Below are 88,222 nucleotides of genomic sequence, written 5' to 3'. Positions count from 1 at the left end.
TAGTCTCAGATGGATTTAGGTGGTTTACACGGGAGTAGGGTTACCCTTTAAAGCCATATAATTCATGGGCTTATGGATAATGGTAGAGTTCATTGGAGGGGCAAAATCTAGACACCTCTTCCGCCAAATAAAAAACCCCAGCAATCACTTGCTGGGGTTTTGTCTTTCTAGTTACTAGAAAGCGTTATTACATTACTTCTTAGCAGCTGGTGCGCTTACTACTGCAGCAATAGCTTCTGTGTAAACCACTTTAACTTGGTCGTTTACAGCGATATCTTTCATCAAGTCAGGGTTCTGAACTTTAACTTTGAAGATATTGCCTTGTGGGCCTTTTAAAGAAACGATGTTCTTGGTTGTATCAATCGCTTCAACATTGGCAGTAGCAGTAACAGTGTTAGTAGTAATCATGCCTGGCTTGTCGCCTTGTGGAGCAGTAGTCGTGCTTGTAGTCACTTGCTCGCTAGTTGTGCCTGGATTTTTTACCTTAACCAACTCAATAGCAACAGCGAGTTCGTAAACAACGTCAAAACGGTCGCCAACTTTGATTTCAGCAAAGTTCTTAACTTCAGGGCCAGCAACGATAGAAGTTTCGCCGTCTTTATTTTTCAGAGTAACAGTGCGAGTAGCAGCATCAACCTTAGTTACTTCGCCGTCGTAAATGAGGGCAGCTTCTTGAGCAGCTACACCAGCGATAGGTGCTTTTGGCTTAGTGAGGAAAAGGTATGCGCCAACTGCGATAGCAGCAATGACGATAGCAATGATGATTTTTTTCATAATGATTTGGTCCTTAATGTTAATCATGTGCAATACCCTGTTGAAGGGGTAATGCGGTAATAGATAAAAGCTAATAAATAGCGATTCTGACAATTGTATTACTCATATCGACAATCAGAATGATTGTTGAGTTAAATGAACCCAATCCCTTTTCAATACTTGACTATTCTGCTTATCTATATGGACCGCATTGTCACATCAAAGGAGCATACTAATAGCTAGAAGTAAGTAAATAAGGGGTATGTATGTTGTTTAAAAAATGGGCAATATGTAGTCTGGTTGGCCTGAGTTTCTCTGCAATGGCAGCAACGCCATCGGACTTACTGAAGTCTTATGAGGCTCAATCTGGTAAAGCTTCGCCTGCAAGGGGTGAGCAGTTCTTCAATGCCAAGCATGGCAAAGAGTGGAGCTGTGCCTCCTGCCATGAAAATCCCCCCAATCACGACACTAAACATATTGTTACTGGTAAGGTAATTAAGCCATTAGCACCTAGCGCCAATCCTGCGCGCTTTACAGATGAAGCCAAGGCAGAGAAATGGTTTAAACGAAATTGCAATGATGTATTGGGTAGAGATTGCACCGCCCAAGAAAAAGCAGATGTGCTCTCTTGGTTAATGACTGTTAAATAAATCTCATCAATATGAAAAAAACTATATTCATTGCTGCTTCCTTGCTGCTAGCAGCTTCGACCACGTTCGCCGCCAAAATGACGATGCCTGCTGATGCACCAGCTTCTTATGAGGCTGAGTGTGCAAGTTGTCATATGGCCTATCCGCCAGCGCTATTGAGCGAGCAAAGCTGGAAAAATGTAATGTCTAGTCTGTCAAAACACTTTGGCACTGATGCTAGCGTGGACGCAAAGACTCAGACTGAGATTACGAGCTGGTTAATTAAGAATGCAGCTACTCGTCAAAAATATAGCGAGACTGCTCCAGAAAACCGCATCACCAAAACAACTTGGTTTATCCGTAAGCATGATGAGGTAAGGCCAGATGTTTGGAAGAGGGCGGGAATTAAGAGTCCCGCCAACTGCGGCGCCTGTCATATTGATGCCGCTAAGGGTGTCTTTAGTGAAAATAACATTAAGATCCCCGCAAAATGAATACATCTGTACACGATACCGTTGGCGCCACTGGAAAAGTGAAGCAAGAAATTATGGTGTGGGATATGCCAGTGAGAGTGTTTCATTGGTTATTGGTGATTTGTTTTGCTGGTGCGTGGCTCACTTCAGAGAGTGAGCGCTTGGCCATGATTCACTATGCGTTTGGCTATACCGCATGCGTACTCGTCCTGGTTCGATTGGTGTGGGGCGTCATTGGTACTCGCTACGCAAGATTCAGTCAGTTCCTCAAAAGCCCTAAAGCAGTCATTGAGCATTTCATGGCGATGTTGCGTGGTCATCCCCATCACGATGTTGGCCACAATCCTGCGGGTGGCTTGGTGATGTTTGCGCTCATGCTTCTTATTCTCTTGATCGGATTTACTGGTTATCTGACAGTTAAGGAATTCTTTGGTAATTTTGCTTCTGAGATACATGAAGCGGTTGCCAGCCTGGTCCTTGGCTTGGTTATTGTTCACGTCATTGCCGCAATTGGAATGAGCGTTATTGAAAAGCAGAATCTGGTGCGATCCATGGTCACTGGCAAAAAGAAGGGCTTTCCAGAGCAGGGTATTCGATATCCGCAATACCTGATTGGTTCCCTTATTTGTTTGGGCGCACTTTACTTCTTCTATCTAACCTTGAGTGGTGGCTTGCCCAGCCTCACACAGTAAATGCCCTGCCCGAGAGGGATGTAAGTCCCTAGCCATGTCCCTCGTTGTACGATAGATAGCATGAAGCTTCTGATTGCCCTGTATTTCTTCATCCTGGCCACTATTCAGTTGGGCCTGCTATTAGGTATTTATCACTATCACCGCTCCCAAAGTGATCTTAGACCCAATCCTTATTGGATGAGTTCATTAATAGCAAATATTCTCGCCTTATTAATCTTCGGTGGTGGTGCGCTGGTAATTCAGAGTATGCAAAATCCTGCATTTAATTTCACGATTGCGAATTCACTGTTTTATATCGCCGCTATTTTTCAGCTTCTATTTTGCAAATCACTGATTGGCCCAGTTACTAAGCGTTTGCAATATGGCTTTGCACTTTCTACGATTATTTTTATACCAACTTTCGAGTTTCTTCGTCTTTATGGAAACTACGAGATTCGCACTGCATTTATGTGCACGATTGGGATCATATTCTTCTCTTGGCAAATTTTGATGCTCAGGCGCAAAAGAAGTTTAGAGCCTTCTCAACAGTTAATGTATATGCAATATGCAACTGCAGTTGAGTTATGTTTTTCCTTGGGACGCCTAGGGGTTTTAGCTTCAACCGGTTTTACCATCAGCAGTGTGGAGCAAATTCCGCAACTGTTGATATTGCTGACTATTGGTCAGTTAGTTATTAATACACTCTCTTACATTGCTCTTGGGGGCTATTGGGCGGAAAGAGTCGCCTTAGCAAACGCAAAATCAAAAAGTGAAAATGATGAGATTAAGGCGCTCCTATTGGAGCGGGAGAACTTGATATCCGGGCTTCTAAAGGCTAATAAAACCGTTGCTACTGGAGCCTTATCAGCCTCTATTGCTCATGAACTGAACCAACCCTTAGGCGCCTCTTTCTTAAATATTCAATTTCTTCAGAAGAAGCTCGCCGAAGGCAGTTTAAGTGCCGAGCAGAATCAAGAGGTCTTATCAGCCTTATTGTCAGACAATCAAAGGGCTGCAAATATCATTCGATCGCTCAGATCGATCTTTTCAGACGGAAAGATTGGCGCGGAACAGGTAGAGCTTGGTGAGTTAATTGAATCCGTTCTCAAGATTACTAAACCTGAAATTCAGTCAAAAAATATTCAAGTTGTACTCAGCCTCTCATCGAGCACATTGGCGAATATCAATCGAACTGAAATTCAACAAGTCCTTCTGAATTTAATTAACAATGCCATTCAAGCTCTGGCTGAATCATCCGCCACGGTAAAAACCTTGAAGATTGAAACCCATGATGTTCCTGATGGGGTAGAGGTATTGATTTCCGACAATGGTTTCGGTATTACGACAGAAGCTCAATCCCACCTATTTGAATTGCTTGCCGGTAGTAACAAAAAGTCAGGCATGGGTTTGGGCTTATGGCTCTGCCAGCACATCATTGCTCGCCATGGTGGGAATATTCGGTATCGGGATGCTCAGGGTGGCGGGGCGCAATTCATCTTCTTTTTACCTTCCCTTATGGACTGAGTATTAGCTCTTAGGCTAATTGCCCAAAGGCAGTCCTCTCTTTAAATTCGTAAAGTACCTTTTTTACCAATATCTGCAACACCTTAAGGCTTCTATGAAAACCCAACTCACGCTCATTGCAATCTCTATTGCACTCCTTTCTAGTAATTCTGCTTTGGCTGCTGGAGGCGGGGGAGTAGTTGCTGATCCAGGGGCAATGCAAGGAAAGCACTTTGATCCAAAAGGTAGGGCGCCATCGACCTTTACCGTAGAGCTGCAAAATGGTTTGCGCAAAACCCTGCCATTTGAAGATAAACGTGACTTTGAAGAAGCTAAAAAAGGATTTATCGCTGCTCCTCCATATAAGACCATCATGGCTGACGCTGGTAACGTTGCCTGGGATATGGGTAGTTATGAGTTCTTATTGCAGGGCAAAGACTTTGATAGCGTTCACCCATCATTGCAACGCCAGGCGATTCTTAATATGGGTTATGGCCTCTATGAAGTAGTGCCGGGAAAGATCTATCAAGTGCGTGGCTTTGACCTCGCCAACATTAGCTTCATCAAAACCAATACCGGATGGATTGTGTTTGATCCATTAACAGCAAAAGAGACGGCTCGTGCAGCACTTGAGCTGGTAAATGAGAAATTAGGAAAGCGTCCAGTGGTAGCGGTGGTGTATTCCCATTCCCATGGTGATCACTTCGGCGGTGTGCGTGGCGTAGTGGACGAAGCAGATGTGAAGAGTGGCAAGGTAAAAGTAATCGCGCCTGCTGGATTTATGGATCATGCCATTGCTGAAAACGTCTACGCTGGAAATGCTATGACCCGTCGTATGTACTTTCAATATGGCGTACTGTTGCCGCGTAGTCCATTTGGTCACGTAGACCAGTCGATTGGTAAAAATACTGCGGCAGGTAATTTGGGCTTGATTGAGCCTAACGCCTACATCAATCAGCCATATGAAAAGATGACGGTAGATGGTGTGGAAATGGAATTCCAAAACACACCAGGTACTGAAGCGCCTGCCGAGATGAATACCTACTTCCCGCAGTTCAAGGCGTTTTGGGCGGCAGAAAACATTACCGGAACGATTCACAACATTTACACATTGCGTGGCGCTTTAGTGCGTGACTCTTTGGCCTGGTCAAAGAATATTAATAATGCTTTGTATCGCTACGGTAATGAGAGTGAAGTGATGTTTGCATCTCATACTTGGCCACGTTGGGGTAATGAACGTATTCAGGAAGTGATGCGCACTCAACGCGATAGTTATGCGCATTTACATAATGAAGTTCTGCATTTAGCTAACAATGGCGTCACCATTAATGAAATTCAGAACGTCTACAAACAACCTGAGAGCTTGAAAAAGCAATGGGCTGCTCATAGCTATCACGGCTCTGAAGAGCACAATAGTCGTGCAGTCATCAATCGCTATCTTGGTTACTGGGATGCAAATCCAGCAACCTTGGCTCCCTTGTCTCCGAAAGATTCTGCTCCGCTATATGTTGAGATGATGGGTGGTTCTGCCAAGATCATGGCCAAAGGTAAGCAGCTTTATCAGCAAGGTAAATATCGTGAGGCGATGGAGATTGTGAATAAGCTTGTATATGCCCAGCCAAATAACACTGCTGCAAAAGATTTATTGGCAGATATTTTTGAGCAGATTGGCTATCAAAAAGAAAGCCCAAGTATGCGCAATAGTTTCTTGGGCGCTGCATATGAGCTTCGCCATGGAATGCCTTCAGGAGCATCACCCAAGTCAAATGGTCCTGACATGATCAAGGGCATGACAACGGAGTTGTGGCTCAATGCCTTGGCAATCAGCATGGATAGCAAAAAAGCAGCGGATATGAAATTCACTATCAACCTTGTCACCCCAGATAATGGTGAGAAGTTTGTAGTGGAGATGAGCAACTCTGCCTTGACTAATATCAAAGGTCAGCAGGCAAAGAATCCAAACTTGACTGTTACATTAAATCGTAGCGATCTCGAGCGGGTAATGGGCGGTCAAACAACATTTGATAAATTGCAGGCCGAAGGTAAGGTTAAGTTTGAAGGGGATCGTAAAGTATTTGATCAGTTGCGCGGCACTTTGACAGTCTTTACCCCAGACTTTGAATTAATGCCTGGTACAAAGCCTAAAAAGCCTGCGCCTGCTAAGCCAAATAGAGATCCATTCGAAGCTCAAGAGATGGCTATTACAGCCGGTGAGTAAGTAAATCATTTGCGATAAAAAAGGACTCTACGGAGTCCTTTTTTAATACTCAGAAACTGGAAAATTTCCCCTTAGGGATTAAAGGCTCCACCTTCTTCTAGCGCCTTGAGTTCGTCGCCGGCGATACCTAATTCTTGAAGCACCTCATCAGTGTGCTCGCCAAGCAAAGGGGGGTGGCGAGACACTTGTTGCGGTGTACCCATCATCTTGACTGCAAAGCCAATATTGGGAACCTTGCCCTCGATTGGATGATCAATCTCCATGCGCATCTTCCGGTGCTGACCATGCTCGCTATCAAAAGCTTCGGGGTAGGTATTAATCGGCCCAGCTGGAATGCCTGCCGCCAAGAGGAGGTCAACCCATTCCTCACTGGTTTTTGTAACAAAGGTCTTCTCAAGTTCTGCTGCCAACATTAAGCGATTGGCTAGGCGCAGTGGATTGGTGATAAACAGCGGATCTTCAAATAATTCTGGGCGACCAATCTTGTCGCAGAGGAGTTTCCAGAGTTTTTGATTGGTGGCGCCCATCACGAAGTAACCATCAGAGGCTTTCATAGCCTGATAGGGTGCGCTCATGTGATTGGCGGTACCCAACTTATATGGCTCAACGCCTGTGCCCCAATACTGCGCTGTATCCCAGATTGAGAACGCTAAGGCAGAATCAAATAGAGAGGCGTCAATAAATTGACCTTCGCCGGATTTGGTTTTACCAATATAGGCTGACAAAATTCCATAGACTGCGAAGAGGGCGCAACCAATATCGGCTACTGGAACACCTGCTTTAACAGGTGGACCATCAGGATAGCCTGTCACACTCATGACGCCAGACATCGCTTGTGCCATCAAATCAAAACCAGGGCGATCTGCCCATGGACCCGTTTGCCCAAATCCAGAGATGCTGGCATAAACCAATCCCGGATTAATCTCTTTCAGCGAAGGGTAATCAATACCCAGTTTTTTCATGACCCCTGGGCGATAGTTTTCAACGAGGATATCTGCGGTTTTAACGAGTTCAAAAAATACCTTTTTTCCGGCATCAGTTTTGAGGTTGAGTGTCACGCTGCGCTTATTGCGATTCATATTCAGAAAGCCCATGCTGTCTGAACCTTTCATCTTGAATCCCATTGCCCCACGAGTCTGGTCTCCAGTGCCTGGAGGTTCGATTTTGATGACATCAGCACCCAAGTCGGCAAGCAACATACAGCAGTAGGGGCCCGCCATTACTTGACTCACGTCAAGAACTCGGACGCCAGCCAGGGGTAAAGGCTTGCCGGTAGGTGTTTTCATCATTGTCTCAATTGTTTTTATATGTTTATATTGTTCTGCTAAATACTAGCCTTGAATATAAAACAAAAAATGGAGACCGTATGACCAATCAATCCCCTAAAAGGATTTTGCGTAGATTCGCTTTTTTGGCCCTAGGTATTTGTAGCGCCTTGCCATTTTCCGCGAGTGCGCAACAGGCCTTCCCAACCAAACCTATTCGTTTAATCGTCGGATTTGCTCCTGGTGGTGGCACCGATATTGTGGCTCGTGCTATCGCTCCAAAGATGGGCGAGATTTTGGGTCAAAGTGTCATCATTGAAAATAAATCTGGTGCTGCTGGAACTATTGGTGCAGACCTAGTTGCTAAATCTAATCCAGATGGCTACACATTATTGATGGGGCATTCCAACTCCAATGCAATTTCCCCTTATGTGCTGAAGAACGTTCCTTACAACCCAGCAACAGACTTTACGCCGATCACCTATTTGGGTTACGTGCCAAACGTGCTGGTGGTTAAATCTTCTCTTCCGGTGAACTCGGTGGCTCAGTTGATTTCTTTGGCTAAGCAGAACCCAGGTCAAATGACATATGGTTCTTCTGGTATTGGCAGTACGCAGCATTTGGCTGGCGCCTTGTTTTCGAAGATTGCTGGTGTAGAAATGAATCACGTCCCTTACAAGGGAAGCGGTCAAGCGATTGTGGATTTATTAGGCGGTCAAATCACAATGAACTTTGATACCTTGCCACCAAACTTACAGCAGATTCGTCAGGGCAATTTAAAGGCCTTGGCAATTTCTACTCCAAAGCGTTTGGCATTGTTGCCTAATGTACCTACATTTAATGAAGTAGGCATCGTTGGATTTGATGTCACCAATTGGTACTCCGTGATGGGTCCAAAAGGTATGGATCCAGCCGTAGTGAACAAAATCGACCAGGCAGTCAAAGCGGCTACGAATGATCCAGAGATTAAGAAAACATTGGATGCTCAGGGTCTGCAGCCAGAAGGTCCAGCAACACCAGCTGCTTTCAGCTTATTCTTGGCAGGTGAGTTGGCAAAGTATCAGCGCTTGGTAAAGAGTCTGAATATCAAGGCTGAATAATCTCTAGAATCAGTTTATTCAGTTATAGTATTTGCAGACCCTCTCTCTTGAATGAGGGAGGGTTTTTTATTTCATGACAGCAGAAAACAACTCCACTCCAGAACGCATTGCTGAAGTTCGCTTAGAGTTTCGCAATGATGTTGCGTACATCACCTTCGATCACGTTGCTGCCCGTAATGCAATGACGGTAGGGATGTACCAGAGCTTGAAATCCATTTGTGAAGACTTAGCCAAGAACTCAAAGGCCAAGGTTGCTATCTTGCGAGGTGCTGGCGGTAAGTCCTTTGTCTCTGGAAGCGATATCGCTCAGTTCTCTAGCTTTACCTCAGGTGAAGACGGGATTGCGTATGAAGAGGGTATCGATCAATATTTAGCACCTCTGGCAACATTGCCTATCCCGACGATTGCGGTGATTGATGGCATGGCGGTTGGAGGAGGGCTTGCGATTGCCAGTTGTTGCGATTTCAGAATCTCCACACCAGATGCCCGCTTTGGGGTTCCGATTGCAAAGACACTCGGCAATTGTCTATCTGCCGTTAACGTTGCTTGGCTCGTGGCGCATCTAGGTGTCAATATTGTTAAGCGCATGTTGTTATTGGCCGAGCTTGTGACTGCATGCGAGTTGCTGAAACAGGGTTATCTTCTAGCTACTTATCCCACAGAAAATATTGAGACTGAGGCTAATCAATTGGCTGAGCGCTTAATGAAATTAGCCCCCATTACGCAAAAAGCCACCAAGCTCACCTTGGCTGGATTGATTAAAAACAACTTACCGGACTGCAGCGATCTCATTCGGGAATGTTATGGCAGTCAAGATTTTAAGAATGGGGTTTCTGCATTCTTAGATGGCCAGCCACCTGTCTGGACTGGAAAGTAATCTAGGCTCGCAACACCTCTTTAGACTTATAAGAACATCTCTTGCAGATTGTTGAGATAGCGCAAACCTTGTTCAGTTGCTTTGAGCTTGTTCGGGTTGAGATCTAACAAACCTTTCTTGCTAGCTTCTTCCAATCCTTTTGAAACCACGTTCAGTGGCAAGCCGGTGCGCTCACTAAAGGTGATGGTATCTACACCATCTGTTAGGCGCAATGTATTGAGCATGAATTCAAATGGAAGATCTTTAGCGGGAATCTCTCTTGCTTCAATTAAGGCATTGCCTTGACTTTCCATTGCCTGCATATAGGTTTCTGGATGACGCTCTCGCACTTGGCGGGTAATTTTGTCCGGGAAGGAAATCTTTCCATGCGCGCCTGCGCCAATCCCGATGTAATCCCCAAAGCGCCAGTAGTTGAGATTGTGTTTGCACTCCTGATCTTTTTTGGCATAAGCGGATACTTCATAGCGTCGATAGCCTGCTGCCTCTAATAGTGCCAAGTTTTGTTCAAAGATTGCATCTATCTCATCTTCATTTGGAAGCTTCGGAGGAAAGTTCGCAAAGTAAGTATTGGGCTCTAGTGTGAGGTTGTAAAAGGATAGGTGTGGAGTCTTAAATGAGAGGGCAGTTTCAATATCCGCTTTAGCTGCTTCCAAAGTTTGGTTCGGTAAGCCAAACATCAAATCCAGATTGACCGATTTAAAGTGTTGCAAAGCAATCGCAATTGCGCGCTTAGCTTCCTCACCGTTATGAATGCGCCCCAATGCTTTGAGTTGTTGATCCTGAAAGCTCTGAATGCCCAAAGAGACGCGATTGATACCTGCTTTAGCAAAGCCGGCAAACTTCTCCGCTTCGACCGAGCCGGGATTAGCCTCCATGGTGATTTCACAATCAGGCTCTAAGTTCACACGTGCTCGAATAGCTGAGAGGAGCTCACTCATGCCATTGGCAGACATCAAGCTTGGTGTGCCACCCCCAATAAAGATGCTATGTACCTGACGACCCCAGATGCGAGGTAATTCCGTCTCAAGATCAGCAATGAGGGCCTTGAGATAGCGCGCCTCATCAAATCCCTGGGAAGCTTTTGCACCCGAATCCGTATTACCAACGCCATCTTTAATTTGATGTGAGTTGAAATCACAGTAAGGGCACTTCTTTTCACACCACGGAAAGTGAATATACAAAGACAGCGGGGGAAGGGCGGTGAGTTTTGGCTGTGTCGCCAAAACCGGATTAAGCGGATTGAGCACGGCTTTGAAGTTCGGCGATGAGTTCGCGCAATGCTTGACCACGATGGCTGATGAGATTTTTCTCAGAAGGCTCTAGTTCTGCAGCCGTATTGCCCAGTTCAGGTAAAAAGAAGTGGGGATCATAGCCAAAGCCATAGGCACCTTTAGCCTCATCAATGATTTTTCCATACCAGCGAGTTTGCACAATCAGCGGCTCTGGATCATTGGCGCTATTGACCATGACAAGGGCGCAGACATAATGTGCCCCGCGATCAGCTTTACCTTGTAAGGATGCAATCAGCTTTTGGTTGTTAGCTGCACTATCTCCATCAACGCCTGCATAGCGTGCCGAGTAGACTCCTGGTGCCCCATCTAATGCATGAGCACAAATTCCAGAGTCGTCGGCTAGTGCGGGTAAGCCACTGGCAGCACTGGCATGACGTGCCTTAGCCAGCGCGTTCTCAACAAAGGTATGGTGCGGCTCTTCTGCCGAAGGAATGCCTAACTCGCCTTGAGGGATAACCTGAAAGCGAAAAGGCGCCAAGAGTTCCTGAAACTCCCGAACCTTGCCGGCATTATTAGAGGCGAGAACGAGTTTTTGCACCATCTACCCTTGATCTTTTACTTAAACGCTTCTTTTTGTAGTTGCGTTAAATCCGCAATGCCTTGTTCTGCTAAATCTAGTAGTGCATTTAATTCAGTGCGAGAGAAGGCGGCGCCTTCAGCAGTGCCTTGTACTTCTATCATGCCGCCTTTGCCTGTCATGACGACATTCATATCGGTATCGCAAGAAGAGTCTTCTGGGTAATCTAAATCAAGTACAGGGACGCCTTGATAGATGCCAACAGAAATCGCTGCAACACTATCAATAATTGGATCGGCTTTGAGTGCGCCACTTTGCAGGAGGGTATTAATTGCATCGCGTGCTGCTACATAGGCGCCAGTAATCGATGCAGTTCTTGTTCCGCCATCAGCCTGCAAGACATCGCAATCTAAATGGATAGTTCTTTCACCCAAGACTTTTAGATCAAAGACGCTGCGCATTGCACGACCGATCAAGCGCTGAATTTCTTGTGTGCGTCCAGATTGTTTGCCGCGCGCTGCTTCACGATCGCTACGAGTGTGAGTGGAGCGGGGGAGCATGCCGTATTCAGCGGTAACCCAACCTTCGCCAGAGCCTTTTTTATGTGGAGGCACTTTTTCCAGAACGCTGGCCGTGCAAAGTACTTTAGTGTCACCAAAGGCAATTAGGACTGAGCCTTCCGCATGCTTGGTAAAGGCACGGCTGATGCTTACAGGGCGCAATTCAGTAGGGGTGCGGCCACTAGGGCGGGTGATGTTGTGCTGAGTCATGGGGTGTGGTCCTAAAGATCTACAATGTCCATATGATATCGAGCATGACTGGTTATGGCAGCGCTTCTCGCCAAGTCTCCCTAGGAGCTGGCGTTGTAGCTGATCTGCAGGTGGAATGTCGGGCTGTTAATAGCCGCTTTCTGGATTTGGGCTTTCGTCTTCCGGACGAGTGTCGTGGGGCTGAGCCTGCCTTACGAGAGATGGCTACCCAAAGCCTTTCTCGGGGTAAGGTCGAGTTTCGGGCTGCCTGGCGTGTTAATTCGGGTGCTGCTGGGGCTGCTAAAGCTAACCCCCATGCCTTAGGCGCCTTGAACAAGGATCGCTTAGATGCTCTCTACACCCTGCAAGAGCATGCTCAAACAGCCTTTCCTAATGCGGAAGCATTACGTATCGCTGATATTTTGCGTTGGCCCGGAATTGTTTCTGAGCCTAGGGGTGAAGAAGAAGGCTGGATTGCCGCCACTGTAGAAGCTGGCCGCGCTGCTTTAGCTGCCCTCATGGATAGTCGCCACGCAGAAGGTAAAGCCTTAGTTACGGTACTCACCAACATCACCAGCAAGATGCGTGAGATTGTTAAGGTGATTGAACCTAAGGTTCCTGTCTATGTAGCCCAGTATCAAGAGAAGTTGACCGAGCGCCTAGCAGAAGCATTGGCCGCGCAAGAACAAGGCAAGGGTAGTAGTGGATCTGGTACTGAGTTGATGGAGCGTATTCGTCAAGAAGTTGTGCTCTATGCGGTTCGTATCGATGTGGCGGAAGAGTTTGCGCGTCTTAAGACCCATCTCCAGGCGGTAGATACTGCGCTTGCGGGCAAGGGGCCAGTAGGTAAGCGTTTAGATTTCTTGATGCAAGAGTTGAACCGTGAAGCCAATACCCTAAGCTCCAAATCCGTTTCAGAAGAATGTACGCAAGCTGCTTTAGAGCTCAAGCTCTTGATTGAGCAGATGCGTGAACAAGTGCAAAATTTAGAGTAACTGTTACTTACACAAATTATTATGGCCAGCCCCAAACCTAAAGCTAACTTATCTCCTGCCTACCAAGGCAGTATGTTGATGATCGTTGCCCCATCAGGCGCTGGCAAATCTTCTTTGGTGAACGCTTTATTACAGGAAGATGCAGCACTCAAACTTTCTCTTTCAACTACAACGCGTGCACCAAGGCCGGGTGAGGTTGATGGCAAAGACTATCGCTTTATCAAAAGAGAAGAATTTATAGTTGAACGCGATCAGGGTAATTTCTTGGAGCATGCGGAAGTGCACGGCAATTTTTATGGCACCTCCAAAGCCTGGATCGAAACCCAAATGAAAACCGGGCGCGATGTGATGCTCGAGATCGACTGGCAGGGTGCTCAACAGATTCGTCAAATCATTCCGGAAGTGCAGTGGATCTTCATCTTCCCACCATCATTTGAGGCTCTAGAGGAGCGCTTGCGCAAACGAGGACAGGATGACGAGGCAACTATTCAGAGAAGATTGGCTGCAGCCCATTTAGAGCTCCAGCATGCCCATGAGGCGGATTTCATTGTCATCAACGACGATTTTGAGCGGGCCTTAATTGATTTACGCCAGATAGTTGCAGCCAGCCGCCTGCGCTCAGGGCCGATTATGGCTCGCAACCCTGCGCTTTTAAGGCGTCTTGGGGTCTAATCAGTTATCCTATAGGTATTGAAGCTAAATTTAAGTGAGTTCAGCATGGCCCGTATTACTGTAGAAGATTGTCTAAAAACTATCCCAAATCGTTTTGAGCTGGTATTGGCCGCGACTTATCGCGCTCGTCAATTGGTTCAAGGTCACTCCCCACGTGTTGAGTCCAGAGATAAAGCAACGGTAGTTGCGTTGCGTGAAGTTGCTGCGGGCGTAACTGACCGTGACATGTTGACCAAAGTACCTTTGTAATTCAGGGGTTCCGTTGTGGAGCTCCCCTTAGGCGACCCAAACACTTCGGAATCCAAAGGTCAGGTCTCGCCTAAAGAGACTGCTAAGAGCGATAAGTCTTCCATCATCGCCACCTTGTTAGCTCAGTCGAGCCGACATTTATTTGGCCCTACTTCTGCGCCAACGTTACCTTTAAAGCATCAAGTTGTTTCTATTGATGGTCTCATTTCTAAATTAGGCTATCTCAAGCCTGATGAAGTTAACCTCATCAAGCAAGCCTTTCATTTTGCTGATGCCGCTCATCTCGGTCAGTACCGTCATAGTGGCGAGCCTTACATCACTCATCCAGTAGCGGTAGCAGAACTCTGTGCCACTTGGCGCTTAGATGCCTCCTCCATCATGGCAGCCTTATTGCATGATGTGATTGAAGACACGGGCTGTACCCAAGCAGATCTAGTCGGCAAGTTTGGTAGCAAAGTTGCGGAGCTCGTTGAGGGGTTAACCAAGCTCGATAAGTTGGAATTCCAAAGCCATGCTGAGGCGCAAGCTGAAAGCTTCCGCAAGATGTTTATGGCGATGGCGCGAGATGTGCGTGTCATTCTGGTGAAGTTGGCTGATCGTACGCACAACATGCGTACTCTCGATGCCGTCCCAATGGAGAAGCGTCGCAGGGTAGCCGCTGAAACTATTGAGATCTACGCCCCCATTGCGCACCGTCTTGGTCTGAACATTATTTATCGCGACTTACAAGATCTGAGTTTCCGTTACTCCATGCCAATGCGCTTCAGAGTAATTGAGGGCGCAGTAAAGCGGGCGCGTGGTAATCGCAAGGAGATGGTCGAGAAGATTTTGCAGAACGCTCGAATGGCATTTGCAAAAGCCGATCTAGCAGTTGATCTGCAAGGTCGAGAAAAAACCCTCTTCAGTATTTACAGCAAAATGCGCAGCAAGCATTTGAGTTTTTCTCAGGTGCTAGATGTCTATGCATTCAGGGTCACTGTACATTCGATTGATGAGTGCTATCGCGCTCTCGGAATTTTGCATGCGCTCTATAAACCAATGCCTGGTAAGTTTAAGGATTACATTGCAATTCCTAAACTCAATGGTTATCAGTCTCTTCACACCACACTATTAGGTCCATCTGGTGTGCCGGTAGAGTTTCAGATTCGTACGAGCGATATGCACGCAGTTGCAGAGGCAGGCGTTGCTGCACACTGGGCTTATAAAGATGGCACTCCAGATATGAGTGAGGTGCAAAACCGCGCGCATCAATGGTTGCAATCTTTGATTGATATTCAGGATAGCAGTGGGGATTCACAAGAATTCTTAGAGCACGTCAAAATTGATCTGTTCCCAGATGCGGTTTATGTCTTCACCCCAAAAGGGCAGATAAGAGCCTTACCGCGTGGCGCTACCGCCTTAGATTTTGCTTACTCGATTCATAGTGATGTGGGTAACACTTGTGTGGCCGTGAAGATTAATGGCATGCAGTTGCCTTTACGTAGTGAGCTAAAGAACAGCGATATTGTTGAAGTAGTGACATCAGCCAACTCTCAGCCTAATCCAGGTTGGTTGGCATTTGTTCGAACCGGTAAAGCGCGTGCCTCCATTCGTCATTCACTGAAGACCAAGCACTATGCCGAGTCTCTGCAATTGGGTGAGCGTCTCTTGGCTAGCGCTTTGCGTCAGCAGGGTGTTGATGCAGGATTGTTATCACCAGAGATCTGGGAAAAGTTACTGCATTGGACTGGCGATAAAACGCGTGAAGAAGCCTGCGTCAATATTGCTTTGGGTCGTAGATCCCCTCAAGAGCTCGCAATTCGCTTGAAGATTTTGATTGATGATGAGGGTGGCTCAGAGCAAATGCGCTTGGGCGCGGCAGACTGGGTTTCCCCTCAACAAGAAATTGCATCTCATCATCATCAGCGTCAGGCCATCTTGGTCGATGGGCGCGAAGGTAATTCGATTAGTTTCCAAACTTGCTGTCATCCGATTCCAGGCGACAACATTATTGGTTACCTCGGTAAGGGTGAGGGTTTACAGGTCCACACCAATGACTGCCCAGTAGCCCTCAGAATGCTTTCTAAGGATAGCGATAAGTGGGTTGAGGTGGAGTGGGGTAAAGAAGTTAATCGAGAATTTGAAGTTGATCTCGCAATCGATACGCGCCAAGGTAAGGGTGTATTGGCCAGGGTGGCAAGTAGTGTGACTGCTGCTGACTCCAACATCATGAACGTGTCGATGGATGATCGCTACAAGGAAGATGCTGTCACCATTCGTTTTACGATTCAAGTATCAGATCGCTTACATCTTTCTAAGGTGATGCGAAGCTTGCGCACCAATCATGATGTGATGCGCGTGACCCGGGTGCGGGTCGGCTAAATTCCCTTGAAGTCCAATTACTGGTACTGAACGTCTAGGATTTCAATCTCAGTAGGGCCGGTGGGGGTTTGGATTTTGACGCAATCACCCAAGCGTGCCTTGATTAAAGCTTTGGCAATCGGTGAGACCCAGCTGACATGACCTAAGTCCAAATCGACCTCATCAACTCCCACAATCGTGATGGTTGTCTCGTTGCCAGCCTCAGGACCCTCTAGACTGGCATAGGTGACAGTGGCTCCAAAAAAGACCTGCTCGGCATCGGCATCCCCCGATTTTCTGGCTTGGTTATCGACTACTACGGCAAATTCGAGGCGCTGATTTAGGAAGCGAATCCGGCGATCTATCTCCCGAAGTCGCTTTTTTCCATAGATATAGTCCCCATTTTCCGAGCGGTCGCCATTGGAGGCCGCCCAGTGAACAACCTTGACAACCTCAGGCCGATCAAGGTTCAGGAGCTGTAAAAGCTCGCTTTTGATGCGTTCGTGGCCAGCGGGTGTGATGTAGTTCTTCTCTTCCATGGCATAATTATGGCTGTTGCGGCTGTAGCTCAGCTGGATAGAGTACTTGGCTACGAACCAAGGGGTCGTGGGTTCAATTCCTGCCAGCCGCACCAACCCATTCAGGGCCTAGTTGAAAGACTGGGCCCTTTTTCTTTTTTAGCCGTTTCATGGCGGTTTCATACGAATCCCTTATAGTTTGCCTATGGGCATTTCAGACGCTAATTCCACGAATTCACCAGCTCCGGTCGCTATTTGGTCGCAAACTGACGCAACGCATGCACAAGTGACTTTAAGCGGTGTCGTCAATGTGTATTCCTTGGCGGGTGTGTGGAGCGATATTCGGCAAAAACAAAGTCTTTGGCTAGGGTCGGGAAAAGCTCAAGGCCAAACATTAGTTTTTGATGCGTCAAAAGTAATTTCTCTGGATGGATCTGCTTTTGCATTCTTGATTGATATTGAAGAATCTCAGAAAAACGCAGGTGGGCAGTTTGATATTCAGGGTCTAGACCCGAAATATCAGCCCCTCTTGCATGAATTCGATCCGATTACAAATCTCTTTCCAGTCCCAACTCAAAAGCAAAAGCCTAACTTTGTGGTTAGCACTGGAATAGCCGCCCAAGATCTTATTGATGATGGTCGTGGACTCATTACTTTTATCGGCCATCTATCTGCTGATTTAGTTTGGTCAATACGGAATATTAGGCAAGTGCGTTGGGGTGATTTTGTGAATGCCGCAGTCGAGGCGGGCATCTCTGCGCTACCAATTGTTGGTCTGGTTGCTTTTTTGATTGGTGTGATTCTTTCGTTTCAAGCGGCCATTGGTATGGAGCAGTTCGGCGCAGTTACATTTGTTGGGCCACTCGCTGCCCTGGGGATCGTGCGCGAGATGGGGCCGCTCATTACGGCGATCTTGCTCGCGGGTCGTTCATCTGCCGCGTTCGCTGCTGAGATTGGCACGATGACAGTCAATAGCGAAGTAGATGCTTTGGTTACCGGCGGATTAAGTCCGATTCGATTCTTGGTGGTGCCCAGAGTATTGGCGGGAATATTAGTAGCCCCGATATTGACCTTATTTGCGGATGTCGTCAGCATCTTCTCTTCCATGCTAACAATGCAAATTTATGGCGTCCCCTTTATTAATTTTTATAACGGCATGCTAGCCGCTGTAGATGTTGAGGATGTTTTGTCTGGCTTGGTGAAGGCCACTTTATTTGGCGTGGTAGTTTCTGCGATGGGTTGTTTGCGCGGTATGCAAACGGGTACTGGTGCAGCGGCAGTGGGTATCTCAGCAACCCGCGCCGTAGTGAGCAGTATTGTCATGATTGTTTTAGTAGACGGTATCTTTGCGTACATCTCTTACAGGACGGGTTTCTAATGGACGCTCTTGATAACGCAATCGATGTTCAAAATCTCACCGTGGGCTACGGCTCAAAAGTGCTCTTACAGAACCTGAATTTCTCTGTTAAGAACGGGGAGATCTTCGTTATCTTGGGTGGATCGGGTTGCGGAAAATCGAGTCTCTTGAAGAATTTATTTGGCCTATATCAACCGCTTTCTGGAGATGTGTTGATCGAAGGTCAAAACATTACTACCGCCCAAGGTGCAGAGCGTCAAAAAATTATGACGAGCTTTGGAGTGATGTATCAGCAGGGCGCTTTATTTGGTTCTATGAATTTGCTGGATAACGTGACCCTCTTTATGGAGGAGTACACCCAACTGACCAGAGATCAAATGAATCTATTGGCTCGCTGCAAGCTTGATCTAGTTGGGTTGCTCCCATACGAAACTTATATGCCGAGCGAGATTAGCGGCGGCATGCAAAAGCGGGCTGCGATTGCGCGTGCAATGGCCCTGGATCCTAAGATATTATTTTTGGATGAGCCTTCAGCAGGCTTGGATCCCATTACTTCAGCCGATCTGGATAGTACGATTTTGGATCTCTCTAAAAACCTGGGATTTACCTTTGTGATCGTCTCCCATGAATTAGCCAGTATTTATTCCATCGCCGATAAGGTGATCATGCTAGACAAGGATGCCAAGGGCATCATTGCTGAGGGTGACCCTAAGGTATTGCGAGACACCAGTAAAGATCCCCGAGTGCATCAATTCTTTAATCGCATCATGAGCAAGGACGCAGCATGAGTAATAACTCCAATCCCAATTATTTCCGCCTAGGTGTTTTTGTCTTAGCGGCAATCGGCGTTTTGCTCGCCATTATTTTGATCTTTGGTTCGGGTCAGTTACTCAAACAATCTTTCATGATTGAGACCTATGTCAAGCAATCGGTGACAGGATTAGATGCTGGTGCTGCAGTACGTTTTAGGGGTGTCAAGATCGGCCAGGTAACTTCTATCAATTTGTCCGGTGATGTGTACGAAAGAGAAGTGCCGATGCCACAGCGACATGAATACGTTGTGGTGAGGATGCAAATTTTTGGCGACAAAGTTCAGCTCGAGCATTTGGAAACCTACCTCAAAGATAATCTTCGCGCTCGTATTAAGTCTATGGGTATTACCGGCGTCAATTATGTTGAGTTAGATTTTTACTCTAGCGCAAGCCAGTACTCGCCCTTAGCGTATACGTGGTCGCCTAAATATCCGGTAGTACCTTCGATGCCAAATCAAGCAGATGAAATTATTTCCGGTATTCAGAAGTTGATCGGTGCCTTGAACGGCTTGGATGTAGATGGAACTCAAAAGAAGTTTGATGCCTTGTTAGGTAACCTCAATAAGTTGATGGCGGGTGATGGTAAAGATAGTTCTGGCCTCATTTCCTCAGTTAAGGACCTCAATCTAATTTTGGATCGGATTGCTAAAGCGACAGATAAAGATCAGCTCAATATTTTGATGCGCGAATTAGCTGCCGCTATGGTTTCCTTGCGTCAAACCGTTACCAGCGTTCAGGGTGATACCACCGCCACCCTGGAGAATATCCGTCAGGCAAGTGAGCAGTTAAATGAATTCACACGCGTAGCAAGTCAATCACCGTCTACTTTGATTTGGGGTGAGCCACCTGCACGCATCACGCCTCCAATGAATGGAGCCCAGAAATGACATCAATGAAAATTCAGATGATGAAAAACTCACGCCTCATTAAGTTTGCTGCCTTCACATTTGTTGTGGCTGCATTAAGCGCTTGCTCCTTACCTAAAAGACCGGCATTAGAGACGACTAGTTGGATGGTGGCACCAGAACGTACAGCCACACCTTATAAGCCGCGTACTGATTTATGGCTCAAGATGGGATCTGCCTCAACAACCCCACCTTTTGATGGCAAGTCTTTGGTCTACCGTTTGGGCGATCAGCGTTACGAAAAGGATTTCTACAATATTTATTCTGCGCTACCCAATGAAATGGTGAGCAATGCGACCCGTCAGTGGCTCAATAACGCTCAGATCTTCTCCATGACTGTAGGGCAGGGCAATAGCTTCTTCCCTTATTACATCCTGCAGGCTTCTGTAGAGGAGTTTTATGGCGATTACCGGGTTCGTCCAGAGGCTGTGGTCACTGTCGAGTTTTTCCTGACTGCGACAGATCCTCAAAAACGTAATCCCGTGATTGGTAAAAATCGCTATACCAAGAGAATTGCTCTTAAAGACAATACGCCTCAAGCCTTGGTGCTAGGTCAGCAAGAGGCCTTGGCGCAAATTCTTAAAGAGTATGAGGTAGTGCTTTATAAGTACGCCGGTAATTTGCCGCCACCTCTGGGCCAGTAGTCATATTGAAATTGCAGTGCCTATAAAAATAATGGAGTAGACATGGATTTAGGACTCAAAGGTAAGGTTGCCTTGGTAATGGCATCTAGTCGCGGTTTAGGTCAGGCAATGGCCGTTTCATTAGCGCGTGAAGGCGTTAAGGTCGCTGTGACTGGTCGCAACGCTGAGGGGTTAAAAAAATCAGTGGAGCTGATTGAGGCGGCCGGCGGAAAGGCATTGGCATTAAGCTGGGATTTATCTGACAGCTCAGTCATTGATGCGTTAGTTACCAAAGTAGAGCAAGAGCTCGGACCGATTGATATTCTGATTAATAACACTGGCGGACCGCCTCCAACCTTAGCAACCGGGCAAGACCCTGCGCTATGGCAAAAGAGTTTTAACGATATGGTCTTGTCGCTCATCAGCATCACTGATCGAGTCCTTCCAGGAATGCGTCAACGTAAATGGGGTCGCATCATTACGAGCACCACTTCAGGCGCGATTGCTCCAATCAAGAACTTAGCAATCTCCAATACTTTGCGAGCTGCGCTGCTAGCTTGGTCTAAAACCTTAGCAGCAGAAGTGGCCGCCGAAGGAATTACTGTGAATGTCATCATGCCAGGTCGTGTAGCAACAGACCGCTTGCGTCAACTAGACGAAGCACGTGCTCAACGAGAAAGCATCAGCTATGACTCTGTCGTACAAGCTAGCCTGAAGCAGATCCCGATGGGGCGTTATGGTGACCCACAAGAGTACGGTGATACCGCAACGTTTTTAGCTAGTCAAAACGCTTCCTTTATCACTGGATCAGTGATCCGTGTTGATGGTGGCCAGATTCAGGCAATTTAATCTCCGTGTTGGTAAGCTTTCTGCGGACTGCTAGGCGAGATCTTCGATCTAGTGAGCTAGTAGCCTTACTAGTTGCGCTGACGCTCTCTGTTGCAGCCTTATCTAGCGTAAGCTTCTTGGCCGACCGAATGCAGCGGGCTTTTCAGTTTGATGCCCGCCAACTTCTGGCTGCAGACTTACTGTTGGTAGCTGATCAACCTTTGCCTGAACGTTTTATTCAAGAGGCGAAGAGCTTGCAGTTGAGGTCAGCTCAAACCATTGTTTTCCCAAGCATGGCCACTGTTGGCGCTCAAAGTAAGCTGGCCTCTCTGAAGGCGGTGAGTGGCGCCTATCCCTTGCGTGGCTCCTTGCAGGTAGCGCCTTCACAAGCAAGCCTCACTCCGCCGGCTGGTTCGGTTTGGGTGGATCCTGCAATGCTCAACGCACTGCAAGCCAAAGTTGGTGATCAGATGTCATTGGGAGATAAGACTTTCCTAATTAGCGGCATCTTAGAGCGCGAGCTCGATCGGGGTGCTGGATTCATGAACTTTGCGCCACGCGTCATGATGTCGCTTGATGATTTGCCTGCAACGGGTCTTATTGGTCTCGGTAGCCGCGTGACTTATCGGCTGTTATTGGCGGGAAGCGATCAAGCTATCTCGAGTTATGAAAAGTGGGCTACTCAATGGATTGAGTCAGAAGGCCTTAGGGGACTACGCATTGAGACCTTGGAGAATGCCCAGCCTGTCATGCGTAAAACCTTAGAGCGGGCAGAGCGCTTCTTATCTTTGGTTGCCTTGCTGACTGCAATGGTAGCTGCAGTAGCCATTGCTTTATCGGCGCGTCGCTATGTTTTGAAGCAGGCTGATGTTTGTGCGGTGATGAAATGTCTTGGCGCAAGCCAAAAGACGATTCTGCTAAATCAAGTAAAAGTATTGGGCGCTCTGTGCTTATTGGCAGCCATCATGGGGGCTACCATTGCTTATGGCGTACAAGAGGTATTGATTCGTATTTTGGGTAACCTGGTATTTGCTAATTTACCTTCGCTGTCCCTTTGGCCCTTAGCCTGGAGTGTTTTATTTTCCTCCTGCTTGTTGATTGGTTTTGCTGGGCCTCCTCTATTTAGTTTGGTCATGATTTCACCTGTACGACTCATTCGGAGAGAGTTGGGTTCGGTAAATATCAAGGTGATTTGGGTGGCGCTTTTTGGACTCATTACTTGTCTCGTCTTAATTGCGATTGCAGCGCAAGACTGGAAGCTAGCCTCTTGGGTTGCTGCTAGCTTTGGCGGTGCTGTAGCGCTCTTTACCTTGGTCTCCTGGTCAGCTCTACGCGTATTTAATGTTCTGTTTTCTCAGTGGGGCGCTCAGAACTTTGCTCTACGGTTTGCGTTGACTGCACAAGCACGACGGTCAGGGTTTGCGGTCATGCAGATTACCGCTCTGGGTATTGCCTTGATGGCCTTGCTGCTGATTCTCTTGCTTAGGCAGGATTTACTATCCACGTGGCAGGAAAACATTCCAGTCGATGCTCCTAATCGCTTCATGATTAATGTTCAGGAAGATCAAAAGCTAAGCATTACTCAGTCACTGCTCGATGCGGGTGTAGCAAAGCCGAGCTTTAGCCCTATGGTTCGTGCACGCTTAGTTGAAGTCAATGGAAAGGTTGTTGGCCCCAATGATTATGTTGATGAAAATGCGCGTCGCCTAGTTGATCGAGAATTCAACCTCTCCTATACCGAGCAATTGCCTGAGGGCAATCGCATTACTTCTGGAAAATGGATTGAAGGTAGCGCACCACAGGTTTCTTTGGAAGCGGGAATTGCGAAAACCTTGAAGTTAAAGCTTGGTGATCAAATGACCTTTGAGCTTGCTGGTGAAAAAGTGACTGCACCAATTACTTCTTTGCGTAAGTTGGATTGGAGTTCCATGAAGGTGAATTTCTTCGTCATCATGCCGCCCGCCATGCTTGAGAAAATGCCTCAATCTTGGATTACTTCTTATTACCAAGGCACTGCAATTGAGGGCTTGGACTACCAGCTCGCACAGACTTATCCCAATCTGACCATTGTTGATGTAGCGACCTCATTGAGGCAAATACAGGATGTATTGGATCGACTATCTTCTGTGCTGGGCCTATTGTTTGCTTTTACGATTGCTGCGGCGATATTGGTACTCGTGGCTGCAATTGCGGCGACGCAAGACGAGCGTTTTAGAAGTGCAGCCTTACTCAAGGCGGTAGGTGCATCACGTGCCTTGCTGAGAAAGATCGCCTTAGCCGAACTCTTAATCATTGGGGTGCTTGCAGGAGCATTGGCTGGACTAGCAGCCGGAATGGCCGCATGGGCACTTGGGCGTTTTGTATTGGAGATTGAGTTCAATGCATTCGCGCAGTCTTTGGCGATGGGAATAAGCTTCGGCGTAATTGCTTGCCTCTTAGCTGGTTTTCGTTTTCAGAGAAAAATTCAAACCGCTACCGCTATGGAATGCTTGCGCGAGATCTAGGGCTCACGCACTGTCGTTCTTACGAGAGCGTCACCAAATTCTTTGGTAATTCCACTAAGCGGGTTCTTGCAAAACGGTCTGGCAGGCTTTGACGTAGTAGGGGGCTAACGCGATCCAAGTAAATGCTGAGTGGCCACAGCAATAAAGCTACCGTAAAGAGCATTTCAATAATCTGCCACTTCTGCAACTCAAAGAGCCATTGCAATAGGACACAAGGGATTAGCCATAGAGATCCATAGACATAGCGCCAGATTGCCTGCTTGCGGTTTAGGTTGTAACCGCCCGGACCAATCATGCGTACTCGCCATGTTTGCATTGCCAGTGTCTGGCCTGACTTAGTCCAATACCAAACAAAGTAAATGCCTAGGACGATATACAGATAGAGAAAGGTAAGCCAGCTTGGTAGCGCTAATCCAAACAGAATTCCTAGGCCTAAATTGGGAACCAGGAATGTCAGTGCGATGACGCCTAATAAAACTAATTGCTCGTAGAGCCCGCAGGATACTCGCCGCCAAAATTGCGGAGCGGGTAGTGCATTTAATTCAGCGGGGGTTATCACAGCTTAGAGATTCTCACGGATTACTAGAGCTGCTGTCCGGGCTTGTGCTTGGAGCCGGAGCTTCTGGAGTCGGGATGCTGCTTGCCGGCAGAGTCGGAGCTAGATTCGATTTCTGTGTGATGGGGTGCTGTTGTAATGTAGGTGCACTCGCAGCTGTTGGTTTTTTCTTATTCACCTCTGCTTGAGCTAATTTCTTTTTCTGCTCATCACTCAGTTTTTGATACGCACTCCAAGCCTCTGCTTTTTTCTCTGCTGGGAACTTGAGGCTGCTAAGGTAATTTTCTCGTGCAATGCGACGATCTTTTTGGGAGAGGTTGGACCAACTAGTCATGCGAGACTGCAGTCGCTGTTGATCGACCTCACTCATCTTCGGATAGAGATTGGCAACCTGAATCCATTTCTTGCGACTATCTGGGAGCATGTAATCCCAATCGCTTTCCAGTGGGGCCAAGATTTTTTGTTGTTCAGGCTTAAGACCTTCCCAAGTACCATCCGGTTTTTTTTCCGGAGTGCCAGTAGTTTTACCGTGGGCAGCGGGAGGTGTTTGAGCGAGTACACCTGAACTTTGCACTGATCCAAGTGTGCCAATTGCCAACATCATGCTGATGCTGAGTAAGGCAATTAAAGATCGTGGGTGGTTCAGCATTCGCTAAAGGGTTCGGTATGAGCTTTAAGACGGTGACTTGGCTGAATCAAGGCTATCTTGATCAGATTCAGCTAAAGGACCATTCTTAAGGAATCCCATGAAGCCGCTGTCGGCGTAGGCATCTGGTGGTACGTCATCCGTTAAGAGGGCGACATCCAACTCAGCTATATCGTTAATGCGGGAGTCTTGTTGCCATTGGGCGATGCCAATAAGGCCAAAAACCAACACAACCAGTGGAGCAACCCAACCTACGTTATCCCAAAAAGAACGTGAGCCTGAAGTCCAGTTTCCAGTGGAGCTGGCCAAAACATGCTGCTGAATGCGTACTTTTTCTGGTTTTTTGACAGAAATTGCCTTGAGACGCGCTGCGTACAGACGATCTTTAATGCCTACTGGCAAGGATTGGGATCCTTGGCGGAGCAGGGCGGCAGCACTCAGACCAAATTGATCTGCTTCTGTTGGGCTTAGGATGTCTTGATTGCGGTTCACAGCGTAATTCCTTTTAATTTCAATGCTTTAGCTAGAGCCTGGGTGGCTCTTGAGCAGTGGGTTTTGACACTTCCCTCGCTACAACTCATCGCAAGGGCAGTTTCAGTAATACTCAGCTCATCCCAATAACGCATCAGGAAGGCTTCTCGTTGACGGGCAGGCAATTTTGATATTTCTGACTCCAGGGACTGCAATAACTGGCTACGTTCCAGCTTAAATGCACCATCCTGGTGAATTTCACTGTCATCCGGGGCTGAAAGGGACTCCAGGGGGTCAAAATCATCGTTTTCATCCGATTTCTTGCCCATATTGGAGAACAGGGTGACCCAGGTATTACGAACCTTTTGACGCCTAAACCAGTCATGAATGCGGTTTTGGAGGATTCTGGTGAAAACAAGGGGTAATTCAGCTGCAGGTCGATCACCATACTTTTCAGCTAACTTGATCATGGCATCTTGAACGATATCCAAGGCGGCATCGTCATCTCGCACAGCATAGACCGCCTGCTTAAAAGCGCGCTGCTCAACACTGCTCAGAAAGTCAGAAAGTTCTTGGGGTGAAGCCATTCAGTAGATTAGACCTGAATCAGATGGAATTGGTCTATTTTAGGTGATTGCTATAGAATATAGGGCTTACTACCTAGAATCTCATTCAAGAAGTGGTTTTTTCCGGTAGCAGCGCCGTTCGAACTCAGGCCACAAGCAAGAGACAGAACAGACCAATCAATTTTTTGCCGAAAATTGCAAAGGACGAAAGAAAATGAATACAAGCAGCGCCGAATTTTTAGCTTCTAAAGCTAACCAAGACACAGCAAACCCAAATTCCACAGCGAATGCGCCTGAAATGATTGGCGCCGAGATGTTGGTACAAGCTTTGCACAAAGAGGGTGTTGAATACGTCTGGGGTTACCCAGGTGGTTCCGTTCTCTTTATCTACGACGAAATTTTTAAGCAGGACAAGTTTGAACACATTCTTGTTCGCCATGAGCAAGCAGCCGTGCATGCGGCCGATGGCTATGCGCGTGCAACCGGTAAGGTTGGTGTCGCACTAGTTACTTCAGGCCCTGGTGTAACCAACGCGGTTACCGGAATTGCCACTGCTTACACTGACTCGATCCCGATGGTGATCATCAGCGGTAACGTGCCAACTTATGCGATTGGTGAAGATGCTTTCCAAGAAGCGGATACCGTTGGTATTACTCGCCCAGTGGTAAAGCACAATTTCTTGGTAAAGGATGTCAGAGATCTTCCTTTAGTTATCAAGAAGGCTTTTCATATTGCACAAACCGGTCGCCCGGGTCCAGTGTTGATCGACATCCCTAAGGATGTATCCGCTGCTAAGGCGCCGTTCGTATACCCAGAAACTTTGGAGATGCGTTCCTATAACCCAGTCATTAAAGGGCATAGCGGACAAATCCGTAAAGCAGTTTCTTTATTGCAAGAAGCAGAGCGCCCATACATCTATACCGGTGGCGGCGTGATCTTGGCTGATGCCGCTCCCGAGTTAAAAGAGTTTGCAGATTTGCTGGGCTATCCAGTAACCAATACCTTGATGGGTCTCGGAGGCTTTCCAGGCACTAGCCCGCAATTCCTAGGCATGCTTGGTATGCATGGAACTTACGAAGCCAATATGGCGATGCAGCACAGCGATGTGTTGATTGCGATTGGCGCACGTTTTGATGACCGCGTGATTGGTAATACTGCTCACTTTGCAAGTCATCCACGCAAGATCATTCACATTGATATCGATCCATCCGTGATTTCTAAGCGGGTAAAGGTAGACGTTCCTATCGTTGGCAATCTCAAAGAAGTATTGGTTGAGATGACAGCCCAGCTTAAAGCTGCTGGCCCACGCAAGAATGACGCTAAGTTAGCTGCATGGTGGGAGCAGATCAACGAGTGGCGTAAAAAAGATTGCTTAAAGTACGACGAGGCATCCCAGATTGTTAAGCCACAGTATGTGGTTCAAAAGCTGTGGGAGCTCACTGGTGGTGATGCATTTATTACTTCCGACGTTGGTCAGCATCAAATGTGGGCTGCACAGTTCTACAAGTTTGATAAGCCACGTCGCTGGATTAACTCTGGTGGCCTTGGGACCATGGGTGTTGGTTTGCCTTACGCCATGGGTATCAAGAAAGCTTTCCCGGATAAAGATGTATTTGCTATTACTGGTGAAGGCTCGATTCAGATGTGTATCCAAGAGCTATCCACTTGCAAGCAGTACAACACGCCTGTAAAGATTGTGTCATTGAACAACCGTTACCTTGGTATGGTTCGCCAATGGCAAGAGCTGACTTATAACAAGCGCTATTCCAGCTCTTACATGGATTCATTGCCAGACTTTGTGAAGTTGGCTGAGGCCTTTGGGCACGTTGGTATGCGTATTGAGAAGAAGTCTGATGTTGAAGGCGCTCTCAAAGAAGCTATTCGCCTAAAAGATCGCACAGTGTTTATGGATTTCCAGACAGACCCAGAAGAAAACGTTTGGCCAATGGTTCAAGCAGGTAAGGGTATTACTGAAATGCTTTTGGGTAGCGAGGATCTCTAATGCGACATATTATTTCTGTATTGATAGAGAACGAACCAGGCGCATTGTCCCGGGTTGTTGGCTTATTTTCTGCACGCGGTTACAACATTGAAACCTTAAGTGTTGCACCTACTGAAGATCCATCGCTTTCTCGTATGACGATTGTCACGATTGGTTCTGAAGACGTTATTGAGCAAATTACTAAGCACTTAAATCGTTTAGTTGAAGTGGTTAAGGTTTTTGATTTAACTGAAGGTCCTCATATTGAGCGCGAGCTCATGATGATCAAAGTTCGCGCGGTTGGTAAAGAGCGTGAAGAGTTGAAACGTACAACGGATATCTTCCGTGGTCGCATCATCGATGTGACTGATAAGAGTTACACCATTGAATTAACTGGTGATGGTGCCAAATTAGACGCCTTTATTGATTCGATTGATCGTGCTTCGATTCTGGAAACTGTCCGTTCGGGTGGTTCTGGTATTGGGCGCGGCGAACGTATCCTCAAGGTTTAATTTTTTTAACTGATTACTGAATTAATTACATTTTCAAAACAAGGAAAGAGCATGAAAGTTTTTTACGATAAAGACGCTGATTTGTCCCTCATTAAAGGCAAAAAAGTAACCATCATTGGTTATGGTTCACAAGGTCACGCACACGCATTGAATCTGAAAGATTCAGGCTGTAACGTTACTGTTGGTTTGCGTAAAGATGGTGCTTCTTGGAGCAAAGCTGCAAATGCTGGCTTGACAGTAAAAGAAGTTGGCGAAGCGGTTAAAGATGCTGACGTAGTCATGATGCTCTTGCCTGATGAGCAAATCGCTGACGTATACAACAAAGAAGTTCATCCTAATATTAAGCAGGGCGCTGCATTGGCATTCGCTCACGGCTTTAACGTTCACTACGGTCAAGTTCAGCCACGCGCTGACTTAGATGTGATCATGATTGCTCCTAAGGCGCCGGGCCACACTGTTCGTGGTACTTACGCTCAAGGTGGCGGTGTTCCACATTTGATCGCTGTGTACCAAGATAAATCTGGCTCTGCTCGTGATGTTGCTTTGTCATATGCAACAGCAAACGGCGGCGGTCGTGCCGGCATTATCGAAACTAACTTCCGTGAAGAAACTGAAACTGACTTGTTCGGTGAGCAGGCTGTTCTTTGTGGTGGCGCCGTTGAATTGATCAAAGCTGGTTTCGAAACTTTGGTTGAAGCTGGTTACGCTCCTGAAATGGCTTACTTCGAGTGCTTGCATGAGCTCAAGTTGATTGTTGACTTGATCTACGAAGGTGGTATCGCCAACATGAACTACTCTATCTCTAACAATGCTGAGTACGGTGAGTATGTGACTGGCCCACGTGTTGTAACTGAAGATACTAAGAACGCAATGCGTCAGTGCTTGAAAGATATTCAGACTGGTGAGTACGCTAAGAGCTTCATCTTGGAAAACAAAGCAGGTGCGCCTACTTTGATTTCACGTCGTCGCTTGAATGCTGAGCATGACATCGAGGTAGTTGGTGCGAAGTTGCGCGCCATGATGCCTTGGATTGCAAAGAACAAGTTAGTTGACCAGACTAAGAACTAAGCAAGACATAAAGTCATAAATAAGCAGTTCATTAAATAAGGCTCAGAACAAAGATGATGTATCCGCACCCCATTATTGCGAAAGAAGGTTGGCCGTATTTGGCATTAGTGGGGGCTGTTACTTTGCTAGTCCACTATCTTGGTGGCATTGCATGGTCATGGCCTTTGTGGATCATCTTTATCTTTGTTCTGCAGTTCTTTCGCGATCCACAGCGTATTGCCGCTCTTGGTCGTGATTTAGTTTTATCTCCAGCCGATGGTCGTATCGTCGTAGTGGAAGTGGCCAATGACCCTTATGCCGGTCGTGAAGCTTTGAAGATTAGTGTTTTTATGAACGTGTTTAACGTTCACTCCAACCGCAGCGCAGTGAACGGTTTGGTAAAAGAGATTCAGTATTTCCCAGGCAAGTTTGTGAATGCCGATTTAGATAAAGCCTCCACTGAGAATGAGCGTAATGCGGTTGTGATTGATGCTAACGGTCAAATCGTGACTTTAGTTCAGGTTGCAGGCCTGATTGCGCGACGCATTCTTTGCTATATCCATGTTGGCGACAGACTTAAAGCAGGTGAGCGTTACGGCTTTATTCGCTTTGGCTCCCGCGTAGATGTATATTTGCCATTAACAGCTGAACCTTTGGTCAGTGTTGGTGATAAAGTTTTTGCTACGAACACTGCATTAGCTCGCGTACCCGGCTTAGATTGATTAAGCCGTTTTAACTGGGAATATTCTGTGACTACATTTCGCCGTCGTGGCCGTATTGATCGCAGTCGCTTAGCGCGTACCCGCACTGATCGCACTCAAGATGAGTGGGCAGAAGACCTTGCTGATGAAGTTGATTACGAGGTAGAAGAGTTGCATGCGGATAAACCGCGTCAACGCAGCAAAGGAATCTACTTACTCCCTAACGCATTTACTACAGCAGCTTTATTCTGTGGCTTCTTCGCCATTGTTAATGCGATGAACCACCAGTTTGAAATGGCTGCTATTGCTATCTTTGCATCCTTAGTTTTGGATGGAATGGATGGTCGCGTTGCCCGTATGACCAATACCCAAAGCGCCTTCGGCGAGCAATATGACTCTTTGGCCGATATGGTGTCATTTGGTGTTGCCCCAGCTTTGGTTGCGTATGAGTGGGCCCTAAAAGATTTGGGTAAGTGGGGCTGGTTAGCTGCCTTTACTTATTGCGCAGGCGCTGCTTTGCGTTTGGCCCGATTTAATGTCAACACTGGTGTGGTTGATAAGAAGTTTTTTCAAGGTTTACCAAGCCCGGCAGCTGGCTCTTTGATGGCTGGCTTTATCTGGCTGGCTGATGACAACAAGATCCCCGTGCGTGACACTGCGATTCCTTGGATTACTTTCTTTATTGCCGTTTATGCTGGTTTGACCATGGTATCGAATGCCCGTTTCTATAGTGGCAAGGCTTTGGATGTTCGCTACCGCGTGCCTTTTGGTGTGATGGTCCTAATGATCCTAACTTTCGTTTTGATCTCTTCAAATCCGCCTTTAACCCTATTCGGTCTCTTTGTGGTTTATTCCATCTCTGGCTATGTCATTTGGGCTTGGGAGCATCTGAGCGGTCGCCGTTTTAGCTAATTTGGAATATTTAGGTTATATTTAATCCATGTTGATGAATTTCTCACTTATCTCGAACCTGCTTCTACTAGCACTAAGCCTACAGCTTGGGGCAGGTAAGGCCTGAGTTAATGAGATTAAAGTAATTCATTAGCCACGACATACCAGCCCCAGCAAATTGCTGGGGTTTTTGTTTCTAGATTCGCAATTGAGCAGTAAACATAATTAAGCAATATTGAACCGGAGAGTAGTGATGAGTGACAAAGTAATCATTTTTGATACGACCTTACGTGATGGCGAACAATCGCCTGGCGCTTCAATGACCAAGGACGAGAAGGTCCGCATTGCTCGCCAGTTAGAGCGCCTCAAGGTAGATGTGATCGAGGCTGGTTTTGCCGCAAGCTCTGAGGGCGACTTTCAGGCTATCTCCGCTGTTGCGGCGGCCGTGAAAGATTCCATCGTATGTTCACTTGCTCGCGCCAACGACAAAGACATTACTCGCGCTGCAGATGCCTTGAAAGCTGCTAATGCAAAACGTATTCATGCATTCTTGGCTACCAGCCCATTGCACATGGCTGTGAAGTTACGTATGTCTCCAGAAGAAGTGTTGGAGCAGGCCAAGCGTTCTATTCGCTTTGCCAGAAACTTGGCCGAGGATATCGAGTTCTCTGCGGAAGACGGCTATCGCTCAGAAATGGATTTCTTATGCAGAGTGGTGGAGGCAGTCATCAACGAAGGTGCGACCACCATCAATATTCCTGATACCGTAGGCTATGCCACGCCAGAGTTATATGGTGAATTTATCAAGACCTTACGCACCCGCGTTCCGAATTCAGATAAAGCGATTTGGTCCGTGCATTGCCACAATGACTTAGGCATGGCTGTTGCCAACTCATTGGCAGGCGTGAAGATCGGCGGTGCTCGACAAATTGAGTGCACCATTAACGGCTTGGGTGAGCGCGCTGGTAATACGGCCTTGGAAGAAATCGTGATGGCTTTGCGTACTCGCAAAGATTACTTTGATATGGTGTGCGGCATTGATGCTACCCAGATCGTTCCTGCCTCGAAGTTAGTGTCACAAATTACTGGTTTCGTGGTTCAGCCAAACAAGGCAGTTGTTGGCGCCAATGCTTTTGCGCACACTTCCGGTATCCACCAAGATGGCATCTTGAAGAATCGCGATACCTATGAAATCATGCGCGCAGAAGATGTGGGTTGGGCAACCAATAAGATTGTGTTGGGTAAGTTGTCTGGCCGTAACGCCTTCAAGCAACGCTTACAGGAGTTGGGCATTGCAATTGAAGCTGAAGCCGATTTGAATGAAGCATTTGTTCGCTTCAAGGCATTGGCTGATCAAAAATCAGAAATCTTTGATGAAGACATTATTGCCATCATGTCAGACTCTGCTGCAGCGGAAGAGGGTGAGTTTTATAAATTTATTTCCTTGAGTCAGCATTCTGAAACAGGCGAGCGCCCAAAGTCCAAAGTTACTTTTCGAGTTGGCGATAAAGAAGCAAGCTCCGAGGCTGAGGGTAACGGGCCAGTTGATGCTAGCTTGAATGCGATTGAAGAAATTGTGAAGAGTGGGGCGGAGCAGTTGCTCTATTCCGTGAATGCGATCACTTCAGGTACGCAATCTCAAGGTGAGGTTACTGTGCGTCTTGCTAAGGGTGGACGTATCGTCAATGGTGTAGGCACTGATCCAGACATCATTGCTGCATCAGCAAAAGCTTACTTATCTGCATTGAATAAATTGCATGATCCTAGTCAAGCTAAGCTCAATGCGCAGATGACACCTTAATCATTCTTGGTGGCATCTGCAGTATCTGAGTAATGCGCCTCTTATTTATTGAGGTCTGTGTTCTTGTAGTACTTGGTGCCTTTGCCGGTGATTTCAGCGGCAAGGCCTGAGTCTGTAAGTTGATACATTAATACCCCAGGAGCGACTGTGACTGCATCTTGGTATGCGTCCCCACTGCTTTCATACTTGGCCGCTGCAGTTACTTGACCGCCAAAGGTCCAGCCAGAATTGACGAAGTCATTCATAGCAGCTTGAGTTTGGAAAACAAAGATATTCTGGAAGGATTTAATTCCCAGTCCTAGACCAGCTTGAACTTCAGCCATGTTCATATAAATTGGCTTAGCACCATCTTTGGGAATTACAACGCCGCTACCAGTGCCGCCGCCGGCGATCAGAATCTTCATTCCAAAATTGCTAAAGGTGGCATAGCCAACAGACTTTTCAATAAGTTCTTTTGCCTTGGGTTGAACTTGATAAAGGGCCTTGAGGGTTGTAGTGCTCGATTTAAGAATATCTTCCCGCTGCTGAGCAACTGTCTTTTGGGGCCCAAAAGGATTAGAAAATTGTGCGTAGCTCAGTGCAGGAGAGAGGGCTAATAGACCATAAGCTAGTGCGTGAATGAGTTTGGCTTGCATGAATTTTCCTTTGCTTTATTTTTCGCAATTAGTGAACTCCATCTTTATACTCCAATCAGCCTCATTGACCCCTTGATATCCACTATGCCTTTACTCATTCGCTTTGTCAGTATTCTCCTCGCGCTCTCGTTGGCGGGCTGCGGCAGCTTGCAGCGCAAAGCAGCAGTGCCATCTCAGCAGATGGGGCAGGCTCAAATAGCGGGCCTGACTGGGGTGCGCTATATGGTGGCTAGTCAAGCTAGCGTAGATCAAATGGCTTTGGATATTCAGGCAGGTTTTCAGGTTAGAGATCAGAAAACATTAAATTCTGCAGCGAATTACCTGTCACTCTCTGGCGGTGGAGATGATGGTGCGTATGGCGCTGGCTTGTTAATCGGTTGGTCTGAGCGTGGTGATCGCCCACAATTTAATTTGGTTACTGGGATTAGTACAGGTGCACTGATTGCTCCTTTTGCCTTTGTTGGAAAAGAATACGACCCAGTCTTACGTCAGGTCTACACACAGTTAGGTCCTCAAGATATTTTTATTGAGCGTGGATTGATCTCCGGCATTTTGAGTGATGGCTTATCTGACACAACGCCATTGTTTCAATTGATCTCTAAATATGTAGATCAGGACTTCTTAAAGAAAGTAGCAAACGAGTACACAACCAAAAATCGTTGGCTCTTAATCGGCACCACCAACCTGGATGCGGGTGTCCCAGTAGTCTGGAATATGGGCAAGATCGCTAGTATTGGCACTCCTGAAGCGCTCGAGCTGTTTAGGAGGGTGATGCTGGCATCTGCATCGATTCCGGGTGCATTTTCTCCAGTGATGTTTGACTTTGAGGTGTCTGGTCAAAGCTTTCATGAAATGCATGTGGATGGCGGGGCTATCACCCAAGTATTTTTGTATCCCAGTGCATTGTCTCAGCGCGCTAAAGACTTAAAGCTCAAGCTGCAAAAGCAGCGCAATGCCTACATTATTCGAAATGCCCGTTTAGATCCTGAGTGGCGAGAAACGGAGCGGGGTACCTTGAGCATTATTCAGCGGGCCATTGCCAGCCTCATTCAGACTCAAGGCTTAGGTGATCTCTATCGGATTTATCACACGACCCAGGTGGATGGCGTCAGCTTTAACTTGGCCTATATTGGTCCAGACTTCAAATTCCCACATAAGACCGAGTTCGATACGGCTTACATGCAGGCTCTTTTTGATTACGGCTACAAACAGGGCCTTAGTGGCAAGGAGTGGCAAAAATACCCTCCCGGCTATAAACGCGGATTTGACGAGGAATTGCCTAAAAAATAGGCATTTTTGCTCATTTTCATAATAATTATCAATTAAATCAATGGCTTGTAATTAAACTTGCCAATTGGGCCTCCCTTGAGGTGTCTAGCCCTAGGGCGGGGTATTAAGGTGGATCTGCTACAATTCGAGGGCTTTGATTTTTAAAGCTTTTTTGTTTTATTTGATTAATAAATGCACGACACGGATTGGGTGAAAGCTCAAGTGTTCGCAAGTAAGGAGTATGAAAATGGCAGTTGCTGATATTAAAACGGCGGAAATCGTCAAAGAAAACGCGCGCAGCGCAAACGATACAGGTAGCCCTGAAGTTCAAGTTTCATTGCTAACAGCCCGTATCAATGAATTAACCCCCCATTTCAAAGCTAACGCTAAAGATCATCACAGCCGTCGTGGTTTGTTGAAGATGGTTTCACGCCGTCGCCGCCTTTTGGATTACCTTAAAGGCAAGGATTTGGGTCGCTATCGCGCATTGATCGAGAAATTAGGTCTCCGTAAGTAATTCTTATCGGTATTGCAATGCCATCTTTCTTAGGGTTGTTTCGTAACAGAATCAGTCTTAAGCAGATGGCATGTTTTTTGAGCGCTTCAAGATTATTTGTGTAGGGGATCGTGTCATTCCAATGAGTTTCTGGATTATTAAATCCAGTGCCTCCCTGGAATGGCATCCCTTGTGATCTTCAAACGCTCCAGTGTTGTCGTGACACTGCTTTATCCCACGGCAAGCGTGAAATCCATGTGGCTTTTACGTGAACAATTTGGAGAAGATCAGAATGACTATGTTTAAAAAAGTAGTAAAAACGTTTCAATGGGGCAACCATCAAGTAACAATGGAAACAGGCGAGATTGCTCGTCAATCTGGTGGTGCTGTAATCGTTAATGTGGATGACACAGTAGTAATGGGCACAGTAGTTGCCTCTAAATCAGCCAAGCCAGGCCAGTCATTTTTCCCATTGACTGTTGATTACCTCGAAAAAACTTACGCCGCAGGAAAAATTCCTGGTGGCTTCTTCCGCCGTGAAGGTCGTCCATCAGAAGGTGAGACATTAATCTCCCGTTTGATCGATCGTCCATTGCGTCCATTGTTTCCAGAAGGCTTCTTAAACGAAGTTCAGGTAGTGGTGCATGTGTTGTCTATCAACCCAGACGTTCCTGCTGATATTCCTGCATTGATCGCTGCTTCTGCAGCTTTAGCTGTTTCAGGCATTCCATTCGCTGGCCCAGTTGGCGCAGCACGTGTTGGTTACGCTAATGGTCAATACCTCTTGAACCCAACTCGTACAGAGCAAGCTACTAGCGAGATGGATTTGATTGTTGCTGGTACACAAGCTGCTGTATTGATGGTTGAGTCAGAAGCTAATCAGTTATCAGAAGAAATCATGTTGGGCGCTGTTGTATATGGTCATGACCAAATGCAAACTGCAATCAATGCAATCAACGAATTAGTGACTGAAGCTGGCAAGCCAGAGTGGGATTGGACTGCTGCTCCTAAAGATGAGCCATTCATCGCTAAGGTAACTGCATTGGCTGAAGCGCCATTGCGCGAGGCTTATCAGATTCGTCAAAAAGGTGCTCGTTCAGACAAGCTCAAAGAAATTACTAAAACAGTTGTAGCTAAGTTACAAGAAGAGGGTGATGTTGACGCTGTTGCCGTTAACGACATCTTGTTTGAAATCGAAGCGAAGATTGTTCGTAGCCAGATTTTGAATGGTGAGCCACGTATTGATGGTCGTGATACACGCACTGTTCGCCCAATCGAAATTCGTAATGGCGTATTGCCACGCACACACGGTTCAGCATTGTTTACCCGTGGTGAAACACAGGCTCTCGTAGTAGCTACTCTAGGTACTGCACGTGATGAGCAGATCATTGACGCGCTCGAAGGTGAGTACCGTGATCGCTTTATGTTCCACTACAACATGCCTCCGTTCGCTACTGGCGAAACAGGTCGTGTAGGTAGCCCTAAGCGTCGTGAAATTGGTCACGGTCGTTTGGCTAAACGTGCATTGATTCCAGTATTGCCAAGCGCAGAAGATTTTGCGTACAGCATTCGTGTGGTTTCAGAAATCACTGAGTCCAATGGTTCTTCATCCATGGCTTCTGTTTGCGGTGGCTGTTTGGCAATGATGGACGCTGGTGTTCCAGTTAAAGCTCACGTTGCTGGTGTTGCAATGGGCTTGATTTTGGATGGTAATCGTTTTGCTGTATTGACAGATATCTTGGGTGATGAAGATCACTTAGGCGATATGGACTTTAAAGTAGCTGGTACTGCTAACGGTATTACCGCTTTGCAAATGGACATTAAGGTTCAAGGTATCACTAAAGAAATTATGCAAGTTGCATTGGCCCAAGCTAAAGAAGGTCGTTTGCACATTTTGAGCAAGATGCAAGAAGCAATGGGTTCAGTTCGCACTGAATTGTCTGCACATGCTCCACGTATGGTTTCTTTCAAGATTCATCCAGACAAGATTCGTGAAGTAATCGGTAAGGGCGGAGCAACAATTCAAGCCTTGACTAAAGAAACTGGTTGCAGCATCGATATTAAAGATGACGGTACTGTAACAATCGCTTCTACTTCTGCTGAAGGCATGGCTGAAGCGAAAGCACGTATCGAAGGCATCACTGCTGAAGCTGAAGTAGGCAAGATCTACGAAGGTCCAGTTGTGAAATTGCTCGAGTTTGGTGCTTTGGTAAACATTCTTCCAGGCAAAGATGGTCTCTTGCACATTTCTGAAATCTCTAATGAGCGCGTAAAAGAAGTTAAAGACTACTTAGCAGAAGGCCAAGTGGTTCGCGTGAAGTTGTTGGCTGCTGATGAGCGCGGTCGTTTGCGTTTATCTCTCAAGGCTGCGATGGCTGATGAAGGTGGCACGATTGCTCCTTTGGCTGGCGCAACTGAAGCTACTGCTGAAGCGGCTCCTACATCTGGCGAAACTGCTTAAGTAAAGTAAGCGAGCGGGGATTTATATGCGCGTAATGGAGATCAAAGAATTTGGCGCACCAGAAATGCTGGTGTCTGCCACTCGTCCTGATCCAGTAGCCCCGGCTGCTGGTACGGGTGAGATTTTGATTAAGGTGATTGCTGCTGGGATTAATCGCCCAGACGTTTTACAACGTAAAGGTCATTACCCAGTTCCAGCGGGCGCATCTGATATTCCTGGTCTCGAAGTGGCTGGCGAGATTGTTGGTGGTGACCTAGCTCACGCTGATAATCTATTTGGTCTTAAAGTTGGCGATAAGGTGTGCGCGCTTGTGCAGGGTGGTGGCTACGCAGAACTGTGTACTGCCCCCATTGCGCAATGCTTGCCTTACCCAAAAGGATTTACCGATCAAGAAGCAGCCTCATTACCCGAAACTTTTTACACCGTCTGGAGCAATGTCTTCATGCGCGGTGAGTTATCTGAAGGTGAAACTTTGCTGGTGCAAGGTGGCTCGAGCGGTATTGGCGTTACTGCCATTTTGATTGCTAAAGCTTTAGGTCATAAAGTGTTTGTTACTGCTGGTACCGATGAGAAGTGTGCAGCTTGCGTAGCTTTAGGTGCTGACTTGGCGATCAATTACAAGACACAAGACTTTGTAGAAGAAGTAAAGAAAGCTACAAATGGCAAAGGCGTCAACGTGGTGCTCGACATGGTCACTGGTGCTTACGTACAAAAAGAAATTGATTGCTTAGCTGATGATGGTCGTATTGTGATCATTGCGATCATGGGTGGATCAAAAGCAGAAGTAAATACTGGTCAAATTTTGCGTCGCCGTTTAACCATCACTGGCTCTACACTACGTCCACGTCCAGTTTCATTCAAGAAACAAATTACTCAGCAGTTGCATGCACGTATCTGGCCTTTGTTAGATGCGGGTAAGTTAAAGCCAGTAATTTATAAAACATTTACCTTAGACCAAGCTGCTGATGCCCATCGCTTGATGGAGTCTTCTGAGCATGTTGGCAAGATTGTGTTAACCGTTTAAGTATTGAGCTAGATTTAATGCGTCCACTCACTGTTATCGGCAACTGGAAAATGAATGGCAGTCTTGCAAGCAATGCGGACTGGGTCAAGACCGTTTGTCGTGGCATGGAGCAAGGGATGCCAGCAGGTCGCAAGTATGCAGTGTGTGTTCCAGCGCCTTATTTGTCGCAGTGTGGTGAGTTGATTCAAGATTGCTCCCTTGCTTTTTTAAGTTTGGGTGCTCAGGATGCATCGGCTTATGCTGCTGGCGCTTATACCGGTGAAGTTGCTGCATCTATGCTTAAAGAATTGCATTGCGCTTATGTGATTGTTGGGCACTCTGAGCGTCGCCAACTTCATCAGGAGACTGATGAGCAGGTTGCTGAGAAAGCCCTTCAGGTGCTTGATAACGGCATGATTCCGGTGATTTGCGTTGGTGAGTCTGCGGATGAGCGTAACTCGGGTCGCGAAATTGAAGTAGTCAGAGGTCAGATTGCAAGGCAGGTTGCTGTCTTGCAAGATCGTTTGGCTGACTGCCTTATTGCTTATGAGCCTATTTGGGCGATTGGTACGGGAAAGGTAGCTAGCGCTCAGATGGCTCAGGATATGCACAGAGCAATTCGTTTGCAGCTAGCGGAATTTGATGAAGATGTAGCTTCCCATGTGGGAATTTTGTATGGCGGTAGCGTCAAACCTGACAATGCCGTTGAATTGTTTGCAATGCCGGATATTGATGGCGGATTGATTGGGGGGGCTTCATTGAACCCGCAGGATTTTCTCGCTATTTGTCAGGCCTAGTTTTTTTATTTGGAGATAAGCCATGGAATGGTTTAAGACTTTATTGATCGTTTTGCAGGTTATTTCAGCTTTGGCTGTGATCTTGCTTGTGTTGCTTCAACAGGGTAAGGGTGCCGATATGGGCGCTGCATTTGGTTCGGGATCTTCTGGTAGCCTCTTTGGCGCCAGTGGCTCAGCCAACTTCCTGTCCCACACAACCGCCATTTTTGCAGCAGTCTTCTTTGTCTGCACTTTGGGGATTACCTGGATTGGTAATAAGAAGGAAGTTAGCCCTGGTATTTTGTCTGGGACCGTTGCTCCTGCCGCAGCTCCTGCTGCTGCACCAGCTGCCCCAGTTCAGGACCCTAGTAAGCCAGCAGTTCCAAAGTAAAAAAGTAGGAATTAAGCGCCTTCTACCCCTGTTTTCGGGGTAGTTCAGTGGTGCAATGCAGTAGAATTGACAGGTTTTACAAGATGCCGACGTGGTGAAATTGGTAGACACGCTATCTTGAGGGGGTAGTGGCTTAGGCTGTGCGAGTTCGAGTCTCGCCGTCGGCACCAAATTGTAAAAACTGTAGGGGTTTATGCTGTAAATCAAGGATTTATCTGCTGGAATAATTGATAATTTGTAGCTTCTTAGGACTTACCAGACGAACGACTCAGGGCCATTTTGAATCTCGCTAATTACTTTCCTGTTCTTCTTTTTATCCTCGTAGGTATTGGGGTGGGTTTAGTCCCCATGTTCCTCGGAAAAATCTTGGCTCCTTCGAAGCCAGATGCTGAAAAACTATCTCCATATGAGTGCGGTTTTGAAGCTTTCGAAGATGCGCGTATGAAGTTCGACGTGCGTTATTACCTCATCGCCATCCTGTTTATCTTATTTGACTTAGAAACTGCATTCCTATTCCCATGGGGTGTGGCTCTTCGTGATATCGGCTGGTTCGGCTACGCCTCTATGGTGATTTTCTTATTGGAATTCATCGTTGGCTTCGTATATATCTGGAAAAAGGGCGCTCTCGACTGGGAGTGATAGATATGGCATTAGAAGGCGTTCTCAAAGAAGGATTTGTTACCACTACTGCAGACCAGTTAATTAACTGGACGCGTAATGGCTCTTTATGGCCAATGACATTTGGTCTTGCTTGCTGCGCTGTAGAAATGATGCACGCAGGCGCATCCCGTTACGACTTGGACCGATTTGGCGTGGTTTTCCGTCCATCTCCACGTCAATCAGACCTCATGATCGTTGCAGGTACCTTGTGCAACAAGATGGCTCCAGCGCTCCGCAAGGTTTATGACCAAATGCCTGAGCCACGTTGGGTTATCTCGATGGGTTCATGTGCCAATGGTGGTGGTTACTACCATAACTCGTATTCAGTAGTTCGAGGTTGCGACCGCATCGTGCCAGTTGATATTTATGTTCCTGGCTGTCCTCCAACTGCAGAAGCGTTGATCTATGGAATCATTCAGTTGCAATCCAAGATCGCTCGCACCAGCACGATTGCGCGGAAGGCTTAAACCATGTCAGATCGTTTAGTTCAACTCGCTGCCAATCTAGAAAAAGTTTTAGGTAAGCGTGCGCAATCTATTGAGATTGCTTTGGGTGAAGTGACTGTAGTTGTAAATGCAGATACCTATTTTGAATCCGCCATGTTGTTGCGTGATGAGCCTTCATTGGCTTTTGAGCAATTGATTGATTTGTGCGGCGTGGATTATCAGGATTTTCGCGAGGGGCAGTGGGGCGGTCAGCGTTTTGGCGTTGTGACTCATCTCTTGTCTATCGAGCATAACTGGCGTTTACGTGTTCGCGTGTTCGCACCAGAAGATGCGTATCCAGTGGTTGCTTCGCTAACTCCAGTTTGGGCGGCTGCTAACTGGTTTGAGCGCGAAGCCTTTGACCTCTACGGCATCTTGTTTGATGGTCATGAAGACTTGCGCCGCATCCTGACTGATTACGGTTTCATTGGTCATCCATTTAGAAAAGATTTCCCAATCTCTGGCAACGTAGAAATGCGTTATGACCCAGAGTTAAAGCGTGTTGTGTATCAGCCTGTCACGATTGAAGCGCGTGAAATCACGCCACGTATCGTGCGCGAAGAGCAGTATGGAGGTCCGGTTTAAGTCATGGCACAAATTAAGAACTACACCCTCAATTTCGGTCCTCAGCATCCTGCGGCACACGGCGTATTGCGTCTGGTGTTAGAGCTTGATGGTGAAGTCATTCAGCGCGCTGATCCGCACATCGGTTTATTGCATCGCGCTACAGAAAAATTAGCTGAGACACGTACTTGGATTCAGAACGTTCCTTACATGGATCGTTTGGACTATGTATCGATGATGTCAAACGAGCATGCTTATGTAATGGCGATTGAAAAATTGCTACAAGTGGACGTGCCAGAACGCGCTCAATATATTCGCGTGATGTTTGACGAGTTAACTCGCTTACTTAATCACCTATTGTGGATTGGTTGTCATGGTTTAGACGTTGGTGCCATGGCCGTATTCTTGTACGCATTCCGTGATCGTGAAGATATTTTTGATATGTACGAAGCTGTTTCTGGCGCTCGTATGCATGCTGCTTACTATCGTCCAGGTGGCGTCTATCGCGACCTACCAACACAGATGGCGCAGTACTCCAAGTCTAAGATTCGTAGTGCATCCGCAATCAAGCGTTTGAATGAAAATCGTAGCGGCACATTACTTGATTTCATTGAGCAGTTCTCAAATGGTTTTGATGCCAACGTTGATGAGTATTGCAATCTCTTAACGGATAACCGTATTTGGAAACAACGCTTAGTTGGTATCGGTGTTGTTTCTCCTGAGCGCGCTTTGCAGCTCGGTTTCACTGGTCCAATGCTGCGTGGTTCCGGTATTGAGTGGGACTTGCGTAAAAAGCAACCTTACGAAACTTACGACAAGCTCGACTTTGATATTCCGGTTGGCGTGAATGGTGATTCTTATGATCGCTATCTAGTTCGCATGGAAGAAATGCGTCAATCCAACCGCATCATTAAACAGTGCGTGGCTTGGCTCAAGGCAAATGATGGTCCTGTCATGAGCGACAACCATAAAGTGTCTCCACCGAAGCGTGTGGATATGAAGACCAACATGGAAGAGTTGATTCACCATTTCAAACTCTTTACCGAAGGTATGCACGTTCCTGATGGCGAGGCTTACTCTGCCGTTGAGCATCCAAAAGGTGAGTTTGGTATCTATTTGATTTCTGATGGTGCAAATAAGCCATACCGCATGAAGATTCGTGCACCAGGCTTTGTACATCTATCTGCAATGGATGAGATGTCACGCGGCCACATGTTGGCTGATGCTGTAACTATTATTGGTACCCAAGATATCGTGTTCGGGGAGATTGACCGCTAATACAGCGCGCCAAGGATTAATTCATGACAACAACCCTTCAACTTTCAGACAAAACGCTCGCAGACATTGCGCGCAATGTCGCGAAATACCCGCCAGAACAAAAACAATCTGCTGTGATGGCTGCTTTGATTGCCGCCCAAACTGAAGTAGGTTGGGTTTCACCAGAGGTGATTGAAACAGTTGCCCAAATTTTAGAAATGCCAACGATTGCAGTTGATGAAGTGGCTACTTTCTACAACATGTACGACACCAAAAAAATTGGCAAATACAAGTTGGTAATTTGTACTAACTTGCCTTGCCAGTTAACTCATGGCGAAACTGCTGCAACGTATTTAAAAGAAACTCTTGGTATTGGTTACAACGAGACAACGCCTTGTGGCACGTTCACCCTTAAAGAGGGTGAGTGCATGGGTGCTTGCGGAGATTCACCGGTAATGTTGGTGAACAACAAGCGCATGTGCAGCTTCATGAGTAAAGAAAAGATTGACGCTCTGTTAAATGAGCTCCGTGCAGAAGGGAAAGCAGCATGACCAGCTTGCACGATAGACACATTAAGCCTTTGATTCTTGCTGGATTGAATGGTGAGAACTGGCGTTTAAAAGATTACGAAAGCCGTGGCGGATATCAACAACTCCGTCGCATCATCAATGACAAAGTCGCCCCGGATGCGATCATTGCTGAATTAAAAGCTTCATCATTACGTGGTCGTGGAGGCGCAGGCTTCCCAACTGGATTGAAGTGGAGCTTTATGCCCCGTCAATTCCCTGGCCAAAAGTATTTAGTTTGTAATAGTGACGAAGGTGAGCCGGGTACATTTAAAGACCGCGACATCATGCGTTACAACCCGCATGCATTGATTGAGGGCATGATTATTGGTGCCTACACTATGGGCATCACAGTGGGTTACAACTATATCCACGGCGAAATTTGGGAAGTCTATTCCCGCTTTGAAGAGGCTCTTGAAGAAGCCCGCGCTGCCGGATATCTTGGCGACAAAATCATGGGAAGTGATTTCAGCTTCCAATTGCATGCCGCTCCAGGTTGGGGTGCATACATCTGTGGTGAAGAAACTGCTTTGCTCGAGTCTCTTGAGGGTAAGAAGGGTCAACCGCGCTTCAAGCCACCATTCCCTGCAAGCTTTGGTTTGTATGGCAAGCCGACTACGATCAATAACACTGAAACATTTGCTGCTGTGCCATTCATTATGGCGATCGGCGGCCCGGCATATTTAGAGTTGGGCAAGCCAAACAACGGCGGTACAAAGATTTTCTCCATCTCTGGCGATGTTACTTATCCAGGTAACTACGAGATTCCATTGGGAACCCCATTTGCTGAACTATTGAAGCTTGCTGGTGGCATGCGTGATGGCATTCCTCTCAAAGCGGTAATTCCTGGTGGATCTTCTTCACCAGTTATTCCTGGCGCAGAGATGATGACCCTCACGATGGATTACGACAGCATTGCGAAAGCAGGTTCGATGTTGGGATCTGGTGCGGTCATTGTCATGAATGAAACACGCTGCATGGTTCGCGCCTTAGAGCGCTTGTCATACTTCTATCACGAAGAATCTTGTGGTCAGTGCACCCCATGTCGTGAAGGTACTGGCTGGTTGTGGCGCATTGTTCACCGTATCGAGCATGGTGAAGGGCGTCCAGAGGATTTGGATTTATTGAACGATGTAGCGGCAAACATTCAAGGTCGCACGATTTGCGCCTTGGGTGATGCAGCTGCAATGCCGGTTCGTGGCATGTTGAAGCATTACATGGATGAATTTGCGTATCACGTAGAACATAAGCGCTGCTTAGATTCTGCGAAACCTTTATAAGACATTGAGCACGGGACATCTTAAAGTGAGCATGGTTGAAATCGAATTAGATGGTAAGGCTGTAGAAGTTCCGCAAGGTTCGATGGTGATGCACGCCGCGAACAAGATCGGCACTTATATCCCTCACTTCTGCTATCACAAGAAATTATCTATCGCCGCTAACTGCCGTATGTGTTTAGTGGAAGTAGAAAAGGCTCCTAAGCCTTTGCCAGCTTGCGCTACTCCAGTGACGCAAGGCATGAAGGTATTTACGCATTCCGCTAAAGCAGTTGAAGCACAGCGTTCCGTAATGGAGTTCCTGCTGATTAACCATCCTTTGGATTGCCCAATTTGCGATCAAGGTGGTGAGTGCCAGTTACAAGATTTGGCGGTTGGTTACGGTAAATCGAATTCACGCTACGAAGAAGAGAAGCGTGTTGTTTTCCATAAGAATGTAGGTCCACTCATCTCCATGCAAGAGATGACACGTTGTATTCACTGCACCCGTTGCGTACGCTTTGGCCAAGAAGTGGCCGGCGTAATGGAGTTGGGTATGGTCAACCGTGGCGAGCATTCTGAGATCACTACTTTTGCAGGTCAAACCATTGATTCCGAGTTGTCTGGAAACATGATTGATTTGTGCCCAGTTGGCGCATTGACTAGCAAGCCATTCCGCTATGCTGCTCGTACTTGGGAATTGGGTCGCAAGCGTTCAGTCAGTCCGCACGATAGTCTTGGCGCGAACACCACTATTCAAACTAAAGCTAACAAAGTCATGCGTGTTGTTGCTTTGGAAAACGATGCAGTAAATGAGTGCTGGATTAGCGACCGTGATCGCTTTGCCTATGAAGGTTTGAATAGTGCGGATCGCGTAACGACACCAATGGTGAAGCAGGGTGGTCAGTGGCTTGAGACTGATTGGCAATCCGCAATGGATTATGTTGCTCATTCACTTAAAACTATTTCCTCTGAGAGTGGCCCTGAAGCGGTTGCTGCTTTAGCGCATCCAATCTCTAGTACTGAAGAGTTGTACCTTCTCCAGAAGATGATTCGTGGTTTAGGCTCTAAGCAAGTTGAGACTCGTTTACGTCAAACTGACGTGAAGGGCGCTGCCTCTACCCCATGGTTGGGTATGCCAATTAGCAAGGTAAGTGAGCTGGATCGTGTTTTAGTAATCGGTAGCTTCTTGCGTAAAGAGCAACCATTGATTGCTGCACGTCTACGTACTGCAGCCAAGCGTGGCTTGCAAGTTTCACGTATTGATGCAGGTGGCGATGATTGGTTAATTCCTGCAACTGGTATTGCTGCTACTCCAAGCACATGGCTTAATGCATTGAGTGAAGTTGCTTTGGCAGTGGCTAAAGCGAAGTCTGCTACTGCTCCAGCCGGCACACCAAACTTACCAGTGTCTGCTACTGCGCAAAAGATTGCAGATAGCTTGCTTTCCGGAGCATCCACTTCTGTATTGCTGGGTTCTGCTGCAATCGCACACCCACAAGCATCTGACTTGCATGTCTTGGCACAATTCATTGCCGAGCAAACTGGCGCAACTTTAGGTTTCTTGCCTGTTGGCGGTAATGCTGTTGGTGCTAGCTTGGTAAATGCTAACGGTACCGGTGTTGAATCCGTGTTATCCGGTGAGCGCCGTGCTGTGATCTTGATGAATATCGAGCCAGACGCTGATTTACCAAATCCTGCACAAGCGCGAGCTGCTTTGGCTAAAGCCAATACAGTGATTGCCTTAAGTGCCTATAAGAGTGCTGATCTGCTTGAGGTAGCCGATGTCATCCTGCCAATCTCTACATTTACAGAAACAGTATCTACTTTTGTTAATTCAGAAGGCCGCGCACAAACGATTCAGCCAGCTGTAAAACCTTTGGGCGATTCACGTCCAGCATGGAAAGTTCTTCGTGTTCTAGGTGGTTTATTGAATTTAGATGGTTTCCTCTACAACATGCCTGAAGAGGTGTTGGGCGAAGCGCTTAGTGAAAACTACTGCACTAAGTTATCAAATCAATCTACAGCTACTGGCTTAAGCAATAGCAACGTAACTGCATCAGCAGGTTTAGAGCGCATATCTGATGTTGGTATTTATGCCGGCGATCAAATCGTGCGTCGTTCATCAGCATTGCAGTTAACGCGTGATGCTAAGCGTGGCAATCAAGTTGGAGTAGGTCAAGCACTCTTTAATGAATTGGGCTTGAAAGAGGGTGATGCTGTGCGAGTGACCCAAGATGGTCAGTCCATAGATTTGCCAGTCACATTAGAAGCGAACTTAGCTAAGGGTGCTGTCAGAATTTCTGCCGGCACTATGGCTAGCGCTAAATTGGGATCGATGTTTGGTCCTGTAACTGTTAGCAAGGCATAAGGGACGAGATGGATAATTTCTTGAACCTCATTACTACCCAAGGTGAAGCAATCTTTGGCTCGCTATGGCCGCTTGTTTGGGCTTTGGTGCGCATTGTGATCATTGTGTTGCCGATGTTTGGCGCCGTTGCTTACATGACTCTTTGGGAGCGTAAATTAATCGGCTGGATGCATATCCGTCTTGGACCAAACCGCGTTGGCCCTCTGGGCTTACTGCAGCCAATCGCTGATGCTTTGAAGTTGTTGATGAAAGAAATCATTTCTCCAACACAAGCTAGCAAAGTGTTGTATTTCATTGCACCAGTGATGGTGATCATGCCGGCTTTTGCTGCTTGGGCTGTTATTCCTTTCCAGGCAAAAATGGTCTTGGCTGACGTGAATGCTGGATTGCTATATGTCATGGCAATCTCATCCATCGGTGTTTATGGTGTGATCTTGGCAGGTTGGTCATCTAACTCCAAGTACCCATTCCTTGGCGCTATGCGCGCATCAGCTCAAATGATTTCTTATGAGATCGCTATGGGCTTTGCATTAGTTACTGTACTGTTGACTTCTGGCTCATTGAACTTGAGCACAATTGTGGCTTCGCAAGAGCAGGGCTACTTTGCCAACATGGGCTTGAATTTCCTATCTTGGAATTGGTTGCCTTTGCTACCAATGTTCGTGATTTACTTCATCTCTGGCGTTGCTGAAACTAACCGCCATCCATTTGACGTGGTTGAGGGTGAGTCTGAGATTGTTGCTGGCCACATGGTTGAGTACTCTGGTATGGCCTTTGCGATGTTCTTCTTGGCTGAATACGCCAACATGATCTTGATCGCAGCGCTAGCATCCACTATGTTCTTAGGCGGCTGGTTGCCTATCGTTGATTTGCCTATCCTTCGTGATATCCCTGGCTTTTTCTGGTTGTTTGCCAAAACCTTCTTCCTCTTGTCTTGCGTTATCTGGTTGCGTGCGACTTTGCCTCGTTATCGCTATGACCAAATTATGCGTTTGGGTTGGAAGATCTTTATCCCCATCTCCGTATTCTGGGTAGTTGTCGTTGGCGCATGGGTTGTATCCCCATTGAATATTTGGAAATAAGTTGATCAATCATGTTTAAGAAAATTTCCCAATTCCTCGACAGCTTGATGTTGAAAGATATTTTGGTTGGTATGTCTATTACCGGCCGCTATCTCTTTAAACCAAAAATTACCGTTCAATATCCTGAAGAGAAGACTCCGCAATCTGTTCGTTTCCGCGGTTTGCATGCTTTGCGCCGTTATGAAAATGGGGAAGAGCGTTGCATTGGTTGCAAATTATGCGAGGCTGTTTGTCCTGCTTACGCAATTACGATTGAAACAGCAGAGCGTGATGACGGTACACGTCGCACCAGCCGTTACGACATTGACTTAACCAAGTGCATTTTCTGTGGCTTCTGTGAAGAGGCTTGCCCAGTTGACGCCATTGTTGAGACCAATATTTTTGAGTATTTCGGTGATAAGCGCGGTGACTTGTATTTCACTAAAGAAATGCTTTTGGCAGTAGGCGATAAGTATGAAAAAGATATTGCCGCTAACCGCGCAGCAGATGCGCCTTACCGTTAATCGAATAAAGCACAACGACATATGACATTCGATACCTCTACATTATTCGCAGCCTTCTTCTACGCGTTTGCTGGCCTTTTAGTCCTCTCAGCATTACGCGTGATTACTGCTCGCAACCCAGTGCATGCTGCGCTGTTTCTAGTTTTGGCTTTCTTCTGTGCTTCTGGCCTTTGGATGCTTTTGAAGGCAGAGTTCTTGAGTTTGGCTTTGATCCTCGTTTATGTTGGCGCTGTGATGGTGCTCTTCTTATTCGTAGTGATGATGCTTGATCTCGATCTTGAGCACTTACGTCGTGATTTCAAGAAATTCTTACCCGTAGCTTTCTTAATGGGTGCGGTAATTGTGTTGGAGTTGTCCATCGTCCTGATTCGCAGTTTTATTGGTACCAATGCGCCAGTACAGCCGATGCTCGAGGAAATGGCTACTAGCAACACGCAAGCCTTAGGCATGTTGATCTTCGTTGACTATGTATATGCATTCGAGGTTGCTGGTGTCATTCTCTTGGTGGCCATTATTGCTGCCGTTGCATTGACGCTGCGTAATCGTAAAGATTCCAAGTCCCAGAATATTCATGAGCAAGTGAACGTGAATTCTGCAGATCGTATGCGTATCGTGAAGATGGGTTCAGATATGGCCGCAAAGCAAGATACACGCGGGGAGAAGAAATGACTATTACCCTTGCTCACTACTTAGTGCTCGGCGCAATCTTGTTTGCGACTAGCGTGATCGGTATCTTCTTAAACCGTAAGAACATCATCGTGCTCTTGATGGCAATTGAATTAATGCTCCTCTCGGTGAACATGAACTTTGTAGCCTTCTCTCATTATTTGGGTGATATGGCTGGTCAAGTATTCGTATTCTTTATTTTGACTGTGGCTGCTGCTGAGGCAGCAATCGGTCTGGCAATTTTGGTTGTTCTCTTCCGTAAGGTAGACACCATCAATGCTGAAGACCTTGACCACCTAAAAGGCTAGTCATGCAATTGACCTTAACTCTTCCTGTTCTCTGCGCAATTCCGCTGGCGCCATTGTTTGGCTCCGCAATTGCGGGCTTCTTCGGCACCAAATTAGGTGGCAACCGCATCGGTAACGGCGCTTGCCAGTTTGTAACTATTCTTGGTGTGATGATCGCTTTCGTCTTGTCTTGCTTCGTGCTGGTACAAGTCATGGATGGCTTCTATTTCAATGGCACCGTGTATCGCTGGATGCAATTGGGTGAACTCAATCTGGATATTGGTTTCTTAATTGACCCTCTGACAGCCACCATGATGTGTGTGGTGACCTTTGTATCTTTGATGGTCCATATCTACACTATCGGTTACATGCAGGGTGAAGAGGGCTACAACCGTTTCTTCTCATACATTTCACTCTTTACCTTTGCGATGTTGATGTTGGTAATGAGTAATAACCTCTTGCAACTCTTCTTCGGATGGGAAGCGGTGGGTGTGGTTTCTTATTTGTTGATTGGCTTCTACTTTGAGCGCCAATCTGCTGTTTTTGCCAATATGAAAGCCTTCTTAGTTAACCGTGTTGGTGACTTTGGCTTCATTCTCGGTATTGGCTTGCTTTTAGCCAGCACTGGCTCCATGAACTACGACGTGATCTTTGCTCAGAACACGGCACTTGCTGCGCAAACTTTACCGGGAACTAGCTGGAATTTAGTCACCGTAGCTTGTATCTGTTTATTCATTGGTGCGATGGGTAAATCAGCCCAATTCCCATTACACGTTTGGTTGCCTGACTCGATGGAAGGCCCAACCCCAATTTCTGCATTGATTCACGCAGCAACGATGGTCACTGCCGGCATCTTCATGGTGTCACGTATGTCACCGTTGTTTGAATTGTCTGATGCAGCCTTGAGCTTCATCTTGGTGATTGGTTCGATTACCGCACTCTTTATGGGCTTCTTGGGCATCGTCCAGACCGATATCAAGCGGGTAGTTGCCTACTCAACACTGTCTCAGTTGGGTTACATGACTGTCGCATTGGGTGTTTCTGCTTATCCAATAGCCATCTTCCATTTGATGACACACGCATTCTTCAAGGCGCTCCTGTTCCTTGCCGCGGGTAGTGTGATTTTGGGTATGCATCATGAGCAAGATATGCGCAAGATGGGTGGTCTCTGGAAATACATGCCTATTACTTGCCTGATGATGTTGTTGGGTAACTTGGCTTTGATCGGAACACCATTCTTCTCAGGCTTCTATTCAAAAGACTCCATCATCGAAGCGGTAGCTGCTAGCCACATTCCTGGTTCTGGCTTTGCTTACTTCGCGGTAATGGCCAGCGTCTTTGTAACGGCTTTGTATTCTTTCCGTCTGTACTTCTATGTATTCCACGGCAAAGCCCGTTGGGGTCATGATGATGCTCATGCGCACGATCACCACCATGATCATGCGGAGCAGGGTGACGATCATGCACATCATGGTTTAGCTCCTGGTCAAAAACCGCATGAGTCACCATTTGTTGTGACCTTGCCATTGATCTTGTTGGCAATTCCTTCAGTCATCATCGGTTACTACACGATTACGCCTTTGTTATTTGGCACCTATTTCGGCGATTCGATCTTTGTTGATATTGGTAAGCATCCAGCGATGAAGGAGCTTGCTGAAGAGTTCCATGGTCCGATTGCCATGGCAATGCATTCATTGACATCCCCAGTATTGCTTTTAGTTGTATTGGGCGTATTGACCGCTGCGATTGGCTACCTCTGGGCTCCGAAGTTGCCTGGTGTAGTTGCGCAAGCATTCGCACCAATCAAGAAGCTCTTGGATAACAAATACTATCTCGACGATTTAAACCAAGCGGTTTTCGCTAAGGGCTTGCTGTGGATCGGTGGTGTCTTGTGGCATCGCGGCGATCAACAGGCTATTGACGGCTTCTTGGTTAACGGTAGTGCGCATGCAGTAGGGCGCTTTTCCGGTGTGATTCGCCATTTGCAATCCGGTTATCTCTATCACTATGCCTTCGCAATGATTGCGGGCTTGGCGGTATTGCTGGCTTGGGTTTTGTACGCTTACCTGCCTTTTGTTCGCTAGGCCTTTGTTACTTAAGTAGCCATCATGATTCTTTCTTACGCCATCTGGATCCCGATTTTCTTCGGCATCATTATTTTGTTCTACGGTTCGGAGAAGCCGACTGCCGGTGTTCGCTGGTTGGCCCTCGTCGGTTCTGTTCTTGGCTTCATTGCAACTCTGCCACTGGTGATCGGCTTTGATATTGCCAACCCAGGCATGCAGTTTGTTGAAAAACTCAGCTGGATTCCTCGCTACGACATTAACTACCACTTAGGTATCGACGGTATCTCTGTATGGTTTATCGTCCTGACTGCATTCATCAACATTATTGTGGTGATTGCCGCATGGGAAGTGATTGATAAGAAGGTTTCACAGTACATGGCTTCTTTCTTAATCCTTTCTGGATTAATGATTGGTGTATTCGCCGCTCTAGATGCATTGCTGTTCTATGTCTTCTTCGAGGCAACCTTAATTCCGATGTACATCATCATCGGTGTGTGGGGCGGCCATAACCGTATCTACGCTGCATTTAAGTTCTTCTTGTACACCTTGCTCGGCTCATTGCTCACTTTGATTGCCATGCTGTATCTGTACAACGTAACGAATACCTTTGACATCTTGGCTTGGCACAATGCTCGCCTCGATATCGTTGAGCAAATTCTCCTGTTCTTTGCTTTCTTCATGGCGTTTGCTGTGAAGGTGCCAATGTGGCCATTACATACTTGGTTGCCAGACGTTCACGTGGAAGCGCCGACTGGTGGCTCTGTAGTGTTGGCTGCAATTATGTTGAAGCTCGGTGCTTATGGTTTCTTGCGTTTCTCATTACCAATCGCCCCAGATGCAAGTCAGTATCTAGGACCGTTTGTCATATTCCTATCTTTAGTGGCTGTGATTTACGTAGGCGCTGTAGCTTTGGTTCAGAAAGACATGAAGAAGTTGGTTGCTTACTCTTCAGTAGCGCACATGGGTTTTGTGACCCTCGGTTTCTTCCTCTTTAGCCCCCTGGGTATTGAGGGCGGTATTGTGCAGATGATTTCTCACGGCTTTGTAGCCGGCGCAATGTTCCTTTCTATTGGTGTTTTGTATGACCGTATGCATACCCGTCAAATTGCTGATTACGGTGGCGTTGTACATCGTATGCCTGCGTTCACGGCATTTGCAGTCTTGATGGCAATGGCTAACTGCGGTTTGCCTGCTACTTCCGGTTTCGTGGGTGAGTTCATGGTGATCCTCGCTGCAGTTGATTACGACTTCGTGATCGGCATCTTGGCAGCGACTGCATTAATCCTCGGTGCCGCTTACTCTTTATGGATGGTGAAGCGCGTGTTCTTTGGTGCCGTTACTAATAAGCATGTTGAGGAGTTAAAAGACCTCAATGCGCGTGAGTATTTCATGATGGCAGTGTTGTCCATCTGTGTGATCGGTATGGGTGTTTATCCAAAACCTTTTACCGACATCATTCATCCAGCCGTGATTAATCTGCTGCAGCATGTTGCTGTTAGCAAACTCTGAGTAAAAGCTAATGCAAGCATTTGACCTATACGCCGTCCTGCCGGAACTCGTTTTACTCCTAGCTGCCTGTCTCTTATTGGTAGCAAGCGTTTATGTTCCTGAGCGTCAGCCAGCAACCCCTGGTGTAGAGCAAGATATTTTCCATACGCCTCGTGGCGTTGGTTTTGTTTACTTTTTCTCCATCATTTTGTTGGTTTATTTGATCTTTGCATTTGTTGGACGCATTGGGGATGTTTCTGTTGTTGCCATGAATGGCTTATTTCAGTCTGATCCTATTTCAAACCTATTAAAGGCCTGTTCATGCGGCGCAGTATTGGTGAGCTTGGTGTATTCAAAGCAATACCTGACTGATCGTGCATTGTTCCGCCCAGACTTTATTGTCTTGGCTTTGTTGGCCTTGTTAGGGCAGTGCGTATTAATCTCTGGCGCCAATCTTCTGACTCTATATTTAGGTCTTGAGTTGATGGCCTTGCCTACCTATGCATTGGTAGCAATGCGTCATAACAATGAGAAGAGTGTAGAAGCAGGTATTAAGTACTTCATTCTGGGCGCATTAGCTTCCGGTTTCTTGCTTTACGGTATGTCCATGTTGTACGGTGTAACCGGTTCACTTGATTTAATTGAAATCTTCAGAACAGTTGCCGATCCTCGTGTAAATCATTTGGTGATGGCTTTTGGTTTGGTATTTATTGTTTCTGGCTTAGCCTTCAAATTAGGTGTTGTGCCATTCCATATGTGGGTACCTGACGTTTATCAAGGTGCACCAACTGCAGTAACTCTGATGATTGCTGCGGCTCCAAAGATTGCAGTCTTTGCTTTGCTATTCCGTTTGCTCGTGAATACCTTGTTGCCACTCTTGGGTGACTGGCAGCCGATGTTGGTCTTGTTGGCAGTCTTGTCATTGGTTGTGGGTAACGTCACTGCGATTGCACAAACCAATATGAAGCGTATGCTGGCTTACTCTGCGATTGCGCAGATGGGCTTTGTGTTGCTAGGTATGCTGTCTGTATTCGATGACCATGCTTTTAGCGCTTCGATGTTCTATGCCATCACTTATGTATTGACTACCCTTGGAACTTTCGGCCTCCTGATGATGTTGTCACGCAAAGGTCATGATTGCGAAACCATTGATGATCTCAAGGGTTTAAATAAGCGCCATCCATGGTTTGCCTTTATTGGCTTAGTAATGATGTTCTCTTTGGCCGGTATTCCGCCAACGGTGGGCTTTGCAGCTAAGTTGGGCGTACTTGAAGCCTTGGTTGATGGTGAACACACATTCTTGGCCATTATTGCCGTTATTGCTTCATTGATTGGTGCTTTCTATTACCTCAGAGTAGTTAAGGTGATGTACTTTGATGAGCCAAAAGAAGAGCATGCTTCTGAGGTTACTGGGTCAGGATTTGCTCGTGGGTTGTTGAGCTTGAATGCGATATTCGTTTTGGCTTTGGGAATTTTCCCAGCCGGACTCATGGCTGTGTGCCTTGATGCAATGCGCCGTACATTGTTGGGCTCATAGAGAAGTAGCTTAATTAGCTTGTGATGAAGGCTCCTTGTTGGAGCCTTTCTCTTTTCTGTCATCTAAGTTTTGTATGATGGATATTCAATTAATGAAAGACGCGCTATGACTGAAAAATCCTTTAAAGATCTCCCTGTTGGCGATGCCCATTTGCGGGAGGAGCGTTTGTCTAGCGAGGATATCTACGGCGGCATCTTTCTAAACATGAAGCGTGATCAGGTGAGCTTGCCCGATGGCAATCAAGCGGTACGTGAATACCTCACTCATCCTGGAGCAGTTGCAATTTTGGCGATCTTGGATGATGGCAGGGTATTGATGGAGCGTCAGTATCGATATCCCGTTGCAAAGGCTTGCCTGGAGATTCCAGCAGGGAAGCTAGACCCTAAAGAGGATCATCTGGTATGCGCTCAGCGAGAGTTGGAAGAAGAGACGGGCTATTCCGCTAGCAAGTGGAGTTTTATCCGCCGCATCCATCCAGTGATTTCATATTCGACGGAGTTTATTGATATCTATCTTGCTGAAGGCTTGGTGTCCGGCAAAAGCCACTTAGATGATGAAGAATTTTTGGATGTATTTGCCGCACCTCTGGAGCAACTATTGAAGTGGGTAGAGCAGGGCGAAATTACCGACGTGAAAACAACGATTGCAACTTACTGGTTGGACCGCTATCGCCGTGGTTTAGTGAGTCCTACGCCCATTCCAGGCTAATTTCATAATCCTATTAAAATAGGGGTATTGAATTTAGTAATTTTGCCCCTATATAGGTCTTATGAAAGTTTATAACCTCGCTTGCCCACTGGATCATCGCTTTGAGGGATGGTTCGCCTCTGAAGAGGATTGCCTTGCCCAGCAAGGCAAGGGGATGCTGGCGTGCCCTATTTGCGACAGTACTGAGATTACGCGGATGCCATCAGCTCCACATATTGCTAAATCGAGCTCGAGCAAAGATATTCCAACTTCAACTGAGCTGACTGTTGCCAGCCCTGCGGCAACGGATAACTCCGGTGTGAGTGGTGGACTAACTGGCGACGTTGTTGCCTTGACTGGAAACGATCACTCTCAATTGGAGGCTCAGGTTCAAGCGGCCTTTTTAAAGGGCATGCGTGAGTTGATGGGGCGCTCCGAAGATGTTGGAAGTTCTTTTGCTGAAGAGGCTCGCAAAATTCACTATAAGGAATCTCCTGAGCGGAGTATCCGCGGTCAAACCACTCTAGATGAAGCTGAGGCTTTGCGTGAAGAGGGGATTGAAGTCATGGCAATGCCCATGATGCCCGCCTTTAAAAACACCCTGCAGTAGCCAGTCTCCCCCTAATTCCCCTATACTTGGTGTGCACCCAGAGCCTGGGGATGACTAAGTTATTAGGATAGGAGAAATACCCATGAAACGCTTTTTTCTGGCATTGTTTGCCGCTGTTCTGGCGCTCACCATTGTGGCTTGCTCCAAGTCCTCAGATACCAAAGAAATTAAGGTTGCTGTATCACCCGCATCTCCCCCAATGTTATTTGATGACAAAGGGCAGATCGTAGGCGTTGATATGGATATCTTTCAGGGCTACTGCCAATCTCGTGGCTGCACTTTTAAAGTAACGCCATACGACTGGGCTGGAATGTTGGGTGCTGTATCCAGCGGTCAGGCTGACGTTGCCTTCTCTGGGATCTCTATTACTGATAAGCGTAAAGAGGTAATGGATTTTTCACAGCCGTACTATGACAATGCTTGGCATCTCGTGAGTATGAAGAATAAAAATATTCAGATTACCGATTTGAATCAACTCAAGAAATACTCAATCGGCTACCCGCGTGGCATGGCTTATGACGATCTTATTAAAAATGAGTTGGAACCAAAAAGTTACTACTCATTAAGCAAAGTCAAACTCTATCCTTCTTACGCTGAAGTGATTACCGATCTTCAGAATGGCAATTTAGATTTGGCTTTCATTGAAGAGCCTGTATTCCTTAATTATGAAAATAAGCTAAAGCTACCGATTCAGAGTAGTTATGTTTTCAAGGGCTTTGATAAGCTTGGTTTTGCCTTTGCTAAAGGCTCCAAATTGCGCGATGACTTTGATAAGTATCTCAATGAGCTTGGCCCAGAAAAGATCAAAGCTATTCTCGATAAGTGGATGAAATAAGCGCTCTCCATCACAATCTCAACAAGTAGTCGAAAGCCTGCCCTGTGACTTTTCTGGATATTCTTGCCCAGTTAGCTCAGGGCATTTCTTATACGGTGGTGGTAACGCTGGTTTGCTCGCTGACGGGCTTGGTGGTCGGCTTACTGCTATCGAGCTTACGTCGTCTTGATATCCCTTGGCTCATCCCCCTAATTGATTGCTATACCTACGTCTTTAGGGGTGTGCCAGTTTTAGTCTTGCTCTTCATGGTTTACTTTGGTTTGCCTGGCATCGGCTTTAAGGTTCCTCCTTTGATGGCTATGGCACTCAGTTTGGGTCTGGTGGCATCCGCCTATTTGGCTGAGGTATTCCGGGGTGCATTTAACTCTGTCGATCCAGCTGAAGTGATTGCTGCCAAGGCTATGGGTATGACACGTATACAGGTTCTCCGGTTTATTGAGTTGCCGCAGATGTTGCGATTCTCGATTCCAGGAATGGTCAACGAGTTCACCTCAGTTTTAAAGTATTCGCCATTTGCTTATACGGTCGGAATCCCGGAGATTACGAAGCAGGCCATGACTCTGACCTCAACAACGCTTCGCGGCATTGAGATTTACCTAGCGGTGGGTATTTTGTATTTCGTGATTTACCGAATCTGTTTACTCGGTGTTCAATTGCTGACTAAGCGTTATCAAATTCCAGGAATTGCTCCTGCATGAGTATCAATCTGACATTATCTAAAGAGGCAAGTTCGTGGCATTAATTCAAGTACGGGATTTGGTCAAAGAGTTTGATGGGCAAACTGTCTTGTCGAATATTAATCTCGATTTAAAAGAGGGTGATGTTCGGGTATTGATGGGTGCGTCCGGCTCCGGTAAATCCACCTTATTGCGCTGCCTCAATCGACTGGTCGAGCCCACTTCTGGATCAATTATTTTCAGAGGTAAGGAGGTACTGGGTCCCGGTGTTGATGTGCGTGAGTTACGTAAGCAAATTGGTTTTGTATTTCAGCAATTCGCTCTTTATAGTCACCTCACAGTATTAGATAACGTCTCATTGGGGCTACGTAAGTTGCATAAGATGGGTAAGGCTGAGGCTAAAGAGAAGGCCTTGCTTGAGTTATCCCATTTTGAAATGACACCCCATCAAGATAAGTACCCCTCACAGCTTTCAGGAGGGCAGAAGCAGCGTGTTGCCATAGCTCGGGCGTTAGCGATGGATCCTGCTGTCCTTGTGCTCGATGAACCAACCTCCGCACTTGATCCCGTCATGTCTAGGGATGTGGCTGATCTCATTAATCGCTTGCATAGCGAGGGCATCACTATGATTTGCGTTACCCATGATCTCAACCTGGCACGCAATATTGCGGACACTGTCATGTTCTTAGATCGCGGCGTGATTCGGGCTGATGATCGCATCGATGTGTTGAGGAAGCATTCTGATCCAGACATCAAAGCCTTTTTTGCCTCCGAGGAAAAGTTCTAATGGGGGGATGGCCGTCCTTTATTCGTGATCTCACGGAGCAGATGCCCTTGATTTTGACTGGGCTGGTGAAGACCTTGCAATTGGCGGGTTTGATCAGTGTGTCTGGATTGCTGCTGGGGATTGTGGTGTTCTATCTCACTCTAAGCAAAAACAAGTATGTACGCACTGCCATCAATTCCTATATTTCCTTTTTCATTGGAATGCCTTTAATTGTTTTACTATTCTTGATGTATTACGGCTTGCCGCAGTGGGGCGTTCGTCTCTCACCATTTACGGTTGCTTTCATTGGATTCACATTTAACGTAGCAGCTTATAACGCAGCCTATCTAAAGACCGCCTTTAATGGTTTAGATAAGAGTCAGTTGGAGGCAGCTAGCGCTCAAGGATTCAGCCCTCTCCAGATTTTTAAGTTGATTACCTTGCCGCAAGTGATTCGTCTTTCTATTCCAGCATTAACCAATCAAGTGATTGCCAACCTGAAAGACAGTTCAGTTGCCTTCTTAATTCAGTACACCGAATTCTTTGCGCGTGTACAAGAACTGGCTGCAACCAACTTCCAATTCTTCAAGGCCTATCTATTGGCTGCTTTGGTCTACTTAGCGCTGGTATCAGTAATTGTGTTATTCGCCAGAGCCATTGAGAGGCGTTACTTTATTCCTGCTTAAGAATAAATGAGCTGGGTAAAAAAATAGCGACCCGAAGGCCGCTATTTTTATTTATAAAGCTTAGCGCTGCGAATTACTTGGAAGTAGGCATTACAAACTCTGCGCCTTTAGCAATGCTCTCAGGCCATCGCTGCATGACACTCTTTTGCTTGGTATAGAAGCGAACACCTTCTTTGCCGTATGCGTGCATATCGCCAAAGAGGGATTTCTTCCAACCACCAAAACCATGCCAAGCCATTGGAACTGGAATAGGTACGTTAATACCGACCATGCCCACCTGAACGCGGCGGGCAAATTCACGGGCAATATTACCGTCGCTTGTAAAGCAGGCTACACCGTTACCAAACTCACAAGAGTTCACCAGATTCAATGCTTCAGTAAAGTTCGCTACGCGTAAGCAAGACAGTACTGGCCCGAAGATCTCTTCTAGATAGATCTTCATGTCTGGAGTAACGTTATCAAAGAGGGTGCCGCCGATAAAGAAGCCGTTGTCATGACCTGGCACTTTCAAGCCACGACCATCTACCAATAATTTGGCGCCGGAAGCAACACCGCTTTCAATGTAGCCAGTGATACGCTCTAAAGCAGCTTTAGTCACGATTGGACCCATCTCAGCATCGAGTTCCATACCGTTCTTGACTTTGAGAGTCTTGGTACGCTCAATCAGTTTTGGCATGATTTTTTCTGCAACATCACCAACCAATACTGCAACAGATATCGCCATGCAGCGCTCGCCAGCAGAACCGTAGGCTGCGCCAATCAAAGCATCAATTGTTTTATCGATATCAGCATCAGGCATGACTACCATGTGGTTCTTAGCGCCACCTAAAGCTTGGGAGCGCTTACCGAAGTGTGCGCAACGCTCATAGATGTAGTTCGCAATTGGAGTTGAGCCTACAAAGCTCACCGCTTTGACATCTGGGTTTTCAATTAAAGCATCAACAGCTTCTTTGTCGCCTTGAACCACGTTAAATACGCCATCAGGCAATCCCGCCTCTTTGAGAAGCTTAGCCATGAACAAGGAGGCCGATGGATCAGTTGGGCTTGGCTTCAGAATGAAGGTATTACCGCAGGCAATAGCTACTGGGAACATCCACATTGGAACCATGACTGGGAAATTAAATGGGGTTACACCAGCAACAACACCTAAAGGCTGGCGCATGACCCAGTTATCAATATCAGTAGACACTTGCTCGGTGTAATCACCTTTAAGAAGTTCAGGGATGCCAGTGGCAAATTCCACAATATCAATACCGCGAGTGACTTCACCTTGGGCATCGGTAAATACCTTGCCATGTTCAGCGGTGATGATCGCGGCCAGTTCATCGCGATTGGCATTCAGTAGCTCAAGGTACTTGAACATAATGCGCGCACGGCGCAGAGGGGAGGTTTGGCTCCATGTCTCAAAGGCCTTTTGGGCAACAGCAACAGCGGCGTCAATTTCTTTACGGCTGGCTAAGGCAACCCGTCTTGCGACCGCTCCTGTGGAGGGGTTAAATACATCAGCAAAACGACCATCTTTTGGGTTGATGACGTTGCCGCCAACAAAGTGGCCAATATCTGCTTTTGAATCAAAGGCTTGTGGTGCGCTCATAGTATTTTGCTTAAATAGTTATTTACTAGTTTTAGGTTCAATAAACTTGTATTGCGACGGAATCGCACAAGTGTATGGTCTCGTTTATCCTACTCATTCTATTTTATCGCTTTCATCACTTTTACGCATTTCAGGATCCAAGGGCCTTCCATGAGTCTTCTATTCTCCAGTTACACTCTTAGCGCTCCTAAGGGCGATTTAACGCTCCCTAATCGCATCGTAGTGGCACCGATGTGCCAGTATTCCGCAGTTAATGGTGAGGCCCAGGACTGGCATTTAATGCACTGGGCTAACCTCCTCAATAGCGGGGCAGGTCTATTCATTATTGAGGCTACTGGCGTGACGCAAGAGGGGCGTATTACCCCGGCTTGCCTGGGATTGTGGGATGACCGTACCGAAGCCGCCCTGAAAGACAAGCTCAGCAGAGCACGTAAGCTGGCCCCAGAAACCCCAGTATTTATTCAACTGGCTCACGCCGGTCGAAAAGCCTCCAGCGCAACCCCTTGGGATGGTGGCCAATTGCTATCTGCAGAGCAGGGTGGCTGGGAGACGGTTGCTCCTTCAGCAATTCCACAGCTAAAAGATGAGCGTCTGCCACATGAACTCTCCAAAGTCGAGTTGCAAGAGCTGATTGACGCATTTGTTGTTGCATCGCAGCGTGCCGAGCGAGTTGGTGTTGATGGTATTGAATTGCACGGGGCGCATGGTTATCTCTTGCATCAATTCTTGTCCCCAATCGCCAATCAACGCACTGATGAATATGGCGGCTCTTATGAAAACCGGATCCGCTTCCCCTTGGAATTATTTGCGGCAGTACGCAAGGCATACCAAGGTGTATTGGGTATTCGGATTTCAGCTAGCGATTGGATTGAGGGTGGCTGGACTCCTGAAGAGACTGCTGACTTTGCATCTCGCCTGAAGCCCCTGGGATGTAATTTTGTCCACATCTCATCAGGAGGTATTTCACCACTGCAGAAGATTGCAATAGGGCCAAACTATCAAGTGCCATTTGCCAAGATCGTAAAAGATCAATCTGGCTTGCCTACGATGACAGTTGGCCTGATCACCGAGCCACAGCAAGCAGAAGATATCTTGCAAAAAGGCGATGCGGATCTGATTGCCTTAGCTCGAACATTTTTATACAAGCCAAGATGGGCTTGGGAAGCTGCCGCAGCTTTAGGCGGTACAGTACCCTCAAATGAGCGTTACTGGCGCTGCTTACCGCGTGAGGCTCAAGCTATATTTGGTGACGTCAAAGTAGGGCAGCGATAATTCATATCAACCAACAAATAAAATTAAGTTACTGGAGACTAATATGAAATCAATCAAACTCATTTACCGTTCTTTAGCCATGCTTAGCATTGCATTGGGTTCTAGCTTTGTTAATGCTCAAGCATTCCCAGATCGACCAATTACATTGGTTGTGCCCAATCCACCTGGAGGTCTTGTGGATACCTCAGCACGTTTGTTGAGTGAGCCGCTAACTCGAGTGATTGGTCAGCCAGTGGTTGTTGATAACAAACCGGGCGCCAGTGGCAACACCGCCTATCAATATGTCGCTAAGGCTAAACCAGATGGTTATACCTTGCTGATTTCATATTCGGGTTATCACGTTGGCAACCCTTCCTTAATGGATAAATTGCCATGGGATCCTATTAAAGATTTTTCTCCTGTAGCGCTCCTCACGGTTTCTACGAATGTGATTGCAGTGCATCCATCTGTACCAGTAAATAACCTTAAAGAATTTATTGCCTATGCCAAGGCTAACCCTGGCAAATTAAATTACGCATCACAAGGTAATGGTTCCGTTTCTCACATTGGCACAGAAATCTTTAAGCAAAATACTGGTGTAGATATTGTTCATGTGCCATACAAAGGGTCCGGCCCTGCAGTGCAGGACGTATTGGCTGGCCAAGTGCAGTTATTTATTACGACTCCACCTTCAGTGATGCAACACATTCAGAGCGGTAAGCTCAAAGGCCTAGCTGTCACAGGAAAAAATCGCCATCCCGGCATGCCTAATGTTCCCACCACTGCCGAGGCTGGCTTACCCGCATTCCAGCTGGAGTCTTGGGTCGCTCTTTATGCGCCAGCAGGCACTCCAGCACCTGTGATTACCAAGCTAACCGACTCTGTTAAGAAGAGCCTTGCTTTGCCTGAGGTAAAAGAACGCTCTGATGCAGCTGGTGTTGAGCTACGTTACCTAACCCCAGTCCAAATGGATGCCTTGCTGAAAAAAGAATTGCCATACTGGGATAAGGCAATCAAATCAGCCAATATCAAGTTGGATTAAAGTCCAAATCAAACCACATTTAAATATTGAATTGAAGAAATACCGATGAAGCAACATTCCGTTAGAGAAGCATGGCTGGAAGATGCCGTTAGATATTTAGAGCCTGTGTTTTCAAAAGCGGGTTATGCCATTCCACCAGTGAGGGTGTCTTGTGGCTTTCCGGCTTCTAGTAGTCCGAGAACAACGTTAGGGCAGTGCTGGCCCCGGGAGCGTTCTGGCGGTGGAGTTAATGAGATCTTCATTTCTCCTAAGTTAGATGATCCTGTGCAGCTCTTGGATACCTTGGTGCATGAGTTGTGCCACGCTGTAGATGATTGCTTTAGCGGTCATGGTGAAGACTTTAAAGGCATCGCTCAGACTGTTGGTCTAGAGGGTCCAGCCAGAATGGCACATGCCACTGAGGAGTTGATGGTGCGCCTAATGATGATTAGCCAAGAGCTTGGCCCATACCCACATCAGGCGATTGTTTTTCCACCCCCAAGGCCAAGCAACGCGAGTCGCAATAAGGCCAAATGTGCTCAGTGTGGATATGAAGTCACACTATTAAAGAAGTGGGCTACCTATGGAGCTCCGATTTGCCCAAAAGATAATATTCGGATGCAAGAGGCGGTTATCGAAACGATTGAAAACACGACCGAGCACGATACAGAATCTGTTACTGGCTCAAAACCAAAGGCAGATGAAATCCGCCGTGCGATTAGCTAGTTAAAACTTAACTGGTAACAGCAGAAGGACTCCAAACGGGGTCCTTTTTACTTGCCTTGGCAATTTCACCTAAGATCTTTTCATGAAGCTCACAGTCTTCTGGAGTGGCTGTCATGAGTTTGAGTTTGGTAGGTAAAGCTTTCATTTGGCCAGATGCATCTGTGCCAACGGTGTAATCAATTAGATCAATGGAGAGATCTTCTTGACCACGCGTCATGGCTACATAGACTTCGGCCAATAACTGCGCATCAAGTAAAGCGCCGTGTAAGGTACGGTGTTGATTGCTAATGGCAAATCGCTCGCAGAGTGCATCTAGCGAGTTGCGCTTGCCTGGAAACATTTGACGAGCGTCTAGCAGGGTATCCGTAACCTTAGATGCAAGACCTCTAAAAGGAGGGCGCTTTAGCAAAGCAAATTCGTTATCCAAGAATCCTAAGTCAAACGCTGCGTTATGAATCACTACTTCAGCGCCATCAACAAACTCAATTAACTCTTCCACAATATTGGCAAATACCGGCTTGTCAGATAAGAATTCGCGGGAGAGGCCGTGAACCGCAAAGGCGCCTGCATCGATGTCACGCTCAGGATTAATGTAGTAATGGAAAGTGCGATCGGTTAATCGACGACCCACCATTTCAACGCAACCGATTTCAATAATGCGATCGCCCGTGGCAGGGTTAAGTCCAGTAGTTTCGGTATCGAGAATAACTTGACGCATTAGGTGCCTTCTAAAACAGATGGGGGGATTTCCATTGGGCCATTACCTGCGTATTTATCTAAATATAGATAGATCACAGGTGTGATGATGAGTGTTACAAACTGCGAGAAGATGAGTCCGCCTGCAACGCTAATGCCAAGTGGTTGACGCAATTCTGCGCCAGCACCTAAACCTAGGGCAATCGGTAGGGCGCCCATCAGTGCGGCGATCGTTGTCATCATGATGGGGCGGAAACGCAAGATACAAGCTTCACGAATCGCCTTCTCTGGCGACATACCTTGATTACGCTGTGCATCCAAGGCAAAGTCGATCATCAAAATCGCATTCTTTTTCACAATACCAATGAGCAGCAAAATACCAATCGAAGCAACAATCGTTAATTCAAATCCAAAGATGCGCAAAGACAAGATGGCGCCAATCGCAGCGGAGGGCAGTCCTGCCAGGATAGTTAGTGGGTGAATGTAGCTCTCATAGAGCACCCCTAGCAATATATAAATCACGCCCAGTGCCGCCAAGATCAGTATGATTTGACCGGATTGATTATCTTTAAATACGGCAGCATCACCACCATAGCTCGTAATGATCGAAGGTGGCAATCCAACTTCTTTAACAAATCCATCAATTGCTTTAGTGGCATCGCCTAGGAAGACATCTGGAGCTAAGTTAAAGGAGATCGTTACCGCTGGAATTTGACCTTGATGGTTCACAGCTGTCGGTCCGATGGTGCGAACAAAGCTGGCCAAGCTTGATAGGGGGATTAACTTATCAGTAGCGCGACCTCTGACATATACCTTATTCAGATCTGTTTCAAATTGACGATCATTCTCAGCAGTTTCTAAAATGACGTAATAGGTATTCACCGGCGTATAGATTGTGGATACCTGCCGCTCACCAAAGGAGTTGTAGAGTGCATTACGAATATCGGCAATGGTGACTCCTGCGCTAGCTGCTTGCTCACGATTGATTTCGATCTTGACGTTTAAGCCTTTCAGTTGTGAGTCGCTTGTCACATCGCGGAAGATGGGGTCAGCACGCATTTTTTGAGCGAGCTTATCAGCCCATTCATTAACGCCCTCAAAACCAACACTCTGCAAAGTAAATTGATAGCGACTCTTACTGCTGCGTCCACCAAGCTGTAAATTTTGAACTGGGCGCATGTACACCTGCAAGCCTGGTATCTCTTTGAACTTATTGCGCAATCCTTCGATAACCTTGCTCATCTTCTCGCGATCGCCCTTAGGCTTGAGGATGATGAAAAAACGTCCTGTATTGCGTCCAGCGCTTTGACCACCACCCAAGATGGAGATTGAGTTAGCCACATTCGGATCGTTATTAACGATCTCTGCCGCACGATCTTGAAGTGCCAGCATGGTTTTAAAGGATGTGTCCTCAGAAGCTTCAGTAGTTGCCGTAATTTGACCAATATCCTCTTCGGGAAAAAAGCCTTTTGGACTATAGACAAATAGGGCAATCGTGATGAAGAAGGAAGCAATCGCTCCCCACAATACTTTTTTTCGATTGGCTAATGCGAGATCAAGATAGTGAATATAGGTTTTGAGTGAGTAATCAAAAATACGATCAAACTTTTTGGTGATGGCATATTCTTTTGGGTGATCACCGGGCTTAGGCAAAAAGCGACTGCAGAGTAGGGGTACGATTGTGAGGGAGACAACTGCTGATACCAAAATGGACAGCGACACTACTACCGCAAACTCTCTAAAGAGTAGGCCAATTGGACCGGCCATAAAGAATAGGGGGATGAACACTGCCACTAAAGAAATCGAAATGGAGATGATGGTGAAGCCCACCTCTTTACTGCCCTTGAGTGAAGCCTTTAGTGGATCCATGCCTTGCTCGATATAGCGCATGATGTTTTCAAGAACAACAATCGCATCGTCTACTACAAGACCAACCGCAAGCGTGATGCCCAATAAAGAAATGTTATCTAAGCTGTAGCCTAAAAAATAGAGCAAGAAGAAAGCGCCAATCAGCGAGATTGGCAAGCTAACGGAAGGGATGAGAGTTGCAGAAAGACGCTTGAGGAATAAGAAGATCACCAAGACCACCAAAAGAATGGTGAGTGCTAGTGTCAAATTAACGTCATGAATCGCTTCAATAATCGATAGGGAGCGGTCATTAATCAATGTCAGTTGAATAGATGCTGGCATCTGCTCTTTGAACGTCGGCAGTAATTTTTTGACGGCCGCAACCACATCAACCGTATTAGCATTTGGCTGACGCATGATGCCAATCGCAATTGAGCGCTCACCGCCCGAAGTGGCAAAAGTCTTGACGTCCTCAAAGCTTTCCTGCACATCAGCCACATCTCTGAGGTAGACGGGTAGGCCGTTGCGTTGAGCAATGACGAGGTTGGCGAATTCATCTGCTTTGACAAGCTGGGGATTGGCGTAAATCGTGATGAGCTGACGTGGGCCATCTAAGGTGCCTACGGGACTATTGGTATTGGCCTTGTTGATTGCAAGCGCCAATTCTTCCATGGTGATATTTCGGTTACCTAAAGCATCTGGTCGTGCGCTGACGCGAACGGCATAGCGCTTAGCCCCATAAACCAAGACCTGTGAAACGCCAGTGATTGTGGACAACGATGGTGCTAGTAGGTTTTCCGCGTAAGCATTGATCTCAGAAAGGCTCATCGATGGCGAGCTCATTCGAATCACGAGCACCGCTGTATCTGCAGGATTGATTTTGCGGTAGGACGGTGGCACCGTCATTTCAATCGGAAGTCTTCTTTGTGCTCGAAGGAGGGCTGCTTGTACATCGACTGCTGCTTTATCAATATCACGGTCGTTCGTAAACTCGAGTGTGATGCTAGTCGAACCAAGTGTATTGGTTGAGCTAATGACTTTGATGCCATCAATCGTTGAGAATTCTTTTTCTAGTGGCAACGCTACAGAAGACGCCATATTTTCTGGGGCTGCTCCAGGAAGACTGGCGCTGACAGAAATAATGGGGGTGTTAAAGCTAGGTAGCGCTGCAACCGGAATCTTGAAGTAAGCAACGGTACCGGCGATCACTGTTGCAATCGACAACAGCACCGTCATCACGGGGCGTCTAATACATAACTCAGAAAGCGTCATTTTGTCTCAGGAGCAGGAGCCGCTGCCTTAGCTGGAGTGGATGCAGGAGTTTGTTTTTTTGCTTCGCGAATCTTGCTACCGGGACGCAAGTTTTGCTTGCCCTCAACAACTACACGTGAGCCGGACTCAATACCACTAATGACAGAGGTGCCTTGATATTCGTAGATCACCTTGATTGGTTTGGACTGAACCTTGTCATCCTTATCGACTACATAAACCAGGCGACCTTTCGGGCTGATCACAATAGCTTCAGATGGCACTGCAATAGCATCCTTGAGGGTATTGGCATTTAATGAGACGCGAGCAAATTGCCCTGGCAATAAAGTCATCTTCTCATTTGGAATTTGGGCTCGCACACGGACTGCTGCAATGCTAGGGTCTACCTGGTTATCAATCACCGTTACTTGGCCCTCGTAAACGGATTTGGCGTCATTGCCAACACTCACCTTTACTTTAAGTGGGACGTCGGCCTGCTTGTCTTCCATTAATAAAGGAATGTCTTTCTCAGGCACCACAAATTGAACGTTAATTGGATTTAATTGGGTGATGGTCACCATGGATCCAACGCTAGAGGTTGCGGTAGAGCTAGTTGCAGTGGTCACCACATTGCTTGCCTGTACTAGTGACCCTGGAAATACGTTAATGATGCCCGCGCGTCCTGCAATTGGAGAGCGGATAGAGTCATAGGAGAGTTGAACCTCAGCAGAGCGAGCTGCTGCTTGCGCTGACTTTGCATTAGCAAGTGAAGTTTCTAAGGCAGCTTTAGAGATAAAGTTTTTAGCGACTAATTCTTTGGCGCGTAGATATTGCTTTTGAGCATCATCTGCTAACGCTTTTAATTTCTCATAGTTGGCACGATCGTTGCGATCATCGAGTGTGAATAGGAGTTCACCTTCTTTAACCTCTTGCCCATCCTTAATGTGGATTGTTTTGACTGTGTTGGTAGTCATCGGGCGAATATCGACAATGCTGCTGGAAATAATTGTGCCTGTAGCCTCAATAATTAAAGGGATATTTTTTTTCTCGACAACCACGCTCGTAATGGTTTGTGGCCCACCTGTTTTACCGGTAGCAGGGAAGAAGTAATCGATTGCCTTAGAGCCGGCATACAAAACAACCAACACCACCAAAATGCGCCACTTGTATTTAATGGTGAATTCTTTCGCTGTCGCGTAGTCTATTTTTTTGGCTTTATCGATGTAGGGGGAGAGCTTTTGCCAAAGCTTGCATAAGCTCGCCTTTACCGAATTTTTAAGTGCGGGTAATTTGGCAACTACTTTGTCTAAGGCTGATTCAATTTTTGACACGGTCTCGGCGTTTTTCTTGGTTCTATATGGGTTTAGCGGTGAATTCTGTACCAGCTCTGAATGCGTTCATTCTCTCATAAGACCGTCAAAAACGGGCTTCCCAACACCTATCCAGCTTAAGGCAGAAATTCCTCTACGCCCTTGTTTGCCAAGAGGTCAGCTAGCTCATTTCCGGGGTGGCCATTGTGTCCGCGCACCCAATGCCAAGAGATCTTGTGATCAGGGATAAGGGCATCCAATTCTTGCCATAAATCAGCATTTTTGACTGGATCCTTGCTGGCCGTCTTCCAGCCTCTCTTTTTCCAGCCTTCTAGCCATTCTGTTACACCTTTTTGGACGTATTGAGAGTCAGTCCATAGCTCAACCGAGCTGGTTTGCTTAAGAGCCCGTAATGCATGAATAACCGCACTAATTTCCATACGGTTATTGGTGGTGTGCTCGGCACCCCCATGCAAATGCTTTTCATGCCCCCCGGAGCGCAGAACCGCACCCCAACCCCCTGGACCGGGATTGCCTTTGCAGGCTCCATCGGTATAAATGACGATATGTGGGAGAGATTTGGTGTGGGGCATATCGTTAATTTACTTGGTCTTGGTGATTAGTGAGGTTCTGACGGCTTTCAGCGGCTGGGCTTAGTTGGGTAATTGCTGGAATGCGCAAGCCCTGAACCTGCCCAATGAGGCGGATCCCTTGTTGGCGCTTAATCGCGGAAACCACGAATACAGCCCCAAAAATAGGCCACCAGCGGTTACCAGCAGGCTCCATAAAGTCCATTCTGCCCATGCCGGACTCACCGCTTAAGGGGAGCTTGTAGCAACCAAAATGACCTCGGTCTAATGAGAAGTTCAACAGCTGTAACCAATCTTTAATTCTGAGGAGGCCAATAAATTGCCCATCTCTTGGTAAGTAGGGGCTACCGATGAGTCGGCTGAGGTATTGGCGCATCCCCCAAAGGCTAGCTGGGTTAAAGCCCGAAATAATCAGGCGGCCCTCAGGGCGGAGCACGCGCTCAGCCTCTCGCAGAATTTGATGGGGATCAGCAGCGAATTCCAAGACATGTGGAAGTACTAATAAGTCGATGGTTTCAGATGCAAAAGGTAACTCGTTAGCATTGCCTTCGACCTGATGCCAGTTAAATTCACTAGCGTGTTTTTGCCGGTCATTTGAATGAATCAACAGGGCATGCAAAGGCATGCGATTTTCTGCCAAGGTATTGATTTGTGGCAAACCGATCTGTACGGCATAAAAACCAAAGACATCAGCCACGATTTGATTGAAGCATTTCTGCTCCCAGGCAAGCACATAGCGTCCAGGAGGTGATTGCAGCCACTTTTCCCATGAACTCCATGGTGGTGCAGGCATCTGAGATGGGGAGGGTGGGGTTGGTATCATCGGTCTATGGTGAAGAATACTTTATTGCAGGTTTGGCCGATACCGGCCTTTGATGACAACTACATCTGGTGTATCCATGATGGGCAATCCGCCTTGATTGTGGATCCAGGTGATGCTGCCCCAGTACTGCAATACCTCGAACAGAAAAATCTGACTCTGACGGGTATTTTAATTACCCATCACCATGCTGACCATACGGGCGGCATCCTAAATCTATTACAGGCGCTGGGATCAGTCCCGGTTTACGGTCCTGCCAATATTGATATTCCTGGCCGCACGAATGTCATGATGGAGGCCGACAAGATTGAGGTGGCTGCACCACGTATTAGCCTTGAGGTTTACGAAGTGCCAGGTCATACCTTGACCCACATTGCTTACTTTGCAAACATGCAGGCCAATGTGGTTGAGCCTATGCTGTTCTGTGGCGACACCTTATTCGCATCAGGATGCGGTCGTTTGTTTGAGGGAACTCCAACGCAGATGAGTCAGTCCCTCGCTAAGTTCATTGCCTTGCCAAAAAATACCTTGGTCTATTGCACTCATGAATACACCTTATCTAATATTCGCTTCGCATTAGCGGTTGAGCCTAACAATGCGAACCTCATTACTTGGGCGGAAACTGCCAAGGCTCTGCGCGACCAACATCTCCCAACCTTGCCTACGACTATCGGACAAGAGTTGCAAGTCAATCCATTCATGCGTTGTGATCAACAGGCCGTCATTGATGCCGCACTTGAAGTCTCTGGTGAGAAATCACTGCCTACGCCTGCACATGTTTTGGCGGTGATCCGGGCTTGGAAGGATCGGTTCTGATGTTGTGGCGCTATGCGGTGATCTTGCTGATTGCCGCACTCTCGGGTTGTGCAAGTACTGGGGACTGGTCTTCTGACACGCCGACGCGTCAGGATCCGCGTGCCTCCAAAGCAAAACGCGTCAATCTGAAGAATCAGTCTGTCAGCGACTTATATGCTCCTTCAAGCAATCTCTGGATTCGTATTCGGGATGGCTTTGAGATGGAGCCGATGAATACGCCGCTAGAAATTGAGCAAGTGCGTTGGCTTAGTGCTCGTCCTGATTATGTGAATCGCTCAATGACGCGTTCATCTCGTTATCTGTTTTATATCGTGCAGGAAGTGAATGCGCGCAATATGCCAACGGAGATCGCTTTACTGCCTTTTGTAGAGAGCGCCTTCGTCACAAATGCAAAGTCCAGCGCTAAGGCAATGGGCTTGTGGCAATTCATGCCGGCCACTGGCAAAGATTTTCGTTTAACGCAAAACGTCTTTAGAGATGAGCGCAGAGATGTGTTGCAATCCACCGATGCTGCGTTGGATTACTTGCAACGTTTGTATAAGCAGTTCGGTAGCTGGGAGCTTGCATTGGCTGCTTACAACTGGGGCGCGGGCAATGTCTCTAAAGCGCAGAAACGTAATTTAGCAGCAGGACTGCCGACGGATTACCTGAGTCTCAAGATGCCGAATGAGACGCGTAACTATGTGCCTAAGTTGATGGCCTACCGACAGATTGTGTTGGATCCTCAGGCATACGGCATTGTGTTGCCTGAACTAGAAAACCATCCTTACTTTGTAGCGGTAGATGTTGGTAGTGATATCGACGTTGATCTGGCGATTAAGTTAGCCGAGATTCCATCGGATGAGTTTCATAGTTTGAACCCATCTTTTAATAAGCCAGTCATTTTGAGTAATGCCAACCAGCAGATTTTGCTGCCGTTTGGTCATGCTGAAATCTTCCAGGCAAATCTGAAGCAATACACCAAGCCACTGTCTTCGTGGGCGGCGGTTCAGGTGACTAAAACAGAATCTGTAGATCAATGCGCCAAGACTCTTGGCGTTGATGCCGATACCCTACGAGAAGTGAATGGCATTCCAAAGGGGATGCGCATTCGTTCTGGGTCCACCGTTTTAGTGCCAAAAACCAGCCGTAGACCTGGCGATATTTCTATGGCGATGGCGGAAAATGGGAGCCTTAGCCTTGATAAGCCAGCACCACCAGCACCTAAAAAATGTGCAAAAGGGGCCAAATGCCCGGTAGTAAAACCTGTAAAAGGGGCTACTAAGGGTAATTCTTCTGCAAATAATGCTGCATCTCAGCATAAATCCGCATCGACAGGGCTTGCAAAATCTGCGAAAAATGGGTCTGCGAATACGTCTAGCTCGACTGCCAAGGTTTCCAATGGCAAAGGGGCTAGCAAGATTCAGTAAGTCCAGACACTTTAATTTACTTATTTAGGTTGACCATGTCCTACAAATCAGAACACGAACGCTCCATTAAAGACCCAGATGGATTCTGGGGAGAGCAGGCAAAACTCATTCACTGGGAAAAACCATTTAATAAAGTTCTGGATTACGCAAACCCTCCGTTTGCGAAATGGTTTGAAGGCGGTCTAACTAATCTTTGCTACAACGCAGTTGATCGACATCTTAAAGATCGTCCCGATCAAATTGCTCTCGTTGCTGTTTCAACAGAAACCAATTTAGAAAAAGCCTACACATTCAAAGAGCTCTACGAAGAAGTTAATCGTATGGCTGCAATCTATAAAGCTAATGGCGTCAAAAAGGGCGATCGTGTATTGATCTACATGCCAATGATTGCCGAAGCTTGTTTTGCAATGCTCGCTTGTGCACGTATTGGCGCAATTCACTCTGTGGTGTTTGGAGGCTTTGCTTCCCATAGCTTGGCATCACGTATTGATGATGCAAAACCAAAAATGATTGTGACTGCAGAAGCAGGCGCACGTGGTGGCAAAGCGGTTCCTTATAAGCCTTTGCTCGATGAGGCAATTACGCTTGCTAGCTACAAGCCTGAGAAGGTATTGATTGTGAACCGCGGTCTGACTGAGTTCACTACAGTTGCTGGCCGTGATTTGGATTACGCTACTGAGCGTCAAAAGCACCTTAACGATTTAGTTCCAATTGAGTGGGTTGATGCAACTCACACTTCATACATCCTGTATACCTCAGGCACTACTGGCAAGCCGAAGGGTGTTCAACGTGATACCGGTGGTTATGCGGTTGCTTTGGCTGCAACCATGAAGCACATCTTCTGCGGTAATCCTGGCGAAACCATGTTCTGTACATCAGACATCGGTTGGGTTGTAGGTCATAGCTACATTATTTATGCGCCATTGCTCAATGGCATGGCAACCATCATGTATGAAGGTACGCCATTACGCCCAGATGCAGGCATCTGGTGGGAGTTGGTTGAGAAGTACAAAGTGTCAGTCATGTTCTCTGCACCAACTGCGGTTCGAGTTCTCAAGAAACAAGATCCGGCGTTTTTAACTAAATACGATCTGTCCAGTTTGCGCGCCTTGTTCTTGGCAGGCGAGCCTTTGGATGAGCCAACAGCGACATGGATTCATGATGCGATCAAGAAGCCTATCGTGGACAACTACTGGCAGACTGAAACAGGTTGGCCAATGCTGGCAATTCAGCGTGGCGTAGAAGTGATGCCGCATAAGTTTGGTTCACCAGGCGTTCCTTCATTTGGTTACAACATGAAGTTGCTCGATGATGCAACTTCCGAAGAGTTGGGTCCAGATCAGAAGGGCGTTATTGCAATTGAAGGTCCATTGCCTCCAGGCTGTATGCAAACTGTTTGGGGTGATGACAAACGCTTTGTTAGCACCTACTGGGAAACCATTCCAGGCAAGACCATTTACTCCACTTTTGACTGGGGCATTAAAGACAAAGATGGTTACTTCTTTATCTTGGGTCGTACCGATGACGTGATTAACGTTGCAGGTCATCGTTTAGGCACCCGTGAGATTGAAGAGAGTATTTCTAGCCACCCAAATATCTCAGAAGTGGCAGTGGTAGGTATTGAGGACAAACTTAAGGGTCAGGCAGCGATTGCATTTGTGATTCCAAAAGATTCCTCAAATACAGCCACCTTGGAAGCGGAGTGCATGAAGACAGTGGACACTACATTGGGCGCGATTGCGCGTCCGGGCCGTGTTTACGTGGTGACCGCTTTGCCTAAAACCCGTTCTGGCAAGATCGTCCGTCGTGCACTTCAGGCTGTGGCTGAAGGACGTGATCCTGGTGATATCAGCACCATGGAAGACCAAAGCGTTTTGGCACAAATTAAGACCATCATCGAGCAAAGCGCAAAGTCCTAAAGCTAGCTCAGTTTTAGTCAAAATAAGCCCCTCGGTCATAAGACTCAGGGGCTTATTACCTTCTAAGCCCAATTGGCTGGGAATCCAAGGGTTTATACGCAAAACTGGTATCATTACTAGGTTCAAAACTTAATAAATTACCCTAGCGCTTAAAGACACTCACCTCCCGCACAAACAGTCCTGGGTTGGTCTTTTTGGGGTGTTGAGCGTCGGATGGAGCAGGGACTGGAGATGGTTTGTCACCCTTGCTTCCTTCTTTTCCTCCCGCCGTGTTGGCTCTAGCCGACGGCACCGTATTTCCCGGTCTTAGTATTGGCGCCCCTGGCGAAACTACCGGTGAAGTCGTTTTCAATACCGCACTTACTGGCTATCAAGAGATCATCACTGATCCTAGTTACTCGCGCCAAATTGTCACTTTGACTTATCCCCACATCGGCAACGTTGGTGTGAATGGTCAGGATGCGGAGTCGGATCAAATTCATGCTGCCGGCTTGGTCGTAAAAGACCTCTCCAAGCGCGTATCCAATTTCCGCTCTGAAGAAAGCCTCGATAGCTACCTGACTAAAGCAGGGGTAGTTGGTATCTCTGGTATCGATACCCGCAAGCTCACTCGCATCCTCCGCGACAAAGGCGCTCAGTCTGGCGCAATCGTCGCTGGCAAGATGGGTGATGACATAGAGACTCTCGGCAAGAAAGCTCTGGAGCTGGCTAAAGCCTTCCCAGGTATGGCTGGATTAGATCTGGCTAAGGTAGTTACTACTAAGACTCCGTACCAATGGCGCGAAGCAGAGTGGGATCTTCATGGTTCTGACGGTAAGCCTGCATACAGAACTTTAGATACCAGTAAGCCAATCAAGAAGGTGGTTGCTTATGACTTTGGTGTGAAGCGCAATATTTTGCGCATGCTCACAGAGCGTGGCTGCGAACTCACGGTTGTGCCTGCACAAACTAGCGCTGCTGAAGTATTGGCGATGAACCCAGATGGTGTGTTCTTCTCAAATGGCCCTGGAGATCCTGGCCCTTGCGATTACGCGATTGCTGCTGCAAAAGAAATTATCGAAAAGGGTGTTCCAACATTCGGTATTTGTTTGGGTCACCAGATTATGGGTTTAGCTGCTGGCGCTAAAACTTTGAAGATGAAGTTTGGTCACCACGGTGCAAACCACCCTGTAAAAGATTTGGATACTGGGCGCGTAGCGATTACCTCTCAGAACCATGGTTTTGCGGTGGATGCAAATACGCTGCCTGACAATATTCGTGTCACGCATGTTTCTTTATTTGATGGATCACTACAAGGTTTGGCTTGGAAGGATAAGCCTGCTTTGTGTTTCCAAGGTCACCCTGAGGCCTCACCTGGCCCTCATGATATTGCCTATTTATTTGATCGTTTTGTGGAGCTAATGAATGCTGCCGCTGTTGGTAATAAGGGAGGCAAATAATGCCTAAGCGTAGCGACATTAAGAGCATTCTGATTATTGGTGCTGGTCCAATTGTGATTGGACAGGCTTGTGAGTTTGACTATTCCGGTGCGCAAGCTTGTAAAGCTTTGCGTGATGAAGGCTACAAAGTTATTTTGGTGAACAGCAATCCTGCGACCATCATGACTGACCCGGAGATGGCAGATGTGACTTATATCGAGCCAATTACTTGGGAAGTAGTGGAGCGCATTATTGCCACTGAGAAACCGGATGCGATTTTGCCAACGATGGGCGGTCAAACCGCCTTGAATTGCGCGCTTGATTTGCATCGTCATGGTGTTCTCGAAAAATACGGTTGCGAATTGATTGGCGCTTCACCAGAGGCGATTGATAAAGCAGAAGACCGTCAAAAGTTTAAAGATGCGATGACCAAGATTGGTCTCGGTTCTGCGAAGTCTGGCATTGCGCACTCGATGGATGAGGCGCATGAAGTTCAGCAACGTATTCAAAAAGAAACTGGCAGCTTAGGTTTCCCGGTCGTTATTCGTCCTTCATTCACTATGGGTGGATCAGGCGGTGGTATTGCCTACAACCGCGAAGAGTTTGAGGAGATTTGCAAACGTGGTTTAGATTTATCGCCAACACGTGAGCTCTTGATTGAAGAGTCTCTCTTGGGTTGGAAAGAGTTCGAGATGGAAGTGGTGCGTGACCGTGCCGATAACTGCATCATCGTTTGCTCAATCGAAAACTTAGATCCAATGGGTGTGCATACTGGTGACTCAATTACTGTTGCCCCAGCACAAACATTGACGGATAAAGAGTATCAAATTCTCCGAAATGCCTCAATTGCGGTATTGCGTGAGATTGGTGTAGATACTGGTGGTTCAAACGTTCAGTTCTCCATTAACCCAGTCGATGGTCGCATGATCGTCATTGAGATGAACCCACGTGTTTCACGTTCATCTGCCTTGGCTTCTAAAGCTACTGGTTTCCCAATCGCTAAGATTGCTGCGAAGCTCGCGGTTGGCTACACCTTGGATGAGTTGAAGAACGACATCACTGGTGGCGCAACGCCTGCATCCTTTGAGCCATCAATCGATTATGTAGTGACGAAGATTCCTCGCTTTGCGTTTGAGAAATTCCCGCAAGCGGATTCTCGTTTAACCACGCAGATGAAGTCAGTAGGTGAGGTGATGGCAATTGGCCGCACTTTCCAAGAATCATTCCAAAAAGCATTGCGCGGTTTAGAGGTTGGTGTTGACGGTCTGGATGAAGTTTCTACAGATCTAGATGACATCATTCAAGAAATCGGCGAGCCAGGACCAGATCGTATTTGGTATTTGGCAGATGCCTTCCGTATGGGTATGGGTTTAGATGAGATTTTCAACGAGACCAAGATAGACCCTTGGTTCTTGGAGCAAATCGAAGAACTCATCACCATGGAAACCGAGCTCAAGCAGCGCAAGATCGATAGTTTGTCAGCGCCAGAGTTACGTTTTATCAAACAAAAAGGTTTCTCAGATCGTCGCCTAGCGAAATTGTTGGGAGTTGATGCTTCCTCCGTTCGTGCAGCACGTCATCGTTTAAAAGTGGTACCTGTTTATAAGCGTGTAGATACCTGTGCCGCTGAGTTCTCTACAAACACAGCCTATTTGTATTCCACTTACGAAGCGGAGCATGGCGAGTGCGAGTCACAGCCAACCACTAAAGACAAGATCATGGTCTTGGGTGGTGGTCCAAACCGTATTGGTCAGGGCATCGAGTTTGACTATTGCTGCGTGCATGCTGCCTTAGCAATGCGCGAAGATGGTTATGAAACCATTATGGTGAACTGCAACCCAGAAACGGTTTCTACTGACTACGACACATCTGATCGCTTGTATTTTGAGCCTTTAACTTTAGAAGATGTTTTGGAGATTGTTGCCAAAGAAAAGCCGAAGGGTGTGATCGTGCAGTACGGCGGTCAAACTCCTTTGAAGTTGGCATTGGATCTTGAAGCAAATGGCGTACCTATCATTGGTACATCACCAGACATGATTGATGCAGCTGAAGATCGTGAGCGCTTCCAGAAATTACTGCATGACTTGAACTTGCGTCAACCGCCTAACCGCACAGCGCGTGCGGAAGATGAGGCTTTGAAGCTTGCTGAAGAAATTGGTTACCCATTGGTAGTGCGTCCATCCTATGTATTGGGTGGCCGCGCAATGGAAATCGTTCATGACGGTCGTGACCTCGAGCGCTATATGCGTGAAGCAGTGAAGGTTTCTCATGATTCACCAGTGTTGCTAGATCGTTTCTTAAATGACGCGATTGAGTGCGACGTGGACTGTATTAGTGATGGTCAACGTGTATTCATCGGCGGTGTGATGGAGCATATTGAGCAAGCTGGCGTTCACTCTGGTGACTCCGCCTGTTCATTGCCTCCATATTCCCTGTCTGATGAGACGATCGCAGAAATCAAGCGTCAAACAGCGGCGATGGCTAAAGGCCTGAACGTAGTTGGCTTAATGAACGTACAGTTTGCGATCCAGAATGTCGATGGCAAGGATGTCATTTATGTTCTCGAGGTAAACCCACGCGCTTCTCGTACCGTACCATTTGTATCTAAGGCAACTGGATTGCAGTTAGCTAAGATTGCGGCGCGCTGCATGGTCGGTCAGACTTTAGATCAGCAAGGCATTAAAGCTGAAGTGAAGCCTGAGTATTTCTCCGTTAAAGAAGCGGTGTTCCCATTCAACAAGTTCCCAGGCATTGATCCAATTCTCGGACCAGAGATGCGTTCAACTGGTGAAGTAATGGGCGTTGGTAAAACTTTCGGTGAAGCCTTGTTTAAGTCTCAGTTAGGTGCTGGCATTAAATTACCTAAGAGTGGCACTGTAGTCTTAACGGTCAAAGATAGTGATAAGCCAAAAGCAGTCGAAGTGGCTAAGCTCTTGCATCAGTTGGGCTTCCCAATGGTAGCTACTAAAGGCACTGCTGCAGCGATTGAGGCTGCTGGATTGCCAGTACGTGTAGTCAATAAAGTTAAAGATGGTCGTCCACACATTGTTGACTTGATCAAGAATGGTGAGATCTCTCTGGTCTTTACTACAGTTGACGAGACTCGTACTGCGATTGCAGATTCACGCTCTATTCGTACCAGTGCCCAGGCTAATAATGTGACTTACTACACCACGATTAGTGCAGCACGCGCAGTCATGGATGGTTTGATGACATCGCAAAATGGTAACAAAGAGTCTCTTGAAGTGTATTCATTGCAGAATCTGCATAAGACTCTCAATTAAATTAAGTTAGGTAAGAAGCATGAACACTATCCCTATTACTAAGCGTGGCGCAGAGCTCCTCAAAGAAGAGTTGCATCGCTTAAAGCATGTAGAGCGTCCATCAGTGATTAATGCAATCTCTGAGGCGCGTGCGCAGGGCGATCTTTCTGAGAATGCTGAGTACGATGCTGCTAAAGAGAAGCAGGGCTTTATTGAAGGTCGTATTCAGGAGCTTGAGGGTAAGTTGTCTGCAGCGCAGATCATTGATCCTGCAACTTTGGATGTGAATGGCCGCGTAGTATTTGGTGCGACCGTAGATCTTGAAGACTTAGAAGATGGTACCAAGCTGACTTATCAAATCGTTGGCGATGATGAGGCTGATATTGAGCTCAATAAGATCTCGATTAGCTCTCCTATTGCTCGCGCATTGATAAGCAAAGAAGAGGGTGATGTTGTGGCTGTCCAGGCTCCTGGTGGCAATCGCGAAGTAGAAATCCTCGCAGTTCGTTATATCTAATAAACCTCAATCAATATGCAGACTTTAGAGGCTCCGAAACATGTGGGGGCTCAAAGACTCTTTATTGTGATTGCGGGTTTATGGGTTGGTAGTCTCCTCACTGTAGGCTACTTAGTCGCCCCAGCTATTTTTAGTACGATGACTGACCGCCAAGCCGCCGGCATGGTGGCCGGCAGTATTTTTAAGTTAGAGGCTTATCTCAGCTTAATTGTGTGTATCGGCCTAATGGTGTTGGCCAATCTCTTGGTTAATCGTGGCCTTAATCAATTCAGACTCGTTCGCTGGCTTCTGTTGGCAATGTTGTTGTGCTCAATTTCAGCAGCCTTTGTCTTCATTCCTTGGATGAATGCCCTTAGAGATAACGCTTTAGCTCAAGGCATGCCAGTCATGCTTTCTCCATCAGCCACTTTGTTTGGCAGACTACACGGAGCCTCTAGCATTCTGTTTATGTTGCAGAGTCTTTTGGGTATCACCTTGGTTTGGCGACTTACCAAGAGGTAAGCAATAAAAAAACGCCGACTAGCGGCGTTTATTAAAAACTCTTTGATGCTTACTGCATCAAGAGCCCAATGATTTCTTCTTCGTGCTGCTCATGCGTACTTTACGTTTCTTAATTGGCGCAGGTGCTGCAACAGCTTTGCGGTAGCCAGGTGATGACCAACCAATCTTTGACTCAGCAGCATCAGCACGCAGAACGCGTTTCTTCGGAGTGGCGCTCTTTGCAGCTGCAACTCTTTCAAAAGGTGACTTGCTTGCCGCAGAGCGTCGGTCTGATCTCTCGGAGGTGCTAGTGCGAACACCAGCTTTTGCGACAACGCGATTCGGTTGACGCTTAGTACGAGGCGCTTGCAATGATTTCTTGGTTTGCTTGCTAGATCTTCCTAAATTGGAGAGGGCCGCATCAACAATATCAATCGGCTTCCAAAGTACGAGCAATTTGCCGATGTGCTGAACTGGAGCTGCGCCAAGCTTGTCGCAAAGTTCTTCATAGATGGCAACGCGTGCATCGCGGTCATCACCAAAGACGCGTACTTTAATTAGGCCGTGATGAGAAATTGCTAACTTCGCCTCTTTAACGACCGCAGGGGTCAGGCCATCGCCACCAATCATGACGACTGGACTCAGTCCATGGGCGTCAGCTTTAAGGGATTTGCGTTGTGCAGGGGTAATAGTAAGTGCAGTCATGGCCTCGATGATAGAGCATTGGGGCTTGTAAAACAGGGCTTTCGGCCTCATATAGGCTCATATCAAGATGTTTTACGTCGATTCCTTTTGCCTTGTAGGGCATAAACAAGGAAAATGGACGCCGAAAGTGGGTAAGTTGTGGCAAAGAATAAATTTAATAAAAGTTGGTTGCAGGATCACCTAAATGATCCGTACGTGAAGATGGCTCAAAAAGAGGGCTATCGCGCACGAGCTGTCTATAAGCTGAGCGAAATAGACGAGCAAGACCGACTCATCAAAGCGGGCATGACCATTGTGGATCTCGGGAGCGCTCCTGGGAGTTGGTCTCAGTACGCCCGCAATCGCCTGACTGAGCTTGGTAAAAACAATCCCAATATTGAATCCGGCAAGCCAGACGGAACCATCATTGCGATCGATATTCTGCCGATGGAGGATATTGCAGACGTTTCCTTTATCCAAGGAGACTTCCGTGAGGATGAGGGCCTAAAGGCGCTTGAGGCGCTTTTGCCGGCCGATGCCGATGGAAAAGTCGATCTGGTGATGTCTGATATGGCCCCCAATCTATCTGGGGTAGGGGTTGCGGACGCTGCTCGTATGGCTTTTTTGGCTGAGATTGCCTTAGATTTCTCGGTTCAGCACCTCAAGCCTGAAGGCGCCTTATTGATTAAGTGTTTTAACGGTAGCGGCTATAGCCAAATCGTGGAATCCTTTAAAAAGGTCTTCAAAACGGTAGCTTCCAGAAAGCCAAAAGCGTCCAGAGCGAAGTCCTCGGAAATCTTTTTGCTTGGCCGAGACCTCAAACCACCTAAATAACCCCCTAAAAGAAGGGGTTTATTAAATAAATTAGCTCTCAGCCCTTGAAAAAGGCTGGTAGTAGAATCAAATACTTAGGTATAGCAATCCGCTTTAACTCCCGGATTAATCCGGCAAAGGTCTCCTTTTGAATAGCAATATGTTGCAGAAAATCGGTGTGTGGCTCATTGTGGGTCTAGTGCTGTTCACTGTTTTTAAACAGTTTGATAAGCCTAAAGATCAGAATCAGGTCACGTATTCTCAATTCATGGACGATGCCAAAGCAGGCAAAGTCAAACGAGTTGATGTGCAAGGTCGCACACTGCAAGTCACTCCAAACGACGGCAACAAATATTCCATCATCTCCCCAGGAGATATTTGGATGGTTGGCGATCTCATGAAATACGGCGTCCAAGTGACTGGTAAAGCAGATGACGAACCTAATATGTTGGTTTCTGCTTTGTACTACCTCGGACCGACTTTATTGATTATTGGTTTCTGGTTCTTCATGATGCGTCAGATGCAAGGCGGCGGTAAGGGCGGAGCATTCTCTTTCGGTAAATCTAAAGCACGTTTGATTGACGAGAACAGCAACACAGTTACTTTTGCTGATGTTGCTGGTTGCGATGAAGCGAAAGAAGAAGTCTTTGAGATTGTCGACTTCCTTAAAGATCCGCAAAAGTTTCAAAAGCTTGGTGGACGCATTCCGCATGGCGTATTGCTAGTAGGCCCTCCGGGAACTGGTAAGACCTTGCTGGCTCGTGCGATTGCGGGTGAAGCGAAGGTTCCATTCTTCTCCATCTCTGGTTCAGACTTCGTGGAGATGTTTGTGGGTGTCGGTGCATCACGCGTGCGCGACATGTTTGAGAATGCTAAGAAAAATTCTCCTTGCATCATCTTTATTGATGAGATCGATGCGGTTGGTCGTCATCGTGGCGCCGGTATGGGCGGCGGTAATGATGAGCGTGAGCAAACTCTCAACCAAATGCTGGTAGAGATGGACGGCTTTGAAAGTAATAGCGGTGTAATCGTTGTTGCTGCAACCAACCGTTCTGATGTATTGGATCGCGCCTTATTGCGTCCTGGTCGTTTTGATCGTCAGGTACACGTTGGCTTGCCAGACATTCGTGGTCGTGAGCAAATTCTTCAAGTGCATATGCGCAAAGTTCCGATTGATCCAGATGTGGATGCAGCTGTATTGGCACGCGGCACTCCTGGTTTCTCAGGTGCGGATTTGGCGAACTTGGTTAATGAGTCAGCATTGTTTGCTGCGCGTCGTAATAAGCGTGCGGTGGATATGAAAGACTTTGAAGATGCTAAAGACAAGATCTATATGGGCCCTGAGCGCAAGTCTGCAGTGATGCGTGAGGAAGAGCGTCGTAATACGGCGTATCACGAGTCTGGTCATGCAGTCGTTGCTAAGGTATTGCCTAAGGCGGATCCAGTGCACAAGGTCACCATCATGCCGCGCGGTATGGCGCTTGGTGTTACTTGGCAACTTCCTGAGTTTGATCGTGTGAACTTGTACAAAGATCGCATGATGGAAGAGTTGGCCATTTTGTTTGGCGGTCGCGCTGCTGAAGAAGTGTTCTTGCATTCCATGAGTACAGGCGCATCCAATGACTTTGAACGTGCCACCAAAATGGCGCGCGATATGGTGACGCGTTACGGCATGAGCGATAGCTTGGGTACGATGGTCTACGTCGATACCGAATCTGAAAGCATGTTCGGCCGTACTAGCTCGAAGACAGTTTCTGAGTTGACCCAACAAAAGGTTGATGCAGAGATTCGTGCATTGGTCGATAGTCAATACGCATTGGCAAGATCTATCCTCGAGCAAAACCGTGACAAGGTTGAAGCGATGGTTGCTGCTTTGCTTGAATGGGAAACCATCGATGCTGAGCAGATTACCGACATCATGGAAGGTCGTCCACCACGTGCTCCTAAGCCACCACCAGCAACCCAGTTTGGTAATTCTGCTGGTACGCCAGGTCCTGCTGCGGGCGCTGCTCCAGCGACTGCTTAATTAGCTTCAAGCTAACAGCAAGGTGATGAAGCAAACACTGCCCGCAACATGGCGTTGCGGGCGTTTTCTTTTTGACTTTAGTAAACGTCAACGCCCATTAGTCATGGGCATTCTGAATGCCACACCAGATTCATTTTCGGATGGTGGCAAGTTCAGAACCCCAAGTGATGCTATTGCTCAAGCAGAGCGCATGATTGCTGATGGTGCAGACATGATTGATATCGGTGGCGAATCTACTCGCCCCGGCGCTGAACCAGTCTCCCTTCAAGAAGAATTAGATCGCGTCTTGCCAGTCATTGAGGCTCTCAAAGATTGTGGTGTAGCGCTATCAATCGACACCTATAAAGCTGAGACCATGCGCCAAGCGCTCAAGGTCGGAGTGGACTGCGTCAATGACATCTGGGCCTTGCGACAAGAGGGCGCAGTAGAGGCTGTCATTGAAAGCGATAAAAGCAATCCAGAAAAGCAGTGCGGTATTGTTTTAATGCATATGCAACGTGATCCGCAAACCATGCAATTTGATCCTGAGTATCGAGATGTCATCGCAGAGGTAAAAGCGTTTCTACAGGAGCGCGCTACCTTGCTAGAAAATCAAGGCGTTGCTAAAAATAGAGTCGCCATTGATCCTGGATTTGGATTTGGAAAGAGTCTTGAGCACAACCTCAGGATGCTGGCTGATTTTGATCAATTCTCGCAATTGGGCTATCCAGTCTTGGCAGGGATCTCTCGTAAATCCATGTTGGGTAAGTTAACGGGTCGTGATACCAATGATCGCGTAGCACCCAGTGTTGCCGCCGCCATTTTGGCTGCTGATCGAGGTGCCAGAATCATCCGTGTCCATGACGTTCAAGAGACCGTTGACTCCTTAAAGCTCTGGGAAGCGGTCCAGAGCTAACTTGGTTGGCTAGATACACACAAGTTTTATAATCAAGCCCATGAAAAAACAATACTTTGGTACTGATGGCATTCGCGGTGAAGTAGGGCAATTTCCGATTGTTCCGGAATTCATCACTCGCCTCGGCTATGCTGCCGGCAAAGTACTGAGTAGCCAGGCAAAGCCTGGTGAGCGTTGCAAGATTTTGATTGGTAAAGATACGCGTGTTTCTGGTTATTTATTGGAAGCTGCTTTAGAGGCTGGCTTTGCTGCTGCTGGTGTTGATGTGATGTTGTGTGGCCCAATGCCGACTCCTGGCGTTGCTTACCTTACTAAAGCATTGCGCTTATCTGCAGGAGTAGTGATTTCAGCATCACACAACGCCTATCAAGATAACGGTATTAAATTCTTCTCCGCTGAAGGCGGTAAGTTAACCGATGAGTTTGAGTTAGCAATCGAAGCCGAGCTTGCAAAACCGATGGGCTGCGTCAGCTCAAAAGAATTGGGTAAGGCATTTCGTTTAGATGATGCTGCTGGTCGTTATATCGAGTTTTGTAAATCTACCTTTCCAGGTGAGCTCAATCTCAAAGGTATGAAGTTGGTTGTGGACTGTGCACATGGTGCTGCGTACCATACCGCTCCTCACGTCTTTCATGAACTTGGAGCAGAAGTAATTTCTATTGGTGTTCAACCCGATGGCCGCAACATTAATGATGGCTTTGGTGCGACATCCCCTGAGGCATTAATTGCTAAAGTTAAAGAAACCAAAGCGGATCTTGGTATTGCCTTGGATGGTGATGCCGATCGCTTGCAAATGGTCGATGCTTCGGGTCGATTGTTCAATGGTGATGAACTTCTATACGTACTCGCAAAAGACCGCATTGAACGTGGTCAAGCAATGGGTGGGGTGGTCGGCACCTTGATGACTAACCTCGCCGTAGAAAATGCTATCAAAGGTTTGGGTATTGGATTTGAGCGCGCCAATGTAGGCGATCGCTATGTCTTGGAATTGCTCAAACAAAAAGGCTGGATTATTGGCGGTGAAGGCTCGGGACATCTCTTGTGCTTAGATCAGCACTCAACCGGTGATGGCACCATTGCTGCATTGCAGGTCCTTGCCGCCATGAGTCAGGCCAAGAAGAGTCTGGTTCAACTCCTAGATTCTGTAAAAATCTTCCCCCAGGTGCTTCTGAATATTAAATTCAAGGCTGGCTACGACTGGAAGGCTGATAGTGCCCTCAAATCCATGATTAGTCAGGTTGAGAGTGAGCTCAAGGGCACCGGCAGGGTACTTATCCGCGCCTCAGGTACAGAGCCCGTTCTGCGGGTCATGGTTGAGGCCCAAGACGGCAATGTGGCTATGAGCTCTGCTAAGAGCATCGCTGACTTAGTGCCAACCGCTTAAGTTGCTGATTTTATTGAATTAATTTTTGCCATAAAGCCTGTCACAAAAGAGTCACACTCTAGTCGTATCGTTCTGATATCGCAATGTTGCGGTATTAATTTGAGGATCGATCCACATGAAATCTTTCTTGAAAAAAGCGTTAGTGATTAGCGCGATTTCAATTGCCCCAGTTGCTTTTGCAGCAGATATGACTGGTGCTGGTGCAACATTCCCTTACCCAATTTATGCCAAATGGGCTGAAGCTTATAAAGCCAAGACTGGCTCCAACATGAACTATCAGTCTATTGGTTCTTCAGGCGGCATCAAGCAAATTAAAGCAAAGACTGTTGATTTTGGCGCAAGCGACAATCCAGTTAAATTTGAAGATTTAGAAAAAGATGGTTTGGTGCAGTTCCCAGCAATTATTGGTGGTGTTGTTCCAGTAATTAACGTTGAAGGTGTAAAGCCATACGAGCTCAAGCTATCTCCAGATACTTTGTCTGACATATTTCAGGGCGTTATCGTTAACTGGAATGACAAGCGTATTGTGTTGAATAACCCAGGCATGAAGATGCCTGACTTGCCAATTACTGTAGTGCATCGTGCAGATGGCTCTGGAACTACTGCAATTTTTACAAACTACTTAGCCAAAGTTAGCCAGAACTGGAAAGACGCAGTTGGTGAGGGTGCTGCAGTTAAATGGCCAGCAGCTTCATCTGTAGGCGGAAAAGGCAATGAAGGTGTTGCAGCAAACGTTTCACGTGTTAAAGGTGCAATTGGTTATGTTGAGTATGCGTATGCCAAGAAAAATAAAATGACTAGCGTTTCTTTGAAGAATAAAGATGGTCAATTTGTTCAGCCTGATGACCTTACTTTTGCAGCAGCAGCAGCTGGTACAGACTGGTCCAAGATTCCTGGTATGGGCACATTCATTACCAATGCTTCTGGTGCTAAATCATGGCCAATCACTGGCGCATCTTTTATCTTGATCTACAAGAATCCAGAGAACAAAGTTAATGCTGCTGAAGTGATTAAGTTCTTTGACTTTGCATTCAAAGATGGCAAGAAAATGGCTGAAGAATTAGATTACGTTCCAATGCCTGATGTAACTACTGATTTCATTCGCAAGAATGTGTTTTCAAAGGTTGTTACTAAGTAAGAATTGAGGACTAAGATTTCTTAGTTATTGCTGAAAAACAGCTCCACTGAAAGTGGGGCTGTTTCAATATTTAAATAAGTGCAATTTATGATTGAATCCACCCAGTCTCATTCAGCACCGACGCCGCAAGCGCTTCGAATTGCTAAGCTGCAGCGTATTCAAGATTTCCTGTTTCACGGGATTACGCAATTTTTTGCTTTGTCCGTGTTAATCGCCTTGCTTGGCATCATGATTTCTTTGGTCAGTAATGCTTGGCCAGCATTGAGTACTTTTGGACCGGGATTTTTCTTTACTCAAGAGTGGGATATTGTTAATGGTGAGTTTGGCGGCCTCATTGCCATCTACGGCACCTTAGTAACTTCTTTAATTGCCTTGCTAATAGCCGTACCATTAAGTTTTGGTATCGCAGTCTTTCTTACAGAGCTTTGTCCTGGCCCCTTACGCAGACCATTGGGTACAGCGGTAGAGTTGCTGGCAGCAGTGCCATCCATCATCTACGGTATGTTTGGCCTTTTCATCTTTGCGCCGCTGTTTGCTGAATATATTCAGCCAGCATTAGCTGCAACACTAGGCCAGATTCCTGGTTTAGGAATTCTATTTTCAGGTGCATTTAATGGTATCGGTGTTCTTTGCGCAGGTTTGATTCTCGCGATGATGATTCTGCCATTCATTGCCTCCGTAATGCGTGATGTGTTTGAAATCGTTCCTCCAGTTTTAAAAGAGTCGGCATATGGTATCGGCTGTACAACTTGGGAAGTGGTAAAGAATATAGTTCTTCCATATACCAAAGCAGGCGTCATCGGCGGTGTAATGCTGGGGTTAGGCAGGGCGCTCGGTGAAACGATGGCAGTAACCTTTGTGATTGGTAATGCACAACGTTTATCGCCTTCCTTATTTGCACCAGGAACCTCAATTGCATCGACCCTGGCAAATGAGTTTGGCGAAGCTGAGGCAGGTAATCATTTATCTTCTTTGTTCGCATTAGGTTTGGCACTTTTCATAATTACCTTTGTTGTGCTGGCATTTGCTAAATGGATGCTCAGTAACATGGAGAAGAAGCAGGGCTTAAAGACATGAACGGCACTACAAACATTGATCCGGCAGTTTTTGCAAGACGTAAGCGAGCCAATAAAATTGGCTTAGCTTTATCCATGTGTGCCATGGGATTGGGGATGGTATTTCTGCTTTGGATTCTGAGTGTTCTGATTTTTAAAGGTTTTTCTGCGCTGGACATTACGCTGTTTACCCAAAGTA

84 protein-coding genes and 2 tRNA genes (1 of these 86 only partly in view) are annotated in these 88,222 nt (G+C 46.9%); 68 read left to right on the top strand and 18 right to left on the bottom strand.

The window, feature by feature from the left end; all coding sequences use genetic code 11:
• Window positions 1-192: 192 nt before the first annotated feature.
• Entirely contained in the window at window positions 193-801 is a 609-nt protein-coding gene (locus ICN25_RS09645; RefSeq protein WP_216182054.1) for a hypothetical protein, read from the bottom strand.
• A gap of 218 nt (window positions 802-1,019) precedes the next feature.
• Between ICN25_RS09645 and ICN25_RS09640 the strand changes: the two genes are divergently transcribed.
• The 5 genes from ICN25_RS09640 to ICN25_RS09620 all read left to right on the top strand — a co-directional run bounded on the left by ICN25_RS09640 (window position 1,020) and on the right by ICN25_RS09620 (window position 6,247).
• Complete coding sequence (locus ICN25_RS09640) at window positions 1,020-1,403, top strand: DUF1924 domain-containing protein (RefSeq protein ID WP_216182051.1); 384 nt, start codon at window positions 1,020-1,022, stop codon at window positions 1,401-1,403.
• Between the two features lie 11 nt (window positions 1,404-1,414).
• Entirely contained in the window at window positions 1,415-1,876 is a 462-nt protein-coding gene (locus ICN25_RS09635) for a diheme cytochrome c (protein ID WP_255536746.1), read from the top strand.
• A complete protein-coding gene (locus ICN25_RS09630; protein ID WP_216182048.1) occupies window positions 1,873-2,547 on the top strand; it encodes a cytochrome b/b6 domain-containing protein in 675 nt (224 codons plus the stop codon). Before ICN25_RS09635 ends, ICN25_RS09630 begins: the two co-directional genes overlap by 4 nt.
• A 60-nt stretch (window positions 2,548-2,607) precedes the next feature.
• Entirely contained in the window at window positions 2,608-4,050 is a 1,443-nt protein-coding gene (locus ICN25_RS09625) for a sensor histidine kinase (RefSeq protein ID WP_216182045.1), read from the top strand.
• Window positions 4,051-4,144: 94 nt separating this feature from the next.
• A complete protein-coding gene (locus ICN25_RS09620; RefSeq protein WP_216182042.1) occupies window positions 4,145-6,247 on the top strand; it encodes an alkyl/aryl-sulfatase in 2,103 nt (700 codons plus the stop codon).
• Between the two features lie 71 nt (window positions 6,248-6,318).
• Here ICN25_RS09620 and ICN25_RS09615 read toward each other — a convergent pair whose 3' ends face one another.
• The gene (locus ICN25_RS09615; protein ID WP_370624734.1) at window positions 6,319-7,533 is read right to left on the bottom strand and encodes a CaiB/BaiF CoA transferase family protein; all 1,215 of its coding nucleotides are present in this window, start codon (window positions 7,531-7,533) and stop codon (window positions 6,319-6,321) included.
• A gap of 80 nt (window positions 7,534-7,613) precedes the next feature.
• Between ICN25_RS09615 and ICN25_RS09610 the strand changes: the two genes are divergently transcribed.
• Window positions 7,614-8,612 (top strand): tripartite tricarboxylate transporter substrate binding protein, encoded by a 999-nt coding sequence (locus ICN25_RS09610; RefSeq protein WP_216182036.1) that lies wholly within the window; start codon window positions 7,614-7,616, stop codon window positions 8,610-8,612.
• A gap of 73 nt (window positions 8,613-8,685) precedes the next feature.
• Window positions 8,686-9,489: an enoyl-CoA hydratase/isomerase family protein gene (locus ICN25_RS09605; RefSeq protein WP_216182033.1), complete on the top strand. Its 804-nt coding sequence runs from the start codon at window positions 8,686-8,688 to the stop codon at window positions 9,487-9,489.
• Window positions 9,490-9,515: 26 nt separating this feature from the next.
• Here the strand turns inward: ICN25_RS09605 and hemW are convergent, their stop codons facing one another.
• Genes hemW through rph form a run of 3 tightly spaced genes read right to left on the bottom strand, consistent with a single transcriptional unit; the run spans window position 9,516 to window position 12,068 of the window.
• On the bottom strand, window positions 9,516-10,712 hold the full coding sequence (gene hemW / locus ICN25_RS09600; RefSeq protein WP_216862899.1) for a radical SAM family heme chaperone HemW: 1,197 nt from the start codon (window positions 10,710-10,712) through the stop codon (window positions 9,516-9,518).
• A gap of 7 nt (window positions 10,713-10,719) precedes the next feature.
• Complete coding sequence (gene rdgB, locus ICN25_RS09595; RefSeq protein ID WP_216182347.1) at window positions 10,720-11,319, bottom strand: RdgB/HAM1 family non-canonical purine NTP pyrophosphatase; 600 nt, start codon at window positions 11,317-11,319, stop codon at window positions 10,720-10,722.
• 17 nt (window positions 11,320-11,336) lie between these two features.
• A complete protein-coding gene (rph, locus tag ICN25_RS09590; RefSeq protein ID WP_216182014.1) occupies window positions 11,337-12,068 on the bottom strand; it encodes a ribonuclease PH in 732 nt (243 codons plus the stop codon).
• A gap of 32 nt (window positions 12,069-12,100) precedes the next feature.
• Between rph and ICN25_RS09585 the strand changes: the two genes are divergently transcribed.
• From ICN25_RS09585 to ICN25_RS09570, 4 genes are read left to right on the top strand one after another with little or no spacing between them, the layout of a single operon-like run.
• Window positions 12,101-13,042: a YicC/YloC family endoribonuclease gene (locus ICN25_RS09585; RefSeq protein ID WP_216182011.1), complete on the top strand. Its 942-nt coding sequence runs from the start codon at window positions 12,101-12,103 to the stop codon at window positions 13,040-13,042.
• 21 nt (window positions 13,043-13,063) lie between these two features.
• Window positions 13,064-13,714, top strand: a complete 651-nt coding sequence (gmk, locus tag ICN25_RS09580; RefSeq protein WP_216182008.1) for a guanylate kinase — start codon at window positions 13,064-13,066, stop codon at window positions 13,712-13,714.
• A gap of 45 nt (window positions 13,715-13,759) precedes the next feature.
• The gene (rpoZ, locus tag ICN25_RS09575) at window positions 13,760-13,963 is read left to right on the top strand and encodes a DNA-directed RNA polymerase subunit omega (protein ID WP_011902918.1); all 204 of its coding nucleotides are present in this window, start codon (window positions 13,760-13,762) and stop codon (window positions 13,961-13,963) included.
• Window positions 13,964-13,978: 15 nt separating this feature from the next.
• Window positions 13,979-16,324, top strand: a complete 2,346-nt coding sequence (locus ICN25_RS09570) for a bifunctional (p)ppGpp synthetase/guanosine-3',5'-bis(diphosphate) 3'-pyrophosphohydrolase (RefSeq protein ID WP_370624725.1) — start codon at window positions 13,979-13,981, stop codon at window positions 16,322-16,324.
• A gap of 17 nt (window positions 16,325-16,341) precedes the next feature.
• Here the strand turns inward: ICN25_RS09570 and greB are convergent, their stop codons facing one another.
• Window positions 16,342-16,842 (bottom strand): transcription elongation factor GreB, encoded by a 501-nt coding sequence (gene greB / locus ICN25_RS09565; protein WP_216182004.1) that lies wholly within the window; start codon window positions 16,840-16,842, stop codon window positions 16,342-16,344.
• A gap of 18 nt (window positions 16,843-16,860) precedes the next feature.
• On the opposite strand from greB, the gene ICN25_RS09560 reads away from it, so the two are divergent.
• From ICN25_RS09560 to ICN25_RS09530, 7 genes are all read left to right on the top strand, one after another.
• Window positions 16,861-16,937: transfer RNA gene (locus ICN25_RS09560), tRNA-Arg, on the top strand.
• 89 nt (window positions 16,938-17,026) lie between these two features.
• Window positions 17,027-18,199, top strand: coding sequence for an ABC transporter permease (locus tag ICN25_RS09555; RefSeq protein ID WP_216182001.1), 1,173 nt, complete (start codon window positions 17,027-17,029; stop codon window positions 18,197-18,199).
• Window positions 18,199-18,966 (top strand): ABC transporter ATP-binding protein, encoded by a 768-nt coding sequence (locus tag ICN25_RS09550; RefSeq protein WP_216181997.1) that lies wholly within the window; start codon window positions 18,199-18,201, stop codon window positions 18,964-18,966. Before ICN25_RS09555 ends, ICN25_RS09550 begins: the two co-directional genes overlap by 1 nt.
• The gene (locus ICN25_RS09545) at window positions 18,963-19,877 is read left to right on the top strand and encodes an MlaD family protein (protein WP_216181993.1); all 915 of its coding nucleotides are present in this window, start codon (window positions 18,963-18,965) and stop codon (window positions 19,875-19,877) included. Before ICN25_RS09550 ends, ICN25_RS09545 begins: the two co-directional genes overlap by 4 nt.
• Window positions 19,874-20,539 (top strand): membrane integrity-associated transporter subunit PqiC, encoded by a 666-nt coding sequence (locus ICN25_RS09540; RefSeq protein WP_255536745.1) that lies wholly within the window; start codon window positions 19,874-19,876, stop codon window positions 20,537-20,539. Before ICN25_RS09545 ends, ICN25_RS09540 begins: the two co-directional genes overlap by 4 nt.
• Before the next feature lie 42 nt (window positions 20,540-20,581).
• Complete coding sequence (locus tag ICN25_RS09535) at window positions 20,582-21,367, top strand: SDR family oxidoreductase (RefSeq protein ID WP_216181974.1); 786 nt, start codon at window positions 20,582-20,584, stop codon at window positions 21,365-21,367.
• A 5-nt stretch (window positions 21,368-21,372) separates the two neighbouring features.
• The gene (locus ICN25_RS09530) at window positions 21,373-23,850 is read left to right on the top strand and encodes an ABC transporter permease (protein WP_370624724.1); all 2,478 of its coding nucleotides are present in this window, start codon (window positions 21,373-21,375) and stop codon (window positions 23,848-23,850) included.
• A 19-nt stretch (window positions 23,851-23,869) separates the two neighbouring features.
• Here the strand turns inward: ICN25_RS09530 and ICN25_RS09525 are convergent, their stop codons facing one another.
• Genes ICN25_RS09525 through ICN25_RS09510 form a run of 4 tightly spaced genes read right to left on the bottom strand, consistent with a single transcriptional unit; the run spans window position 23,870 to window position 26,110 of the window.
• A complete protein-coding gene (locus tag ICN25_RS09525; protein WP_370624723.1) occupies window positions 23,870-24,409 on the bottom strand; it encodes an RDD family protein in 540 nt (179 codons plus the stop codon).
• A gap of 13 nt (window positions 24,410-24,422) precedes the next feature.
• The gene (locus tag ICN25_RS09520) at window positions 24,423-25,055 is read right to left on the bottom strand and encodes a DUF3106 domain-containing protein (protein ID WP_216181971.1); all 633 of its coding nucleotides are present in this window, start codon (window positions 25,053-25,055) and stop codon (window positions 24,423-24,425) included.
• A gap of 24 nt (window positions 25,056-25,079) precedes the next feature.
• Entirely contained in the window at window positions 25,080-25,544 is a 465-nt protein-coding gene (locus ICN25_RS09515) for a DUF3619 family protein (protein WP_216181968.1), read from the bottom strand.
• Entirely contained in the window at window positions 25,541-26,110 is a 570-nt protein-coding gene (locus tag ICN25_RS09510; protein WP_215326823.1) for an RNA polymerase sigma factor, read from the bottom strand. Before ICN25_RS09510 ends, ICN25_RS09515 begins: the two co-directional genes overlap by 4 nt.
• Before the next feature lie 193 nt (window positions 26,111-26,303).
• Here ICN25_RS09510 and ICN25_RS09505 point away from each other — a divergent pair, with 193 nt between their 5' ends.
• The 6 genes from ICN25_RS09505 (at window position 26,304) to ICN25_RS09480 (ending at window position 33,022) form a co-directional block, all read left to right on the top strand.
• The gene (locus ICN25_RS09505) at window positions 26,304-28,091 is read left to right on the top strand and encodes an acetolactate synthase 3 catalytic subunit (protein WP_216181966.1); all 1,788 of its coding nucleotides are present in this window, start codon (window positions 26,304-26,306) and stop codon (window positions 28,089-28,091) included.
• Complete coding sequence (gene ilvN, locus ICN25_RS09500) at window positions 28,091-28,582, top strand: acetolactate synthase small subunit (RefSeq protein ID WP_015420909.1); 492 nt, start codon at window positions 28,091-28,093, stop codon at window positions 28,580-28,582. The genes ICN25_RS09505 and ilvN overlap by 1 nt, the downstream gene beginning before the upstream one ends.
• A gap of 51 nt (window positions 28,583-28,633) precedes the next feature.
• Window positions 28,634-29,650, top strand: a complete 1,017-nt coding sequence (ilvC, locus tag ICN25_RS09495; protein ID WP_216133084.1) for a ketol-acid reductoisomerase — start codon at window positions 28,634-28,636, stop codon at window positions 29,648-29,650.
• A gap of 53 nt (window positions 29,651-29,703) precedes the next feature.
• Entirely contained in the window at window positions 29,704-30,351 is a 648-nt protein-coding gene (locus ICN25_RS09490; RefSeq protein ID WP_215377556.1) for a phosphatidylserine decarboxylase, read from the top strand.
• A gap of 27 nt (window positions 30,352-30,378) precedes the next feature.
• On the top strand, window positions 30,379-31,242 hold the full coding sequence (gene pssA, locus ICN25_RS09485) for a CDP-diacylglycerol--serine O-phosphatidyltransferase (protein WP_216181962.1): 864 nt from the start codon (window positions 30,379-30,381) through the stop codon (window positions 31,240-31,242).
• A gap of 232 nt (window positions 31,243-31,474) precedes the next feature.
• A complete protein-coding gene (locus ICN25_RS09480; protein ID WP_216181959.1) occupies window positions 31,475-33,022 on the top strand; it encodes a 2-isopropylmalate synthase in 1,548 nt (515 codons plus the stop codon).
• A gap of 41 nt (window positions 33,023-33,063) precedes the next feature.
• On the opposite strand, the gene ICN25_RS09475 is transcribed toward ICN25_RS09480, so the two are convergent.
• The gene (locus ICN25_RS09475) at window positions 33,064-33,657 is read right to left on the bottom strand and encodes a YSC84-related protein (protein ID WP_216181956.1); all 594 of its coding nucleotides are present in this window, start codon (window positions 33,655-33,657) and stop codon (window positions 33,064-33,066) included.
• Between the two features lie 84 nt (window positions 33,658-33,741).
• On the opposite strand from ICN25_RS09475, the gene ICN25_RS09470 reads away from it, so the two are divergent.
• From ICN25_RS09470 to ICN25_RS09340, 27 genes are all read left to right on the top strand, one after another.
• Window positions 33,742-34,947 (top strand): patatin-like phospholipase family protein, encoded by a 1,206-nt coding sequence (locus tag ICN25_RS09470; RefSeq protein WP_216181953.1) that lies wholly within the window; start codon window positions 33,742-33,744, stop codon window positions 34,945-34,947.
• 226 nt (window positions 34,948-35,173) lie between these two features.
• Window positions 35,174-35,443 carry a 30S ribosomal protein S15 gene (gene rpsO / locus ICN25_RS09465; protein WP_015420915.1) on the top strand — a complete coding sequence of 90 codons (270 nt, stop codon included), beginning with the start codon at window positions 35,174-35,176 and terminating at the stop codon, window positions 35,441-35,443.
• A gap of 271 nt (window positions 35,444-35,714) precedes the next feature.
• On the top strand, window positions 35,715-37,883 hold the full coding sequence (gene pnp / locus ICN25_RS09460; protein ID WP_216181939.1) for a polyribonucleotide nucleotidyltransferase: 2,169 nt from the start codon (window positions 35,715-35,717) through the stop codon (window positions 37,881-37,883).
• 25 nt (window positions 37,884-37,908) lie between these two features.
• The gene (locus tag ICN25_RS09455; RefSeq protein WP_216181936.1) at window positions 37,909-38,907 is read left to right on the top strand and encodes an NAD(P)H-quinone oxidoreductase; all 999 of its coding nucleotides are present in this window, start codon (window positions 37,909-37,911) and stop codon (window positions 38,905-38,907) included.
• Window positions 38,908-38,924: 17 nt separating this feature from the next.
• Window positions 38,925-39,683 (top strand): triose-phosphate isomerase, encoded by a 759-nt coding sequence (gene tpiA / locus ICN25_RS09450; RefSeq protein WP_216181933.1) that lies wholly within the window; start codon window positions 38,925-38,927, stop codon window positions 39,681-39,683.
• A gap of 22 nt (window positions 39,684-39,705) precedes the next feature.
• The gene (gene secG / locus ICN25_RS09445; RefSeq protein WP_216181930.1) at window positions 39,706-40,053 is read left to right on the top strand and encodes a preprotein translocase subunit SecG; all 348 of its coding nucleotides are present in this window, start codon (window positions 39,706-39,708) and stop codon (window positions 40,051-40,053) included.
• Between the two features lie 85 nt (window positions 40,054-40,138).
• A tRNA-Leu gene (locus tag ICN25_RS09440) sits at window positions 40,139-40,223 on the top strand.
• Between the two features lie 109 nt (window positions 40,224-40,332).
• Window positions 40,333-40,692: an NADH-quinone oxidoreductase subunit A gene (locus tag ICN25_RS09435; RefSeq protein ID WP_011902892.1), complete on the top strand. Its 360-nt coding sequence runs from the start codon at window positions 40,333-40,335 to the stop codon at window positions 40,690-40,692.
• Between the two features lie 5 nt (window positions 40,693-40,697).
• Window positions 40,698-41,180 (top strand): NADH-quinone oxidoreductase subunit B family protein, encoded by a 483-nt coding sequence (locus ICN25_RS09430; RefSeq protein ID WP_011902891.1) that lies wholly within the window; start codon window positions 40,698-40,700, stop codon window positions 41,178-41,180.
• 3 nt (window positions 41,181-41,183) lie between these two features.
• Entirely contained in the window at window positions 41,184-41,783 is a 600-nt protein-coding gene (locus tag ICN25_RS09425; RefSeq protein WP_216181927.1) for an NADH-quinone oxidoreductase subunit C, read from the top strand.
• Window positions 41,784-41,786: 3 nt separating this feature from the next.
• Window positions 41,787-43,040, top strand: coding sequence for an NADH-quinone oxidoreductase subunit D (locus ICN25_RS09420; RefSeq protein WP_216181924.1), 1,254 nt, complete (start codon window positions 41,787-41,789; stop codon window positions 43,038-43,040).
• Window positions 43,041-43,063: 23 nt separating this feature from the next.
• A complete protein-coding gene (gene nuoE / locus ICN25_RS09415) occupies window positions 43,064-43,570 on the top strand; it encodes an NADH-quinone oxidoreductase subunit NuoE (RefSeq protein WP_216181921.1) in 507 nt (168 codons plus the stop codon).
• Complete coding sequence (nuoF, locus tag ICN25_RS09410; RefSeq protein WP_216181918.1) at window positions 43,567-44,865, top strand: NADH-quinone oxidoreductase subunit NuoF; 1,299 nt, start codon at window positions 43,567-43,569, stop codon at window positions 44,863-44,865. Before nuoE ends, nuoF begins: the two co-directional genes overlap by 4 nt.
• A 31-nt stretch (window positions 44,866-44,896) precedes the next feature.
• Window positions 44,897-47,212, top strand: a complete 2,316-nt coding sequence (gene nuoG, locus ICN25_RS09405; protein ID WP_216181914.1) for an NADH-quinone oxidoreductase subunit NuoG — start codon at window positions 44,897-44,899, stop codon at window positions 47,210-47,212.
• Between the two features lie 8 nt (window positions 47,213-47,220).
• A complete protein-coding gene (nuoH, locus tag ICN25_RS09400; protein ID WP_216181911.1) occupies window positions 47,221-48,294 on the top strand; it encodes an NADH-quinone oxidoreductase subunit NuoH in 1,074 nt (357 codons plus the stop codon).
• Between the two features lie 11 nt (window positions 48,295-48,305).
• On the top strand, window positions 48,306-48,797 hold the full coding sequence (gene nuoI, locus ICN25_RS09395) for an NADH-quinone oxidoreductase subunit NuoI (RefSeq protein WP_015420928.1): 492 nt from the start codon (window positions 48,306-48,308) through the stop codon (window positions 48,795-48,797).
• Between the two features lie 21 nt (window positions 48,798-48,818).
• Window positions 48,819-49,466, top strand: a complete 648-nt coding sequence (locus ICN25_RS09390) for an NADH-quinone oxidoreductase subunit J (RefSeq protein WP_216181908.1) — start codon at window positions 48,819-48,821, stop codon at window positions 49,464-49,466.
• Window positions 49,463-49,771 carry an NADH-quinone oxidoreductase subunit NuoK gene (gene nuoK, locus ICN25_RS09385; RefSeq protein WP_015420930.1) on the top strand — a complete coding sequence of 103 codons (309 nt, stop codon included), beginning with the start codon at window positions 49,463-49,465 and terminating at the stop codon, window positions 49,769-49,771. Before ICN25_RS09390 ends, nuoK begins: the two co-directional genes overlap by 4 nt.
• Before the next feature lie 2 nt (window positions 49,772-49,773).
• Window positions 49,774-51,834, top strand: a complete 2,061-nt coding sequence (gene nuoL / locus ICN25_RS09380) for an NADH-quinone oxidoreductase subunit L (protein ID WP_216181905.1) — start codon at window positions 49,774-49,776, stop codon at window positions 51,832-51,834.
• Between the two features lie 24 nt (window positions 51,835-51,858).
• Entirely contained in the window at window positions 51,859-53,325 is a 1,467-nt protein-coding gene (locus tag ICN25_RS09375; RefSeq protein ID WP_216181902.1) for an NADH-quinone oxidoreductase subunit M, read from the top strand.
• A gap of 10 nt (window positions 53,326-53,335) precedes the next feature.
• Window positions 53,336-54,841 carry an NADH-quinone oxidoreductase subunit NuoN gene (nuoN, locus tag ICN25_RS09370; RefSeq protein ID WP_216181899.1) on the top strand — a complete coding sequence of 502 codons (1,506 nt, stop codon included), beginning with the start codon at window positions 53,336-53,338 and terminating at the stop codon, window positions 54,839-54,841.
• A 105-nt stretch (window positions 54,842-54,946) separates the two neighbouring features.
• A complete protein-coding gene (locus ICN25_RS09365) occupies window positions 54,947-55,549 on the top strand; it encodes an NUDIX domain-containing protein (RefSeq protein ID WP_216181896.1) in 603 nt (200 codons plus the stop codon).
• A 61-nt stretch (window positions 55,550-55,610) separates the two neighbouring features.
• Complete coding sequence (locus tag ICN25_RS09360; RefSeq protein WP_216181893.1) at window positions 55,611-56,138, top strand: DUF1178 family protein; 528 nt, start codon at window positions 55,611-55,613, stop codon at window positions 56,136-56,138.
• Window positions 56,139-56,220: 82 nt separating this feature from the next.
• A complete protein-coding gene (locus ICN25_RS09355) occupies window positions 56,221-56,973 on the top strand; it encodes a transporter substrate-binding domain-containing protein (RefSeq protein WP_216181890.1) in 753 nt (250 codons plus the stop codon).
• A gap of 44 nt (window positions 56,974-57,017) precedes the next feature.
• On the top strand, window positions 57,018-57,671 hold the full coding sequence (locus ICN25_RS09350; RefSeq protein WP_216181887.1) for an amino acid ABC transporter permease: 654 nt from the start codon (window positions 57,018-57,020) through the stop codon (window positions 57,669-57,671).
• Window positions 57,672-57,705: 34 nt separating this feature from the next.
• Window positions 57,706-58,437, top strand: coding sequence for an amino acid ABC transporter ATP-binding protein (locus ICN25_RS09345; protein WP_216181884.1), 732 nt, complete (start codon window positions 57,706-57,708; stop codon window positions 58,435-58,437).
• Window positions 58,437-59,102, top strand: a complete 666-nt coding sequence (locus tag ICN25_RS09340) for an amino acid ABC transporter permease (RefSeq protein WP_216181881.1) — start codon at window positions 58,437-58,439, stop codon at window positions 59,100-59,102. The genes ICN25_RS09345 and ICN25_RS09340 overlap by 1 nt, the downstream gene beginning before the upstream one ends.
• Window positions 59,103-59,175: 73 nt before the next feature.
• Here ICN25_RS09340 and ICN25_RS09335 read toward each other — a convergent pair whose 3' ends face one another.
• The gene (locus ICN25_RS09335; RefSeq protein WP_216181878.1) at window positions 59,176-60,696 is read right to left on the bottom strand and encodes a CoA-acylating methylmalonate-semialdehyde dehydrogenase; all 1,521 of its coding nucleotides are present in this window, start codon (window positions 60,694-60,696) and stop codon (window positions 59,176-59,178) included.
• A gap of 150 nt (window positions 60,697-60,846) precedes the next feature.
• On the opposite strand from ICN25_RS09335, the gene ICN25_RS09330 reads away from it, so the two are divergent.
• The 3 genes from ICN25_RS09330 (at window position 60,847) to ICN25_RS09320 (ending at window position 63,694) form a co-directional block, all read left to right on the top strand.
• Window positions 60,847-61,968 (top strand): NADH:flavin oxidoreductase/NADH oxidase, encoded by a 1,122-nt coding sequence (locus ICN25_RS09330; protein WP_216181876.1) that lies wholly within the window; start codon window positions 60,847-60,849, stop codon window positions 61,966-61,968.
• Window positions 61,969-62,047: 79 nt separating this feature from the next.
• A complete protein-coding gene (locus ICN25_RS09325) occupies window positions 62,048-62,989 on the top strand; it encodes a tripartite tricarboxylate transporter substrate binding protein (RefSeq protein ID WP_255536760.1) in 942 nt (313 codons plus the stop codon).
• Between the two features lie 45 nt (window positions 62,990-63,034).
• Window positions 63,035-63,694 (top strand): SprT family zinc-dependent metalloprotease, encoded by a 660-nt coding sequence (locus tag ICN25_RS09320; protein ID WP_216181871.1) that lies wholly within the window; start codon window positions 63,035-63,037, stop codon window positions 63,692-63,694.
• A 7-nt stretch (window positions 63,695-63,701) separates the two neighbouring features.
• Here the strand turns inward: ICN25_RS09320 and dnaQ are convergent, their stop codons facing one another.
• The 5 genes from dnaQ to ICN25_RS09295 all read right to left on the bottom strand — a co-directional run bounded on the left by dnaQ (window position 63,702) and on the right by ICN25_RS09295 (window position 70,209).
• On the bottom strand, window positions 63,702-64,412 hold the full coding sequence (gene dnaQ, locus ICN25_RS09315) for a DNA polymerase III subunit epsilon (RefSeq protein WP_216181868.1): 711 nt from the start codon (window positions 64,410-64,412) through the stop codon (window positions 63,702-63,704).
• Complete coding sequence (locus tag ICN25_RS09310) at window positions 64,412-67,510, bottom strand: efflux RND transporter permease subunit (RefSeq protein ID WP_216181865.1); 3,099 nt, start codon at window positions 67,508-67,510, stop codon at window positions 64,412-64,414. The genes dnaQ and ICN25_RS09310 overlap by 1 nt, the downstream gene beginning before the upstream one ends.
• On the bottom strand, window positions 67,507-68,817 hold the full coding sequence (locus tag ICN25_RS09305; protein ID WP_216181862.1) for an efflux RND transporter periplasmic adaptor subunit: 1,311 nt from the start codon (window positions 68,815-68,817) through the stop codon (window positions 67,507-67,509). The genes ICN25_RS09310 and ICN25_RS09305 overlap by 4 nt, the downstream gene beginning before the upstream one ends.
• A gap of 116 nt (window positions 68,818-68,933) precedes the next feature.
• Window positions 68,934-69,389: a ribonuclease HI gene (gene rnhA / locus ICN25_RS09300; RefSeq protein ID WP_215334807.1), complete on the bottom strand. Its 456-nt coding sequence runs from the start codon at window positions 69,387-69,389 to the stop codon at window positions 68,934-68,936.
• A gap of 4 nt (window positions 69,390-69,393) precedes the next feature.
• Window positions 69,394-70,209 (bottom strand): class I SAM-dependent methyltransferase, encoded by an 816-nt coding sequence (locus ICN25_RS09295; protein ID WP_216181859.1) that lies wholly within the window; start codon window positions 70,207-70,209, stop codon window positions 69,394-69,396.
• A gap of 6 nt (window positions 70,210-70,215) precedes the next feature.
• Here ICN25_RS09295 and gloB point away from each other — a divergent pair, with 6 nt between their 5' ends.
• From gloB to ICN25_RS09260, 7 genes are all read left to right on the top strand, one after another.
• Window positions 70,216-71,022 carry a hydroxyacylglutathione hydrolase gene (gene gloB / locus ICN25_RS09290; protein WP_216181856.1) on the top strand — a complete coding sequence of 269 codons (807 nt, stop codon included), beginning with the start codon at window positions 70,216-70,218 and terminating at the stop codon, window positions 71,020-71,022.
• Window positions 71,022-72,431, top strand: a complete 1,410-nt coding sequence (locus ICN25_RS09285; RefSeq protein ID WP_216181853.1) for a transglycosylase SLT domain-containing protein — start codon at window positions 71,022-71,024, stop codon at window positions 72,429-72,431. The genes gloB and ICN25_RS09285 overlap by 1 nt, the downstream gene beginning before the upstream one ends.
• A gap of 35 nt (window positions 72,432-72,466) precedes the next feature.
• Window positions 72,467-74,350 carry a propionate--CoA ligase gene (locus ICN25_RS09280; RefSeq protein WP_216181850.1) on the top strand — a complete coding sequence of 628 codons (1,884 nt, stop codon included), beginning with the start codon at window positions 72,467-72,469 and terminating at the stop codon, window positions 74,348-74,350.
• Window positions 74,351-74,595: 245 nt separating this feature from the next.
• Window positions 74,596-75,789: a glutamine-hydrolyzing carbamoyl-phosphate synthase small subunit gene (gene carA / locus ICN25_RS09275; RefSeq protein WP_216181848.1), complete on the top strand. Its 1,194-nt coding sequence runs from the start codon at window positions 74,596-74,598 to the stop codon at window positions 75,787-75,789.
• Complete coding sequence (carB, locus tag ICN25_RS09270; RefSeq protein ID WP_216181845.1) at window positions 75,789-79,052, top strand: carbamoyl-phosphate synthase large subunit; 3,264 nt, start codon at window positions 75,789-75,791, stop codon at window positions 79,050-79,052. Before carA ends, carB begins: the two co-directional genes overlap by 1 nt.
• Window positions 79,053-79,071: 19 nt before the next feature.
• Window positions 79,072-79,548 carry a transcription elongation factor GreA gene (gene greA / locus ICN25_RS09265; RefSeq protein WP_216181829.1) on the top strand — a complete coding sequence of 159 codons (477 nt, stop codon included), beginning with the start codon at window positions 79,072-79,074 and terminating at the stop codon, window positions 79,546-79,548.
• Between the two features lie 15 nt (window positions 79,549-79,563).
• The gene (locus ICN25_RS09260) at window positions 79,564-80,049 is read left to right on the top strand and encodes a DUF4149 domain-containing protein (protein ID WP_216181825.1); all 486 of its coding nucleotides are present in this window, start codon (window positions 79,564-79,566) and stop codon (window positions 80,047-80,049) included.
• Between the two features lie 57 nt (window positions 80,050-80,106).
• Here the strand turns inward: ICN25_RS09260 and ICN25_RS09255 are convergent, their stop codons facing one another.
• Complete coding sequence (locus ICN25_RS09255; protein ID WP_216181822.1) at window positions 80,107-80,733, bottom strand: YhbY family RNA-binding protein; 627 nt, start codon at window positions 80,731-80,733, stop codon at window positions 80,107-80,109.
• A gap of 138 nt (window positions 80,734-80,871) precedes the next feature.
• Here ICN25_RS09255 and ICN25_RS09250 point away from each other — a divergent pair, with 138 nt between their 5' ends.
• The 7 genes from ICN25_RS09250 to pstA all read left to right on the top strand — a co-directional run.
• On the top strand, window positions 80,872-81,546 hold the full coding sequence (locus tag ICN25_RS09250; protein WP_216133141.1) for an RlmE family RNA methyltransferase: 675 nt from the start codon (window positions 80,872-80,874) through the stop codon (window positions 81,544-81,546).
• Between the two features lie 127 nt (window positions 81,547-81,673).
• On the top strand, window positions 81,674-83,551 hold the full coding sequence (gene ftsH / locus ICN25_RS09245; protein ID WP_216181820.1) for an ATP-dependent zinc metalloprotease FtsH: 1,878 nt from the start codon (window positions 81,674-81,676) through the stop codon (window positions 83,549-83,551).
• A 25-nt stretch (window positions 83,552-83,576) separates the two neighbouring features.
• Window positions 83,577-84,446 carry a dihydropteroate synthase gene (gene folP / locus ICN25_RS09240; protein WP_216181801.1) on the top strand — a complete coding sequence of 290 codons (870 nt, stop codon included), beginning with the start codon at window positions 83,577-83,579 and terminating at the stop codon, window positions 84,444-84,446.
• 40 nt (window positions 84,447-84,486) lie between these two features.
• Window positions 84,487-85,830 carry a phosphoglucosamine mutase gene (gene glmM, locus ICN25_RS09235; protein WP_216181798.1) on the top strand — a complete coding sequence of 448 codons (1,344 nt, stop codon included), beginning with the start codon at window positions 84,487-84,489 and terminating at the stop codon, window positions 85,828-85,830.
• A gap of 115 nt (window positions 85,831-85,945) precedes the next feature.
• On the top strand, window positions 85,946-86,968 hold the full coding sequence (gene pstS, locus ICN25_RS09230) for a phosphate ABC transporter substrate-binding protein PstS (RefSeq protein WP_216181795.1): 1,023 nt from the start codon (window positions 85,946-85,948) through the stop codon (window positions 86,966-86,968).
• Between the two features lie 87 nt (window positions 86,969-87,055).
• Window positions 87,056-88,045, top strand: coding sequence for a phosphate ABC transporter permease subunit PstC (gene pstC / locus ICN25_RS09225; RefSeq protein WP_216181792.1), 990 nt, complete (start codon window positions 87,056-87,058; stop codon window positions 88,043-88,045).
• Window positions 88,042-88,222: the start of a phosphate ABC transporter permease PstA gene (gene pstA, locus ICN25_RS09220; protein ID WP_216181789.1), read on the top strand. It continues 686 nt past the right edge of the window; the window shows 181 of its 867 coding nt (coding positions 1-181); its start codon is at window positions 88,042-88,044; its stop codon lies off the right edge, out of view. Before pstC ends, pstA begins: the two co-directional genes overlap by 4 nt.

The organism is Polynucleobacter sp. 80A-SIGWE, assembly GCF_018882295.1.
Taxonomy (GTDB): domain Bacteria; phylum Pseudomonadota; class Gammaproteobacteria; order Burkholderiales; family Burkholderiaceae; genus Polynucleobacter.
The sequence above is the reverse complement of the archived record's forward strand: the minus strand, read 5'-3'. Positions and strand labels throughout refer to the sequence as shown.

Coding starts and splice junctions, on each gene's coding strand:
- ICN25_RS09645 (WP_216182054.1), bottom strand. CDS start 801: ATGATTAACATTAAGGACCAAATCATTATGAAAAAAATCATCATTGCT.
- ICN25_RS09640 (WP_216182051.1), top strand. CDS start 1,020: ATGTTGTTTAAAAAATGGGCAATATGTAGTCTGGTTGGCCTGAGTTTC.
- ICN25_RS09635 (WP_255536746.1), top strand. CDS start 1,415: ATGAAAAAAACTATATTCATTGCTGCTTCCTTGCTGCTAGCAGCTTCG.
- ICN25_RS09630 (WP_216182048.1), top strand. CDS start 1,873: ATGAATACATCTGTACACGATACCGTTGGCGCCACTGGAAAAGTGAAG.
- ICN25_RS09625 (WP_216182045.1), top strand. CDS start 2,608: ATGAAGCTTCTGATTGCCCTGTATTTCTTCATCCTGGCCACTATTCAG.
- ICN25_RS09620 (WP_216182042.1), top strand. CDS start 4,145: ATGAAAACCCAACTCACGCTCATTGCAATCTCTATTGCACTCCTTTCT.
- ICN25_RS09615 (WP_370624734.1), bottom strand. CDS start 7,533: ATGAAAACACCTACCGGCAAGCCTTTACCCCTGGCTGGCGTCCGAGTT.
- ICN25_RS09610 (WP_216182036.1), top strand. CDS start 7,614: ATGACCAATCAATCCCCTAAAAGGATTTTGCGTAGATTCGCTTTTTTG.
- ICN25_RS09605 (WP_216182033.1), top strand. CDS start 8,686: ATGACAGCAGAAAACAACTCCACTCCAGAACGCATTGCTGAAGTTCGC.
- rph (WP_216182014.1), bottom strand. CDS start 12,068: ATGACTCAGCACAACATCACCCGCCCTAGTGGCCGCACCCCTACTGAA.
- ICN25_RS09585 (WP_216182011.1), top strand. CDS start 12,101: ATGATATCGAGCATGACTGGTTATGGCAGCGCTTCTCGCCAAGTCTCC.
- gmk (WP_216182008.1), top strand. CDS start 13,064: ATGGCCAGCCCCAAACCTAAAGCTAACTTATCTCCTGCCTACCAAGGC.
- rpoZ (WP_011902918.1), top strand. CDS start 13,760: ATGGCCCGTATTACTGTAGAAGATTGTCTAAAAACTATCCCAAATCGT.
- greB (WP_216182004.1), bottom strand. CDS start 16,842: ATGGAAGAGAAGAACTACATCACACCCGCTGGCCACGAACGCATCAAA.
- ICN25_RS09555 (WP_216182001.1), top strand. CDS start 17,027: ATGGGCATTTCAGACGCTAATTCCACGAATTCACCAGCTCCGGTCGCT.
- ICN25_RS09550 (WP_216181997.1), top strand. CDS start 18,199: ATGGACGCTCTTGATAACGCAATCGATGTTCAAAATCTCACCGTGGGC.
- ICN25_RS09545 (WP_216181993.1), top strand. CDS start 18,963: ATGAGTAATAACTCCAATCCCAATTATTTCCGCCTAGGTGTTTTTGTC.
- ICN25_RS09540 (WP_255536745.1), top strand. CDS start 19,874: ATGACATCAATGAAAATTCAGATGATGAAAAACTCACGCCTCATTAAG.
- ICN25_RS09535 (WP_216181974.1), top strand. CDS start 20,582: ATGGATTTAGGACTCAAAGGTAAGGTTGCCTTGGTAATGGCATCTAGT.
- ICN25_RS09520 (WP_216181971.1), bottom strand. CDS start 25,055: ATGCTGAACCACCCACGATCTTTAATTGCCTTACTCAGCATCAGCATG.
- ICN25_RS09510 (WP_215326823.1), bottom strand. CDS start 26,110: ATGGCTTCACCCCAAGAACTTTCTGACTTTCTGAGCAGTGTTGAGCAG.
- ICN25_RS09505 (WP_216181966.1), top strand. CDS start 26,304: ATGAATACAAGCAGCGCCGAATTTTTAGCTTCTAAAGCTAACCAAGAC.
- ilvN (WP_015420909.1), top strand. CDS start 28,091: ATGCGACATATTATTTCTGTATTGATAGAGAACGAACCAGGCGCATTG.
- ilvC (WP_216133084.1), top strand. CDS start 28,634: ATGAAAGTTTTTTACGATAAAGACGCTGATTTGTCCCTCATTAAAGGC.
- ICN25_RS09490 (WP_215377556.1), top strand. CDS start 29,704: ATGATGTATCCGCACCCCATTATTGCGAAAGAAGGTTGGCCGTATTTG.
- ICN25_RS09480 (WP_216181959.1), top strand. CDS start 31,475: ATGAGTGACAAAGTAATCATTTTTGATACGACCTTACGTGATGGCGAA.
- ICN25_RS09475 (WP_216181956.1), bottom strand. CDS start 33,657: ATGCAAGCCAAACTCATTCACGCACTAGCTTATGGTCTATTAGCCCTC.
- ICN25_RS09470 (WP_216181953.1), top strand. CDS start 33,742: ATGCCTTTACTCATTCGCTTTGTCAGTATTCTCCTCGCGCTCTCGTTG.
- rpsO (WP_015420915.1), top strand. CDS start 35,174: ATGGCAGTTGCTGATATTAAAACGGCGGAAATCGTCAAAGAAAACGCG.
- pnp (WP_216181939.1), top strand. CDS start 35,715: ATGACTATGTTTAAAAAAGTAGTAAAAACGTTTCAATGGGGCAACCAT.
- ICN25_RS09455 (WP_216181936.1), top strand. CDS start 37,909: ATGCGCGTAATGGAGATCAAAGAATTTGGCGCACCAGAAATGCTGGTG.
- tpiA (WP_216181933.1), top strand. CDS start 38,925: ATGCGTCCACTCACTGTTATCGGCAACTGGAAAATGAATGGCAGTCTT.
- secG (WP_216181930.1), top strand. CDS start 39,706: ATGGAATGGTTTAAGACTTTATTGATCGTTTTGCAGGTTATTTCAGCT.
- ICN25_RS09430 (WP_011902891.1), top strand. CDS start 40,698: ATGGCATTAGAAGGCGTTCTCAAAGAAGGATTTGTTACCACTACTGCA.
- ICN25_RS09425 (WP_216181927.1), top strand. CDS start 41,184: ATGTCAGATCGTTTAGTTCAACTCGCTGCCAATCTAGAAAAAGTTTTA.
- ICN25_RS09420 (WP_216181924.1), top strand. CDS start 41,787: ATGGCACAAATTAAGAACTACACCCTCAATTTCGGTCCTCAGCATCCT.
- nuoE (WP_216181921.1), top strand. CDS start 43,064: ATGACAACAACCCTTCAACTTTCAGACAAAACGCTCGCAGACATTGCG.
- nuoF (WP_216181918.1), top strand. CDS start 43,567: ATGACCAGCTTGCACGATAGACACATTAAGCCTTTGATTCTTGCTGGA.
- nuoG (WP_216181914.1), top strand. CDS start 44,897: ATGGTTGAAATCGAATTAGATGGTAAGGCTGTAGAAGTTCCGCAAGGT.
- nuoH (WP_216181911.1), top strand. CDS start 47,221: ATGGATAATTTCTTGAACCTCATTACTACCCAAGGTGAAGCAATCTTT.
- nuoI (WP_015420928.1), top strand. CDS start 48,306: ATGTTTAAGAAAATTTCCCAATTCCTCGACAGCTTGATGTTGAAAGAT.
- ICN25_RS09390 (WP_216181908.1), top strand. CDS start 48,819: ATGACATTCGATACCTCTACATTATTCGCAGCCTTCTTCTACGCGTTT.
- nuoK (WP_015420930.1), top strand. CDS start 49,463: ATGACTATTACCCTTGCTCACTACTTAGTGCTCGGCGCAATCTTGTTT.
- nuoL (WP_216181905.1), top strand. CDS start 49,774: ATGCAATTGACCTTAACTCTTCCTGTTCTCTGCGCAATTCCGCTGGCG.
- ICN25_RS09375 (WP_216181902.1), top strand. CDS start 51,859: ATGATTCTTTCTTACGCCATCTGGATCCCGATTTTCTTCGGCATCATT.
- nuoN (WP_216181899.1), top strand. CDS start 53,336: ATGCAAGCATTTGACCTATACGCCGTCCTGCCGGAACTCGTTTTACTC.
- ICN25_RS09365 (WP_216181896.1), top strand. CDS start 54,947: ATGACTGAAAAATCCTTTAAAGATCTCCCTGTTGGCGATGCCCATTTG.
- ICN25_RS09360 (WP_216181893.1), top strand. CDS start 55,611: ATGAAAGTTTATAACCTCGCTTGCCCACTGGATCATCGCTTTGAGGGA.
- ICN25_RS09355 (WP_216181890.1), top strand. CDS start 56,221: ATGAAACGCTTTTTTCTGGCATTGTTTGCCGCTGTTCTGGCGCTCACC.
- ICN25_RS09340 (WP_216181881.1), top strand. CDS start 58,437: ATGGGGGGATGGCCGTCCTTTATTCGTGATCTCACGGAGCAGATGCCC.
- ICN25_RS09335 (WP_216181878.1), bottom strand. CDS start 60,696: ATGAGCGCACCACAAGCCTTTGATTCAAAAGCAGATATTGGCCACTTT.
- ICN25_RS09330 (WP_216181876.1), top strand. CDS start 60,847: ATGAGTCTTCTATTCTCCAGTTACACTCTTAGCGCTCCTAAGGGCGAT.
- ICN25_RS09325 (WP_255536760.1), top strand. CDS start 62,048: ATGCTTAGCATTGCATTGGGTTCTAGCTTTGTTAATGCTCAAGCATTC.
- ICN25_RS09320 (WP_216181871.1), top strand. CDS start 63,035: ATGAAGCAACATTCCGTTAGAGAAGCATGGCTGGAAGATGCCGTTAGA.
- dnaQ (WP_216181868.1), bottom strand. CDS start 64,412: ATGCGTCAAGTTATTCTCGATACCGAAACTACTGGACTTAACCCTGCC.
- ICN25_RS09310 (WP_216181865.1), bottom strand. CDS start 67,510: ATGACGCTTTCTGAGTTATGTATTAGACGCCCCGTGATGACGGTGCTG.
- rnhA (WP_215334807.1), bottom strand. CDS start 69,389: ATGCCCCACACCAAATCTCTCCCACATATCGTCATTTATACCGATGGA.
- ICN25_RS09295 (WP_216181859.1), bottom strand. CDS start 70,209: ATGATACCAACCCCACCCTCCCCATCTCAGATGCCTGCACCACCATGG.
- gloB (WP_216181856.1), top strand. CDS start 70,216: ATGGTGAAGAATACTTTATTGCAGGTTTGGCCGATACCGGCCTTTGAT.
- ICN25_RS09285 (WP_216181853.1), top strand. CDS start 71,022: ATGTTGTGGCGCTATGCGGTGATCTTGCTGATTGCCGCACTCTCGGGT.
- ICN25_RS09280 (WP_216181850.1), top strand. CDS start 72,467: ATGTCCTACAAATCAGAACACGAACGCTCCATTAAAGACCCAGATGGA.
- carB (WP_216181845.1), top strand. CDS start 75,789: ATGCCTAAGCGTAGCGACATTAAGAGCATTCTGATTATTGGTGCTGGT.
- greA (WP_216181829.1), top strand. CDS start 79,072: ATGAACACTATCCCTATTACTAAGCGTGGCGCAGAGCTCCTCAAAGAA.
- ICN25_RS09260 (WP_216181825.1), top strand. CDS start 79,564: ATGCAGACTTTAGAGGCTCCGAAACATGTGGGGGCTCAAAGACTCTTT.
- ICN25_RS09255 (WP_216181822.1), bottom strand. CDS start 80,733: ATGACTGCACTTACTATTACCCCTGCACAACGCAAATCCCTTAAAGCT.
- folP (WP_216181801.1), top strand. CDS start 83,577: ATGAAGCAAACACTGCCCGCAACATGGCGTTGCGGGCGTTTTCTTTTT.
- glmM (WP_216181798.1), top strand. CDS start 84,487: ATGAAAAAACAATACTTTGGTACTGATGGCATTCGCGGTGAAGTAGGG.
- pstS (WP_216181795.1), top strand. CDS start 85,946: ATGAAATCTTTCTTGAAAAAAGCGTTAGTGATTAGCGCGATTTCAATT.
- pstC (WP_216181792.1), top strand. CDS start 87,056: ATGATTGAATCCACCCAGTCTCATTCAGCACCGACGCCGCAAGCGCTT.